Genomic DNA, 109,903 nt, shown 5'->3' on the forward strand with positions numbered 1-109,903 from the left:
CCCCGCGCGCACCGCTTCTACACGCGCAACGGTTTCCGCCTCGACGGCGCGACGCACACCGAGCCGTTCCTCGGCGAGACGCTGACCGAAGTCCGCTTCGTCCGTCCCTGACGAATCCGGGCACTGTGCACCGGAGCGGGTGACGGCCATGACCGCCTCCACCCTGGTCGGGCTCACCGGCGGCATCGCCGCGGGTAAGAGCACGGTCGCACGCGCACTCGCGACCCACGGCGCCCGCATCGTGGACGGCGATGCCGCCGCACGCGACATCGTCGACCCGCGGACATCCGGCGGGGCGGCGCTCCTGCCCCGCATCGCCGCGCTGCTGGGCGACGAGGTGCTCGCCCCGGATGGGGCGCTCGACCGGGCGGCCGTGGCGGCACGGGTGTTCGGCGACGACGCACTGCGTGGTCAGTACAACGCGCTGCTGCGCCCGGCGATCCTCGACGAGGTGGCCCGGCGCATCGCGGAGGCCCGGCGCGATCCCGGAGTCGTCGTGCACGAGATCCCGCTGCTCAACCGCACCACCGCACCATTGCCCTGGACCTACGACCTGGTGGTGACGGTCGAGGCCGTGGCGTCGACACGGTTGCAGCGTCTGCAGAACGACCGAGGGCATGACGCCGCCGAAGCGGAGCGCCGTATACGCGCACAGGGCGAGGAGGCCGACCGCGTCGCGATCGCCGATGTCGTGCTGCGCACCGACGGCACCCTCGACGAGACGCTGCGCGCGACGGCTTCGCTGTGGGCGCAGCTCAGCGCAGAGCGTCCACCGCGGTGACGATCTCGGCCAGCGCGCGTTCCACGTCGTCGCGCGCATAGCCGAGCAGCGCCGTCTCAGCCGGATCAGGCTCGTAGGCGATCACCGCGCCACGCCCCTGGACGATGAATCGGTCGGGCTGGAACGGATGCTCCTCGTCGCGCTCCTCGATCACGTGCGCGCTCCCTGCAGCATCCGCCAGCAGCTGGAAGTAGCCGCGGTAGGTGAGGTTGCGGTCGCCGACGAGGTAGGCGCGACCGCCCTCCCCGGCGTCGAGCGCGCCCCGCGCAGCCTGCGAGAGCGACCGCACCGACATGTAGTTCGTGCCGCCGGGAGGGGCGAACAGCTCGGGCTCGTCGAGCTCGCCGCGCGTCCACGCGATCATTCGGGCGAATCGGCGCACCCCGCGCTCGTCGGCGCCGACGATCGACGGCGGGTTCAGGGTCATCGCCGCGAAGCCGTCGTCACTCAGCGCCCGGGTGCGCTCATCCGCATCACGGCGGGCGGCGACGTACGGGATGCGCTCCGCCCACTCGGGATGCAGCTGGTGGTAGTAGCTGCCGATCTGCACGAAGCGACCGACCCCGGCAGCCTTGGCGAGCGCCGCGAACCGCGGCACCCCGACGCTCTGCGTGCGGTCCCAGAACGTGTCGTCCTCTTGATCGGCCGGCACGTGACGGATGTCGTTGCCGGCCGCGAACACGATCGCGTCGAAGCCCTCCAACATGCGCGGCGAGGACTCGGCGTCGGTGTAGTCACCTCGGAGCCGCGGCATCCCGTGGACCGCACGCGGATCACGGTCGGACGGATCGCGGCGGGCCATCACGGTGACCTCGTCCCCGTGCGCGGCGAGGTCGGCGGCGACATGGCTGCCGATCATCCCGGTCGCACCGACGACCAGCACCCGGCTCACGCGAACACCGCCCGACCGTCGGAGATCACGGAGACCCCGTCGCGGCGCAGCTCGAAAGCGCCGTCGGGCCAGGACTCGAGGTCGAGCGCGTCGCCCGGGATCACGGGTCCGCTGAAGCGGCCCTGGAGTGCGATCAGATCGGCCGGATGCGCGCCCTGCTCGGCGGCGAGCGCGAGCGTGGTCGCGGCGAGGGTGCACAGCCCCTGCAGGATGGGGGTCGGGTGTCCGATCCGGGCCGACGCTTCGGGGTCGATGTGGATGTGATGGCGGTCACCGGTCAACCGGTACAGGGCCGCCTGGGTCGCGAAGGTCTGCACCACGGAGCGCCTGCCCACCGGCCGCTCGGCGGATGCCGCTTGCGCGGGCCCCCGCTCTCCGCCGAAGCCACCGAATCCGGGGGCGAACAGCGACCACGTCGCCGTGAACTCGTCGCACTCCACGATCACGTCGAAGATCGCCGCGGAGCCCTTGTCCCAGACGTCCCCCACCCGGGCCGAGAGGCGCAGTTCGCCGGTACGGGGCAGCGGACGGTGCACCTCGAGCGTCTGCGAACCGTGCACGGCACGGTCGTCGAAGGCCCCCGCTGCGGCGAGGACGTCGGGCGCCCACTGCGCGAGCGTGAGACCGAAGGTCGGCAGCACCCGCAGCCGATCCTCGAACACGAGGTCGAGGTCGGTGGCCGCCGCACCCACGGCGAGGGCGTAGAGGATGGCATCCTTCTCGTCATAGGCGACGGTCCGCTCACCGAGATCGCGGCCCGCCCAGTCCGCCGCACTCATGCGCCGTATACCGGCTCGGGGTCGACACTCTCGGCGACGAGAGCGCGCACGGCATCGCCGACCTCCGCGGCCGACCACCGCCGATCGAGCTCGCGGACCGGGCCGTGGCGCCAGCCTTCCTCCAGGCAGATGCGCCCACCCTCGACCTCGATGACGCGGCCGCTGATCGTGCAGTCCGCACTCGCGAGCCACGCGACCACGGGAGAGACGTTCGCGGGATCCATCCGGTCGAAGCCGTCTTCGGGCGCGGCCATCGCGTCGGCGAAGGGGCCCTCGGTCATCCGGGTGCGCGCAGACGGGGCGATCGCGTTGACGGCGACGCCGTAGCGTCCCAACTCGGCGGCTGCGACCAGGGTCAGGGAGGCGATGCCGCCCTTCGCCGCGGAGTACGCCGCCTGCCCGATGCTGCCCTGGAGCCCTGCACCCGACGAGGTGTTCACCACCCGGGCCAGGGGCTGCCTGCCCTCTTTCGCCTCGGCGCGCCAGTAGGCGCTCGCGTGGCGCAGCGGGGCGAAGTGCCCCTTGAGGTGCACGCGGATGACGGCGTCCCATTCATCCTCGCCGGCGTTGACGAGCATCCGGTCGCGCACGAAACCGGCGTTGTTGACGAGGATGTCGAGGCGACCGAACGCGGAGATCGCCTGGTCGACGAGCGCTGCGGCCTGAGCGAAATCGGCGATGTCGGCTCCGTTGGCCACGGCTTCGCCACCCGACGCGCGGATGATGTCGACGACCTCCTGCGCAGGCCCGACCGACACGCCTGCGCCGTCGAGCGTCGTGCCGAGGTCGTTGACGACGACTGCCGCGCCCTGCCGGGCGAGTTCGAGCGCATGCTCGCGCCCGAGACCACGACCGGCGCCGGTCACGATCGCGACGCGACCTTCGAGGATTCCTGCCATGGATCGACTCTCCTTTGAGACTGTCCGGCTGATGAGCCGGCACCGACTGCGCGCGACGGGAGTGCGGTCGCGGATGACGATGTGCATGATCCTACCAACCAAGCAATTGCTAGGGCAAATGCGGTGAAGGGGTTATGAGCCAAACCAAGCAAGTGCTAGGGTGCCTTGAGCAAACGTTAGGTTAGGTGTCCGATGACGATCACTTCCACCCTGCATCCTTCCGGTGTCCGCACCGTGACGATGGACTACCCGCCGGTGAACGCCCTGCCCGTCGCCGGATGGTTCGACGTCGCCGCCGCGATGCACGAGGCCACCGCCGATGCGGCGACGCGCGTCGTGATCCTCCGGGCGGAGGGCCGCGGGTTCAACGCGGGCGTCGACATCAAGGAGATGCAGCGCATCGAGGGCTTCTCCGGCATCCTCGGGGCCAACCGCGGATGCTACGAAGCATTCAAGGCGATCTACGAATGTGCGGTCCCCGTGATCGCGGCCGTCAACGGCTTCTGCCTGGGCGGCGGGGTCGGGCTCGTCGGCAACAGCGACGTGATCGTCGCCTCCGACGACGCGACCTTCGGCGTTCCCGAGGTCGACCGCGGCGCACTCGGAGCGGCCACGCACCTCTCCCGCCTCGTCCCGCAGCACATGCTCCGTTCGATGTACTACACGAGCCGCACGGTCACGGCCCAGCGGCTCGAGGAGTTCGGCTCCGTGACCGCGGTCGTGCCGCGAGCCGAACTCGACGACGCCGCGCTCGCGATCGCGGAGGAGATCGCAGCCAAGGATCCGCGCGTCATCCGCGCAGCCAAGGAGGCGCTGAACGGCATCGACCCGATCGACGTCAACCGCAGCTACCGGTTCGAGCAGGGCTTCACGTTCGAGCTCAACCTCGCCGGAGTCGCCGATCAGCACCGCGACGCCTTCGTCGCGACCGGCGAGAACCTGTCGACATGACCATCGCGGCCTCCTCTCTCCCGGAGGTCGCATCGCTGATCCACGACGGCATGACGATCGGGATCGGCGGGTGGGGCTCCCGCCGCAAGCCGATGGCGCTGGTGCGCCAGATCGTGCGGTCGGGCGCCCGCGACCTGCGCATCGTCAGCTTCGGCGGCCCCGACGTCGGCATCCTGTGCGCCACCGGGCAGGCGTCCGAGGTGGTGCACGGCTTCGTGTCACTCGACAGCATCGCGATCGATCCCCACTTCGCGGCCGCCCGCCAGTCCGGCTCCGTGCACAACGTCGAATACGACGAGGGGATGCTGGTCGCCGGGCTCCGGGCCGCCGCCCGGCGCCTGCCGTTCGAGGTCACCCGGTCCGGAGCGGGCTCCGACGCCGTGACCCGCAACCCGCACATCCGCACGATCACCTCGCCCTACGCCGACGCGGAGGTGCTGGTCGCGATGCCCGCCGTGCCCCTCGACCTCGCGCTGCTGCACCTCGACCGTGCGGATGCCGCGGGCACGGCGGTCTGCCTCGGACCCGACCTCTTCTTCGACGATCTGTTCGCGGGTGCGGCCGCCCGCACCGTCGTGAGCGTGGAAGCCGTGGTGGACACCGCCGACCTGCTCGCAGGTGCCGGACCCACGTCATCCGTCCTCGACCGCACGCTCACCGACCTGGTCGTGGCGTCGCCGGGCGGAGCCGGGTTCACGGCGCACCCTCCGCACGCCTCCCGCGACGAGCGGCTGCAACGGGCGTACGTCGAGGCCGCCGCGTCGCCCCACGCCTGGGCCGACTTCCGCGCCCGTTTCCTCGACGTCGACGATGACGCCTATCGCGCGGCCGTGGCCTCCTTCCACGCCGAGGCGGCATCATGACCGCCACCCGTGCCGAGATCGCCGTCGTCGCCTGCAGCGACCTGTTCCGCGGGGCGGGCGCGATCCTCGCGAGCACGGTGGGCGTCGTCCCGACCATCGGCGCACGGCTCGCTCGGCTGACCCACGCGCCCGAGCTCCTGCTCAGCGACGGTGAGGCGACGCTGTATGCCGACACCCCGGCCGTCGACGAGCCCTTCCGCGAGCCGGAGGCGCCGTTCCCGTACGCGCGGCTGTTCGAGCTGATCGCCCGGGGTCGTCGGCACGTGGTCATGGGAGCGGCCCAGATCGACCGGCACGGAAACCAGAACCTCTCGGCGATCGGCGACCGTGACCGACCCACCCGGCAACTGCTCGGCGCTCGCGCGGCGGCCACCAACACCGTCAACCACGCCACCAGCTACTGGATCGCCCGCCACAGCCCGCGCGTGTTCGTGGAGCAGGTCGATGTAGTGACGGGAGTGGGACCGGATCGCGCGAGGGAGACCGGCGCGGATCGGTTCCAGGATCTGCGCCGCATCGTGACCGACCTCGCCGTGCTCGACTTCACCGGACCGGACGGTGCGGTCGCGCTCGCGAGCCTTCATCCGGGCGTGACACTCGACCGGGTCGTCGATGCCACCGACTTCCCCCTGCACATCCCCGCCGGCGTCTCCGAGACCCGGCTTCCCACCGACGAAGAGCTCCGCCTCGTGCGCGAGCGACTGGACCCGCGCGCACTCCGCGACCGAGAGGTGACCGCATCATGACGACTCCCCCGCAACTCGCCACACCGCTCACGCGACTCACCGGCGTCGACCACCCGATCGTGCAGACCGGCATGGGGTGGGTCGCCGGAGCCCGCCTGGTCTCCGCCACTGCGGAAGCCGGCGCCCTCGGCATCCTCGCGTCGGCGACCATGACGTACGACGAGCTCGAGCGGCAGATCATCGAGGTCGCCGAGCGCACCGATCGCCCCTTCGGAGTGAACCTGCGTGCGGATGCCGGCGACGCGACCGAGCGTGTCGAGCTGTTGATCCGGCACGGGGTGAAGGTCGCGAGCTTCGCCCTCGCTCCCCGCCGCGAACTGATCGAACGCCTCAAGGACAACGGCGTGGTCGTGATCCCCTCGATCGGCGCGGTGCGTCATGCCGAGAAGGTGGCGGCGTGGGGCGCGGACGCGGTGATGGTCCAGGGCGGAGAGGGCGGCGGCCACACCGGCGCCGTACCCACCTCGATCCTGCTGCCCTCGGTGGTCGCCGCGGTCGACATCCCGGTGATCGCGGCCGGCGGTTTCCATGACGGCCGCGGCCTCGCCGCCGCACTCGCCTACGGTGCCGCGGGGGTGGGCATGGGCACCCGCTTCCTGCTCACGAGCGACAGTTCGGTGCCCGAGGCGATCAAGCAGCGTTACCTCGGCTTCGGTCTGGACGGCACCGTCGTCACGACCAAGGCCGACGGCATGCCGCACCGGCTGCTGCGCACCGAGTTCGTCGAAGGCCTCGAAGGCGGCAACGCTCTCACGCGACTCGGGCCGACGCTGCGGCGCTCCCTCGAGTTCAAGAAGATGTCGGGGCTGAGCTGGCCGCAGATGGTGAAGGATGCCGTCTCGATGAAGAAGGCGACCGGGCGCTCGTGGGCGCAGATGACCCTCGCCGCGAACACCCCGATGCTGCTCAAGGCCGGTCTCGTCGACGGGGACACCCACGCCGGGATGCTCGCGGCCGGTCAGGTGGTCGGCATGATCGACGACCTGCCCAGCTGCGAGGAGCTCGTCGACCGTGTGGTGCGGGACGCCGTCGCGCAGCTGCGCGCCGCGGCATCCTGCCTGATCGACTGAGTCGCCGCTTGGAGAACCACTTCGACAGGTCCGTGTCAATACGAAAAGGACCTCGACCGGGGTCCCCTCCGCAGGCATCATTACACCTCGATGACGGTTGCGGCGACCTGCTGCGCAACGGGAGTCCACAGATCCACTTCGACTTCTGGGGACTCAATACTGACCACGAGCGAGTAGTCAACACCTAGATCACTCTGGTCCATTTTAGGACGATTCTTCCACCAGCCGAGGACCGGATACACCGCGATCGCTTCCTTGCTTGCAAGGTCGACAGCCGAGCCCGTCCAAATGTCGGTGTGGATCGAACCGGCAGACTTCTGTTGGTCGCTGCCGAACAGCCACCCCTTCTCAGTTGCCAGCGACAACGGCTTCTGCCCGTCGTCTCGCGCTTGCGTATTGATGCGCTGGCGGAATGAAACGACGCTCTCCTCCGGGCGCCTCATCGAGAAGCGCAGCCCGTGTGACGGATACACATACCGTCCAGCCCAGCCACGGCTCGAGGGATTGGGCTCCACAAAGTACGACAACGTAACGCGCAGACGCACTTGAGTCTCACCGAGATCCGTGAGCTGCTCGATTGGCCATGGAAGCTCGTGCAGGTTCATCTCCCGCGCCTTGCCGCTACTTGACTGCCCCTCGCGCTCGTACGGATGAATGGCCGACTCTGCGACGAGAGTGAGCGCGTTCGACGCGCTACGCGTCGCGCGTTCGAGGCTCGGCACACCCATTCCGTAACGTCGCAGCAGGTTGACGGCGTCCGCCTTTGTCCTTGCGTCGTCGACGCGGGATCGCATCGCATCGGTCCACTCTGCCGAATGCACGATCAGTGCGCGCACAGTCTCCGGGCGAAGATCGGGGTAAGCGGCATAGATGTCGGCGGCGATGGCCGCAACCTGAGCAGTGGCGGCAGATGTGTCACGGGTAGTGGCGAAATAGCCCTCGCCCGGTCGCTGGAGCCTCGTGGTGAGGATCGCGAGGTTCTCCGGGCTGTCGACATCGGTGCCATCGGGAGTTCGGGCGAGGTTGCCTCCAGCGGCGACCACATCAGGCTTGAAGGGCCAACGCTTCTGATCAAAAGATACCGAGGTTCGGCTCGTCGGCGACAGCTCTCCTCGAGCAGCGATCGGCACGTAGCCGGCGAACACGCCAAGCGCATGATCCATGGCGTCGTGTTCGGCGTAGGCACCGACAGTGAGGGCGTTCCACGACTGAGCCGGGTCCTCGACCGCTTCGGCGTCGCTTCGGTCGAGGTGGTCGTCTTCCGCACGGATGTCGCGAATGTTGCCAGCAGAGACGATGAAGAGCCTCGGGCGCCGCTGCTCCTCTCGATCCAGGTAGGTGAATTGTGGCGTCGTGTCGTCGATCGCACGTCCGTAGGTCAGCGCATCGACCGTTGCCGACCAGGCCGTAGGGCGGCCCGATTCCTGCTTTGGATGAGCGCCGGAGGCGTCCCCGATTGGCTCCCCCGCGCCGGCAGTCGCGGTCACAGCAAGCATGAATACTCGTTTGCGGTCGGCAGCGGAGATCTCCGGCTGATCCACCGCTCGTGCGGTCACCGCACCGTAAACGTCGGGCGCGTTGTCGCCGCTATCGGGCAAAAGCTTCACCGATTCGAGGCGATGCTGCAGAGGCACGTACTGGAGATCCAAAACCGCAGCTTGCAGATCGCCGTATAGCGCCAGGCCTGCCATCTCGGTGCCGTGCGAATGCACGGCGATGTCCTTCCGCCACGCGGGGTCTGCGGCGTGCAGATCGTCTTGTGCCAGGGAGTCGTCGAGCAGTGGATGGTCTGCCTGAACGCCGCGGTCGAGGATGCACACCACCGGCGCCCCATCCGCGGCCGCAGATGCTCGACTTTGAAGGTCTTGCACCCATTCCTTTTGCTCGAAGGCGTAGAGCTCGGGCAAGAAGCTGGAGACCTCATGCGGGCGCCGCAGCTCGGCGATGTCGTCGACCGCCCGGAACGTCGAGGCGAGTTGAGCCGCAGTTGCCTGTACGAGAATCACGGTGCGTTCACCAAAACCTAGGTAGTGATCGCTCGTCGTCAGGTCGTGCTGGCGGGCGTATGCGCCCAGCCGCTCACGCTCTTTGCCGTCCGTTCGGCGAAGCCAGGTCTCCCACCAACAGAGCTGGTTCTCATCCGTCGGAAACTGGTCGTCAGGATCTGTCCATAGTTCGCGAATCGTGGCCCTGCGGATGGAAGCAATCCCCTCCATGAGGGTGGCGTTGCTCGGCTTGGCGCTTCCCTGAGCGACCGACTCGACATATTTCTCGAGCTTGCGAAGGAAGTACTCCTTCTTGCCTACTGGGACGAAGACGGTTGCTTCGAGCACTCGGCCCGCGGGACCGTCAACTTCGCGCACGGCGACGAGTTCGGGCTGCTCGCCCGCGGCTAAAGACTCCAGGCTCTCGATCGCGAGTTCGAGCCCGGGGAAGGACACGAACGTGATGTACGTCCCAGTGGACTGAGCTTCCTCGTCGGCCGGTGGTTCCCATGCGGTTTCGAGCTCTGATGCCAACCGTTCACTGTGAGATTTGCGGTCGCCCGAAAACCCGGGCTTGTCGCTCCCGCCACCTTGCCCGGCGAGCGTAAAAGACTCGGTCGAGGGCGGCGTCGGCACGACAATGTGGGGGCGGTCGCGTTCAACCATGCCTAAGAACGGGCCACATCAGACGAGCGGAGCGGACGGGGGCGCTCCTCTAAAGCAGTAACGAGATCGTCGGTGCGAACTCGAATGCGATTGCTGAGCACCGTTCGCTTCGCCGCGTTCTCCGCTGCGGTCGAAATCTCGGCGTGGCTCAGCCCGCGGGCAGCCGGCACGATCCGCGGCCAGCTGAGATTACCTGTATAAAACGACGACAGCCTGTTCTTGATGACCCTTTGCACGGATGCGTCGTCAGGTAAGGAGAAGTCCATAACTGTGTCGAAACGACGGAACAACGCGTTGTCTAGCAGAGCGGGATGATTGGTCGCCGCGATGATGATGCTCTCAGAAGTGTCTTCTTCTAGAAATTGGAGGAAGGAATTCAGCACTCGACGAATCTCTCCCACATCGTTCTGCGCGGCGCGATCACCGCCGAGCGCATCTACTTCGTCGAACAGATAAACGCCGCGGGTCTCAGACAGCGCGTCGAACACGAGCCGCAGTTTCGCCGCTGTCTCGCCCATAAACTTAGTCAGCACCGTGTCCAGCCGGATCGAGAAAAGCGGCAGCCCGAGTTCGCCCGCCACGACCCGAGCGGTCGACGTCTTGCCAGTCCCCGGAGGCCCCACAAGCAGCACTCTGCGTGCGGGCGTCAGGCCATGCTTCGCGAGCGCATCGCGCTGCCGTTGTTCAAGGAGGACGTGCTTCAGCCGCTCTGCAAGCTTGTCAGCGAGTACGAGATCCCCGAGGCGCGCGTCGGGGTACGAAACGCTAAGGAGAGCGCCGAGCTCACCTTTGGGCTGAGCGAACGGCACGATCGATGCCACCCGAGCCTTGTTTCCGGCCCGCTCGCGCAGACCGTTGACCAGATCCCGAAGCTCCTGGGCAAACTTCGACTGCCCCGTCCGCGCGGCCTTAGCCGCGACCTGCATCGCAACGGCGTAGAACTGAGGGTCATCACCATCCGCATGGCTCTTGACCAGCGCTTTCACCTGATCGTTGGTCGCCATCTGGGACCTCCTCTCGGTGAAAGAATTGCGCCGTCTGGATGCGTGCAGACAGAGTGATTCTAGCCGAGCACGACCCGCATCCTGGGAGGCGCTACGCACACCCGATCCAGACGAGGCTCAAGACCCGTCGATGTGACGACTCTTCAGACCTCTCCGCGAGATGGAACCTTTTGCGGGCTTGCGATCGAAAGCACACGCCCCGCCCCGAGCCCAGTCCGCCGTCGTCAGAGGCGCTCGATGATCGTGGCGTTCGCCAGACCGCCGCCCTCGCACATGACCTGCATGCCGTAGCGGCCGCCGGTGCGCTCCAGCTCGTTCAGCATCGTGGTCATCAGCCGGGTGCCGGTGGCTCCGATCGGATGCCCGAGGGCGATGCCGCCGCCGTTCACGTTGAGCTTCTCGCGCGGCACACCCGTCTCCTGCAGCCAGGCGAGCACGACCGAGGCGAAGGCCTCGTTGACCTCGAACAGGTCGATGTCGTCGAGCGTCATGCCCGAGCGCTCCATCGCGTAGGCCGTCGCGGGGATGGGCGCGGTGAGCATGAACACGGGACTGTCGCCACGCACCGACATGTGGTGGATGCGCGCCCGCGGGGTGAGGCCGTGGTCCTTCACGGCCTGCGCGCTCGCGATCAGCACCGCGCTGGAGGCGTCGCTGATCTGCGAGGCCACGGCCGCGGTCAGTCGCCCGCCCGGAGTCAGCGTCTGCAGGCCGGCCATGCGCTCGAGCGAGGTGTCGCGGCGCACACCCTCGTCGTGGTCGAGTCCGTTCAACGGGGCGATCTCGTTCGCGAAGCGGCCCTCGTCCTGGGCGACTGCCGCACGCTGGTGGCTCTCCAGCGCGAACTGCTCCATCTCCTCGCGGGAGATGTCCCACTTCTCGGCGATCATCTCGGCGCCGACGAACTGCGAGATCTCCTGGTCGGGGTAGCGTGCCTGCCAGCCGGGCGACTCGGCGAACGGCGTCGTGAACCCGTAGGCCTCTCCGGCGACCATGGCCGACGAGATCGGCAGCTGCGACATGTTCTGCAGCCCACCCGCGATCACCAGGTCGTTCACGCCGCTCATCACGGCCTGCGCGGCGAAGTGCACGGCCTGCTGGCTCGACCCGCACTGCCGGTCGATCGTGACACCCGGCACGTGCTCGGGGAAGCCGGCGACCAGCACGGCCGAGCGCCCGACGTTGCCGGACTGCCCGCCGATCGTGTCGGTCGCGCCGATGATGACGTCGTCGATGGCGCCGGGATCGATGCCCGTGCGCTCGACCAGCGCCTTGAGGCTGTGCGCCCCGAGGTCGGCCGGATGGATGCCCGAGAGCGAGCCGCCGCGCTTGCCGACCGGGGAACGGACCGCGTCGACGATGTATGCCTCTGCCATGTTCTTCCTTCTCTCTGAACTCACGCGTGCTGACTGCTGACGGCGACGACCTCGCCGGTCATATATGAGGAGTATGCGCTGGCGAGGAACACCATGACGTTGGCGACCTCCCAGGGTTCCGCCGCCCGCCCGAACGCCTCGCGGGCCTTGAGCTGCTCGAGCATCTCGGGAGAGGTGACCTTCTCCAGGAACGGATGCATCGCCAGGCTCGGCGAGACGGCGTTGACGCGGATGCCGTGCGGGGCGAGGTCCATCGCGGCACTGCGGGTGAGCGCCATCACCCCCGCCTTGGCTGCGGCATAGTGGGCCTGCTCGACCTGGGCGCGCCAGCCGATGACGGAGGCGTTGTTCACGATGACCCCCGCGGTACCGGCGGCGACCATGCGCCGGCCGACGGCGCGGATGCAGCGGAAGGTGCCGGTGAGCGTGACATCGAGGACCTTGCCCCACTGCTCGTCGGTCATGTCGAGGATCGAGACCGAGCCGCCCAGGCCCGCGTTGTTGATCATGACATCGATGGGCCCGCCCTCTTCCGCGAGGTCGAGGAAGGCGGTGATATGGTCCTCGACGGTCACGTCGCACACGGCCGTGCGCACGCGGTCCGCGCCGAAGCGGTCGCCGAGCTCCTGTTGCGTCTCGGCGAGGCGACCGGCGTGGGTGTCACCGAGCACGACGAGCGCAGCACCCTCCTCCAGGCAGCGGATCGCGGCGGTCTGGCCGATGCCGGCACCCGCGGCGGCGGTGATGACGATGCGCTTGCCGGCCAGAAGACCGTGGCCGGGAACGTACTCGGGGGCGGTGGAGCTCATGGGCGGGCCTCTCGGGGCAGGCCGAGCACGCGCTCGGCGATGACGTTGCGTTGGATCTCGTCCGAACCGCCGTAGATGGTGTCGGAACGACTGAACAGGAACAGGGTCTGCAGGTCGTCGAGCGCGTAGTCCGCCCCGACGAGGAGGGACGCGGGGCCGGCGACGTCCATCGCGAGCTCACCCAGCGAGCGGTGCCAGTTCGACCACAGCAGCTTCGTCACCGAGGCACTGTCGCCCTGCTCGCCACCCAGGGTGCGCAGGGCATGCTGGCGGATCACCTCGAGCTCCATCCGGGCGCGCACCAGCCGGTCGCGGAGCACGGCGTCGTCGATCGCGCCGGTTCGGGTGGCCGTGTCGATCACGGCATCCAGCTCGCGGCGGAACGCGATCTGCTGCGCGAGCGTCGAGACGCCGCGTTCGAAGCCGAGCGTCGCCATGGCGACCTTGAACCCGTTGCCCTCGCCGCCGACGACCAGGTCGACCGCGGTGCGGGCATCGTCGAAGAAGACCTCGTTGAACTCGCTGGTCGCGGTCAGCTGCAGGATCGGCCGCACCTCGACGCCGGGCTGATCCATCGGCACGAGCAGGTACGACAGCCCCTGGTGGCGGGCGGAGCCGGGTTCGGTACGCGCGATCACGAAGCACCAGTCGGCGTGCTGCGCGAGCGAGGTCCAGACCTTCTGTCCCGTGATCGACCATTCCTCACCCACGCGCTGCGCCTTGGTCGACACGGCGGCGAGGTCGGACCCGGCGCCCGGCTCGGAGTATCCCTGGCACCACAGCTCCTCGGCCGCGACGATGCCCGGGAGGAAGCGGGCCTGCTGCTCGGGGGTGCCGTGGGCGATGAGGGTCGGTCCGAGCAGCTCCTCCCCGAGGTGGTTGACCCTGGCCGGAGCATCCGCTCTGGCGTACTCCTCATGGAAGATGACCTGCTGCGCGATGCTGAGCCCGCGGCCGCCGTGCTCGACGGGCCACGCGACGCACGTCCATCCGGCGGCGGCCATGTGGCGGTTCCATTCGAGCCGTGCCTCGAAGTCCTCGTGCTCACGTCCGGAGCCTCCGCGGCCGCGCAGATCGGCGAAGCGGCCGGTGAGGTTCTCGTCCAGCCATCCGCGGATCTCGGCACGGAACCGCTCATCCGCGTCGTGCTGCGTCGCGTCCATCTGTGCTCCTCATCGAGTCGTGGTCTTCGGCTTGCCGTTCACGTATAGTATCAATAAACCAAGCGATTGTTTGGTTTACTGCTGGAGTTCAGAGAGGAACCCGTCATGACCGTCGAATCCGCCGACGCCGTGGTCACCTACGAGGTGCGCGGGTCGACAGCGATCATCCGATTGAACCGCCCTCAGTATCGCAACGCGCAGAACTCCCGGGTCACCTATGCGCTCGACGCCGCCTTCACCCGCGCCGTCGACGACGACGCCGTCAAAGTCATCGTGCTCGGCGGCAACGGCACGCACTTCTGCGCGGGTCACGACATCGGCACCCCCGAGCGCGACATCGACCGGAGCTTCGAACGCAAGGCCGTCATCTGGTGGGACCACGTGGGCGCCCAGGGCGTCGACTCCCGCTTCGCACGCGAGTCCGAGGTGTACCTCGGCATGTGCCGGCGCTGGCGCGAGATCCCCAAGCCGGTCATCGCGATGGTGCAGGGCGCGTGCATCGCCGGCGGTCTCATGCTCGCCTGGTCGTGCGACTTCATCATCGCCGCCGACGATGCCTTCTTCCAGGACCCTGTGGTGTCGATGGGCATCCCCGGCGTCGAGTTCTTCGCGCACCCGTGGGTGACCAATCCCCGCGCCGCGAAGGAGATGCTCTACACCGGAGACCGGATGCCGGCCGCCCGCGCGCACGAGCTCGGCATGGTGAACCACGTCGTTCCCCTCGACGAGCTCGAGGAGCGGACCCTCGAGATCGCGGAGCGCATCGGACGGATGCCGCGCCTCGGACTCGCTCTGACCAAGAAGGCCGTGAACCAGGCCGAAGACCTGCAGGGGATGCGGGCCGGAATGGACTCGGTGTTCGGTCTGCATCACGCCGCACACGCGCACAACGCCGAGGTCGGCGGCGACTCCCTCGGCGGGGTCGACGTGCGCTCGATCAAAGCCGACACGAAGGGGGCCACGCCGTGAACCTCGACCTGACCTCCGAGCAGCAGGCGTTCGCCGCAGAGGCACGTGCCTGGCTCGCAGAGAACGTCCCGCCGACCCCGCTGCCCTCGATGGACACCGAGGCCGGCTTCGCCGCGCACCGGGAGTGGGAGGCGACGCTCGCCGCCGGCCGATGGTCGGTCGTGTCCTGGCCGGAGCAGTACGGCGGCCGCGACGTCGGCATCACCGAGTGGGTGCTCTTCGAGGAGGAGTACTACCGCGCCGGCGCCCCCACACGCGTCGCGCAGAACGGCATCTCCCTGCTCGCGCCGATCCTCTTCGAGCACGGCACCCCCGAGCAGCACGAGCGGTTCCTCGGCCCGATGACCGACGGCTCGCTGATCTGGGCGCAGGCCTGGTCGGAGCCGGGAGCCGGCAGCGACCTGGCCGCGATCCGCAGCACCGCCCGCCGCGATGAGGTCCGTGGGGGCTGGGTGCTGAACGGTCAGAAGATCTGGAGCTCGCGAGCGGTCTGGGCCGATCGCGGCTTCGGGCTCTTCCGCTCCGACCCCGAAGCCCTGCGGCACCACGGGCTCACCTACTTCCTGTTCCCGATGGATGCCGAGGGAATCACCGTGCGGGCGATCGCGCAGCTCGACGGGACCACCGGCTTCGCGGAGATCTTCTTCGACGACGTGTTCGTGCCCGATGCCGACGTGCTGGGGGCTCCCGGCGACGGCTGGCGCGTGGCGATGAGCACCGCGGGGAACGAGCGCGGCCTCTCGCTGCGCGCGCCCGGCCGCTTCCTCGCCGCGACCGACCGTCTGGTCGCGCTGCAGTCCGAGCACGGGACCGTGTCGGAGGACGACGCGGTGGTCGACGCCTGGATCGGCGCCGAGGCCTATCGTCTCTTCACCTGGCAGACCGTCAGCACCCTGCTCGAGGGCGGGTCCGTGGGCGCCGAGGGCAGTGTGAACAAGGTGTTCTGGTCCGAACTCGACGTGCACATTCACGAGACCGCCCTGCGTATCCTCGGCCCCGAGGGCGAGTTGCGGGGAGCGTCCGCGGTCGACGGGGGCCGCTGGGTCGACGACTACCAGTTCTCCCTCGCCGGCCCCATCTACGCGGGGACGAACGAGGTCCAGCGGAACATCATCGCGGAGCGGATCCTCGGACTCCCCCGCGGCGGAGACGGAAGGCGCGCATGATGCGGTTCCTGCCCACGGAAGAACAGGTCGCGTTCGCCGAGGCCATCGACGAGATCGTCGACGGCGCCGGCGGCGCGGATGTGGCTCGCAGCTGGGCCGACGGCGACACCGCTCCGGGCCTCGCCCTGTGGGGGCAATTCGCCGAGCTCGGCCTCCTCGGGCTGCGGGTGAGCGAGGAGTCGGGCGGCTTCGGGGGCACGCTGAGCGACCTCGTGGTCGTGTTCGAGCGCCTCGGGTACCACGGCGTTCCCGGCCCGTACCTGGAGACGGTCGCCCTGCTGCCTGCCCTGGTCGACGACGACACGAGGGCCGACCTCGCCGCCGGAGCCATCGCGACCGCCGCGGTCGACGGCACGGCCCCGGCTGCCCTCGACGCGGCGCTCGCGTCGCACCGGTACCTCGTGCGCGACGGCGCCCTGCATCGCGGCGAGATCGGAGAGGAGCTGACCTCGGTCGCCCCGACCCGGCGTCTCGCCCGCCTCACCCCGACCGGCGACGCGACACCCCTCGGACCCGGCGCGCTGGAGGCGGCTCTCAACGAGGCGAGCCTCGCCGCCGCAGCCACTCTGGTCGGCGCCGGAGAGCGGATGCTGGCGGAAGCGGTGTCGTACGCGAAGGTGCGTGAGCAGTTCGGCCGCCCGATCGGCGAGTTCCAGGCGCTCAAGCACCAGCTCGCGGATGTGCGCATCGCCCTGAGCTTCGCCCGTCCGCTCGTGTGGAACGCCGCCCTGCGTGCCGACGAACCCGACGAGGATCGGGCGATATCGGCCGCGAAGGTCGCCGCGGGTGATGCCGCGCTGCTCGCCGCCCGCACCTCGCTGCAGGTGCACGGGGCGATCGGCTACACCGCCGAGCACACCCTGCGCATCTGGCTCGGCCTCGCCCCGGCATTGTCTGCGGCCTGGGGCACCCCCGCGTTCCACCGGGCACGGATCGCCCGCGATATCCTCCCGAAGGAGCGGTGATGTCATTCGAACCCGATGAGGATCAGCAGGAGCTGGTGGCCCTGGTGCGCGGCATCCTGAGCCAGCGTGCCGACAGCGCGGCGACCCGTCGTGCCATAGCGAGCACCGAGCGCTTCGACACCGACCTGTGGCGCCTGCTGTGCGAGGAGATCGGCATCGCCGGCATGGCGATCCCCGAGGAGTTCGGCGGCGCGGACTTCACTCTCCGTGAGGCGCAGCTCGTGTTGGAGGAGATCGGCTACTCGCTCGCCCCCTCCCCGTATCTCGGCTCGGTCGCGATCGGGGCGCAGGCGATCCTGACCACCGGCGACGCGGATGCCGCCGCCCGGCTGCTCCCCGGCATCGCCGAGGGATCATCGTCAGCCGCTCTCGCCTGGGCTGCTCCCGACGGACGCTTCGCCCCGGAGCGGGTCGACGTCCACGCCGAGGACCGCGAGGGCTGGCAGCTCAGCGGCGCGAGCGGGTTCGTCCTCGACGGCGCCACCGCCGACGTGCTGCTCGTGGTCGCTCAGACCTCCGACGGCCCGCGCCTGTTCGAGGTGATCGACACCGAGGCCGTGGTCCGCGAGGACACTCCGACCATGGACCAGACCCTGCGCCTGGGCACGCTGCGCTTCGACGCGGTCGCAGCGCGACCCCTCGGAGCCGTCGACCCGGGCGTCCTGGAGACCGTGCGTGCGCTCGCGCTCGCGGCGATCAGCGCGGTACAGGCGGGAACCGCCGCGCGTGCCCTCGACGAGACCGTGGCATACGCGAAGCAGCGGGTGCAGTTCGGACGCGCGATCGGGTCGTTCCAGGCGATCAAGCACCGCCTGGCGGACATGCACGTGCAGGTGGAGGTCGCACGCACCGCGTCGCGCGCAGCATCCGATGCTCTCGCCACCGGAGCCGCCGACCGCTTCGAGCTCGCGACCATCGCGAAGGCGACGTGCTCCGAGGCGCTCGAACACGTCGCCGCCGAGACGATCCAGCTGCACGGCGGCATCGCGATCACGTGGGAGCACGACGCGCACCTGATCTTCAAGCGCGCGCACTCCCTCGGCCGGCTCTTCGGCACCGCTCGCGAGCAGCGCGAGCACGCGGATGACTGGGCGCTCGCGACGGCCTGAGACTCGCGGGTCAGCGCCGGAGCGGAGCGGACTCGGTCCAATCGGTGTACTTGCGGCGTTCCTGGAAGAACCAGCGCCCCTCCCGCCGCACGAGGGTGTCCTCGTAGCGGTCGGCGAGCGTGAAGCGCATCCGCCCCTCCGCCGTCTCGCGGACGTGATGGGACATGCAGGAGGTGTGCGCCCGGGCCGACTCCCCGTCGATCTCGACGTCGCTCGGCGAGAGCACGTGGCTGGTCACGACGAAGGCCGCGAGGGTGTCGAAGGCCGCGATCAGCTGCTCGCGCCCTTCCAGCGACTCCGCGGGTTCGTCCGCCCGGGGACGGAACATCAGCATCCGTCCGTCCGGTGTGAACAGGTCGGCCATCTCCCCCGAGCGTCGCTGATCGGCGAGCCGACCGTAACGGGCGATCGTGTGCGTGATCTCGTGCCAGTCGGCGAACCCCTCGTTCACGAGGCTCCCTCGGCGCGGTACCGATGCAACGGCGTCGCGGCGTCCGGCGACCAGGAGGTGCGGCGTCGGTCCGACTCGACCGCGGTGAGCGGCTCGACCGGATGCAGGGTCTCGCGGCTGCGACGCGCGAGATCCTGGTAGATCCGCACCCCGTTGCGCTTCCACGCCAGGGCTTGTTCGTCGAGCGGCCCGACGACGCGGGCCGGAGCACCGAGCGCTTTCGACCCCGGCGGGATCACCGTGCCCGCGGTCACGACGGCGCCCGCCCCCACCAGCGCGTCCGCACCGATCTCGGCACCGTCGAGCACCGTCGCTCCGATGCCGATGAGCGCGAACGATCCGATGCGGCAGCCGTGCAGCACCGCCCCGTGTCCGACATGACTGTTCGGCTCCAGCACGGCGTCCGCACCGGGGAAGGCGTGGATCACGCACGAGTCCTGCACGTTCGACCCCTCGCCGACGACGATGCGCCCGAAATCGCCGCGCAGGCTCGCGAACGGTCCGATGTAGCAGCCGGGCCCGATGATCACGTCGCCGATCAGGCTGGCCGTCTCGTGCACGAACGCGGTCGGATCGACGACCGGCACGACCCCGTCGAAGGCGTAACTGGGCATCAGGCGACCTGACCGCCGTCGATGATGAAGTCCTGCCCGGTGCAGTAGCTGCTCGCCGAGCTGGCGAGGTAGGCGACGAGGTTCGAGATCTCCTCCGGTCGACCGGCACGCGGGATCGGGATGCGCGAGATGAAGCCGACGCCGGCGCGGGTGTCCTCGGTGATCATGGGGGTGTCGACCGCGCCGGGGCACACGGTGTTCACACGGATACCGCTGCCGCCGAGCTCCCGGGCGAGCGCGCGGGATACCCCGCGCAGCCCCCACTTCGAGGCGGAGTAGGGGACGCGGTTCGCGTAGCCGGCGACGCCGGCGGTGGAGGCGATGTTGACGATGGACGCCCCCTCGCCCATGAGGGGCAGCAGCGCCTGCACCCCCAGCATCGGCCCGATCAGGTTCACATCGAGCGTGAGGCGGATGACGCGCTCCGAGGTCTCGGCGAGCGGCCCCTCCGGGCAGAAGCCGGCGTTGTTGACGAGCACGTCGACGCGCCCGAACCTCTTCTGCGCCGCATCGGCCACCTGCGACCACGCGTCCGCCGAGGAGACGTCGTGCGCGAGACCGATCGCGCGGTCCCCATAGGCCGCGGCGACCTCGGCGACGGCCGCGCCGTCGAGGTCCGTGAGCACCAGGTCGGCGCCGAGATCATGGAACAGCGCGGCGTGCGCGCGCCCCTGACCGCCGGCGGCTCCGGTGATCACGGCGACGCGGCCGGTGAGGTCGATGACGGGCGTTGCTTTCATGAGTTTCCTCCGCGATAGTTATCAAACAAGCATTTGGTTGTATAGCGTGCGATTGAGAAGAGGGAGACGGGATGCCCCGGCTGCACCACATCGGCATCACGGTCAGCGACACCGTCGCGGCGACGGCGTTCTATCGAGCCGCGACCGAAGGCGAGGTCATCGGCCCACTCGCCAAGAGCGGGCCCGCGGTCGAAGCGGCGACGGGGTATCCGGGCGTCGAGATCCTGCTGACCTTCATCCGACTGGCCGACGGCGTGTTCCTGGAGCTCGCCGAGTACCGCGGCGCGGACGCCCCGCGCATCGACCCCGACAACGGACACATCGGCGCAGCGCACCCGGCCATCGTGGTGCCCGACATCGAGGCGAGCCTCGCCCGCCTGGCCGCCCTCGGACACCGCCCGCTGTCGCAGATCATGACCGCGACGGCCGGGCCGCTCGAGGGCTACCGGTACGTGTACGTGCTCGGCCCCGATGAGGTGCGGGTCGAGCTGTTGCAGGAACCTCACTGACCCTCCCCCGACTGCCCGTCGAGCAGGAGCAGATCGTCGCCGTCGAGTACGAGATCGGCGGACGCCGCGGAGTCGCGGACGCTCTCCGGACGACTCGCCCCGGGAATCGGGATCAGCACCGGCGATCGCGACAGCAGCCACGCCAGCGCCACCCTCTGCGGGCTCACGCCGTGCCGTTCGGCCACCGCGGCCGCCGCGGCCGCCGCACCACCGAGGCCTTTCGCCGCCCGCATTCCGCCCAGCGGCCCCCAGGCGAGGAACGCCAGGCCGTGCTCCTCGCACCGGCGCAGCACCTCATCGCCGGAACGCTCGAGCACCGAGTACTCGTTCTGCACGCTGACCAATGCCGCACCGACCACGCGCTTCGCGACGTCGAGCTGCGCGCTGTTCACATTGGAGACCCCGACACGCACGACCACGCCGTCGTCGACGAGTCGGCGCATCGCGCCCATCGACTCCTCGAACGGCACCTTCACATCGGGGCGATGGTGCTGATAGAGCGGGAGGGCGTCGAGGCCGAGGCGCTGCGCCGAAGCACGGGCAGCGGCGGCGAGATGCTCCGGCGAACCGTCGACCCACCACGTCGCCGCCGGCCCCCGCGTGTGCCCGCCCTTGGTCGCGACGACCACACGATCGAGGGCATCGGGACGCTGCCGCAGAGCCGCGATCAGAGCCCGCTCGTTCACCCCCATCTCTCCCGTCGGACCGTAGGAGTCAGCGGTGTCGAACAGGGTGATACCGGCATCCAGAGCCGCGTGCACGGCTCGGACACCGCGCTCGATGTCGGCGTCCGGAAGCTGGGTGAGGGTCATGGCCCCCATCCCGATCGCCGAGACGCGCAGGTCGCCGATCGTGCGGACCGGCATCACCGCCCCACGACCGTCCACCCGCCGTCGACCGGAAGACACTGGCCGATCACGTGCGTGGCGTCGCACAGCATCCACACGATCGCGCCGGCGATCTCGGCCGGGTCCGCGAGCCGTCCTCGTGGCGTGCGCTTCTCGACGGCTTCGAGGTCGTATCCGCCGTCGACCATGTCCTGCACCATCGGGGTCAGCGTGTGGCCGGGGGCGACCGCGTTGACCCGCACGCCCCGCGGCGCCCACTCGACGGCGAGGTTCTCCATCAACTGACGCTCCGCGGCCTTCGCCGGGCCGTAGTCCACCTGGTTCGCCCAGCCGCGGTAGGCGGTGGTCGACGACACCATCACGATCGACGCCGGAGCACCGTCGAGGCGCCGCACCATCGCGCGCGACACGGCGAGCGTCCCCACCACGTGCACGTCGTACAGCAGGCGGAGCCGGTCGAGATCCATCTCCAGCGCCGGCACGAACGCGCCACGGATGCCGTGGCAGGCGACGAGCCCGGCGACAGGGCCGAGCGCCCACGCCGCGTCCATCGCCGCTTCGACGGCGGTCTCGTCACGGACGTCCACGATCCGCGTCTCCACCTCTGCTCGTGCGCTCGGCGCGAGGTCGAAGACGGTGACCCGGCACCCGCGAGCGAGGAGCAGGTCCACCACGGCGGCGCCGATCCCGCTGGCACCGCCGGTCACCACCACGTGCTCTGCCATCGACTGTGCGGTCATGCGCAGCTCCCTCGCTGTTCGTCCTCCCGGGCATGCTACTGTGATTCCCAAACAAGCGCTAGGTTTAGCGCCGGTCACGCGAAGGAGCGGGGATGTCGGACAAGCGGGTGAGCATCGAGGAGGCGGTCGCCACGATCGAGAGCGGGATGACGATCGGCATCGGCGGCTGGGGGTCCCGGCGCAAGCCGATGGCCCTGGTGCGCGAGATCCTCCGACGCGACATCACCGACCTCACCGTCGTCGCCTTCGGAGGGCCGGATGTCGGCCTCCTCGCCGCCGCCGGACGCATCCGCCGCCTCGTGTACGGCTTCGTCTCCCTGGACAGCATTCCGCTCGATCCGCTGTTCACCCGGACCAGGGAGCGCGGCGGGTTGGAGATCGAGGAGTACGACGAGGGCATGTTCGTGGCGGGCCTGCGCGCAGCGAATGCCCGGCTCGACTTCCTGCCCATCCGCGCGGGCCTCGGCTCCGACGTGCTCCCGGCCAACCCGCGCCTGCGCACGGTGCGCTCGCCTTACTCCGACGCCGAGTACGTGGCGATGCCGGCCCTCTCGCTCGACGTCGCGCTCGTGCACGTGAACCGGGCCGACGAACAGGGGAACGCCCAATACCTGGGGCCCGACCCCTACTTCGACGATCTGTTCGCGATGGCGGCCGAGCGCACCATCGTCTCCGCCGAGAAGGTCGTCCCGACCTCGGCGCTGCTCGATGAGGGCTCGTTCCACACGCTGCTCTTCAGCCGCATCTACGCCTCGGCCGTCGTCGAAGCGCCGCGCGGGGCGCACTTCACCACGTGCGCGCCCGACTACGACCGCGACGAAGCGTTCCAGAAGCACTACGCCGCCTCCGCCAAGGACCCCGATGCCTGGGCCGAGTTCGAGCAGACGTTCCTGCAGACCGACGAGGCCGGCTACCACGCCGCCGTCGCCCGTTTCCACGCCGACCGAGGAGAGTCATGACCACCGACACCACCACCGCGGGCATCGCCTCTGCGACGGCCGGAGCGACGAACGCCGAGATCTGCATCGCGGCCTGCGCCGACACGTACCGGGAGTCGGGCGAGATCCTCGCGCACGCGGTCGGCATCATCCCCGCGCTGGGTGCGCGGCTGGCGAAGCTCACCATCGCCCCCGATCTCGTCCTCAGCGACGGGGAGGCGTTCTTCCTGAGCGGCCCGCCGCAGCCGGGCGACCCGGAGGCCCCGCAGCCGACGATCGAGGGGTGGGCGCCGTTCCGGCGCATCTTCGACATCCTCGCCACCGGCCGACGTCAGAGCATGATGGGCGCGAGTCAGATCGACCGGTTCGGCAACCAGAACATCTCGCTCATCGGCGACTGGGCCCGCCCCACCCGCCAGCTCATCGGCGTCCGAGGAGCACCGGGGAACACCGCGAACCACCGCGTGGACTACTGGATCTCACGCCACAGCACGCGCGTGTTCGTCCCCTCGGTGGACATGGTCTCGGGCGTCGGCAACGACCGCGCACGCGAGGCCGGCCTCGATCATCACCACCTCGGCGTGATCGTGACGAACCTCGCCGTGCTCGGGTACGACGACGAAGGCGCCGTCACCGTACTCTCCGTCCACCCCGGCGTCGACCCACAGTCCGTGGCGGACAGCACGGGGTTCCCCCTCGATGCGACGGATGCGCCGCTCACGCGCACACCGGATGCCGAGGAGCTGCGACTGATCCGCGAAGTCCTCGACCCGCGCGGCACCCGCACCCGCGAAGTCGCGGGCTGAGGCGGAATCCACTCAGTCGGCGAGGAGGCCCTTGTGGAGCAGATCCAGGAAGTTGTCGGTCAGGGTCGACGCGGTGTGCCCGCGCCCCGGCCGGTACCACGCGACGGTCGACCACACCGCGTCGCGGATGAAGCGGTAGGCGATGGGAGCGTCGATCGAATCGCGGAAGACGCCGACCTTCTGCCCCTCGGTGATCTGCGCCAGCCAGAGCGCCTCGATGCGCTCGCTGTTCTCGCCGAGGAACTCGAAGCCGGGCTGACGGGCGAGGAACGACAGCTCGTTCTGGTACAGGCCGACCGCGTCGGGCTGGCTCTCGATCGTCGCGAAGGCGTGTGCGATGAGCTTGTCGAGGATGTCACGGGGGCTTCCCCCCTCGGCCACGATCTCTTCGAAGCGGCCCAGCAGGCCCGCCATGAAACTGTGGAGGATCTCCTGCAGGATCGCTTCCTTGGAGGAGAAGTGGTGGTAGAGGCTGCCGGACAGGATGCCCGCTTCATCGGCGATGTCTCGAACCGTCGTGGCGGAGTATCCGCGCTTGGCGATCAGGCGCGCGGCGATCGAGATGATCTGGTCGCGGCGTTCGGAGCTCTGCTCCTGCCGGCCCCCGCTTTTGGTCGTTGCCATTGCTGCTCCTTCACAGAGAATCTCACAAGCGCTTGTTCAAGTGTGCCGCATGTGAGCGTTTTCCCGAAACATCCACTCGGAGTGTACGCATGATATTGGAAAGGACGTCCATGACAGTCTCGGAAGCCACGACAGTGCCCGCCCTCCTCGCGGAGATGGCAGCCCTCGGCGACCATCCGGCCATCGTCGACGGCGACGTGGTCATCGGCTACGCCGAGTTGCAGGACCGGGTGCGCTCCGTCGCCCGCGCCTACCTCGCACAGGGCATCGAGCCGGGCGACCGCATCGGCCTGTGGGCGCCGAACCGACACGAGTTCATCCTGGCGATGCTCGGGGCTCAGCTGGTCGGCATCGCGGTCGTCCCCCTGAACACGCGCTTCACCGGCCATGAAGCCGCGGAGATCCTCGCGCGATCCCGCGCCACCGGCCTGGTCGTCGCCGACGGATTCCTCGGGAAGCCGTACAGCTCCCTGCTCCGCAGCGCCGCAGCCGAGCGCGCAGGCGACGGTCCGATCTTCCCCGGCCTCCCCCACCTGCACACCGCCGTGACCATCGACGGCGCAGGCGGCGACGGCCTCCTCTCCTGGTCGGACTTCCTCGCGGCGGGATCCGCGGTCGCCGACGACCGCGTGACGGCCGCCGCAGAGGCCGTCACCCCGCACGACATCATGGACGTGCTCTTCACCTCGGGCACCACCGGGATCCCCAAGGGCGTGCTCAGCGCGCACCGCCAGACGCTCTCCGTGGCACGCGCCTGGGGACTCGGCGCACGACTCACGCCCGACGACCGTTATGCGGTGGTCAACCCGTTCTTCCACGGGTTCGGCTACAAAGCCGGGATGATCACCTCGCTGTTGGCGGGGACCACGATCTACCCGCTGGCGGTGTTCGATGCCGATCAGCTGCTCGAACTCGTGCAGTCCGAACGCATCAGCGTGCTGCCCGGCGTACCGACGATCTTCACCTCGCTGCTCGACCACCCGCGGCTTCGGGAGTACGACCTGTCGTCGCTGCGGTTCGCGATCGCGGGGGCCACGGCGGCACCCGCCACACTCTTCCACGACATGGTGAACACACTCGGGTTCGAGACCGTCGCCCAGGCATACGGGCTCACCGAGTGCGTGGTGGCCACCCTCTCCCGCCCCGGCGAGTCCCTCGAGCACACGGCGCAGACCACGGGTCCCGCTGTCGACGGGGTCGAGATCCGCGTGGTGGACGAGGACGGTCAGGATGCCGGGCTCGACACCGACGGCGAGATCCTGCTCCGCGGACCCAACGTCATGCTCGGCTACTTCGAGGATCAGGCGGCAACGGACGCCGTGCTCGATGCGGACGGCTGGTTCCACACCGGCGACGTCGGCCGTCTGGACGAGCACGGCTGCCTGAAGATCACCGACCGGCTGAAGGACATGTTCATCGTCGGCGGTTTCAACGTCTACCCGGCCGAGGTCGAGAACGCCCTGCGCAAGCATCCGGCGGTGAACGAGTCGGCCGTGATCGGGGTGGACGATCACCGCCTCGGCACGGTCGGCCGCGCCTACGTCCTGCTGCTGCACAACGCCACGCCGCGACCGGATGCCGCCGATCTCGAGGCCTTCTGTCGCACCCACCTGGCGAACTTCAAGGTGCCGCGCGAGTTCGTCTTCGTCGAGGACTTCCCCCGCAACGCCACCGGCAAGATCCTGAAGTCTGAGCTCCGCTCGCACGTCTGAGCGGTGGGCGTTTAGCCGAAGGTCCCTATCCCGATAGCCTTAAGTCGAAGGCCAAAATGGGGATGGGGACGATATGGACGAGCAGCGCACGTCGACAGGGATCACGCGGCGATCGGTGGTGCGCGCGGCGGCATGGTCGGCGCCCGTGATCGCCGCCGCCATCGCCACACCGCTCGCGGCGGCCTCCGGCGCCGCCGCCCTGACCGTGCAGCCCTCGCCCGCGACCGTCACGGGTGCAGATTTCGCGTGGCCGGGGGCGACCGTCACGAACACCGGGACGACACCGCTGACCGTCACCTGGTCGGTCGACGTGGCCCCTGTGCTCGAGTCGCTCTCGGGCCCGCTCACCGGCACGGTGACGATCCCGCCCGGCTCTTCCGAACTGGTCGCCGCCGGCATCACCGGCTACTACGTCGCGGCCGCCTGGCCGACGACGCTGACACTCACCCTGCTCGGCGAAGGCGCCCCGCGCACCTCCACCGTGACGTTCCAGGCCGAGGAGCAGTAGCCCGCGCCCGCCGGACGGCGTGCGTCAGCTCAGACGCTCGAGCACCATGGCCATGCCCTGGCCGCCGGCGGTGCACATCGTCTCGACGGCGAACTGCTCGTCGCGCTCGCGGAGCGCGTTGATCGCGGTCGTGGTGATGCGGGCACCGGTCATGCCGTAGGGGTGACCGAGGGCGATCGCGCCGCCGTTCACATTCACGCGGTCGGGGTCGATGCCGATGTCGGCGATCGAGGGAATCACCTGCGCGGCGAACGCCTCGTTGATCTCGAGGATGTCGATGTCGCCGATCGACATACGGGCGTGGGCGAGCGCGCGCTCCACCGCCTGCACCGGCCCGAGGCCCATGATCTCGGCCGACAGTGCCGACACCCCGGTCGACACCACACGGGCGAGCGGGGTGAGCCCGAGCTCGGCGGCGCGGGTGTCGCTCATGATCACGAGCGCGGCCGCGCCGTCGTTGAGCGGGCAGCAGTTCGCCGCGGTCACCGTGCCGTGCGGGCGGAACACCGGCTGCATGCCGCTGATGCCCTCCAGCGTGACGCCCGTTCGGGGGCCGTCGTCCTTCGTCACGAGCGTGCCGTCGGCGAGACGCACCGGGGTGATGTCGGTCCCCCAGAAGCCGCGGGCGCCGGCGGCCTCGGCGCGGTTCTGGCTGAGCACCGCCCATTCATCCTGCTCGCGACGGGACACGCCGCGGAAGGAGGCCACATTCTCGGCGGTCTCCCCCATCGCGATGTAGATGTCCTCGAGCTCTCCCCGCTCGAGCGGATCCGACCATACGAAGTCGGGGTTCTGCGCGTCGCGCGCCGTGCGGGCCGCAGCATCCGCCCACCGCGGGTTCTTGGTGTCCGGCATGCCGTCGGACTTGCCGGAGCCGAACTGCGACACCGCCTCCACCCCGGCCGAGACGAACACGTCGCCCTCGCCGGCCTTGATCGCATGGAACGCCATCCGCGTCGTCTGCAGCGACGATGCGCAGTAGCGGTTGACCGTGGTGCCGGGCACCGCGTCCCAGCCGAGCTGCAGCGCCAGCATCCGTCCGATGTTGTATCCCTGCTGGCCTGCCGGCTGCGCACAGCCCACCATCAGGTCGACGATCTCGTCCGGGTTCAGGCCGGGCACCGCCTCGACGGCCGCGCGCACCATCTGCACGGCGAGGTCGTCACCGCGCATGTCCTTCAGGCTGCCCTTGAACGCGCGTCCGATGGGCGAGCGCACCGCGGAGACGATGACGGCTTCGGTCATGATGAGGATCCTCCAGTGATGTCGAGGCGGTCGGCCTGCTGCACGATGTCCGCGTTCGGGGTGTGGCTCAGGAAAGCGGGCCATTCGCCGCCACCGTCCACGGGGATGACGGCGCCGGTGACGTGCGCCGACAGGGGTGAGGCGAGCATGACGCAGACGTTGCCGAGCTCCTGCGGCGAGGCCAGTCGCCCCCGCGGGATGGTCCGTGCGATCTCCGCGTACTGCTCCGGTGTGCCGTAGTGGTCGACCGCGCTCTCGGTGTGCACCAGGCCGCTGCTGATCGCGTTGACGCGGATCTCCGGCGCCCATTCGACCGCGAGGCTGCGGGTCAGGCTCTCCAGCGCCGCCTTCGCCGCGCCGTACACGGCCGTGCCGGGGCTGGGGCGGCGGGCGCTGATCGAGGTGATGTTGATCACGCTGCCGGATGCGGCACGCAACGCGGGGAACGCCGCTCTCGTGGCGACCGCGGCGGAGAGGAAGTTGATCTCGGTGATGGCCTGGAAGTACCTCGGCGACCCGGCTTCGAATCGGCCGAACGGCGAGCCGCCGACGTTGTTGACGAGCACGTCGAGGCGTCCGTGGCGTTCCGCGACGCCCGCGATCCAGGCCTCGTTCTGAGCGGCGTCGCGCACATCGACCGGACGGAAGGATGCCGGGCGCCCGTCGCGCTCCGGCAGGGTCGTCGGCTCGGAGCGACCGCAGAACTCGACGTCGGCACCCGCATCGAGGAACGCCTCGACCACGCCACGGCCCACACCTCGAGCACCGCCGGTGACCGCGACGACCTTCCCCGCGAAATCCATGACCAGGCTCACTCCGCCTCCTCCGAGCGCGGCGCTCCGATGCGCCGACCTGTCCATGCTACCAACCAAATGCTAGGTTTGTTGCATGAGTCACGATGACGTCCCTCTGCAGCATCCCCGCACCGTCGTGGTCACCGGCGGCGCCCTCGGCATCGGCGGCGGGATCAGCCGGCGCTTCGCCGCCGACGGCGACCACGTCCTGCTCGTCGACATCGATGCGGATGCCGCCGCACGTACGGCCGCCGACATCGAGGCGACCGGCGGCCGCTGCACCGTCCTCGTCGGCGACATCACCGAAGACGACACGGTCGCCCGCCTCGCGGCCCGGGTCGAGAGCGAATACGGACACGCCGACGTGCTCGTCAACAACGTCGGCGACTACCGCCCGGCGAAGTCGTTCTTCGCCAAGAGCCCGCCCGATCAGTGGCGGCGCCTGCACGAGCTCAACCTCTGGCACGTCTTCGCCGTGACGCACGCACTCCTGCCGGGGATGATCGCGGCCGGCGGCGGCAGCATCGTCAACGTCTCCACGGTCGAGGCGTTCCGCGGCATCCCCGGCAACGCCGTGTACTCGGCGTACAACGCCGGCGTCTCCGCTTTCACGAAGAGCCTCGCCGTCGAACTCGGGCCCTCCGCCATCCGGGTCAACGCCATCGCCCCCGACCTCGCCGACACCGCGCAGACCCCGGCCGAGCTCATGCTGGCCGGCCGCGACCCCGCGCTGCTGCGATCCTGGCTTCCCGCCGGACGCTTCGGGACACCCGAGGACTTCGCGGGAGTGGTGGCCTTCCTCGCCTCGCGCGACGCTGCGTTCATCACGGGTCACACGATCCCCGTCGACGGCGGAACACTGGCCGCAGCCGGCTGGTACGGCAAGGCATCCGGTCGCGGCTGGACGAACATGCCGGATCAGGCATGAACACGCTCGCCGAGCTCATGGACCGTCAGCAGATCCACGACCTGGTCCTGCGCTACTGCTCGGCCGTCGACCGCGCCGACTACGCGGCGGTCCGCAGCGTCTATGCGCGAGACGGCGTCGACCACCACACCGGCTTCTCCGGAACGGCCGACGACTACGTGGCCTGGCTGCGCGAGCGGACGGCCGTGTTCGACGGCACCATGCACCTCGTCGGGAACCACCGGGTCGAGCTCCACGGCGATCATGCCTTCGCCGAGACGTACGGCACGGCCGTGCACTGGGGTACGCCGTCCGACGACGAGTCCCTCAACTTCACGAGCGGCTTCCGCTACCTCGATCATGTCCGCCGCGACCCCGACGGCTGGCGCATCGTCGAGCGCACCGCCGTGCGCGAATGGACCCGCTCGGATGCCGGGAGACTGCGTGAACCGGAGGGCGACGGACCACGGGGCCGTCGCGGACCCGACGACCCCGCGACGGCCTGGCGGCAGCGCGTGCGCCGCGCTGCCGCAGCGCCCAGGAAGGAGAGATCATGACACGGAGCATCGAACAGCGCCTGCGGGCGCTGGAGGACCGACTGGAGATCATCGAGCTGGAGGCGACCTACGCGCGCGCCTTCGACGAGCGCGACGGCGATACGTGGAGCAGCCTCTTCACCGAGGACGGCATCTACCAGTCGCGGGCTGTCGGGGAGGCGCCGCCGCTGACCTTCGTGCAAGGCCGCCCGGCGCTCCACGCGTTCTGCGCCGACGCTGCCTTCGCCGGCATCCACTTCCTGCATCTGCCGCAGCTCGCGTTCGACGGCGACCGCGCGACGGCCCGCATCCACCTGGAATTCCATGGCGACTACGCCGAGGATGCCGGTGCCCCACGGCTCGTGATGCGCGGCTTCTACGACGTGGCCTACCGACGCGAGGAGGGCCGCTGGCTCATCGCCCGTCGGGTGACGACGGCCTTCGCCCGCAGCCAGGACACGGTGCTCGGCTACCCCGCCGCATCCGCCCTCCCGGCGGCCTGACCCTCCGGCGTCGACGCTACGCGACCGCGCCGAAGTACGCCTTCTGCAGATCCTCGAGCGTGACGTCGGCCGCGGCCCCGGCGAGCGTCGTGCGGCCCATCTCGATCACCGTCACCTCGTCGGCGATGGCGACGGACTCCTGCACGGCCTGCTCGACCAGGAGGATGCCGATGCCGGTGTTCTTGAGCTCATGCACCCGCTCCATGACCTCCTTGACGATCACCGGAGCGAGCCCCTGGCTCGGCTCGTCGAGGATGAGCAGCTTCGGCTTCGCCATCAGCGCCTGGCCGATCGCGAGCATCTGCTGCTGCCCACCCGACATGCTCGCCGCGGGGAGGGCACGCTTGCTGCCCAGGATCGGGAAGAGCTGGTAGATCTCCTCCGCCGCCGCGATCAGAGCCCGCTTGCCCATCCCCCGCGAGAATCCGCCGAGGATGAGGTTCTGCTCGATCGTGAGCTCACGGAAGACCTTCTTGCCCTCCTGCACGTACGAGATCCCGCGGGCGACCCGCTTGTGAGGTGCATCCGTCAGCGGCTCGCCGAGGTAGGCGACCGTGCCGCCCGAGACCCTGTTCAGCCCGGTGATCGCCCGCAGCGTCGTCGTCTTGCCCGCGCCGTTCCGACCGAGCAGCACCGTGATCTCCCCCGCCCGCACGGTCAGCGAGACGTCGCGCACGACGGTCAGGTCGCCGTAGCCGGTCTGCAGACCGGACACCTCCAACAGCACATCACTCATGGTCGCCGCCTCCCGCCGCGTTGGTCTCCGCCGTCACGCCGAGGTACTCCTCCATGACCCGCGGGTTGCTCTCGATCTGATCGGGGGTGCCGTGCGCCATGACCGCGCCCTGGGCGAGCACATAGATGTCGTCGGCGACGCGCAGCACGAGTTGGAAGTTGTGCTCCACCAGGATGACGGTCATGCCGGCGTCGCGCAGCCGCTTCACGAGACTCTCGAGGACCTCGAGCTCGTCCTCGTCCAGGCCGGATGCCACCTCGTCGAGGAGCACCACCTTCGGGGACGCTGCCAGGCTCCTGGCGACCTCGAGCAGTCGACGGTTGCCGAGCGGGAGCGAGTCGGCCGGCTCGTCGCGCTGCGCGCTGAGCCCGACCAGCGCGAGCGCCCGCTCCGCCGCCGCCCGGTTCTCCGCGCGAGCTCGCCAGAACGTCGGCAGCCGCAGGAACGAGGCGAACACGGAGGCCCGTTCCGTGGCATAGCGTCCGGCCGCCACGGCTTCGAACACCGTCAGCTTCTCGGGGATGTTCGGAGTCTGGAACGTGCGCGAGACCCCCGCCCGGGCGACCCGGTACGACGAGAGTCCCTGGATGGACTTCCCGTCGAGTTCGATCGTGCCGGCATCCGTCCTGTAGAAGCCGGAGATCATGTTGAGCAGGGTGGTCTTCCCCGAGCCGTTGGGGCCGATGATCGCCGTGACCGCACCGGGCGCCGCATCGATCGACACCTTCGACAGCGCCTGGTTGCCGCCGAACGCCTTGGAGACTCCCTCCGTGCGCAGCAGCGCGCCGTCGAGCTTCTCGATCTCGGCCGGAGCGGCTTCCGCCGGGCGCACCCCGGTCTTGGCCTTGGCCGCGATGTCGGCCTTGCGCACGAGGGTCCGCAGCAGCCCGGACAGTCCTCCGGTGAAGGCCACTCCGCCGATGAGCAGGAACGCCCCGGAGATGATCAGTCCGAACTGGCTGAAGTTCGTCGACTGGTTCATCCCGAACTGCAGCACCGCTGCACCGATCAGGGCTCCGTAGATGCTGGCGGAGCCGCCGAAGATCGAGGCCGCGAGCACCGTCATCGCGAACGAGAACGCGAAGGCCTCCGGCGAGATGAAGAGGTCGAGGTTGGCGAAGAGCACCCCGGCGATGCCGGCAGGGACGGCGCCGATCGCGTAGGCCGTGAGCTTGGCGCGGAACACGGAGATGCCCATCGACGAAGCCAGGACCGGGCTCTGCTTGAGCACGCGGAGCGCCGTCCCGTGGTCGGAGACGACGAGGTTGCGGATCAGTGCGAAGGCCACGATGGCGACGCCGACGATGATCAGGTAGTAGGTGCGGCCGTCGATCATCTGACCGAACGAGGTCGCGGGCATGATGCCGGCCAGACCGTTGCGACCGCCGGTCTGCTCCTTGAAGATCGACAGCACGTCCGGGACGATCAGGATCAGGAAGAACGAGGTCATCGCGAGCGACCAGCTCCCCAGACGCAGTCCGGGGATGCCGGAGATGAGTCCGATGAGCAGCGCGGCGCCGCCGCCGATGAGCAGCTGCAGCCAGATGTCGGTCACCCCGGCCTTGTTGGCGAGACCCGCGGCATAGGCACCGGCCGCATACATCGCGACCTGTCCCATCGCCAGCTCGCCGGCGTAGCCGAGCGAGAGGTTCAGGCCCAGCACGATCAGCGCCAGGATCAGGGTGAGCTCGATCTGCCGCGTCGCGGCGTAGTTGAGCCCGAGGAACGGCAGCGCGAGCAGCACGGCACCGACGGCGAGGGGCCAGATCCAGCCGGGGATGGACCGTAGTTTCAACCAGAGAGCAGCCACGGTCACACCGTCCGTTCCACGCGACGGGTGAAGAGTCCCGTCGGCTTGACCATCAGAATCACGATGAGGATGAAGAACACCGTCAACCCCGCGTAGTCGGCACCGATGTACCGTGTCGCGAGCGCCTCGGCGAGGCCGACGATGAGTCCACCCACGAGCACGCCGCCGAGGGACCCGAAGCCGCCGATCGCGAGGACGACGAAGCCCTTGAGCGCCAGGGAGGCACCGAGCGTGGCGACCGCATACGTCTTGGGGCCGACGAACACACCGAGGAAACCGGCGAGGACGCCGGTGAAGATGAAGGCCATGAGGGCGAAGCGCCGCACGTTCACCCCGCGCAGCTGCGCTGCCTCCCTGTTCTCGCTCATGCCGAGCAGGGCGATGCCGGTCATGCTGCGCTTGGCATACTGGGTGAGCGCGATGACCAGGACGATGACGAGCACGATCAGTGCGAGCTCGACGGGGTAGACCCGGCCGCCGAGGAACTCGAGCACCTGATCGCCCATGAAGAAGGGCACGCGCTTGGGCTCTCCGCCCCAGATCACCTGGGCGACACCCTCCATGATGATGGAGGCGCCGAGGGTCGTGACCAGCAGGTTGTGCGGGTCCTTGACCGGACGGATGGCGACCCGCTCCTCGAGAGCGGCGATCGCGCCGACGATGACGGCCGCGGCGATCGCGACGAGCCACCAGGGCAGACCCCAGACGACGATGCCGACGTACGCGATGAACGCGCCGAGCATCATGAGCGCCGCCTGGGCGAAGTTGAAGGTCTTCTGCGAGAGGAAGACGATGTTGTAGCCGATCGCCACCAGTGCGTAGATCGCACCGAGAGCCAGGCCGGACCAGATGATGGTCATTGCGGTCGGGTTCCTTCCATCACTTTGGCTTGGTGTGCCGACGGCTCGGATCCGAATCGAGATCCGAGCCGCCGGCGATGTTCACGCGCCCACCGGGGTCAGGGCTGGAACTGACCGTTGACGAGTTCGCCCGGCGGGATGAAGGCGAACTGCTCCGGGCCCACGTGCGGGCTGTGCGCATCCTCTTCGAAGGCGTAGAGACCCAGGATCGCGGTCTCGGCCGCCTTCTGGACGTCGGGGTCGATGAGTGCCGCGACCAGGGCGTCGGGGTCGTCGACTCCACCGGCCTTCTCCGCTGCGGCTTTGAAGAGCAGCGCCGAGTCGTAGTTGTACGCCAGGATCAGCGACGACTTGATGTCCCCGGCGGCGAGCATGCGCTCGACGGCCTCGTTGACCTTGGTGTCGTCCGGGTCGTACTGGGTGCTGGAGTACACCTGCATGGTGAGGTTCTTGACCTGGTCGGTGCCGAGCACGCCGTCGGGCGCGGGTGTGGCGATCAGACCGGTCGCGGCGACCGAGGAGTTGCCCATCACGGGAACATCCCACCCGAGCTTCTCCAGGCTCTGCAGCACGTAGCCGAGCGGTGCGCCGTAGGCGTCGAGCACGAGCACATCGGGGTCGCCCTGCTGCAGTGCGGAGAGCTGGGAGGTCATGTCGAGGGCGGCGTTGTCGAAGCCCTCGTTCCCGGTGACGGTGAATCCTGCATCCGTGAAGGTGGTCTCACCGAGCGAGCCGAAGAGCTCGCCGTAGGCGCTGGAGCCGTGCAGGATCGCGACGTCCTCGTAGCCGCGGTCGTCCATCTCGGCGACGAACGAGCCGAGGTAGTCGGGCACGGAGGCGCTGAGGTCGAAGCTGTAGGGGTTGACCGCGGGGTCACCGGATCCCGTCGTCGGGCCGATGTTGAACGAGACGATCTTGTTCTGCGTGAGGATCGGCAGCATCGCCTCGGTGATCGTGGAGGGGCCGGAGTTCATCACGAGGTCGGGCTTGCCCTCGGTGGCGATGTACTCGCGCAGCTTGGTCACGGCGACCGTCGGGTCGGCGTTGTCCTCGAGGTGGGTGATCTCGACCTCGCGGTCGAGGATCCCACCCATGTCGTTCACGGCGTCGACGGAGGCCAGGGCAGCCGTCACGGCCGTCGTCGCGTTGTCGGCGAGGATGCCCTCCGCGCCCATGCCGCCGAGCACCACGATCTTGATCGGGTCGTCGCCGCCGCCTTCGCCGCCACCGTTCCCTGCGTCCGCGTCACCGGAGCAGCCGGCGAGGACCATCGTCGAGACCACGATCCCTGCGGCAACCGCCGCGAGTCTGTTGAACCGCATATCCGAACCTCTCTCATCGTTGAGTTAGAGCGCTAGAGCGACCAAACGCTTGCTTAGTAAATCACACCCGGACACTCCGAGCAACGCCCAACCGGTCAATTGCTTGGTTACGATTCGGACACCTGTTAGATTCCGGCTCATGGACACTGCACAGACTTCTGAGAACCGCTCTCTCCGCGACCTTCCCGGCATCGCCGTCGTGACCGGCGGGACCGGCGGAATCGGCTCCGCCATCGCCCGGAAGCTCGCCGCCGAAGGGGTGCGCGTCGCGATCACCCATCGCTCCGAGCCGTCGCCCGAGCTGCTCGCCGCTCTCGGCGCGCACGGCGAAGCCCACCGACTCGACGTGCGCGACGAGGCCGGCGCAGCCGCCCTCGTCGCCGACCTCGTCGAGCGCCACGGCGCCGTGCACACGGTCGTGCATGCCGCCGGCCCGCACGTGCCGATGCTGCACCTGTCGAAGGTCTCGGTCGAGCAGTTCGCCCGACAGGTCGACGACGATCTCGTCGGCTTCTTCGTCGTGGCGAAGGCCTTCCTCCCGGCGCTGCGTGCTGCATCCGGATCGCTCACCGTCGTCACCAGCGCCGGGACGCGGCGGTACCCCGTGCGGGACGGACTGTCGGTCGCGCCGAAGGGCGCAGTGGAGGCGCTGGCTCGTGGACTCGCCGCCGAGGAGGGGCGCTTCGGCGTGCGCGTGAACGCGGTCGGACCGGGGATGCTGTGGGACGGGATGTCGGCCCGGTTGATGGCCTCCGGAGACCTGGATGAGCGTGCGCTCGAGGTGGCGACCCGGAACATCCCGCTCCGCCGATTCGGCACCGCGGGCGACATCGCCGCCGCCGTGTCGTTCCTCGCCTCCCCGTCGGCGGGGTTCATCACCGGCCAGAAGCTCGACGTCGACGGCGGGTTCGGTCTCTGAGCGTCCGACACAGACGGGGCTCACGCCCGCACCGTGATGCTCATCGCATGCCGCTCAGGCGCTCGATGAGCCAGTCGATGCGGGCGGCCTCGTCGCGGGAGAACCGCTCGGACCACTCGAGCGCCACACCGGAGAAGCGCCAGGCATCCTCCCGCTGCGCCCCTCGCGCGTGGGCAGCCGCCTCGTCCGCGGTCCGCAGAGCCTCGTCGCGGTAGGCGGCCAGGCTCTCCCTCAGGCGATCGAGGTCGCCGTTGTGCGCGGCCCACAGGCGCAGGATGTGCGAGTGCTTGAGCACCACCGGTTCCGCGGGGATCTCGTCGGACCAGCGGCGCATGTTCCTGCGCCCCCGATCAGTGATCCCGTACAACCGCCGGCTCTTCGCCGCGTGCGTCTGCTCCACCCGTGACTCCGCGAGGCCGAGCCCCTCGAGCCGTCGCAGCTCCGTGTAGATCTGGCTCTGCGAGGGCGCCCAGTAGAAGTAGGCGAGGCTCTGATCGGCCCACTGCTTGACGTCGTATCCCGACAGCTCGGTGTCGAAGGACAGGATGCCGAGCACGGCCCAGCTCGTCGCGGGCAGATCGGGCCGGTCGTCGGTGTCTTCGTGGTCGCTCACTTGACCTCCTCGTCGATGAGTGAGATATTCCTGATCGTACTATGACTAACAGTCATACCGCTGCTGATCGAAGGAGATCATGTGGACGAGACGACCCGGATGCTGGAGCTGCTGAACGCGAGTTTCCCGCGGCTGGCGACGATGGACCCCCTCGACGGACGGGCTGCCGCCGACGAGCGGATCCGTCCGGCGACGAACCTCGACGACGTCGCAGCGACGGATGACGGGGTGGTGGATGCCGGAACCCACGGCATCCCGATCCGCACGTACCACCCGCGCGAGCGGCGACCGGATGCGCCGACCACGGTGTACGCGCACGGCGGCGGTTTCCTGCACGGCTCGATCGCCGGACACGACGGCTTCTGCCGGCGATGGGCCCGCGCCACCGGCGCCACCGTCGTCTCAGTCGACTACCGCCTCGCTCCCGAAGCCGGTCCCGGCGCGGCGCGCGACGACGTGATCACCGCGGCGGACTGGGCCGTCGAGGCCGGACTCGGGGCGCACGGGCTCCTCCTCGCGGGCGACAGCTCGGGCGGCAACGTCGCGGCCGGCGCGGCGATCGGCCTCCGCGATCGCGGCGCGAGCCCGGTCGTCGCACAGGTGCTGCTCTACCCGTTCCTCGATCCGACGATGTCCTCCGAGAGCCACCGCGCGAGGGCGACCGGCTACTTCGTCACATCCGAGCTCCTGGCGCACTACTGGCGCACCTTCCTCGGTGAGCGGCCGGGCCGCTTCGACGCCGACGTCACCCCGCTCGCGGTCGACGACCTCGCAGGACTCCCGCCCGCGATCGTCGTCACCGCCGGCCTCGACCCCCTGTGCGACGAGGGCGCCGACTACGCCCGGCGGCTCCGTTCCGCCGGCGTCCCGGTGACACTCCGTCACCACCCCGGTCAGTTCCACGGCTTCCTGACCATCCCCGGCTACGGCCCCGGCATGAGCGCCGCCGAGATCCTGTGGAGCGACCTCCGCTCCCTGACCAGCCCCGACCCGAAGGACCGCAGATGATCCCCGAACACGACGTCATCATCGTCGGCGCCGGCTTCGCCGGCCTATACTCCACGATCCACGCCGAGCGGGCGGGACTCGACATCCTCGGCCTCGAGGCCGGTGACGACGTGGGCGGCACCTGGTACTGGAACCGCTACCCGGGCGCCCGCTGCGACGTCGAGAGCATCGACTACTCGTTCTCGTTCGACGACGCCCTGCAGCGCGAGTGGCGCTGGAGCGAGCGCTACGCGACGCAGCCCGAGATCCTGCGTTACCTGAACCACGTCGCCGATCGGTTCGACGTCCGCCGTCACTACCGCTTCGGCGAGCGTCTCGCCGCCGCGTCCTGGGACGAGCGGGCGCAGCGCTGGGACGTGCGCACGGAGTCCGGCTTCCAGGCCTCGGCACGCTGGCTGGTGATGGCGACGGGCGGGCTCTCGAAGCCGCAGCTGCCCGACCTTCCCGGTCGCGACGACTTCGCGGGTGAGGTCCTGCAGACCTCGGCCTGGCCGGAGGATCCGGTCGACCTGCGTGGCAAGCGGGTCGCCGTGATCGGCACCGGCTCCTCGGGGGTGCAGGCGATCCCGCTGATCGCACAGGATGCCGCGGAGCTCACGGTGTACCAGCGCAGCGCGAACTACAGCGTGCCCGCGTTCAACCGGACTCTCGACGATGACGAGTGGCAGCGACAGCAGGACGACCTGGCGCGTCGGCGCGAGCTCTCCTGGAACGGCGCCGCGGGGTCTCCCTGGACGAGCCACCCCGTCCCTTTCGCCGACGCCGACGAGCACGAGCGCCGCGCGGTGTTCGAGGAGAGCTGGACACGCGGCGGCGTGCTCTTCGCCAAGGCGTTCCAGGGGCTCACCGTCGACCCGGTGATCAACGACGCCGCCCGGGTCTTCTTCGAGCAGAAGCTCGCCGAGAGGGTGCCGGATCCCGAGACGCGTGAATCCCTCACACCGCGCGACCACCCGGTCGGCACCAAGCGCATCTGCACCGACACCGGCTACTACGAGACGTTCAACGAGCCGCACGTCGCGCTGGTGGACCTGCGCCGGGAACCCCTCGCCGCAGTGACCGCGACCGGTATCCGCACGGCAGACGAGCACCGCGAGCACGACGTGATCGTGTACGCCACGGGCTTCGACGCCATGACCGGCGCGCTCACCGCGATCGACATCCGCGGACGCGACGGCCGATCGCTGCGCGAGGAGTGGACCGGCTTCCCCTCGACCTATCTCGGCATCGCCCTGCCCGGGTTCCCGAACCTGCTGGTGCTGAACGGCCCCGGCAGCCCCAGCGTGCTGTCGAACATGGCACTCACCTCGGAGCAGCAGGGCGACTACGCGCTGCGGATCATCGCGCACTGCCGACAGCAGGGGCACACGTCGATCGAGGCGCGGTCCGACGCGGCGGCCGCCTGGACGGCGCACTCCCTCGAGCTCGCCGACCGCACCCTCTTCGGATCGGCGCCGTCGTGGTACACCGGCTCGAACATCGCCGGCAAGGCACGGGGGTTCCTGCCGTACATCGGCGGCTTCAAGAACTACATCGATCGGTGCGAGGAGGTCGCGGCAGCCGACTACCGCGGTTTCGTGCTCTCCTCGCGGTGACGGCGCCCCGGTGGTCGGGGCTGGCCTTCGACCTTCCGCAGCGCTAGAGTCAAACAAGCAAATGCTTGGGCAAAGGAGCGCGGTATGGGTGCAGTCGACCTCGGATTCACAGCAGGAGACGCGGTGCTCATCACCGGCGCCGGGAGCGGCATCGGGCGGGCCACCGCCGTGCATGCGGCAGAACTCGGTCTCGCCGTCAGCCTCTGGGACCTGAATCCGACGGGCCTCGACGAGACCGCCGAGCAGGTGCGCGCGACAGCCCCCGCCGTGCACACCTGGGTGGCAGACGTGTCGGACGACGCGGCCGTGGACGCCGGGTTCACCGATGCGGTGCGCGCGCTCGGGCCGATCCGCTACCTCCACAACAACGCCGGGCCGGCATCCGCGTCAGAGATCCCCTTCGACCGGGCACTGGAGATCTGCGTGGGGAGCGTGCGCCGCATGACCGACACGTGGGCGGCCACCGGCCCCGGCGAGGGAGCCGCGATGGTCGCCACCACCTCGGTCGCCGGCAACCTCGTCGGCACCGACAACGCCTGGTACTCGGCATCCAAGGCCGCGATCATGGGCTACGTCCGCCACCTCGCCGCCCACCGCTCGGCGGAGTTCCGCTCCAACGGCGTGGCACCGGGCATGACCGATACCCCGCGGCTGGCGGGCTTCGCGGGAAGCGAGACCGGGCAGCGCGTACTCACCCGCATCCCCCTTCAGCGCATGGCCACACCCGACGACATCGCGTGGGCCGCACTGTTCCTGTTCTCCCCGCTCGCCGGCTACATCAACGGCGTCTTCCTCCCGGTCGACGGCGGCTGGACGGTGACGCAGTGATCGAGGTCGACCCGCGACCGATCATCCACTCGCACAGGGTGCGCCTCAGCTATGCCGACACCGACCCGGCCGGCATCCTGTACTACGCCGCGTGGTTCCCCAAGATGGAGGGCCTGCAGTCGGAGTTCCTGTTCCTGCAGGGGCTGCGTCAGGACACCCTCATCGAGCGCTTCGGGTGGTGGACGGTGTCGCGGGCCACGACCTGCGAGTACCTGGCCGCCGCACGTCTGTTCGACGAGATCCGGATCGACCTGCGGATGGGTCGGATCGGGAGCACCTCGTTCCGGTTCGCGTTCGAGATGACCAGGATCGAGGACGACGCGCTCGTCGCTCGTGCCGAGAACACCGTCGTCACGGTCTCCCCCGAACAGGATCCGGTTCCCATCCCCGCCGACCTGCGCGCGCACCTGCGGCGCTGGGCCGGGGAGGCGCCGTGAACGTCGACCTGCAGGCCATCGGCGATCGGCAGGAGATCGCGATGCTCCTCGCGCGCATCGCCCAACTGGCGGATGCCGGCGACCCCGGGCAGTACATCGACTGCTTCACCCCGGATGCCGTCTGGGACCTCACCGATGCCACGGACCTCCCGATGGATGTGCAGACCATCTCCGGTCGTGCCGCCCTCCTCGCCGGCGTGCAGGAGCGCCGCGCCGCGGGCATCCAGGGGCCGGGCACGCACACCCGTCACGACGTGTCGAGCATCACGGTCGAGGTCGCCGGCGATCGGGCGACCGCGCGTTCGTACTTCCGCTACTACCGGGGCACCGACGGCATCCCGACGCTGGCCGCCATGGGCGTCTATGCCGACGTGTTCGTGCGGGGCGAGTCCGGCTGGCGACTGCACCGCCGCGAGATCAGCCGCGGCTGAGCCACGCTGCCGCACGCCCGCTGCGGACCAGACCGAGGTGCATCTCGGTCTGACGCAGCGCCGAGTGCAGCCAGAACCCGTCGAGCCCGTGCCAGCCCGAGGTCCAGGTGAGCCTGCTCGCGTAGGCCCACACCGATCGGTCACCGAGTTCCGCGGCGAGCGCCGCCACCTCTCCGGCGCGACGCAGGTGGTGGGCGGCTATCCGTGCGCGGCGTGCCGCGAGCCCGGTGAAGCGGAACTCGTGTCCGGGCAGCACCGTGAAGTCGTCGAACTCGGCGAGGCGGTCGAGCGACGCCAGCAGGTCGCCCATCGGCTCGTCCCCCGCGAGCACACCGATGCCGACACCGGAGTAGATGCGCGGCAGCACGTGATCGCCGGTGAAGAGCAGGCGGGCGTCACGGTCGGCGAGACAGATGTGCCCGCCCGTGTGACCCGGGGTCGCGATGACCTCGAGCCGCCTGCCAGCGAGCTCCAGCACGTCGCCGTCACCCACGAGCAGGTCGGGCTCGACGTCGCCCGTGAGCGACGGCCGTGTGAACGAGGCCAGCAGTTCGTCATGACGCCCGTCCGGCACGCCCCATCGCGCCAGAGTGGCCCGATACGACTCGGGGTCCCGCGCCGCAGGATCGACGGCCGCGGCGAGCACCCGTCGCTCGGCGGCGGACATCACGATCCGCGCACCGGTGAGCGTCCGCACGCGTTCGGCGAGACCGAGATGATCGGGGTGGTGGTGGGTGACGACGACCGTCGCGATGTCGGGCAGCGACCGTCCGGCCACCCTCACCGCCCGCTCGATGCGCCCGAGATTCGCCGCGGTGTCCCACCCGGGGTCGACCAGATGCACCCCATCGTCGCCGACGAGCGCGTAGGCGAGCGTGCCGGGGAGAGTCCCTTCCGGGATCGCCACGGGGATGCCCCAGAGACCGTCGCCGAGGTCGGCCGCGTCGCGCAGGAGACCGGCTTCCCAGGCGTCACGCTCGGCCTCATCGACGGGGACGACGTCATCCGCTCGGCTGCTCATCCCGCCACCCTAGCAATCGCTTGTTCATTTGACGAGATCCGGATAGCCTGACGACAGGGACGGCGCTCCTGCGAGTGGAACGGTGACGGTGAAGTCGGAACGAGAACGGCACGAGCGCGTGGTGGTGGCCCTGCTCGCCGCCTGCGGAATGCTGACGTCGCTCCAGTTCACGCTCATCGTCCCTCTCCTCCCGCTGGTCCCCGAGCTGCTCGACACCACGGCGGCCGACGCCTCCTGGCTGATCACGGTCACCCTCCTCGCCGGGGTGGTCGGCACCCCGGTCGTCACCCGGCTCGCTGACATGCACGGCCGCCGCCTCCTCCTGCTGGTGTCGATGGGGCTGCTCGTCATCGGCTCCGTGATCGCCGCCGTGATCCCCGGGTTCACGGCCGTGCTGATCGGCCGCGCACTCCAGGGTTTCGGCACCGCGGTGGTCCCGATCGGCATCGGCCTTCTGAGCGCTCTCGTCTCGCGTCGGCGGGCCGTCCTCGGCATCGCCCTCATGAGCGGCACGCTCGGCATGGGCTCCGCCCTCGGGCTGGTCCTCGCGGGGCCGCTGCTCGAGTGGGGAGGTCTGCCGACCGTCTTCTGGTGCTCGGCGGTCGTCGGCGCCCTGTTCTGCGTCCTGATCCGGGTGCGCATCCCCGAGGCGCCCACCGGCCCGAGTCGCGCCTTCGACCTCATCGGCGCGGTGCTGCTCACCCTCGGTCTCACCGCGCTGCTGCTGGCGATCTCCCGGGGACAGTATTGGGGGTGGGCGAGCCCGCTCACCCTGGGGCTCGGACTGCTCGCGGTCGCGACTCTCGTGCTCTGGATGGTGTGGGAGCGGCGACATCCGGCCCCTCTGATCGACGTGCGCACCGCCATGCGCGCCCCGATCCTGCCCATCAACATCGCCTCGTTCTTCGCCACGTTCGGGATGTACGCCAACCACCTGCTCACGACGCAGGAGGCCCTCGCGCCGACATCCACGGGCTATGGACTCGATGTCGCCACGGCCGCGGCCGGGCTGTTCCTCCTGCCGTCCGCTCTGACGATGATCGCGCTCGCCCCTCTCGCAGCGCGCGTCATCACGCGCTTCGGCGGTCAACGCGCACTCCTGCTCGGATCGGCGATGATGGCGTTCGCCTTCCTGTTCCGAGTGCTCTTCCACGGCGGCGCCCTGCCCGTCCTCATCGGGTCCGCCCTGGTGGGCGCGGGTGTCGCCTTCGCGTTCGCCGCGATGCCGTCGCTGATCACCGCCTCGGTGCCCTCCGACGAGGTGGCTACGGCGAACGGTGTCAACTCCGTCATCCGCACCCTCTCCGGCGCCGTCGCCGCCGCGCTCTTCGCGTTCGTGATCGCCGCACTCCCGTCGACCGCCGATCCCGCCTTCCTCTCCGAGCGGGCGCTGCAGCTGTCGCTCGGCTTCGCCGCTGCGTGCGGCGTGGTCACCGCGGTGCTCGCCGCCTTCCTCCGCCTGCCCCATTCCAAGGAGCCCGCATGAGCCTCTTCTCTCCGCTGACCCTGCGCGATGTGACCCTGCCGAACCGCGTGGGCATCTCACCGATGTGCATGTACGCCTCGCGTGACGGACTGGTCGCCGACTTCCACGTCGCGCACCTCGGCCGCTTCGCTCTCGGCGGTGCAGGGCTCGTCATCGCCGAGGCGACGGCCGTGCACCCGCACGGCCGCATCTCGCCGTTCGACACCGGGCTGTGGAGCGACGAGCAGATCCCCGGATGGCGACGGGTCACCGCGCTCGTGGCCGCGTCGGGATCGGTGCCGGGCGTGCAGCTCGGGCACGCCGGACGCCGCGCCGCCGTCCGGGAGCCCTGGCGCGCGGGCGCTCCGCTCGACGACGAGGATGCGTCGGCCGGATTCGGCCCCTGGCCCCTCGTCGCCCCGAGCGCCCTGTCCGCCGGCCCGGGTCATGCCGTCCCCGCCGCGCTCACCACGGCGCAGATCGCCCGGTCCGTGCAGGATTGGCACGACGCGGCCGCCCGCGCGGTGGCTGCCGGGTTCCGCTTCGTCGAGCTCCACGGCGCGCACGGCTACCTCCTGCACTCCTTCCTCTCCCCCGTGTCGAACCGGCGCACCGACCACTACGGCGGCAGCCCCGAGAACCGTCTGCGCTATCCGCTCGAGGTCGTCGCCGCAGTCCGCGACGCGATCGGCGGCGGCGTCCCCCTCTCGTTCCGCATCTCGTCGGTCGACGGAGCCGAGGGCGGGCTGGGCATCGACGAGACGGTCGAGGTGGCGCGTCGACTCGCCACCGCGGGCGTCGACGTGATCGACACCTCCTCGGGTGGGATCACCACCGACCGCACGGTCGACACCCGCATCCGTCGGGGCTTCGCCTTCCACGCCGACTTCTCACACCGCATCCGCGACGAGGTCGGTGTGCGCACGGCGACCGTCGGGCTCGTCGTCGACCCGGAACAGGCCGCCCGCCTCATCCACGACGGCGACTCCGACCTGGTGCTCCTCGGGCGACAGGCGCTCGACGACCCGAACTGGCCGCACCACGCCCGCATCGCCCTGGGTGACGACACACACGAGTCCTGGGACGTGCGCTTCGGCAGCGCCCTCGGCCCCCGAGCCCGCACGCTCGCGCGCCTCGCCGCGGCAGGCGAGACCCCCCTCAGCCGCTTCGAGCGCTGACCCGGACACCTCAGCGGGCCAGCAGCTCCCGGGCGGCTCCGTCTCCGTCGAGCAGACGGTTGCGACGGCGCTGCACCCGCCATCCATCGGCCGTGCGGCGCAGCTCCCAACGGTTCGCGCTGACCCGTTCGCCGATCCAGCGCTCGCCCTCGCGCAGCATCACGACCGAGTGCGTCACCGCCACGGCGTCGTCGCCGTCGATCTCGATGCGCGGCGCGGAGACGATGTGCGCGCACCCGCGGCGCATGTACTCCACGTGCGTCGGGATCGACACGAGCGAGCGGATGTCGTCGGCCCCGAGCACCGTGTCATCGAACTGATAGGTGCCGCCCGGTGCCCACAGCGCCGCGACCGCGTCGGCATCACCGGAATCCGCAGCGGGGCCGTACCGCGCGATGAGATCGGCGATCTCGGCGCGGTCCTCCAGCACCTGCAGGCGCCGCTCCAGCGCCTCGCTCACCAGTCCTGCCAGGGGATGATCGTCTTCACCGGGGTGGACAGCATCCGCTCCCCCGCCTCGGGGAAGCCGTCCTCGACCGCGCGGAGCCGCGGGGTCACGTCGGCGGGGTCGTCTTCCAGGTACACCAGGCGGATGCGGATGCTCCCGGGCGGATCCGCCGGCGTCTCGTCGAACGGCAGCGATGAGTGCCGCTGCGGGTGGCTGTACGAGAACGTCCAGGCTCCGGCCACGCCGTCGACGTCGAGCAGAGCGGGGATGAGCTCGCGGTCCTCGCGACGGTGCGCCTCGTGCGTCTCGCCCCCGTGCGGATCGGTGAACCGGGTCGCGGTGAGGTGGATCCCCCGGTGCGGACGGTAGGGCAGCACCTCCGGGTCGACCAGCGCCCGCGCGGCGGCGTACCCCTTGACCGGACGGAAGAACGCCAGCATCGGCCGGTGGATGCCGGGGATCAGCGGACCGCGCCCCCACTGGAACGACGCCTCGCCGAGGGCGTCCCAGGCTGCGACCGATTCGTCCACGGGATCGCGGAACCAGTACATGGCGACGAAGTCGACGGCGCCGGAAAGCGACCCGTCGGCGAGCTCGGCGTATTCCGGGCGGACATCCCACCGGTCACCCCAGGCCACGCCGGGGAGCGCGAGGTTCTCCGGACGATGGTCGAGCTGATGCCACCGGTTGTAGTCCCCATGCAGCGAGCGGTCGTCGAGGCGGACGAAGGAGAAGAAGGCGAGAGGCGCGAACACCTTGTCAGTCAAGCGTTTGCTTGGTTAGGTGTCAACACCCTCGTGGAGGAATCCTCCTCAGCGCCCCGAGACCTTGCCGAACACCTTCGCGATCGGCGCGAGCACCAGCGGGCGGGCGGCCACCCAGGCGAGCGCGATCACCACGAGCGAGAGGATGAAGACCCAGAACCCGGTCCAGGTGGCCGCATCCTGCGACGCGAACATGTGGTTCAGGTTGCGCAGGAATCCGGTGAGCATCACGAGCGCGACGTGGGCGATGATGAACGCCACGAAGTACAGCATGATCGGGAAGTGCAGCGCGCGCGCCCACTCCACCGGGTACGCCTTGGACAGCTTCTCGGCCTTCTTCGGCCACAGCCCCGACATGCGGAACCCGGTGATCGCCGCCAGCGGCGCCGCGATGAACACGGTCACGAAGTACGCGAGCTGCTGCAGGCTGTTGTAGTTGTTCCAGCCGTTCTCGTGCGGCCAGTCGAACGAGACGTACTGCAGGGCCGCTGACAGTGCGTTCGGGAAGACCTCCCAGCTCGTCGGCACGATCCGCACCCAGTGCCCGGTGACGAACAGCAGCACGACGAAGATCACGCCGTTGACGAGCCACAGGATGTCGAGCGCCTGGTGGAACCAGAGATTCAGGCTGATCTTGCCCTTCGCGTTTCCGCGCGGCGTCCAGAACACCGTCGGCCGCTTCTCGGTGCGCACCTGCAGCCCCGAGCGGATGATCAGCACGATCAGGAACATGTTGAAGAAGTGCGCCCAGTTGACCCACGGCGCGAAGCCCGGCTCGACCGCGATCGCCGGCTCGTACTCGCCGGGGAACGCCGCGAGGAAGTCCTGCATGAACGGGAAGCTCAGGAGCGCCCGCACGAAGGCGATGGCGGCACCAGCCAGCACCCCGAGTGCCGCGGCGCCGAACAGGACCGCGATCGCCTGCGGCCAGGTCGGACGCGGGCGACCCGACGACGGAGTCTCGGCGACGTGGCGCGGAGCGCGACCTCTCCAGACCGTACGAGTCCACGGCAGCGGGGTGTCGAGGTCGGCGAGGACCGGGACGACCAGGGCGGAACCGGCGGCCGGGGCGGCGGGTTCCGGGGCGGCGACAGCCTCGTTGAGCGAGTCCGCCTCCACCACCCGGTCGTTGAGCGAGGACGGCGAAGCCGACCGAGACGAAACGTCCGCCACCGGGACAGTTCCCGCGGGCGGCCAGGCCTCCCCTCCCGCGATGCGTGGAAGCCCTCGACGGATGCTGGTGCCAGCAGACATGGAAGGTTCTGTGACTCGGGGCGTTTCGTCTCGCTGCGCTCGCTCAACGACCGGGGTCGCTCCCGACGCGATGACCGGGGCCGCGGTCGCGCTCGAGTCGGAGACCGAGGCCGTACCGACCGCGGAGCTAGCAGCACGCGCAGCAGCGGGCTGGCCAGGAAGGGCAACGTCCGCTGGAGGCCACGGCTCGCCACCCGGCACGCGCGGCAGACCGCGACGGATACGCGATCCACCGCTCACCGCGGCGTCGACAACCGGAGACGCAGCTGCGACAGGGGCGCCTGCCCCTTCCGCCTCGGCGACAGCATCCGTCGTCGCCGCCACGGGGACCGGCTCGGCACCGACGTCGGCGACCGGTGCGACCGGTGCGACCGACGATTCCGCCACGGCATCCGACGATGCATCATCCGACACCACCGCATCCGACACCACCGCATCGGCGGGCGGCCACGGCTCCCCGCCCGGCACGCGCGGCAGACCGCGTCGCAGCATCCGCGTCGCCATGACTACTTCTTCCGCGCCTCGAGGGCGGCGATCACCTTCGGGACCACCGCGAACACGTCGCCGACGATGCCGAAGTCGGCGACGTCGAAGATCGGTGCCTCCGGGTCCTTGTTGATCGCGACGATGTTCTTGGAGGTCTGCATGCCCGCGCGGTGCTGGATCGCACCCGAGATGCCGAGAGCGACATACAGCTGCGGAGACACCGAGACGCCGGTCTGACCGACCTGGTGCGACTGCGGGATGTATCCCGCGTCGACGGCGGCTCTGGACGCACCGACGGCAGCGCCGAGCGCATCGGCGAGCTCTTCGACGAGCACGAACTTCTCCTTCGACGCGAGGCCGCGTCCACCGGAGACGACTCGCGTGGCTCCGCGCAGCTCGGGGCGGGAGGAGGCGACCTCGACAGCCTCGACCGGACCAGCCGTCGCGGCGACCGCGCCGGACGGGGTGACGTCGAGCACCTCGACCGAGTGCGACGGCACGGCCTCGGCGCGCGCATCCACCGCGCCCTGACGCACCGTGATCACCGGAGTGCCGAAGGTCGCGGCCGAGTCGACGAGGTATGCCCCGCCGTAGACGGAATGGTGGGCGACGACGCCCTCGTCGTCACGGGAGACGCCCACGGCATCCACCGAGAGGGCGCTCTTCGTGCGCGCCGCGAAGCGCCCGGCGACATCGCGGCCGGAGATCGAGTTCGAGATCAGCACGGCGTCGGGGCGCACCTGTGCGGCCGCGGCCTGCAGGGCATCCACGATCGGCACGGTGAGCACGGACGGGTCGCCGTCGGCGGTGAGCACGACCGATGCTCCTGCCGCAGCGGCCTGATCAACCGCGGCCGGGCTGCCACCGACGATGAGCGCCACGGGCGAGCCGATCGTCGAGGCCGCGCCGATGAGTGCCGCCGTGCTGCTCGCGACATAGCCGGACGGGTCGACGTCGATGAGGACGAGGATCGGGTTCTCGGACGAGGTCATCTCACACCAGCCTGTTCTGCACGAGGTACTCGACGAGCTTGTCGGCCGCGTCGCCTTCATCGGTGATCTTCACGCCGGCGGCCCGCGGGGGCTTCTCCGACACGGCGGTCATGATCGTCCGCGGAGCGGCGGACGGATCTGCCGAGACGTCGAGGTCGGCGAGCGAGAGCACCTCGAGGGGCTTCTTCTTCGCCGCCATGATGCCCTTGAAGTTGGGGAAGCGCGCATCGGGGAGCGCCTCGGTGATCGAGATCACCGAGGGCAGCGGGGCCGAGACCGGCTGCCCGCCGGCGTCGGCGGCGCGGGTGCCGGAGACCTCGGAGTCGGTGATCTCCACGGAGCTGAGCGCGGTGGCCTGGGCGAATCCGAGGTGCTCGGCGAGCATCGCCGGGATGACGCCGCCGGAGCCGTCTGTCGACAGGTTGCCGGTGATGACGAGATCCGGCGCACCGCGGCGGATGGCCGCGGCCAGCACTTCGGCGGTGAGACCGAGGTCGGCGCCGGCGAGCTGTTCGTCGGCGATGTGCACGGCCGATGCGGCGCCGATCGCGAGCGCCCGGCGCACCGAGGCGGTCGAGCCGGCGGGAGCCATCGACAAGGCGACGACCTCCGTGCCCTCGTTCTTGTCGGCGTAGCTGAGCGCGACCTCGAGCGCCCGCTCGGTGATCTCGTCGAGGACGACATCGCCGGCCGCACGATCGGCGAGTCCGGTCTCGAGATTCAGCTTGCGATCGCCATAGGTGTCCGGCACCTCTTTGACCAGGACGAAGATCTTCATCGAATGCTCCTCACGACAGCCCGAGTCTATCCGCATCGGGCTCTATGTAGCCAAAAACGGAGGTAATCACGGTTCGGAGCCGCCGTTTCCGCCGACAATGTATACATACTCCACACTGCGGCGGCCGTGCGCGCCGCGGTCCCCCCATCCTCCCCCGCCGGTACCGTAGAGACGTGACCCGACCCCGCCCTCTTCCCGTGGACCCGCTCGCCGAAGCCAAGCGGCAGTGGCTCGCTCACGGATGGACGGATGCCGCCGACGGCATGGCCGTCGTCACCTCGGTCATGCGGGCCCAGCAGCTGCTGCTCGCCCGGGTCGATGCGGCGCTCAAGCCATTCGCCCTCAGCTTCGCCCGGTTCGAGGTGCTGCGCCTGCTGGCGTTCAGCCGCGCCGGTCGCCTCCCCCTGTCGAGCGTGGTCGCCCGCCTCCAGGTGCACCCGACCACGGTGACCAGTACGGCGGAACGCCTGGTCCGCGACGGGCTCATCGCCAGGGAGCCGCATCCGCACGACGGACGCGCCGCACTCCTCGCACTCACGGATGCCGGTCGAGAGCTGGTCGAACGCGCCACCCGGGCGCTGAACTCCGAGGTCTTCGCCGACCCCGGCATGAGCCGCGACGACGCTGCCGAGCTCGTCGCGATCGTCGCGCGACTGCGCAAGGACGCCGGAGACTTCGCCGATCCGCGTCCGCAGCCCGACGCCCTCTGACATGGCACGGTTCACGCTCGAGTCGGTCATCGCGGCCGCTCCTGCCGAAGTGTTCGCCGCATCGCTCGATCCGGAACTCCACGTGAAGAGCATGGCCCGGTACGGCGAGACGATGATCGAGGCCCCGGCGGGCGGGGTCTTCACCGAGGGATCGACGGCCACGTGGCGGGCGCGTCACTTCGGTATCCCCTTCCGCCTGCGGTCGATCGTGTTCGACGTCGATCCCCCACGCGGTTTCTCAGACCGCCAGATCGCCGGCCCGTTCCGCGACTTCCTGCACCAGCACCGCTTCGAGGAGCATCCGGCCGGCACGCTCATGCACGACACCGTGACTTTCCATTCGCCGCTGGGGCCGCTCGGCCGCCTGGTCGACGCGATGTTCCTGCGCGCGTACATGCGTCGGCTGATCCTGGAGCGCAACGCGATCCTGGCCGCGGAATTCGAGGGACCCGGGCGTACGCTTTCGGCATGAGCGAACTGCGCTTGCACACCGTCCTCACCGGCCGTGGCCCGGCTGCGGCGATCCTGCTCACGGACGAGCAGGTCGCGTCGCTCGGTGCCGGCAAGGCCTTCCCGGTCGCCGTGACGATCGACGGCCGGACGGCCCGACTGCGCGTGGCCCGTATGGGCAGCGAGAACATGATCGGCTTCAGCAAGGCCGTGCGCGCCGACCTCGGACTCGAGATCGGGCAGGACGTCGATGCCGTGATCCGCGTGGATTCGGCCGAGCGCACGGTCGACGTTCCGCACGAACTCGCCGCGGCCCTGGATGCCGACCCCGGGGTGCGCGCCGCTTTCGACGCCCTGTCGTACTCCGTCCGCAAGGAGCACGCGCGCTCCGTCACCGACGCGAAGCAGGACGCGACGCGCGAGCGACGCATCGCGAAGATCGTCGACGCCCTCCGCGACTGAGGCGGTGCACAACTCCGCAAGAATCCTCGCGACGTGAGCGCCGAGGCGGCGCGGCGGCCAGCCCGACGACTTTTCTGAGGAGTTGTGCACGGGCGGATCAGCGGTTCTGGAAGTCGGGCGACCGCTTCTCCCGGAAGGCCGACATGCCCTCCTTCTGATCAGCGGTGTCGAACAGCGCGGCGAACGCCTGCTTCTCGTGTTCGAGCCCTTCGGCCAGGGTCGTCTCCATCGCGGCGTCGAGTGCGGCCTTCGCGGCGTACACCGACGGGAGCGACTTCGAGGCGATCGTGTCGGACAGCTTCGTCGCCTCGGCGAGGAGATCGGATGTCGGCACGACGCGGGACACGAGCCCGGCTCGTTCTGCTTCCTCCGCGCCCATGAAGCGCCCGGAGAGCACCAGTTCGGCCGCCTTGTAGTAGCCGACCGCGCGGATCAGGCGCTGCGTGCCGCCCATGCCGGGGATGACGCCGAGGTTGATCTCGGGCTGACCGAACTTGGCGTTGTCGGCGGCCAGGATGATGTCGCACATCATCGCCAACTCGCACCCGCCGCCGAGGGCGAACCCGGAGACGGCCGCGATCACCGGAGTGCGCACGGCGGCGAACTCGTGCCAGACGCCGAAGTGGTCGGTCTCGAGCATCTGCGCCGCGGACATGCCCTCCATCTCCTTGATGTCGGCACCGGCCGCGAAAGCCTTCTCCGAGCCGGTGACCACGATGGCTCCCACCCCCTCGTCGGCATCGAAAGCGACGGCGGCGGCGGTGACCTCCTCTGCAAGCCGGCTGTTCAGCGCGTTCAGCGCCTCGGGACGGTTCAGGGTGATCCACCCGACCCGTCCTCGCTGCTCGACCAGGATCGTCTCGTACTCGGTCATATCGCCCTCTCCGTCGAAGTACCGATCATCACACGACGCCGTCGCGGATGTCGGTGATGATGCCGGAGAAGTCACGGGACGCACCGTCGCCGGCGGCGAAGGCGGCGTACAGTTCCTGAGCGAGCCGGCCCATGCGTGCGTCGGTCGAGGTCTGCTCGATGGCCTGCAGCGCAAGGCCGAGGTCCTTCGCCATGAGCGCCCCCGCGAAGCCGGGCTGATAGTCGCGGTTGGCCGGGCTCGTGGGCACAGGCCCGGGAACAGGGCAGTTGGTCGTGATCGACCAGCACTGTCCGGATGCCTGCGAGACGACGTCGAACAGCGCCTGGTGCTCGAGCCCGAGCCGCTCCCCCAGCACGAAGGCCTCGGCGACGGCGATCTGCGAGACCGCGAGCACCATGTTGTTGCAGACCTTCGCCGCCTGGCCGAGCCCGGGACCACCGCAGTGCACGATGCGTTTGCCCATGATCTCGAGCAGCGGGAGCGCTGCCGCGTAGTCCTCCTCCGACCCGCCGACCATGAACGCGAGGGTGCCGTTCTCGGCCCCCACGACTCCGCCCGAGACCGGGGCGTCGAGGTTGCGGTGTCCCGCGGCGAGCGCCAGTGCGTGGGCCGCGCGGGCCTCGTCGACCGCGATGGTGGACGACTCGATGAAGAGGGTGTCCGGTCGCGCGGCCGCGAGCAGCTCCGTGCGATACGCCTCGATCACGTGCTTCCCCGCGGGGAACATCGTGATGACGACATCCGCATGCGCCACGGCATCCGCCCCGCTCGCCGCCACGGGGATGCCGGCAGCCTGCGCGGCCTCGATGGCCGCGGGCACGAGATCGAAGCCGTGCACCTCATGGCCGGCGGCGACGAGGTTCTTCGCCATCGGCAGACCCATGTGTCCGAGGCCGAGAAAAGCGACGACCGCTTTCGAGGACGACACGGTCATGATGCGCTCCGCATCGAGCTCGAACCCGCGGGTCGCAGCATCTCGCGTCCGACGATCAGTCGCATGATCTCGTTCGTCCCCTCCAGGATCTGGTGCACCCGCAGGTCGCGGACGACCCGCTCGATCCCGTAGTCCTGCAGATACCCGTAGCCGCCGTGCAGCTGCAGCGCCCGGTTGGCGACGTCGAAGCCGGCATCGGTGGCGAAGCGCTTGGCCATCGCACAGCGCATGGTCGCGTCGGGCGCCTGCTCGTCGACGGCCTGGGCACCGTCGCGCACCATCAGCCGGGCGGCGTGCAGTTCGGTGCGCATGTCGGCGATCGCGAACAGGATCGCCTGCTTCTCGGCGAGCGGCTCGCCGAACGCGACCCGCTCGTGCACGTACCGCACCGCCTTGTCGAGTGCCCACTCCGCGCCGCCGAGCGAGCAGGCGGCGATGTTGAGGCGACCGCCGTTGAGCGCCGACATCGCGATCGCGAACCCCCGCCCCTCGTCACCGAGCATCGCGGATGCCGGGACACGGACGCCGTCGAAGATCACCTGACGGGTCGGCTGCGCGTGCCAGCCCATCTTCTTCTCGAGCGGGCCGAAGCTCAGCCCCTCGGCGTCGCCGGGAACCAGGAATGCGCTGATGCCGCGGGCACCGGGCTCCCCCGTGCGGGCCATCACGACGTACACGGCGGCCTCGCCGGCACCGGAGATGAACTGCTTCATCCCGGTGAGCACGTAATCGTCGCCCTCGCGGACCGCACTGGTCGCGACGTTGGCGGCATCGGAACCGACGCCCGGCTCGGTGAGGCAGTAGCCGCCGAACTCCTGCATCGCGGTGAGCTGCGGCAGCCAGGTCTCGCGCTGCGTGTCGTCGCCGTAGGTGTCGATCATCCACACGACCATGTTGTGGATCGAGATGTACGCGGCGACCGCCGGGTCGCCCTTGGCGAGTTCCTCGAAGATCGCGACGGTGTCGCTGCGACTGAGGCCGGCACCGCCGAAGTCCTCGCGCACATAGATGCCGCCGAGCCCCAGCTCTCCGCCGCGATTCAGCGACTCGCGCGGGAAGAGGTGCTTCTCGTCGCGCTCGGCGGCGAAGGGGGCGAGCTCGCCCTCGGCGAACTCGCGGACGGCGCTGAGGATCGCCTCGCGCTCCTCAGCGGTGGTGGTGACGGTGGTCATGGTCATCATGTGTCCTTGTGGGATCTCGTGCCGGGACGTGGGGATCAGTGCATGGTGGGGATGACGAAGCTGGCTCCGTCGCGGATGCCCGCCGCGGGCCAACGACTCGTCACCGTCTTGGTCTTCGTGTAGAAGCGGAAGGCGTCGGTGCCGTGCTGGTTGAGGTCGCCGAAGCCGCTGCGCTTCCAGCCGCCGAACGTGTAGTAGGCGATCGGGACGGGGATCGGGACGTTCACGCCGACCATCCCGACCTCGACGCGTGCGGCGAAGTCGCGGGCGGCATCGCCGTCGCGGGTGAAGATCGCGACGCCGTTTCCGTACTCGTGCTCGGATGCCATCCGCAGCGCCTCTTCGTAGTCGGCGGCGCGGGCGATCACCAGCACCGGGCCGAAGATCTCCTCGCGGTAGATCGCCATGTCGGTGGTGACGTGGTCGAACAGGGTCGGTCCGAGGTAGAAGCCCGCCTCGTGCCCCTCGACGACGAATCCGCGGCCGTCGGCGAGCAGCGTCGCACCCTCGTCGACACCCTGCTGGATGTAGCCCTCGACCCGCTCGACGGCCGCCCGCGTGACCAGAGGTCCGTAGTCGACATCGGTCGCGAGAGAGGGTCCGATACGCAGTTGCGCCACACGCTCGGTGAGCTTGGCGGCGAGAGCATCAGCCGTCTCCTGCCCCACCGGGACCGCGACCGAGATCGCCATGCACCGCTCGCCCGCCGAGCCGTAGCCGGAACCGATCAGCGCGTCGACGGCCTGGTCGAGGTCGGCGTCCGGCATCACGATCATGTGGTTCTTCGCGCCGCCGAAGCACTGAGCCCGCTTGCCGTGCGCCGTCGCGGTCGCATAGATGTACTCGGCGATGGGCGTGGAGCCGACGAACCCGACGGCGCGGATGCGGTCGTCGGTGAGCAGTGTGTCGACGGCCTCCTTGTCGCCGTGCACGACGTTGAGCACTCCTGCCGGCAGCCCGGCCTCGAGGAACAACTCGGCGATGCGCACCGGCACGGAGGGGTCGCGCTCACTGGGCTTGAGCACGACCGCGTTGCCCGCGGCGAGCGCGGGGCCGGCCTTCCACAGCGGGATCATCGCGGGGAAGTTGAAGGGCGTGATCGCGGCGACCACCCCGAGCGGCTGACGCATCGAGTAGACGTCGATGCCGGTACCGGCCCCCGTCGAGTACTCGCCCTTCAGCAGATGCGGCGCTCCGGCGGAGAACTCGATGACCTCGAGCCCGCGCTGGATGTCACCCTTCGCATCGTCGACCGTCTTGCCGTGCTCACTCGCCAGCAATTCGGCCAGCGAGGTCATCTCGCGCTGCACCAGGTCGAGGAACCGCAGCAGCACGCGGGCCCGCTTCTGGGGATTGGTCGCGGCCCACGCGACCTGCGCCTCTTCGGCGTTAGCGATCACGCGGCGCACCTCGTCGGCGGAGGCCAGCGGCACACGCGCCTGCACGGCACCCGTGCTCGGATCGAACACGTCGGCGAAGCGACCGGAGTCGGGGGTGAGAAGCGATCCGCCCACGAAGTGCGGGATAGTACGAGTCATTGTGTGACGTCCCTTCGTGCCGTCGTTGGCACAATGAGGAGTTTACTCGGAGGGCCGGATATTTACTAGGACGTCCTTGCATTTCCGGTCGGCTCGAGAATGCGGCGGAGCGTGGTTGTTCGCGCCCCGTTCACCGCCGCGTCATCTCGCCCGGGTACAACTGCAGGTGCGCGGACAGAGACTCAGACCGGATCGGGTGTCACGTCTACCGCGCGCACGGTGAGCACTCTCGCTCCCGTCGCGGCGCCCACGCCGCGAGACCCCCGCCGAATCGGGTCGGCGGGGGTCCTCTCCGTCCGGGCCCGAAGCGGCCTGCAGCCCTCCGCATCCGAATTAGAATCGACGGTGCGCTGCCACCCCTGGCGCATCCGCTTCGGCGTCCCGACCCCGGCCGCCCGTTCCCCGAGGACCGCACCATGTCCGAACCCCTCACCGTGTCCATCCGCCGCGAAGTCGACCCCGAGCGCATCGTCGAGGCGACCGCCTGGGTGCAGACGGGCGTGAACCTCGCGACGAAGTACCCGGGCTTCCTCGGCTCCGGCTGGGTGCGCGCCGGCGAGGATTCGCAGGTGTGGCACATGCTGTACCGCTTCGCGAGCGAGGACTCGCTCACCGCGTGGGAGCAGTCGGCCGAGCGGGCCTGGTGGCTCTCGATGGGCGAGGGCTTCGTGCGCAGCGAGCGCTCCAAGCGGCGCACCGGGATCGAAGGCTGGTTCGACGAGCCGACCACCGGGACCATCACGCTCCCGGCAGCCGACGGCACCACCGAGACGGTCACCGTCGCCCCCGCTCCGCCGCGATGGAAGCAGGCGACCTCGATCTGGCTGGGCTTCTTCCCCGTGAACCTCGCATTCACCTACGCGATGAGCCCCGTCCCCGGATGGAACGAGCTGCCGATCTGGCTGCGCGTGCTCGTCACCACTCTCGTGCTCACGCCGATCATGGCCTACTGGGTACTCCCGTTCGTCACCCGCTCGCTGCGGAACTGGCTCGCGCGCTGAAGCCCTCCCTGGCGCCCGGCAATCAGGCGACGGCGGCTCGAAGCGCCCGATCGATCTCGGCGACGGCATCGGTGAGGGGACCGGGTCGGCGCACCGCATAGAGCGTGTTGATCGGCGGATCGTCGGTCTCTCGCAGCACGACCAGCCGCCCGTCGGCGAGCTCCTCGCTGATCAGGTCGGTCGGCAGCACGGTCGCCCCCGCGCCAGCGACGGCTGCCGCGGCGAGCGCCCGCAGGTCGGGAACGATCAGCGCCGGTTCTCGGTCGAGCCGCACGCCGAACACGTGCCGCCAGTACCGCCGCAGGATCGGTACATCGTGCGCGTAGGCGAGAAGCGGGACGGACTCGAGGTCATCCGGGGTGATCCCGCGTCGCGGGTCCAGATCGAGCGACGGCGCGGCGACGAGGACGAACTCCTCATCGACGAGAGCGGCAGTCGGAAGTGCGCGCCCCTTCGGGCGGACGGCGGAGACCACGAGGTCGAGACTGCCCATTCGCAGCTGCTCGAGCAGCTCGTCCGCCAGCCCCGTCGTCACCGCGATCCGCCGACCGTCGGCGACCATCGATGCCAGCGCCCGCATCCCCACGCGTTCGATGAACTCCGCCGCCCCGCCGATGCGCACCGGCGGCGCCTCTGCGGGTGGCGGGTTCCCGAGCGCCAGCGCGAGCGCGTCGAGGGGGCCCGAGAGGCGCGCGGCCCGGTCATCCGCTCGCGGCGTGGAACGGATGCCCCTGGCGTGCCGGACGAACAGCGGTGCACCCACGCTGCGCTCCAGCGCCTGCAACTGGGTCGTGACGGATGACTGCGCGAGCCCCAGCGTCCGGGCTGCCGCAGAAACCGACCCGGACCGGTGTGCGGCGAGGAACGTCCGCCAGAGCGCGAGATCGCGCAAGCCATCGTCATTCCGATCGGTCATATCGAGAATGTATCGGAATCGGTGACGATGAGGGGCGGTTGTCCCCCGTATCCGCATCCCACGGCATCCGCCGTCCGACCCTCTGGAGCACGCATGTCCTCAGTTCTCTTCGTCGTCACCGGCGCCCGCACCTGGACCCTCACGGACGGCACCGAGCACCCGACCGGCTACTGGGCCGAGGAACTGCTCACCCCCTACCGCGCACTTCGCGATGCGGGCCACTCCGTCTCGTTCGCAACCCCCGGTGGCGTCGCTCCGGTCGCCGACGCCGGGAGCCTCACCGAAGGCGACGCCGAGTCGATCGCCGCGATCGACGGGCTCGCCACCCCTCTGGTGCTGGCCGACATCGATCCCTCCGCCTACGACGCCGTCTACTACCCCGGCGGCCACGGTCCGATGCAGGACCTCGCGATCGACGAGGACTCCGCCGCGCTGATCACCGCGACGCTCGCCGCCGGACGCCCGCTCGCAGCCGTCTGCCACGGTCTCGCGGCTCTGCTCCCGGCGCGTACCGCGGCAGGGGAATCGGTCGTCGCCGGACGCCGCATCACCGGGTTCACCGACGAGGAGGAGCGCCTCGGTGGCCTCGCCGACCGTGCGCCCTTCCTGCTCGAGAGCGAGCTGCGCGCCCGCGGCGCCGAGGTCGACATCGCCTCGCCGTGGAGCGATCACACCGTGGTCGACGGGCTCCTCATCACCGGCCAGAACCCGCAGTCCTCGGCATCCGCGGCTCTGGCGCTCGTCGCCGCACTCGCCTGATCGGAACCGGCGCCGCGACCTGCGCGGCGCCGGTTCCGACCGTTTTCCACGCCCGCTCCTCCCGCACACGGCGAGGCCTGCCGGTACGGTGAGCGCATGCGATCGACCCCCCGCGCCCTCCGCGTCGCTCTCGCCGCAGTCGCGGCGATCAACCTCGTGTCCGCACTGATCGGAATGGTCGGGCTGACGGTCGGCGGAGGAATGGGGCTGCCGCCGGAGTGGCTCGAGGGCAGCGTCTTCCACTCCTACGTCTGGCCGGGGATCATCCTGGGTATCGTCGTCGGCGGAATGCAGGCTCTGGCTCTCGTCGCGCAGTTCGGACGATTCGCTCTCGCGTGGGGGCTGCACGCCGCCGCCGGCCTCACCATGATGATCTGGATCTTCGTGGAGATCGCGGTGCTCCTCGAGTGGTCGCCGCTGCACGGCATCTTCTTCGCGACCGGCCTCGTCCAGACCGTGCTCGCCGTGCTGGCACTGGGCGCTCGGCCTCGACCGTTGTTCGCGCGCGACATCAGGGACCACTGATGGCGGTACCCGCGTCGAAGGACGAGCTGCTCACCGCGATCCGGACGGAGTATGCCCGCCTGCGCGCCGACCTCGATCGGGTGCCGACGGAGTCCGCCCGAGAACCCGTGCTGTCCGGTCACGTCAAGAGCACGATGATGAGCCCGGCGGATCTTCTCGCGTACTTGATCGGCTGGAACGAGCAGGTGCTCACCTGGCACGACCGTCGCGCCGCCGGGCTCCCCGACGAGATGCCGGCGGCCGGTTTCGGCTGGAATGACCTCGGCGCCTTGGCTCAGCGCTTCTACCGCGACCACGAGGGCGAGCCCTGGGCGGCGCTGCGGGCACGACTCGACGAGGCTGAGCAGCGGATCGAAGCCCTCGTTCTGAGTCGCTCGGAGGAAGAGCTCTACGGCACCCCGTGGTACCGCACCTGGACCATGGGTCGCATGATCTCGCTCAACACCGCATCGCCGTACCGGAACGCCCGCGGCCGCATCCGCCGCTGGCTTCGGACGCTCTGAGCACGCAGTCCGGTCATCTCCCCGGTGAGACCCCCTTCTTCGCAGGCTCGACGAGCGAGAGCGGATCCGCAATGTCCTCCAGCGACTTGCCCGCAGCGCTCACCCCGAAGATGCCGCAGACGACGCCGCCGAACATCATGATCGCCGCGCCGAGCACGTACCCCCAGAACAGCGGACCGCGGTCACCCGTCTCGGCACTCGCACCGATCAGCGACCCGTAGAGCACCGGCGCGATGGCCCCGACGAGCTGGCCGATCGAGAAGACGTAGGAGATCACCTGGCTGCGCAGTTCGAGCGGGAAGATCTCGCTCACCGTCAGGTACGCCGCCGACGCCCCCGCCGAGGCGAAGAAGAACGACGCGCACCAGAACGCCGTGTGCGTGGCCGCGTTCAGCACCCCTGCGTTGAAGAGGAACGCGCTGACGAGGAGGATCAGGCCCGCGAGCACGTAGGTCGAGAACAGCATCCGCCGCCGACCCCACGTGTCGAAGAAGTGCCCGAGAATGAGTGCGCCGGCGAGGTTGCCGACCGCGAACACGATGAAGTACTGCGACGCGGACGCCGGCGGGGTGTCGTAGAAGTTCTCGAGCACGAGCGCGTAGGTGAAGAAGATCGCGTTGTAGAGGAACGATTGGGTCACCATCATCGTGATGCCGACCAGGGTGCGCCGCGGGTACTTCTTGAACAGCACCTTCGCGATCACGAGGAGCGGGACGCTGCCGTACTCCTTGACCGTGATCGCCTTGCTCTCGTCGACCGGGTCGATCGTCTTGCCCTCCTTGCGGATGCGCTCCTCGATCTCGTCGACGTTGCGCTCCGCCTCTTCCTCGCGCCCGTGGGTCATCTGCCAGCGCGGGCTCTCCGGGATGTGCCGCCGCAGCCAGATGATGAGGATGCCGAGCACCGGGCCGACGAAGAAGCTGAGCCGCCAGCCGAGGTCGGCGGGGAGGATGTCGGTGTTGAGGAAGAACATGTTCGCCACCGCACCGAGTGCGGCGCCACCCCAGTAGGTGCCGTTGATCGCGATGTCGACGCGGCCGCGGTACTTCGCGGGGATGATCTCGTCGATCGCCGAGTTGATGGCGGCGTACTCGCCGCCGATGCCCGCGCCCGCGACGAACCGCCAGATGTAGAAGAACCAGGGCGCGAAGGACAGTCCGGCGATGGCGGAGCCGATCAGATACACCGCGAGCGACACGAGGAAGAGGTTCTTGCGGCCGAGCCGGTCGGCGAGACGCCCGAACACCAGCGCACCGAACACCTGGCCCAACAGGTAGCAGGTTCCCGCGAGGCCGACTTCAGCGGGGCCCATGCCCAGAGTCGCGGCGTACCCGTTCGCGGCGACGATCTGCACCTCGAGGCCGTCGAGGATCCAGGAGAATCCGAGTCCGACGACGATCATCCAATGGAACCGAGACCACGGCAGCCGGTCCATCCGTGCGGGGACGAGCGACCGGACCTCTTTGACGGTCACGTCGGATGCGGACATGGAGCCTCCTTCACGAGGCGACGCCTTCGCCCCGCATTCGGTTCTACTCCGCCCGAGAATTCGCCGCATCGCCTTGACCCCCGGCCGACGGCGCGCTACAGCGCATCGGGCGCGCGACCGACCGCGAGAAGGCCCCGTCCGGGGACGGGGCCTTCTCGCGGTCGGTCGTGGGTCAGCTCTCGACGTGTCGCTCGTCGGGGCCGTCGTAGAAGGACAGCGGACGGATCAGCGCGTTCGATCCGGCCTGCTCGATCACGTGCGCGGTCCACCCCGTCACCCGCGCCGCCACGAAGAGCGGCGTGAAGGTCAGTGTGTCGAAGCCGATCAGGTTGTACGCCGGACCCGACGGGTAGTCGAGGTTCGGATAGATGCCCTTGCGGGCGACGAACTCCGACTCGAGAGTGTCGTAGAGGGCGGCGACCTCGGGGCGCTCGTAGTGCTCCACGAGGGTGTCGAGCGCCGCCTTCATGGTCGGCACCCGGGAGTCGCCCTTCTTGTACACCCGGTGCCCGAAGCCCATGATCTTGCGCTTCTCGGAGAGCGCCTTGTCGAGCCAGGGCACGACGTTCTCGGCCGTGCCGATGTCGTCGAAGATGTGCAGCACGGCCTCGTTGGCCCCACCGTGCAGCGGTCCCTTGAGGGCGCCGATCGCGCCGACCACCGCCGAGTAGATGTCGCTCAGGGTCGAGGTGATGACGCGCGCGGTGAACGTCGAGGCGTTGAAGGAGTGCTCGGCGTACAGGATCATCGAGCGGTTGAACGCGTCGACCACGACGCCGTCCGCCTCCTCGCCGAACGTCATCCAGAGGAAGTTCGCGGAGTAGTCGAGGTCGTCACGCGGGGCGATGATCTCCTGCCCGCGACGGCGACGCTGACCGTAGGCGACGATCGCGGGCAGTGCCGCGAACAGGCGGATGCTGCGCTCGAGGTTCTGCTCCGGGCTGCCACCGGCGTCGAGCACCGAACCGCCCGCACCGGGGTCGGAGGCGCCGATCAGGCTGACCGCGGTGCGGACCTCGTCCATCGGGTGGGCGTCGAGCGGCACGAGGTCGATCGCGGCCTTGACGTTGTCGGCGAGCGCGCGGTGCTTCCGCTCTTCGAGACGGAACGCGGCGAGCTCTTCGGGCGTCGGCAGCTCGCCGTTCCACAGGAGGTAGGCGACGGCCTCGAACGGCTGAGTGTCGGCCAGCTCCTGCACGGGATATCCGCGGTACAGCAGGCTGTTCGTCTCGGGGTTGACCTTCGAGATCGCGGTCGTGTCGACGACGACCCCCGCGAGGCCCTTCTTGATGTCCGGCTCGGTCATGGTCACTCCTTCGTGATGGTGAAGTTGAAGACGCCGGAGTCGAAATGGTTGTACGACTCGTAGTCGATCAGATCGTAGAGATCGGCGCGGTGCTGCATCTCGCCGAGCTTCGAGGTCAGGTGCCCCTCGTCGTTCAGCGTATCGAGAGCACGACCGGCGGCCCCCATCGAGATGCGCAGCAGCGACACCGGCCAGATGACCAGGTTGACGCCGGCATCACGCAGCTGGTCCGTGGAGAACAGCTCGCTCTTGCCGAACTCGGTCATGTTCGCGAGGATCGGCACGTCGAGCGCCTCGGCCATCGCCTCGAACTCGGCGAGCGTGCGCATCGCCTCGGGGAAGATCGCGTCGGCACCGGCATCCACCAGCGCCTGGGCCCGATCGATCGCGGCATCCAGCCCCTCGATCGCCCGGATGTCGGTGCGCGCCATGATGAGGAAGTTCGGGTCGCGTCGGGCGTCGGCGGCAGCCCGGATGCGCTTGATCGCGGTGTTCTCGTCGACGACGGCCTTGCCGTCGAGGTGGCCGCAGCGCTTCGGATTGATCTGGTCCTCGATGTGCGTGCCGGCGAGGCCCGCGTCTTCGAGCTCCTGGATCGTGCGGGCGACGTTCATCGGCTCGCCGAAGCCGGTGTCGGCGTCGACGATCGCGGGGAGGTCGGTCATGCGGGCGATCTGCTTCGCCCGTCCGGCGACCTCGGTCAGCGTCGTGAGGCCGATGTCGGGCAGCCCCAGGTCGGCTGCGAGCACGGCACCGGAGATGTAGACCCCGTCGAAGCCCTTCTGCTCGATCAGCCGGGCGCTCAGCGGGTTGAAGGCTCCGGGGAAGCGCAGCAGTTCGCCGCTCGCCAGCCGCTCCCGGAACAGCCGCCGCTTCTCGGCGGGCGTGACGGTGGAGTACAGCATCAGAACAGTCCCGCAGGCGCCGGAGCAGCCTCGAGCAGCCCGGGCTTCGCGACGATCGACAGCTCGCCGACCTCGGCGGCCGTGAGCTCGGGCAGGCGCTGCACGAGGGAGAGGAACCGCTCGATCTCGGCAGGCTCCAACACGGGCTCGGCGAGCAGACGGAACTTGGCGATGTAGTTCTCGCGTGCGAACGGACGGGCGCCCAGCGGATGCGCGTCGGCCACGGCGATCTCGTCGACCACGGTCGAGCCGTCGGTCAGGCGGATCTCGACGCGACCGCCGAAGGCCTTCTCAGCCGGGTCCTCGGAGTGGTAGCGGCGGGTCCACTCGGCGTCTTCCGCCGTGGTGATCTTGTGCCACAGCGCGACCGTGTCGGCGCTGCCCGCACGCTCGGGGGCGTAGGAGTCGACGTGGTGCCAGCCGCCGTCCTGCAGTGCCACCGCGAAGATGTACGGCACCGAGTGGTCGAGCGTCTCGCGCGATGCGGTCGGGTCGTACTTCTGCGGGTCGTTCGCCCCGGAGCCGATCACGTTGTGGGTGTGGTGGCTGGTGTGGATGACGATCGAGTCGATGTTCGCGGGGTCACGCAGCGCCGGGTTCTCGATCCCGAGCTTGCGGGCGAGGTCGATGAGCGCCTGCGCCTGATACTCGGCCGAGTGCTCCTTCGTGTACGAGTCGAGGATCGCGCGCTTGGGCTCGCCCACGGCGGGCAGCGGCACGTCGTAGGACGCGTCCTTGCCGTCGAGCATCCACGCGATCACACCGTCTTCGCCCTCGTAGATCGGCGCGGGGCTGGTCTGCCCGCGCATGGCCCGGTCGACCGCCTCGACGGCCATCTTGCCCGCGAAGGCCGGGGCGTGCGCCTTCCAGGTGGAGATCTCGCCCTTGCGGCTCTGCCGAGTGGCGGTCGTGGTGTGCAGACCCTGGCCCACAGCCTGGTAGATCGTCTCGACGTCGAGCCCGAGCAGGGTGCCGATGCCGGCGGCCGCCGACGGGCCGAGGTGGGCGACGTGGTCGATCTTGTGCTTGTGCAGGCAGATCGCGCGCACGAGGTCCATCTGGATCTCGTAGCCGGTCGCGATGCCGCGCACGAGCGCCCGACCGTCCTTGCCGGTGTGCTGGGCGACCGCGAGGATCGGCGGGATGTTATCGCCGGGGTGCGAGTACTCCGCCGCGAGGAACGTGTCGTGGTAGTCGAGTTCGCGCACGGCCACGCCGTTCGCCCAGGCCGCCCACTCGGGGCTGGTGCGGTGGTCGAGCGCCGCACCGAACAGGTTCGCTCCGACGCCGCCGGTGGAGACGGGGTGGCTGAACGCCTGCGCGCGGGCGGCGTTGATCGGCGCGCGGGTGAGGGATGCCGCGGCCACCGAGGCGTTGTCGATGATGCGGTTGATGATCATGTCGACGACGTCCTGCTCGACCTCGACCCGGTCGGCGGCGACCTCGGCGATCTTCCAGGCGAGCTGGTCTTCGCGCGCGAGGTTCTCGTCGCTGCGGTGCACACGGACGTGATGGGTGACGGTCATTTCTTATCCTTCGCTGTTGCTGGAGTCGAGAGAGTCGAGGATGCCGGTGAGGGCGTTGTGCAGGTGCACGTGGGTGGCATGGGCGGCGAGGTCGCCGTCGCGGGCGGCGAGCGCCTCGGCGATCGTGCGGTGCTCGGCGGCGGATGCCGCGAGTCGGGCGGGCTTGTCGCGGGCCATCCGGCGCACGCGCACGAGGTGCGTGCGCACGGTGCGCAGGGCCGAGGCGATGTAGTCGTTCGCGACGGCCGCATCGAGGGCACCGTCGAACCGGGCGATCAACGCGTAGTAGGCGTCACGGCCTGCGGGACCGGTGAGGTCGACGTGCGCGAACTCCGCGGCGAGCTCGGCGAACAGACCGGCGTCCCCCCGCACGGCGGCGAGCCGGGCGGAGCTCTCCTCCAGCGCGCGGCGGATCTCGAACAGCGAGCGGATGTCGTCGGCATCCAGGTCGGCGACCACGGTGACGCGCGGCGACTGCTGGACGACGAGACCGTCGCCGGCCAGTCGGCGCAGCGCCTCCCGCATCGGAGTGCGACTCACACCGAGACGCTCGGCCTGCTCGACCTCCCCGAGAACGAAGCCGGCCGGAAGAGCACCCGACTGGATGTCGTCGAGCAGGGCCGTGTACGCGCGATCACTCGCGGAGAAGCGCTCGACAACAGGGGGCATGCCCTCAGTGTATACATAAAGCAGCGGGACGGGCCTCTCAGTCTTTTTCTACGGGCTTCCCGTATACATTCCCGGGGGTGGGCACCGGCTCCACGAACTCCGGAGCGACGGGCTCCCCCAGCTTGACCACGATGACCCCCACGAGAACGAGCACTCCGCCGAGCCCCTGCAGCAGATCGGGAAGCTGGCCGAGCAGCAGCCAGCCGAACAGGAGCGCGGCGACCACCTCGGCGAGCGCGACGAAGGAGGCGAGCCGCGAACCCAGCATCCGCGTCGAGGCGATGCCGAGCAGGTAAGCGAGGGCCGTCGCCACGACACCGATCGCCAGCACGGGGACGAACCAGGGCACACTGCCGAAACGGTAGGCGATGTCGTCGGTCGTCCACGCGATCGGCAGGACGCCGATCGCCCCGGCCGCCGTGAGACCGAGTGCACCGATCAGCAGCCCGCTGCCGGCGAGCGCGAGCGGCGGCAGCCCCGTGTCGACTCTGGCCGAGAGCACGAAGTACGTCGCCGCCCCGACCATGGCTCCGAGCGCCCACAGGATGCCGGCCACGTCGACATCGGCCCCCGTGAGGATGTCGAGCATGAGCACCAGCCCGACGAAAGCGATGGCCGCGCCGATGGCGCTCTTGCGACTCGGACGCTCACCCCGCCGGGCCCACAACCACAGCAGCACCGCGACCGGTGCCGTGTACTCGATGAGCAGCGCCAGCCCCACATCCATGACGGCGACGGCCTGGAAGTAGAAGAGCTGGGTCGCGGTGACGGCGAGCAGTCCGTAGGCGAGGATCATGCCGGCGTTGCGGCGAAGGAGACCCCACCGCCCGCGCAGCGACAGGATCGTGGGGATGAGCAGCACGAGGGCCGCCACCCAGATGCGTGCGGTGACGGCGGCTCCCGGCGTCCACCCCGCGTCGATGAGCCCGCGCGCCCACGCGCCGGACATGCCGAACGACAGCGCGGCCGCGATGGCGAGCGGCAGCCCCAGGCGCACACCGCGTGCGGACGCGACCGCCACGCTGTCATCACTCACCCTGACCATGATCGATGACGCTACTCGCGCACGCTGTAAGATGTCAACGTGATCTTCACCGATGACACCCAAGAGGGTCTCCGCGCCGCCGTGTGGCTCGTGAACTCGGCCGAGGATCCGGACACGCTGGTCGACCTCGACGACGAGCGCGCCTTCCTCCGCGAGTTCCCCTACACCGGACGACTCGACCGCGATGAAGACGAGCTCGCCTCCCTGCGCCGCCTGCGCCCGCGTCTGCGATCCATGCTGCTGGCGCCGCGCGACGAGATGGCCGAACTCGTCAACGCCGCCCTCGCCGAGTCCCGCCTCACCCCGCGACTGCTCCGCCACGACGGGGTCGATTGGCACCTCCATGCCGTGGCCGACGAGCATCCGCTGGCGGAGCGCGTGCTGATCGAGACCGCGATGGCGCTGATCGACGTCATCCGCGCCGAGGAGGGCTCGCGCCTCTCCGTGTGTGCGGATGACACCTGCCTGGCGATCGCCCTGGATCTCTCCCGCAACCGCTCGAAGCGCTACTGCTCGACGACCTGCGCGAACCGCAACGCCGTCGCCGCCTATCGCGCGCGCCGGGCCGCGGACTGACGCACGAACTCAGGCGCCGATGTACGCCCCCCGCCAGGTGTACGCCGCGATGGTGTCGGCCTTCATCTCCATGCCGTTCCCGGGCGCAGTCGGCGCCATGTAGGAGCCACCGCGGATGTCGGTCGGCACGACGAAGTGCTCGTGCAGGTGGTCGACGAACTCGATCATGCGGCCCTCGCGGGTGCCGGTGACCGCGACGAAGTCGAACATCGACAGGTGCTGCACCGCTTCGCACAGGCCCACCCCACCCGCGTGCGGGCACACCGGCACGCCGAACTTGGCGGCGAGCAGCAGGTTGGCGATGTTCTCGTTGACGCCGCCGACGCGCACGGCATCGATCTGCATGACGGAGATGGCATCCGCCTGCAGCAGCTGCTTGAAGATGACACGGTTCTGGGCGTGCTCGCCGGTGGCGACGCGGATCGGCGCCACGCCGCGCGCGATCTCGGCGTGCCCGAGCACGTCATCGGGGCTGGTCGGCTCCTCGATCCACGCGGGGTGGAACTCGGCGAGCGCGTTCACCCACTCGATCGCCTCCGACACCTCCCAGCGCTGATTCGCGTCGATCGCGATCGGGAAGTCCGGTCCGCACACCTCGCGGGCTTTGCGGAAGCGACGGATATCGTCCTGCAGGTCGGCGCCGACCTTGAGCTTGATCTGCGTGAAGCCGTCGGCCATGGCCTCGCGGGCCAGCCGCTCGAGCTTCTCGTCGGAGTATCCGAGCCAGCCGGGACTCGTCGTGTACCCCGGGTACCCGGTGGCGAGCAGCTGCTGCTCCCGCTCGGCGCGGCCCGGTTCCGCGGCGCGCAGGATGTCGAGGGCATCCTCGCGGGTGAGGGCGTTCGCGAGGTAGCGGAAGTCGACGAGGTCGACGAGTTCTTCCGGGGTCATGCGGGCGAGCAGCTGCCAGAGGGGCAGCCCCGCTCGCTTGGCCTTGATGTCCCACAGGGCGTTGATGACGGCACCGATGGCCATGTGCATGACGCCCTTCTCGGGGCCGAGCCACCGCAGCTGCGAGTCGCCGATGATCGCCCGGAAGGTGCCGCCCATGTCGTCGAGCAGGGGTTCGAGCTCGCGGCCGACGAGGTGCCCGGCGAGCGCGTCGATCCCGGCGACCTGCACGTCGTTGCCCCGCCCGATCGTGAAGACGAACGCGTGGCCCTCGATGCCGTCCTCGGCGTCCGTGCGCACGATCACGTAGGCGGCGGAGTAGTCGGGGTCGGGGTTCATCGCGTCCGAACCATCCAGGCTCAACGACGTCGGGAAGCGGATGTCGGTGGTGTCGAGGGCGACGATACGGGTCACGGGGGTCCTCTCCGTGCACGGCGGATCTCTTCCGTGCGGATACCTTGGAGTGTAAACATCCGATGTCTATACTGTCAACGAGATGGGCCGCAGCGTCGTGGCCTCCCCACCGATCAGGAGAATCATGAAGTTCGCGCGGCTCGGCACCCCCGGTACGGAGATCCCCGTCCTCGTGGAGGGTGACCACTACCTCGACCTCCGCTCTCTGACATCCGATGTGAACGGCGACTTCCTCGAGAGCGACTTCGTCGCCAGGGTCTCGGCGGCCCGCGATGCCGGGGAGCTTCCGGAACTCGCGGATGCCGCGGCGATGCGCATCGGCGCACCGATCGCCCGTCCGAGCGCCGTGATCTGCATCGGCATGAACTACGCCGCCCACGCGGCCGAGTCGGGTTCGGAGCCGCCGACCATCCCCATCCTCTTCCTGAAGACGCCCAACACGGTGGTCGGACCCGACGACGCGGTGACGATCCCCCGCGGCAGCGAGAAGACCGACTGGGAGGTCGAGCTCGGCATCGTGATCGGCGCTCGCGCGGCCTACCTCGACTCCCCCGAGGAGTCGCTCGCCCACGTGGCCGGCTTCGTCGCCGCGAACGACGTCTCGGAGCGGGCGTTCCAGATCGAGGTGTCGGGCGGGCAGTGGTCCAAGGGCAAGATCGCCCCGGGATTCAACCCCACCGGCCCGTGGCTCGTCACTCCCGACGAGGTCGACCACCACGCGCTCGGACTGCGCAGCTTCGTCAACGGCGAGCCGCGGCAGGACTCGAACACGAGCGACATGATCTTCACGGTCGAGCACATCGTGCACCACCTGTCGCAGTACGTGACGCTCGAGCCGGGCGACCTGATCCTCACCGGCACCCCGCAGGGCGTGGCCCTCTCGGGCAAGTACCCCTACCTCGCACCCGGCGACGTGGTCGAGATCGAGATCGACGGCCTCGGCCGGCAGCGGCAGGAGTTCGTGGCATGGGAGACACAGAGATGAGCGCACTCGACGGACTGGTGGCGATCGTCACCGGCGGAGCATCCGGGATCGGTGCGGCGATCGCACAGCGCCTGCGCGCCGACGGGGCGACCATCGCGATCCTCGACCGCGACACCGCCGCGGCCGACCCCGCGTTCACGGCCTTCACCGCCGACGTCTCGGATCGTGCAAGCGTCGACGTGGCGGTCGCGGCGGTGGCCGAGCGGTTCGGGCGCATCGACATCGTCGTGAACAACGCCGGGATCGGCGCGCAGGGCGACGTCGCGGCGAACGACGACGACGAGTGGGCGCGCGTGCTCTCGATCAACGTCACCGGCATCGCCCGCGTGACGGCGGCGGCATTGCCCTGGCTGCGGAAGTCGCCTGCGGCGGCGGTCTGCAACACGGCATCCATCGCCTCCACCACCGGACTCCCGCAGCGGGCGCTCTACAGCGCGTCGAAGGGAGCCGTCTCGGCGCTGACCCGCGCGATGGCGGCCGACCACCTGCGCGAGGGTATCCGGGTGAACGCGGTCAACCCCGGCACGGCCGACACCCCCTGGGTCGGGCGACTGCTCGACTCGGCGACCGACCCCGCGGCCGAACGCGCCGCGCTCGAGGCCCGCCAACCGCACGGACGGCTCGTCGACCCCGATGAGGTCGCCGCCGCGGTCACCTACCTCGTGAGCCCCGCCGCCGGTTCGACGACCGGCACGTCGATAGAGGTCGACGGCGGCATGGCGCGGTTGCGGCTTCGCGCGGAGTGAGTTCCGCCCGGCGTCAGCCGCGGCTGCCGCGGAACCAGCCCCGGATGCCGTGACGCGGAGGCTCTACGGTCGGCGCCTGCGGCCGGGCATCCGTGCGATAGAACTGCTCGGCGGTGGTCCAGAAGATCGCGTCGAGGTCATGCCCCCGCGCATCCGCCCAGGCGATCACCGTGTCGGCCCAGCGCGTGCGGGCCGTGGGCTGGTAGGTCGGCGAGCCGTCCTCCGGTGCGTGCGGGTCGTCGTCCTCGGCCGGTCCGATGACCGAGACGGGCCAGTCGCTCCCCCACATCAGCCGCTCGATCCCGAACGCATCGGCTGCCACATCGAGGAACGGGATCAGCTGCGCCGCGTCCCAGTCGCCGCCGGCCTCGCCGGGCAACCCCGAGAGCTTGCAGAAGGTGTTCGGATGCCGCGCCAGCTCGGTCAGGTCGCGGGCCCATTCCGGGGTCGGCGCCAGCGGAGCCGCGGCCGTGCCCACGGCGGGCTTCCCCAGATGATCGAGCACGAGTCGCAGCTCCGGGATGGCTCCGGCGAGGCGGGCGACATCCGGCAGCTGCGCGGCGCGCACGCACGCGTCGAAGGTCAGACCGCGCGCGGCGACCTCGCGCGCACCGGTCACGAAGGCCGCCGACACCGCCAGTCCGTCGGGCTCGCCCTGCAGGTTGTGCCGCACGCCGACGACGAGCGGCTCGGCCGCGAGACCTTCGAGGTGCGCGACCGTGTCGGTCCCCCGGTCGAGGCGGATGCCGGCGACGATGCCGACCACTCCGAGCGCGGGCGCGAGCCCTGCGACCCAGAGCACCTCATCGAGGAAGTCGTCGTCGACCGTCCCGGCCTGCACGAACACGCACTTCTCGGTCTCGGCACGCTCCAGGCGGGCGTGCTCGAGTTCCAGGTCGGCGAACCGGTACGCCATCGGGCCTTCGAGCCACGTGTAGGTCAGCGCCTCCGGATCCCACAGGTGCAGATGTGCATCGAGAACTCGCATCCCCTCATCCTGCCGCAGACATCGGAGCAATCGCTAGGATGACGCCATGGCTGTGACGGACGACGCGATCGCGAAGATCAAGGCGATGATCGTGTCGGGCGAGCTGACCCCCGGTGATCGCCTGCCTCCGGAGAAGGAGCTCTCCGAGCGGCTAGGTCTCTCCCGCAGCTCGATGCGCGAGGCGGTCAAGGCGCTCGAGGTCATCCGCGTGCTCGACGTGCGGCGCGGCGACGGCACCTATGTGACGAGCCTCGAGCCCCACCTGCTGCTGGAGGCGATCTCGTTCGTCGTCGACATGCACGACGACGACTCGATGCTCGAGATCTTCGCCGTGCGCCGGATGCTGGAGTCGCAGGCATCCGGCCTCGCCGCCACGCTGGGCACCGACGAGCAAATCGCCGAGCTGCAGCGCGAGGTCGAGGGCGTGGATGCCTCCGTGAGCATCGAGGAGCTCGTCGACCACGACATCCGATTCCACCGCGAGATCGTGGCGATGGCGGGCAATGCGTACCTCGCGAGCCTGATCGAGCACCTGAGCAGCCAGACCGTGCGTGCCCGCGCCTGGCGGGGCCTCACCGAGAGCGGCGCCGTCGAGCGCACCCTGTCGGAGCACCGGGCGATCGCCGACGCGGTCGCCCAGCGGGACCCCGCACTGGCGACCTCGCTGACGACCGCGCACATCGCCGGCATCGAGCGCTGGCTGCGCCACGCGACGGCGCCCTGAGCGGTTCCGGGCGCCCCGGCACCCGGACGCGGAAGTGGGTCTGACGGCGCCGCCGCGAGGGGTGTACCGTCACCGCATGATCACCGACGATCCCACCTTGACCAACCCCGACCACTACCGCACCCTCTGGGAGAACGAGCACGTCCGCGTGCTCGAATACACCGACGTCCCCGGCGACAAGACGACGCCGCACGATCATCCGAACAGTGTGATGATCACCCTCAGCGATTTCTCTCGTCGCCTCAGCGCCGGGGAGCGGACGTTCGACACGGCCCTCACCTCCGGGCAGGCGGTCTGGATACCGGCGCAGCGTCACTCCGGCGAGAACACCGGGACGACGCCGACGCACACCATCCTCGTCGAACTCAAGGGCGATGCGGCGGGCGAACCGATGGCATCGACACTCGGGCCGGAACATCCCGCCGAGGGGTGAGCGCACCCGGATGATCGACGAGGCGGCCGATAGTCTCGAGGGTATGAGCGACTGGACCAGCACCGCGATCGCCCTGCTGGAAGCCGACGCGAACCGCAGTGCCGACACGCACCTGCACCTCTTCCCGCTGCCGCCCGAGTGGGGCATCGACCTGTACCTCAAGGACGAGTCCGTCCACCCGACCGGGTCACTCAAGCACCGTCTGGCGCGCTCGCTCCTCCTCTACGGACTGGTCAACGGCCGCATCCGGGAGGACACCACGCTCGTGGAGTCGTCGAGCGGATCGACCGCCGTCTCCGAGGCGTACTTCGCCCGCATGCTGGGGCTGCCGTTCATCACGGTGGTGCCGCGCTCGACCGTGCAGGAGAAGATCGATCTCATCGAGTTCTACGGTGGCACCTGCCACTTCGTCGACCGCGCCGAAGACATGTCGCCCGAGGCGCAGCGCCTCGCGTCCGACTGCACCGGCCACTACCTCGACCAGTTCACGTTCGCCGAGCGCGCGACCGACTGGCGGGGCAACAACAACATCGCGGAGAGCGTGTTCAGTCAGCTCGCGCAGGAGCGGCATCCGATCCCCACCTGGATCGTGACCGGCGCCGGAACCGGCGGCACGAGTGCGACGTTCGGGCGGTACGTGAAGTACCGCCGCCACGAGACGCGCATCGCCGTGGTCGACCCCGAGGGCTCGGCGTTCTACGACGGCTGGGCCGGCACGGTCGACCCGCCCGCCGGACGCCCGAGCCGCATCGAGGGCATCGGCCGGCCGCAGGTCGAGGCCTCGTTCGTGCCCACCGTGATCGACGAGATGATCCGGGTGCCGGATGCCGGGTCGATCGCCGCGATCCGGATGCTGCGCGAGCGCACCCTGCACTGGGCCGGCGGCTCGACCGGCACGAACCTGTACGGCGCGTTCCAGCTCATCGCCCGGATGCGGGCCGCGGGCGAGACCGGCAGCGTCGTCACTCTGATCTGCGACAGCGGGGTCCGCTACGCGGGCACCTACTACTCCGATGAGTGGGTCGCGGCGCAGGGCTGGGACCTCGCCCCGCACCGCGCGCGGCTCGATCGGTTCCTGGAATCGGGCGTCTGGGGCGAGTGACGGCGTCGGGCTACGCTGGCCGCATGACAACTCTGATCCTCACCGTCGCGGGTGCAGACCGTCCTGGCCTCGTGGCCGCTGTCGCCGATGTCGTCGAGGCCCACGGGGGCAACTGGGAGAACAGCTCGCTGGCGGAGCTCGCCGGCACGTTCGCGGGCGTGATCGAGGTCTCGGTCGCGGAAGACCGGGCACCCGAACTGAGCTCCGCGCTGCGCGGACTCCAGGGGCAGGGACTGCTGACTCTCGCCGTGCTCACCGGGACGCCGGATGCGGATGCCGCCGACGATCGGCTGCTCGAGATCCAGGTGCTCGGCAACGACCGACCCGGCATCGTGCGCGAGGTCTCTGCCGTCCTGAGCGCCCACGCGCTGAGCATCGAGGAGCTCGCGACCGAGACCCGGGATGCGGCCATGGCCGGCGGCCGCCTGTTCGAGGCATCCGTCTCCGCGAAGGTGCCGGCGTCCGTCGACCTGGATGCGCTGCGCGACGACCTCGAGCGCCTCGCCGCCGAGATCCAGGTCGACATCACCCTCGGCTGACCGCCGAGCCACCGACCTCCCCCGGACAACGAGAAGGCCGCCGTTCCGAGGAACGGCGGCCTTCTCGTGTCCGGCGTCAGACCAGGCGGGACTTCGGCGACACCGAGTAGGTGTGCTCGGCGTCGCGGTTGACCGTGTCGCCCAGTGCCGCGTCGATCGCGGCCAGGGTGTCGGCGTCGAGCTTGACGCCCGAGGCCTTGACCGTCTCGGCGAGCTGCTCGGGACGCGAGGCTCCGACCAGCGCGGCCGCGACGTTCGGGTTCTGCAGCACCCACGCGATCGCGAGCTGCGGCATCGAGAGACCTGCCTGCTCGGCGATCGGCTTCAGGCGCTGGACGGCGGTGAGGATGTCGTCCTGCAGGAAGCTCTTGATGAAGTCGGCGCCGCTGTGCGGGTCGGTTGCGCGCGAGCCCTCGGGCACCGGCTGACCGGGCAGGTACTTGCCGCTGAGCACTCCCTGCGCCATTGGCGACCAGACGATCTGCGAGATGCCGAGCTCTTCGGAGGCCGGCACGACCTTGCCCTCGATCACGCGCCACAGCATGGAGTACTGCGGCTGGTTCGAGATGAGCTGGATGCCGAGCTGCTTCGCCAGAGCGTGCCCCTCGCGCAGCTGTTCGGCGGTCCACTCGGAAACGCCGATGTAGAGCGCCTTGCCTTGGCGGACGACGTCGGCGAACGCCTGGAACGTCTCTTCGAGCGGAGTCTCGTAGTCGAAGCGGTGTGCCTGGTACAGGTCGACGTAGTCGGTGCCGAGGCGCTGCAGCGAGCCGTTGATCGACTCGAAGATGTGCTTGCGGCTCAGGCCGGTGTCGTTCGGGCCCTTCGGGCCGGTCGGGAAGTAGACCTTCGTGAAGATCTCCAGCCCCTCGCGGCGCTGCCCCTCCAGAGCCTTGCCGAGCACGACCTCCGCCGCCGTGTTGGCGTAGGTGTCGGCGGTGTCGAAGGTGGTGATTCCGGCATCCAGTGCGGCGTGCACGGTCTTGACGGCGGCGTCGTCACCGACCTGCGAGGCGTGGGTGACCCAGTTGCCGTAGGTGATCTCCGAGACCTTGAGACCGCTGTTGCCGAGATAGCGATAGTTGACCATGGAACAACGCTACTGGCTGCGTGTGATGACGGGGCTGGATGCCGGCATCCGCCGTCATGCGGGAGCGACAGCCGCCGGCCGGCGCATCAGCATCACGAGGGGGACGATGACGAGCGCGACACCGGCGACGAGGCTCACGGCGTAGAGCGGTCGCGCCCAGGGCGAGTAGTCCCCGCCGCTGATCCCGAACGTGTCGGCGAGGCTCATCCCCACGCCGAACGACGCGGCGAAGTAGCCGAACGCACCGAGCATCAGCAGCGCCAGGAAGCTCATCACGGGAACCATCGGATGTGCGCGCCCGCGGATCGAGGCGATCGCGACCACCACCGCCAGCGCCACACCGATGCCGAGGATGAAGAACACCGGCTCCCACAGCAGGACCTCGCCGGCCGCATCCATCTCGGCGCGGATCTCGTCGAGCGTGCGCCCGGGAACGGCGGCGAGCGGATTGAGCACGAGGATCTGCACCGCGGCCACCGCCGCGTAGGCCATGATGGCGAGCACGCCGGCGATCGAGATCCACAGGGTCCGGCGCGGCAGCGGTGTCATGCGGGACATCCTAGGAAGGCATCCCGAGAGTCTCCCGATACTCGCGCCAGGCCGCTCCGAGCCGACGGATGCCCTCGGCGAGCACGTCGTCCGGGGCGGTGAACGGGATGCGGATGTGGTCGTCGGGAGACACCGACACCGCGAACGCCGCGCTCCCCGCGATCGAGACGCCGTGTGCCGCGGCCACCCGGGCGAGCGCGTCGGCGGAGCCGGCAGGGACCCGGACCCACAGCGACAGCCCGCCGCGGGGCGGCTCGACCTTCCAGTCGGGCAGGTGCTCGGCCATCAGCTCCTGCAGCAGCCGCAGGCGCTCCTGGTGGATGCGACTGTTCGCCCGACGGAGGTCATCGACACGGGCGATCAGGTCGAGCGCGAGCAGCTGGCCCGGCACGCTGGTGGACTGGTCGGCGAGCTGCCGGGCCCCGCGCAGGCGGCGCACGAGCACGGGGTCGGCGCGCAGCCATCCGATCCGCAGCCCCGCCCACACCCACTTCGACACCGACTCCACGACGATGATCGGAGCGTCCGCCCGCTCGGCCGCGAGGGTCGGCGGCACCACGCCGTCGAAGGAGATGCCGGCCACGACCCGGTCCTCGATCACCGGCACACCGTACTGGGCGGCGAGTTCGGCGACGCGATGCCGCGCGGCGGCGGGGAGGCGAGACCCCGTGGGGTTCTGGTGGTGCGGGTTGAGGGCCACGAGCACGGGCCGCAGCCGGGCGAGCGCCTGCTCGAGCGCGTCGACGTCGAGTCCGTCCGGACCCATCGGGACACCGTGCACCGTGCCACCGCGCAGGCTGACCGAGTCGGTGACGCCCGGCCAGGTGATCTCCTCGGCGAGCACGATGTCGCCGGGGCTCACGAGGGCGTTGACGACGAGACTGATGGCCTGCTGCGCGCCGTGCGTGACGAGGATCTGCTCGGGTGTCGTCGGCGTGCCCTCCGCGGCGTACATGTCGGCGATGAGGGTGCGCAGTGCGGGGAGTCCCGCCGGATCGGTCTCGGGCAGCAGCGCCAGCTCGAGTCGCGGCTTGTGCTCGCTGATGAGCTGCACGCCCAGCTCGGAGATCTGCGGCACGGTACGCAGCAGGTCGATCGCATTGGGCAGGGCCGAGAACAGCGCCTCGCCGCGTCCCTGCCGCTGCACGGGAGCCACGGATGCCGCCGCACCGGCGACGCGTGTGCCGCTCCCCTGCCGCCGCTCCACCAGACCGCGCTCGGCCAGGTCGGCGTACGCGGCGACGACCGTGCCGCGCGAAACGGAGCTCGCGGCGGCGAGGGCGCGCTCCGCCGGGAGCCGGTCGCCGGGGCGCAGCTCGCCGCCCGCGATCAGAGCCTCGATGCCGCGGGACAGCCGCGCCGCCAGCGTGCCGTCTCCGTGGGTCCAACGGCCCAGCCGTGCCGACAACGCCTCCGAGGCGACCTCGCCCGCACGGACGAGAGTCGGCGATGAACCTGCGGATGGCGCAGGAATGGCCGATCCATGGTCCACCGGCCGGGTATTGGCCCTGTCATCGACGCTCATGAGACCTGATTCTGGACCAATGAGCACCTTCACGACCACTCCTCCGGCAGATCTCGGTCCAATCAGGCCCGATTGGACCATCGGTCAGCTCATCGAATGGCTGAGCGACGACTCCCGCCAGCACGACCCCGCGCTTCAGCATCCGCTGTCCCTGATCGAGGCGGCGCTGACCGGCGAGCAGTGGTCGCGGCCGCCGTCGACCGTCGCCCTGATCCGCTCGCTGACCCTCGCCGTACCGCAGCACGGGTCATCCGTGATCGCCGACGTCCTGCTCCCGTCGCGAAGCCTGACGCTCGTCGCCTAGGCGCGACGGTGTCCAGGGAGCGCGGGCCAGGTCAGGTGGCCTGAGCGGAGGCTGACGGAGGCGATGGCGCCGGAGTCGTCACGATCTCGGCGCGGTCGCGGAAGCCCTCCGCCGTCACCCGGTCCAGGGCGACCTGCTTGCGGATGGCCGCGGCCTTCTCGTACAGGCTCGGGTCGCCGTAGCTCGTGAGCACCTTCACCAGCACGGGCAGCAGCTCGATCATGAAGAACAGCGCCGCGATGAGGATGTGCGCCCACAGGATCGTGGGCTCCTTCTCGCTCAAGCGGTTCAATCCGCTGATCTGGCTGAGCAGACCGACGGCTCCGGCGTTGCCCTGGGCCACGGCATCCGCGCGCGCGTTGTACGCGGCGAGCGCCTGGTCGTAGGTGTCGCGGGCGGCCGGCAGCTGGGACTTCGCCTGTTCGCGGTTCGTCGACTCCGACGTCGAGGTGTTCTCCTTGGCAGCGGTGCCGGCGGCGGCGAGCTCCTCGTTCGCGGTGCGCAGCTGCGCAGCGAGCGCGTCGTACGTCTGCTGCGCCTCGGCGAGTTGAGCTTTGGCGGCGTCCGAGCTCGCGCCCTCGCCGTTCACGCCGGTGCAGCCGGGAACGGTGCCCGCGCCCTCACCGGTCAGCTCGCACTGGTAGAGCACGCGCGCCTGGTCGATGACGGCCTGCTGCGCAGTCATCTTGGCGGTCACGTCGTCGACCGTGGCCTGGGCGGCCGACTCGGTGGCCGAAGAGGACTCCGTCCCTGCGACGATGCCGGTCGCGGCCTGGTTCTCGAGGTCGGCGACCTTGGCGGTGGCGGAATCCAGCGCGATCTTCTCCGGGCCGGTCTCGAGCGCCTCCTGATCGGACTGCGACTGCGTGATGTTGGTCGACGCGACCTCGCGGGCGATGTCGTTGTGGAAGATCTGCAGCACGAGCGGCTCGGCGACGACGAAGCCGATGATCGCGGCCATGATCACACGCGGGATCGCGAGGCCGATGAGCCGCCACACGTTCCGCGTCGAGCTCATGGTCGAGGTGAGGAAGCGATCGAGGTTGAAGATGATGAGCGCCCACACGAGCGCGAGCGGCACGGCCAGCCAGATCGCGGCCTGCACACCGGTGGTGAGCGCGAAGAGCATCGAGATGGCGGAGACCAGCGCGGTGCCGGCGAGCACGAAGAACATCTGCACGAAGCGCGGTGTCTCGCCGGGGACGCGGTCGAGGATCTCGCCCTCCGCGCCACCGAGGATCGCGAGTGTCCGGGCACGGGAGCCGGGAGTGCGCGGGGCACGCTTCTTGCGGGGCTTGCGGACGCGGGGCTCGCGCGGGGGCTTCATGGGCGCGGACTCGTCGGCGGCGACCGCATCTGCGATCGGGGTCGCCTCGGCGGGGTCTGCGACGGGAACCTCGCGGGTGGCGTCGTCGGCGCCGGTCGGCTCGAATTCGCGCAGGAAGTCGAGGTCATCGGTGACGGCGTCGGGTTCGCCGTCGATGATGATCCGACCCTGCGAGTCGTAGCGACCCGGTCGATGGGCGGAATAGGGCATCCGAACAATCTACGAAATATCGCCTGTGGATACCGTGGAAAAGTCCTTGGAGTGCCTCACAGGCTCCGTGCCGTCCGACGGATTCAGGATGCCGGGAGCAGCCGATCGAGAGCAGCGGCGTAGGCGGACAGGCCGTCGTCGAGGGTGAAATGTCCGGCGGCGGCGAGGGTGCCGAGCCCGTGGATCAGGCCCCACAGCGCGACGACATCGGTCGGTCGGTCGAGCCCCACCGCAGCTGCGCCCTCGGCGAGCACGGCCTCGAGCCCGTCGATCAGCGGCGCCATCGTCGCGGTCGGCGATCCCGGGATGCAGACGGTCGGGTCGTAGACGGCGTCGAACGCATGCGGATGCTCGATCGCGAAGCGGATGTACGCCGATCCCCCGTCGATGAGCGCCGCCCGCGGGGTCGCGGCTTTCTCGGCGGCAGCGCGGACCTGGTCGAGGAGGTCGGCCATGCTGCGCTCGGCGATCGCCTTGAGCAGTCCGAGCCGGTCGGAGAAGTGATGGTACGGCGCGTTGTGGCTGACGTTCGCCGCCCGCGCAACCTCGCGCAGGCTGATCTCCGCCGCGGGCATCCGCTCCAGCAGCTGCATGGCGGCGTCTTCCAGGGCGCGGGCGAGATCGCCGTGGTGGTAGCCGTCCTTCGAACTTGACATGAGCAACATCATCTCCTATCTTGACACTGTCCACCAGCTTGACACTGTCCAGATAGGAACCACGCCATGACCGCTCTCGTGATCGACGGCCACCCCGACGCCCGCTCCTTGACCGCCTCGCTCGCCCAGCGGTACGCCGCAGGGCACGGCGATGCCCGCGTGCTCGCCCTGCGCGACCTCGACTTCGACCCCAACCTGCGCTTCGGCTACCGCGAGCGCATGACGCTCGAGCCCGACCTCGTCGAGGCGAAGCAGGCTCTGCACGATGCCGACACGATCGTCATCGCGACACCGGTGTGGTGGGGCGCACCGCCGGCCCTCCTCAAGGGCTTCTTCGATCGGGCGCTGCTGCCGCAGCAGGAGTACCGCTACTCGAAGCTCGGCCTCCCCGAGGGCCTGATCCCCGCGCGCCGTGGACGTCTGCTCCTGCTCGCCGACACTCCCTGGTTCTTCCTGCCGTTCACCGGCCTCCCGGCACAGACGCAGATCGTGCGCAACACCATGAAGTTCTGCGGCATCAGCTCGGTGCGCACGCACCGCATGCTCGGTGTGAAGGATGCCAAGGCGGCGACCATCACGCGCTGGCTCGACCGGGCCGAGCAACTCGGCACGACAGACGCCCGCCGCGCGGGCGAGCCTCAGGCCATCGCGGCGGAGGCGGCCTCGTCTTCGGTGGTGGCGACGAGCTGACCGCAGGCGCCGTCGATCTCCTTGCCGCGAGTGTCGCGGAGGGTGGTCGGGATGCCGGCGTCGTTCAAGCGGCGCACGAACTCGTTGGTGACGTCTTTCTCGGATGCCGTCCAGATCGAGCCGGGCGTCGGGTTCAGCGGGATCGGGTTCACGTGCACCCACCCGCGTCCGCGCTGGTTGAGCTTCTCGGCCAGCAGGTCGGCGCGCCAGCCGTGGTCGTTCATGTCCTTGATGAGCGCGTACTCGATCGACACGCGGCGGCCGGTCTTGGCGTAGTAGTCGTAGGCGGCATCCAGTGCCTCATCGACCTTCCAGCGGGAGTTGACCGGGATGAGCTCGTCGCGCAGGTGGTCGTCCGGTGCGTGCAGCGACAGCGCGAACGTGACCGGGATGCCCTCGTCAGCGAGCTTCTTGATCGCCGGCACCAGGCCGACGGTCGACACGGTGATGCCACGGGCGCTCATGCCGAGGCCGTCGGGCTGTGGGGCGACCATCGACCGCACCGCATCCATCACGCGCTTGTAGTTGGCCAGCGGCTCGCCCATCCCCATGAAGACGATGTTCGAGACGCGCTCCATGCTGTGGTCGTCGGACTTCTTGCCGCCGAGCCCACCCTCGGCGATGAGCCGGTTGGCGCGGACGATCTGCTCGATGATCTCGGCGGTCGACATGTTGCGGGTCAGGCCCGCCTGGCCGGTCGCACAGAACGGGCAGTTCATGCCGCAGCCGGCCTGGCTCGACACGCACAGCGTGATGCGGCCGGGGTAGCGCATGAGCACCGACTCGACCAGGGCGCCGTCGTGCAGACGCCACAGGAACTTGATCGTGTCGCCCTTGTCGGTCTCGAGGCGGCGCACCTCGGTGAGCAGCGGCGGCAGCATCCCGGCGACCAGCTGCTCCCGGGTGTCGGCCGGGAGGTCGGTCATCTGCTCGGGGTCGGACGTGTAGTGGCGGAAGTAGTGCGTCGACAGCTGCTTCGCGCGGAAGCCGGGCAGCCCGAGCTCCTTGACCTTCTCGACGCGCTCTGCGGGAGTGAGGTCGGCGAGGTGCACCGGCGGCTTGCCGCGCTTGGGGCTCGCGAACTGCAGCAGCGGCCGCCCCTCGGCATCCTTCTGCTGGGTCCAGCCCTCGGTCGCGGGGCGCACCTGTGGCTTCTTGGTCTCGCGGACCGCCCCCGAACGGGACGACGCGGGCGCTGCCTGTGGGCGCGTCTCGCGCGTGCGGGGAGTCTCAGTCATACCTTCCAGGGTACGCGGTACCGGGTGGGAAGTACCTGGAGCGCAGGCGGCCCGACCCGACTCACCCCAGCAGCGGGCGCTGTGCGGCGCGCTGACCCTCGTACTCCGCGCGCGCCCGTCGAGCCGTCTCGGTGCGCGAGACCTCGGCCACCGGCACATCCCACCAGCCCTCGCCGTCGGGGCCGTAGACCGTCGGATCGCTCTCGACATGGATGAGCGTCGTCCGCTCGGAGGCCTTCGCGGCGGCGACCGCGGCACGCAGGGCGTCGATCGCCGCGGACCCCTTCGCGATCTCGATGACGTCGACGCCGTAGCTGCGCGCGTTCATGGCGAGGTCGACCGGCAGCACGTCGCCGCGCTGGAAGTTGCGCGCCTCGTCGTCGTAGCGGCGGTACTCGGTGCCGAAGCGCTCCGAGCCGACCGTCTCCGAGAGGTGCCCGATCGAGGCATAGCCCTGGTTTTGGATGAGCACGACGATGATCTTGATCCCCTCGGCCACGGCCGTCGCGAGCTCGGAGCTCAGCATCAGGTACGAGCCGTCGCCGACCATGACGACGACGTCGCGCTCGTCGCCGGATGCCGTGAGCCCGCGCTTGACGCCGAGTCCTCCCGCGATCTCGTACCCCATGCAGGAGTAGGCGTATTCGACGTGATAGCCGAGCGGATCGCTGACGCGCCAGAGCTTGTGCAGGTCGCCGGGGAGCGAGCCGGCCGCCTGCACGATCACGTCTTCGTCGGCCACGGCCCCGCGCACGGCGCCGATGATCTCGGGCTGGCCCGGCAGCTCGCGGCCCGTGGGGGCGAGCGCCCGGTCGACGACCGCATCCCACTCGCGCTTCTCGTCGGCGATCCGTGCGCTCAGCGCCGGTGCGACGCGGTATCCGTCGAGCTCGTCACGCAGCGCGACCAGGGTCTCCCTGGCATCCGCGACGACGGGCAGCTGCGAGCCGTGCTTGTAGGCGTCGAAGGCCGCGACGTTGATGTTGACGAACACCGCGTCGGGGTTCTGGAAGGCCGTGCGTGATGCCGTCGTGAAGTCGCTGTACCGGGTGCCGACGCCGATGATGACGTCGGCCTCCGCCGCGATGCGGTTCGCCGCGGTGGTGCCGGTCGCACCGATCCCGCCCAGGTACTGGGGGTGATCCCACGGCAGCGCGCCGCCGCCCGCCTGCGTCGTGCCGACCGGGATGCCCGTGGCCTCGACCAACGCCCGCAGCGCCTGCTCCGCCTCGGAGTAGATGACACCGCCACCCGCGACGAGGAGCGGCTGCTTCGCGCCGCGGATCGCCGCCACCGCCCGCGCCAACGGTCCGCGCTCCGGCAGCGGCCGGCGGATGTGCCACTCCCGGTCCTGGAGGAACTCGAGGGGGACCTCCAGCGCTTCGGCCTGCACGTCTTCGGGCAGGGCGATCGTCACCGCACCGGTCTCGGCGGGATCGGTGAGGACGCGCATCGCGGCGAGCGCGATCGAGAACAGCTGCTCCGGGCGCTGCACCCGGTCGAAGAAGACCGAGAGCGGGCGGAACGCGTCGTTCACGGTGAGCCCGATGTCGTGCGGGCGCTCCAACTGCTGCAGCACGGGGTCCGCGACCCGGGTGGCGAAGGTGTCGCTCGGCAGCAGCAGCGCCGGCAGCCGGTTGGTGGTCGCGAGGGCCGCACCGGTGAGCATGTTCGTGGCGCCGGGACCGACCGAGGCCGTGCTCGCGAACGTCGCCCTGCGGCGATGCATCCGGGCGAACCCGACGGCCTGGTGCACCATCGCCTGCTCGTTGCGGGCCTGGTGGTAGGGCATCAGGTCGGGCTGCTCGAGGTTGTACTGCTGCAGCGCCTGGCCGAGACCGGCGACGTTCCCGTGACCGAAGATGCCGAACATGCCGGGCACGGTGCGCTCGCGGATGTCGCCGTCGACCGTCCACTGCCGCGAGAGGAACTCGACCAGTGCCTGGCCGACCGTCATCCGTCTGGTCTGCATCAGAGTTCTCCCTCTGCTCGGTAGGGCAGCCGGGGATCGATGTCCTGCCCGCTCCAGCTGTCGCGCACCCACGCGTGCGCGGGGTCGTCGGTGATGAGCCAGGCCCGCTCCCGGTCGGGGCCGGCCATGACGTTGAGGTAGTAGAGGTCGTAGCCGGGAGCGGCCACGGCGGGACCGTGGAATCCGAACGGCACCAGCGCGATGTCGCCGGTGCGCACCCGTTCGGCGATGTCGATCTCGCCGGCATCCGAGGAGTAGGTCGCGAACATCCCGAAGGCCGCGTCGGCGGCAGCGGCGTCTCCGCTCGAGCGCGTGGGCGCCGCCTCGAAGTAGTAGATCTCCTCGAGCCGGGATTCTCGCCCCGGCACGTGCTCGTCGTGCTTGTGCGGCGGGTACGACGACCAGTTCTCGGCGGGCGTGATGACCTCGCACACGATGAGGCGCTCGGCGTCGAGCGCCTCCGGCGTACCGAAGTTGTGCACCTGCCGGCTGGAGGCGCCGGCGCCACGGAGCTCGACCGGGGTCTCGGCCGCGAGGATGAGCCGCGTGGGATGCACGACCGAGGTGGGCGAAGACGCCACGGCCACCCGACCTGAGCCCGTGATGACGGCCGTGGCCGCCGCCGACAGGTAGAGCACGTCGCTCGGACCGTCGAACACGGAGCGGCGACCGGCGAGCAGCGTCTCGGTGGTCGATCCCTCCTCGGTGTGCGCCACGGAGAACGACCCGGAGAGCGGCACGATGATCCGCTCCACCCCGGTGTCGGCGAGCGCGAGGCGCTCCCCCGCGCCGAGCTCGCCGATGCGGATGCCGGTGTGCGCCCAGCCGGGCGTCGTGTCGTCGACCACGCTCTCCCAGCCGTCGCGGCCGATCGTGCCGCGGCGGTGGAACCAGTTCCCGTCCTCGGTCATGGCCTCTCCTGCCCGCATCCGCTGGTCAGCTGTTCTGGGGGAAGCCGAGGTCGATACCGCCGTGGAGAGCGGGGTCGAGCCAGCGACTGGTGATCGCCTTCTCGCGGGTGAAGAAGTCGAAGCCATGGACACCGTACGCCTTCGCGTCGCCGAACAGCGATGCCTTCCACCCGCCGAACGAGTGGTACGCGACGGGAACCGGGATGGGCACGTTGATGCCGATCATCCCGACCTGGACCTCGTGCTGGAAGCGGCGGGCCGCCCCGCCGTCGTTGGTGAAGATCGCGGTCCCGTTGCCGAACCGGCCGGAGTTGATCAGGTCGACCCCCTCCTGGAACGTCTGCACCCGCACCACCGACAGCACCGGACCGAAGATCTCCTCCTGGTACGCCCGCGAGGAGGTCGGGATCTCGTCGATGAGCGTCGGCCCGAACCAGAAGCCGTCCTCGTTCCCGTCGACCGTCAACCCTCTGCCGTCGACCACGATGCGCGCCCCGTCGGCCTCGGCGATGTCGACGTAGCCCGACACCTTCGCGCGGTGCTCCGCCGTGATCAGCGGACCCATGTCGGGCTCGCCGTCGGCACCGCCCGCACCGTCGCCGATGCGCAGCCCCGCGATGCGCTGCGAGATGCGCTCGATCAGCGCGTCCGCCACCGGCTCGACCGCGAGCAGGACCGAGACGGCCATGCACCGCTCTCCCGCCGCGCCGAATCCCGCGTTCACGGCCTGGTCGGCGACGAGGTCGAGGTCGGCATCCGGTAGGACGAGCATGTGGTTCTTCGCGCCGCCGAGCGCCTGCACGCGCTTGCCGTGGCGCGACGCGGTCTCGTAGATGTACTGGGCGATGGGCGTCGAGCCCACGAACGAGATCGAGGCGACGTCGGGGCTCTCCAGTAGACCGTCCACGGCCTGCTTGTCGCCCTGCAGCACGGTGAACACGCCGTCGGGCAGCCCGGCCTCGGCCCAGAGGGCGGCGAGCCAGAGCGCGGCGGACGGATCCTTCTCGCTGGGCTTGAGCACCACGGCGTTGCCCGCGGCGATCGCGACCGGGAAGAACCACATCGGCACCATCGCCGGGAAGTTGAACGGGGAGATGATGCCGACGACGCCGAGCGGCTGCTTGAGGGAGTACACGTCGATGCCGGTCGAGACGTTCTCCGAGTAGGCGCCCTTGATCAGGTGCGGGAACCCGGTCGCGAGTTCCACGACCTCCTGTCCGCGCAGGATCTCGCCCATCGCATCGGAGCGGACCTTGCCGTGCTCGGCCGTGATGATCGCCGCCAGCTCCCCCTTGCGCGCGTTCAGCAGCTCACGGAACGCGAACATCACCGCCTGGCGCCGCGCGATCGAGTAGGCGCTCCACACCTGGAATCCGCGCTGCGCGGACGCGATGGCGTCCGCGATCTCGGAGTCGTCGGCCAGGGCGACATGCCCGGTCACCGCCCCCGTCGCGGGGTTGTGGACGGGAGCCGTGCGACCGCTCGCGGAGGCGCGGGCGGCGCCGTCGATCCAGTGGCCGATGACGGGGATGTCGGAAGCGGAGGTCATGCGTGTCCTTCTGCGGAGAGGGCGATCAGGCGGTCAGCCCGGGGTGGACGAGGGAGGCCGCGACGTCGATGGCGGATGCCACGTCGATGTCCGACGAATAGAGGAGAGTGCGACCGACGGTCAGGCCGCGCACGCCGGGGAGCGAGAGGGCGTCCTCCCAGGACGAGAACGTGTCGTCGGGGTCGGCGCCCGCGTCGCCGCCGAGCAGCAGCACGGGTAGCGTCGTCGCCGCGAGCACGCGTTCCATGTCGTCGACGACCGGCAGCTTCAGCCACGTGCTGGCGCTGCTCGCACCCAGACCGCTGGCGATCGCGATCGACAGCATCACGGCATCCGGGCTCAGGTCGTTGACGACCCGGCCGTCGACCCGGCGGCTGAGGAACGGCTCGAGCATGATCGGCAGGTCGGCCCGTGCGGCCGCGGTCACCGCGTCGGCCGTCGAGGCCAGCGTGGGCGCCGTCCCGTCGTCGTCGAGGTTCACCCGCAGCAGAGCCTTGGCGAAGTCGATGCCGGAGTCCACCATCGCGGGCACGTCGTACCCGGTGTAGCGGTCGTCCATCTCGAAGGTCGCTCCGCGGAGCCCGCCGCGGTTCATCGACCCGACGACGATCTTGTCGTCGAGCAGGCCCAGCATCGCCAGGTCGTCGATGATGTCGGGGGTGCCGAGCACACCGTCCACTCCCGGATGCCGCAGGGCGATCGCGAGCCGATCGAGCAGCTCATAGCGGTCGGCCATGGCGAACGGCGACCCGCCGACCGCGAGCGCACCGCGCGCCGGGTGGTCGGCGGCGATGATGAACAGCCGTCCATCCCCGCGGATGATGTCGCGGCGGCGACGTCCGGCCAACGTCTCGCGGATCGTGTGCGGCGACTCCGCGCGCACCGTCCGGAGCCGGTGGAAGTCCTCTTCGGTCAGGGCTGTCATCTCACGCATCTCCGTTCACGACCTCGGCGACCTCGCGCTCGGTCGGCATCGCCGTCGAGCATTCCCGGCGTCCGGCGACGATGCCGCCCGCCGCATTCGCATAGGTCAGGGTCTTCTCCAGCTCCCACTCGGCGAGCAGTCCATGGCAGAGCGCACCGCCGAACGCGTCGCCGGCACCAAGTCCGTTCACGACCTCGACCGCGGTCGCGGGGATCTCGACCTGCCTCGACCGCGTCTTGGCGAGCACGCCGCGGGGTCCCTGCTTCACGATCGCCAGCTCGACGCCGCGCTCGAGAAGCGCATCCGCCGCACGCTGCGGGTCGGTCTCGCCGACCGCGACCTCGCACTCCTCGCGGTTTCCCACGGCGACCGTGGCGAACTCCAGCGCCCGCTGGATCTGCACGCGGGCCTCGTCGGGCGTCTCCCAGAACATGGGGCGGTAGTCCAGATCGAACACGGTGTGCGCGCGGCGCCCGCGCGCCCGGAGGAGATCGAGGTGCGTCTGCCGGCTCGGCTCCTCGCTCAGGCCGGTCGCGGTGAACCAGACGAGCGCAGCCTGCCGCACCGCGGCCTCGTCGACGTCGCCCGGCCGGATCTGCAGGTCGGGGGCGGTCGGTTCGCGATAGAAGTACAGCGGGAAGTCGTCCGGCGGGAAGATCTCGCAGAACGTGATCGGGGTCTTGTACGTCGGGTCGGTCGCGACGTACCGGCTGTGCACCCCGAGGCGCTCGAGCTCTGTGCGCAGGTACCGCCCGAAGGGGTCGTCACCGACACGGGAGAGCAGTGCGGCGTCATGGCCGTACCGTGCGGCGGCGACCGAGACGTTCGCAGCGCTGCCGCCGAGGTACTTGCCGAAACTGGTGACCTCGCCGAGGCCGACGCCGTCCTGCAGCGGATACAGGTCGACACCCAGGCGCCCGATGGCCAGGATCTCCGGGACCGATGTGTTCTCGGTCATCGCTCCCCCTCTCCCTCGATCATTTGTCTTAACATTAGCACTTAGTTGCTCACTTGCCGAGATCAGTCGATCGCCCGGCGGATGCTGAGCATCCCGCCGCCGACGGCACGAGCAGCCGCCGCGTCGAAGGCGCCGTCCTGCACCTCACCGGCCAGGTCGACCCGCGCCCAGTCGCCGGGTGACGTGAACGCCAGCTCACGCTCCTCGGTCAGGTAGTTCACGAACCGGAGCTCGGCCTCGGTGCCGACGCGTCGCGCCGACTCCAGCACCACATCACCCGACAGCCGCACGGGGAACGCCGCCTCGGGCAGCGGGCCGTCGGCCTCACCCGAACCGCGGACCACGAGCGGGTCGTGCCGGAAGAGATCGGCGGCGCGCACCGCGGTCGCGTCGTCGGCGCCGACCAGGATCGCCAGATCGGTGTGCACGGCGACCCCGAGGTACTGGGCGCCCGGCACGGGGATCTCGGATCCGGCCGGCTCGTCGCGCAGCGGATGCACGTTCACGCTCATCATCCCGACCGAGCGCGACAGCGTGACCGCGAGAGCATCCGGCGCGTCGGCCGTCGACACCAGCTCGTACTCCGACAGCTTCTGCACCAGCACCGCGGTCGAGCCCGCCGCGGCGAAGCGGTACGCCGGATAGGTCGGCAGCGGGAACTCGCCCCAGCCGCCCTCGGCCTCGCGTCCGCGCACGGTCGTGCCGTACTGCCCGGCGCTACGGGAGGAGTCGAGCCCGGCGCCGTCGACGGGCACCAGCACCCGGAGCCGGTGATCGGAGGCGGTGTTCACGTAGTCGATGCCGACGCGCAGGAAGCCCTCGCCCTCGCGCAGCTCGATCGTGGTCTCGGTCACCAGCGGCACCGTCGCGGTCGAGCGCCGCCGGTCCGCGTCCAGGCGCTCCGGCAGGTCGTAGACCCGGCGGATGCGGATGCGACCGCGCAGCGGCCCCTCCTCGAGCACGGTCACCTCGACCGACGAGGGCGCCGAGACGGCGGATGCCGCATCGGCCGGACCGTAGTTGTACGAGTCGCCGCAGTCGCCGTCGTCGACGAGAGCGAGCGCGCCGTCGATCGACGAGCCGTCCGCGCCGTCGATGCGGACGGTGCCGTCGGCGTTCACGGTCGCGGTCAGCGCCCCGTTCGAGAGCGATCCGGACGTCACGGTGACCGCGTCGGCCGATGACGGCGCCGTGGTCTCGCCGACCGCGGCGAGCGCGAGCCCGTCGACGTCGACGGCCAGGAGCGCCCGGTGCCGAGGGTCGGCGATGGTCTCGACGTGCCAGACATCGTCGCCCGCGGCATCCGCGGCGACGCGCCCCTCGAGCTCCACGGTGAAGGTCGCCAGGTCCCACACGCCCTGCGGGCTCTCGGCGACCTGGAAGCGCAGCGACCGCTCACCCCACTCGTAGCCGTTGATCTGCTGGCCGAAGAGCTCGCGGCCGTGGATGCGGCGGAGGATCTTCGGCAGGTCGGCCGTGCGCATCCGCTCGTCGCCGAGGACGGTGGTCAGCGGGTCGAGCAGCTGCACGCCCGCGGAGAGGGAGCCCGCGTCGACCCCGTGCAGCGTGACCTCGACCTGCGCGCGCCGCGCGAAGCCCGAGGGGTTGAACACCAGGTGCTGCGCGGGCGAGACGGCAGCCGAGACGTCGCGGAGCACGGTGTCGATCACGCCGCGGGCGATGTGGCCGGCGGTGTGGATGCGCGTGCCCACCTGCTCGGCCGTCGCATCGACGCCGCATCCGGTCACGGAGTCGTGCGCGGTGCTCTCCACGATGCGGTACCAGGCCGTGTCGAAGAACGAGCGGTGGTCGCGGGTGCCGTACATCAGGTCGAGGCGCTCGGCGGCGGTGAGCGCCTGCTCGGAGCGGGCCATCTCGCGCTTGAGGTTCGTGCGGATGGAGAAGACGCCGGGGAGGAGGTTGCCGCGGGCGTGCGAGCGCATCTCACCGTGCACCTGCGGGAGGGCGGCGAGGGTGGCGGCGTCCGTCGCGTAGCGGGCGAGGTGACCGTCGAGCGTCGCGATCGAGAGGTGCGGTTCGCGCCCGCCCGCGTCGTAGTCGCGGATGACCTCGGCGAGATCCTCGGGCGGCGCCGAGTGGTCGGTGCCCAGCATCGCGAGTACCGGGTCGTCACCGTACCAGGATGCGGTGCGGGCGGCGTAGTCGGGGGCGAGTTCGGGCAGCTGCCCCGGCAGGGCGAACATGTCGAGTCCGTTGCCGTAGCCGTCGAAGAGGTACTCGCACCGCACGGCGTCTCCATTGGGGGCGACCCAGGAGAAGGCGTGCTCGGCGATGTCGGCGGGGACGCCGCGCCAGAGGGCGCTGTGACGGATGCCGAAGCCGGACAGGATCTGCGGCATCTGGGCCGCGTGGCCGAACATGTCGGGGAGGTAGCCGACGGGCATCGTGCGTCCGAGGCGGGCGCTCGCGGCGCGGCCGAGCTCGAGGTTGCGGATGATCGTCTCGCCGTCGCAGCCGAACTCGTCGAGGAGGATGAGGAACGGGCCGACGCTGAGCTGCTCCCGCTCGACCAGTGCCACGACCCGGTCGCGCATGTCCGGGCGCATCTCGAGGTAGTCCTCGATCGCCGCGGCCTGCCCGTCGAGCGTGAACCGGTACTCCGGCTCCGCCTCGAGGATGCCGATCAGCCGGTCGAGCATGTGCACCAGGCGCAGACGGAACACATCGTGCGGCTCGTACCACTCGCGGTCCCAGTGGGTGTGGGGGACGACGACGATCTCACTGGTCACGGGCGGGGACTCCTGATTCTCTGGGGGAAGGTGTGGGGCGTGCGGCCGGTCAGGCGCACAGGGCGGCGATGCTGCGGTCGGGGTGCAGCAGGTAGTGGGGGCCGGCGGAGCGCGCGGCCGGGAACGCGACGCGATCGCCGCGCACCGAGCGGCGCTCGCCGGCGCCGTCGACGAGGATCAGACCGTCGGCATCGATGGCGAGCAGTTCGTCCTCGATGCGCAGGAGCACGGGGGCGGTGAAGAGGTCCGGTGCGGTGAGCCCGTCGCGCACGGTCACCCCGCCCATGATGGCGGTGCGCCCGGCGGCGACTCCGGCGAGGATCGCCTCGGGCGAGGCGTCCTCCGCCGCGACCCAGGTCGTCGGGGTGCCCGGGCCGACGCCCTGGCTCTGCATGTGGAAGTCGGCGCCGCCGAGGAGCACGGCATCCTTGTCCCACCTCTCGTGGAAGGCGAGCGGCGAGGTCGCGATGAGCTCCCGATACCAGGTCGAGTGCCACAGCTCGATCGCCCGCGGGGCGCGCTCCAGCGGATGCAGCCACGAGCAGTCGCCCGAGATCGGGTGGTTCACGCTGAGCACACCGCCGCGGCGCTCGACCTCGTCGACCCACTCCTGCGCGGGGCGGCGGAAGTCGATCCAGCCGATGTCTCCGAAGGCGTTCGCGTGACCGCGGTGCGTGGTCACCTCCTGCCCGGGGAGCAGCGTGATGGAGTGCTGCATCCCGACAGCCGGGAGGTGCGCGTGGTGGCTGGTGGTGTTGTGGTCGGTGACGGCGAGGAAGTCGAGCCCGACCCTCGCGCCCAGTGCGGCGAGCCCCGAGATGCTCTCGCGGCCGTCGGAGTGGAGGGTGTGGGCGTGGAAGTCCCCGGCGAACCAGCGCAGGCCGGCGGGCGCCGGGAGGTTTCTCGAACTCCCCCGCGTGACCCCGGTCACGGGGGCCGCATCCGGTCCGTGATCGATCGTCGACTCCGCGGGGAGCGAGATCTCGACCGTGATGTCGGCGCCGCCGGCGCTCAGCCGGTGCACGCCGAGGATCACGTTCCACTCGCCCTCCTCGGGACGCCCCGGCAGGTACCCGGGCGTGGCGTCGTCGGTGCGGATCACGTACGCGGTCCGCGCTCCGCCCGACCATCCGCGCCACCCTGCGGCGCCCTCGCAGCCGAGGTCGATCACCGCCGCCTCGCTGTCGTAGGAGATGCGCACCTCGAGCGAGTCGGTGCCCGCGGGCACGTCGAACGGCACCCGCACGTAGCGGTCGGCGTTCTGGATCTCGTGGGTGAGGTGCAGGGTGGTGCGGATGGGGCTCATCAGCCGATCCGCTCGGTGCTCTCGGCGTCGAACAGCAGCACACGGTGGAGCTGCGGGACGATCCAGCCGCGGTCGCCCGGCGCCGGCTCCTGCTCCTCGGGCACGACGACCTGCAACTTGTGCTCCCCCGCACTCACGAGCACCAGGCTCGTCGCACCGAGGGTCTCGGTCACGACGACCTCGGCGGCGATACCGCCCTCGACGGGCTCGGTCGACCAGCGCAGGTACTCGGGACGGATGCCCCAGATCACGGTCTGGCCGTCGTGCGGGGCGGCCGCGGCTTCGGTGGGCACGGCCACGTCGGACTCACCGATCCGCACGGTTCCGCCCGAGACCGCGGTCTCGAGCAGGTTCATCGGCACCGAGCCGATGAACCCCGCGACGAAGGTGTTGTTCGGGCGGTGGAAGATCTCGCGCGGCGAGCCGATCTGCTGCAGCTTGCCGGACTTCATGACCGCGATCCGGTCGGCGAGCGCGAGCGCCTCGGCCTGGTCGTGGGTCACGAACACGGTCGTGACGCCCAGGTCGCGCTGCAGCTCCTTGAGGAACGTGCGCGCCTCGAGGCGCAGGCGGGCATCGAGGTTCGACAGCGGCTCGTCGAGCAGCAGCACGTCTGGCCGGGTCGCGACGGCGCGGGCGAGCGCCACGCGCTGCTGCTGGCCGCCGGAGAGCTGGCCGGGGCGGCGCTCGATGAGTCCGTTCAGCGACAGCCCGTTCGCGACCGACTCGGCCGTGGTGCGACGCTCGGCCTTCCCCACGCGGCGGATCCGCAGCGGGTAGGCGATGTTGTCGCCCACGTCCATGTGCGGGAACAGCGCGTAGTCCTGGAAGACCATCGCGACGCCGCGCTCGCCCGGCTCCGCGTTCGTGACGTCTTTCTCGCCGATCGTGAGCTTTCCGGAGGTGATGCTCTCCAGCCCCGCGATCGACCGCAGCAGCGTGGTCTTCCCGCAGCCGGAGGGGCCGAGGAGCGCGAAGAACTCGCCGTCCGCGATCTCGACGTCGACACTGTCGACGCCGCGCACCCCGCCGGGGTACTCCTTGACGAGTTCGGTTGCAATGATGGCGGCCATCAGGACTTGATCCCTCCGTGGAAGCGGAAACCGTAGCGACGGTTCACAAAGAAGTAGATGAGCAGGACAGGCACCGAGAACACCAGCGAGAACGCCGAGATCAGTCGGAGGTCGGCCTGGCCGCTCTCGGTGTAGAAGGTGTACATGAGCACGGCGGCCGGCTGCATGTCGGGCGTGCGCAGCAGCAGGAACGGAACGAGGAAGTTGCCCCAGACCTGCACGATCGTCCAGATCGCGATGAACGCGAGACCCGGGCGGGCGATCGGCACCACGATGTCCTTGAGGATGCGGAACGGGCCGGCGCCGTACAGCCGCGCCGACTCCTCGTACGACTTCGGGATCGAGTCCATGAAGTCCTTGAGGATGAAGATCACCGTCGGTAGGATCCCGCCCGCCAGCACCAGGATGACGCCGACGTGCGTGTTGATCAGCTGCAGCTGGTTGATGAGCTGGAACGTCGGCACCATGGCCGCCGTCCCCGTCACGATCGACGAGAGCAGCAGCAGACCGTAGAGGATGCCGTCGCGGCCGGGGATGCTGATCCGGCTCATCGCATACGACGCCAGGGCGCCGAGGACGATCACGAGCGCCATGGTGCCGACGCCGAGGATCAGCGAGTTGAGGATCGACTTCATCGCGTACGGGTTCTCGACCAGCCGCGCGAAGTTGTCGAGCGTCCAGTCCGGCCACGACACCGTCAGCGACGGGGTCGCGTCGAACGGAGCCAGGATCAGCCACACCATCGGCAGCGCGAAGAACAGCGACACGATGACGAGCACGACCGTGAACAGGATCCGCGAGACGAAGTGGGTCACCGAGCGGTCGCGCACGACCGTCTTGATGGTGGTCATCATGAGGTCACCTTCTTCTTCTTGGTGCTCTTACCCCGCGAGACGCGCGTGTACATCAGCGCGATCACGAGGTTGATGAGGAGCATGATGAGCGAGATCGCTGCACCGAGACCCAGCTGCCCGCCGGGGATGGCGGTCTGGTAGATGTACACCGACAGGATGTCGGTCTGACCGTTCGGCCCGCCCGCGGTGAGCAGGTAGGGCGTGAAGGTGTTGAACGTCCACAGCGTGATCAGCAGGGTGTTGGTCAGCAGGTGGCCCTTGATGTTGGGCAGGATCACGTCGCGCAGCTGCTGCCACGTGTTGGCACCGACCATGCGCGCGCTCTCAAGCTGCGACGGCGGCACGGCGCTGATCGCCGAGGAGAACAGCTGCATCGAGAACGCGGTCCCGACCCAGATGTTGAAGATGATGATGCACTCCATCGGGTGCTCGATCAGCCACGCCGCCCCCTCGGTGCCGAGGAGGGAGTTCAGGGTGCCGGTGCGCCGATCCAGGAGCGCGAGCCAGAGGAACGAGGCGACCGAGGCGGGGATGACCCAGGCGGCGAGCACGAGCGTCTCGATGAAGGTCTTCACCCCCGCACGCACGTTGCGCAACATCCAGGCCAGCGCGAAGCCGAGGATCGTCTGCCCGATGATGCCCGAGACGAGCACGAAGACGAGCGTGAGCCACAGCGAGTTCCAGAAGCGCGGATCGTTGAGAGCCGTGGAGAAGTTGTCCAGGCCGATGAACTCCGGGTTGGCGGCGGCGAAGCCGGTCAACCGGTAGTTGGTCATGCCGAGGTAGACGGTCCAGATCGCCGGGAAGAGGAGGAACAGGCCGATCAGGAGCAGACCGGGCGCCGCGAAGAGCGTGGCCCTGGCCCGACCGAGACCCGCGACATCCTCTGCGCGGCGCCGGCGGGGAGTGGTGACGCTCCCCGCCGGCATCGTTGCTTGCGTCATGGTCACTCGGAGATCGCGTCCGGACCCACGACGCCTTCGAGACCACGGACGTAGGTCTTCAGTGCATCGTCGACCGAGGTTCCGGTGGCGACGTCGAGCGTGGCCTGCTGCAGCAGCACCGACACCTGCGGGTAGGCCGCGAGTCCCGGACGGTAGGCCGTGATCGGCAGCACCTCTTCGCTGACGAAGGTGAGCATCGGGTCGGAGGAGAGCAGCTTCTCGTTCACGTCGTTGCGGGGCGAGATCGCCAGGGTGCCGGCGGCACGCGCCTCATACGCCTCGGGAGAGTTCATGAAGGCGAGCAGCTCCCACGCGAGTTCGGCGTGCTTCGAGTTGGGGTTGAGCACACGACCGGTTCCGCCGGACATCGAGACGAAGTCCTGACCGTCGATGCCCTCGCCGGGCTCGACCGCCGGGATCTTGGCGTAGCCGACGGCGCTGTCCCGGTCGACCATGGGGGCGGTTCCCACACCCTCCTCGGGGTTGATCACGGAGCGCCAGAAGTAGTCGCCCTCGAGCAGGATGCCGATCTTGCCCTCGGCGAAGAGCTGGAACGAGGTGTCGCGTCCCGAGGCCTCCTGCTGGAGGACCGGGTCGCCGAGGCCCTCGTCGACGTAGATGGTCTCGTAGAGGTCGAGCGCCTTCTCCATGCCGTCGGTCGCGCCGATCCACTTGCCGTCCTCGTAGACCTGCTCGCCGGTGCCGACCAGCATGGGCAGCAGCCCCTGCATGGTGGTCGCCTCGCCCATCGCCGTGCCGGCGTTGAGCTGGATCGGGGTGACGCCGTCGAGCTTCTTGAGGTCGCGCGACGCGTCGAGGATGTCGTCCCAGCTCTCGGGAGCCCAGTCCTCGTCGAGCCCCGCCTGCGCGAAGAGATCCTTGTTGTAGTAGAGCACGCGGCCGTCGGCGCCCTGCGGCACCCCGTAGCGGTCGCCGTCGAACGAGAGGGCGTTCTGCACGGCATCCGGGATCTGCGCCCAGCCGTCCCAGTCGTCGACCGCGTCTCCGCCGACGTCGGCGAGCGGCTTGATGTACCCGGCCTCGGCGAACTCGCCGACCCAGATGCCGTCCATGCCGATGATGTCGGCGCCCTTGCCCGACTGCAGGTCGAGGGCGATCTTGGTCTTGTAGTCCTCGTCGTCGACGCCCTGGGGCTGGAACTCGACGGTGACGTCCTTGTCCTCCGCCTTCATGGCCTTCTCGAACTCGGGGATGACCCAGTCGGCGATCCAATCCGCCTCGGCGGCGTTCTTGCCGCCGGTGATGGAGTTGGTCGTGAGGGTGAGGGTGACCGGTCCGGATTCCTCCTCGGCCTCCGGCTCTGATCCTCCGGAGCAGCCGGCGAGGACGACCGCACCGACAGTGGTGAGGGCGAACGCCGCAAGAAGGCGGCGCTTTCCATTCGTGACCATTTCTGGACCTTTCTGTGTCGCTGATCGCCGAGCGGATGCCGCTCGGTCTCGGGTGGGGGTGACTACTGCGCGGCTTCGGCGCTCGGGTCGAGTGCGAAGCCCTTCGAGAGCGCGAGCGCGCGGATCATCCGCTGCCCGACGCGCACATCGGCGATCGACTCCTCGACGCTCGCCCCGTCGGGGCGCTCGCCGCGGACCAGTGCCGCCAGCGCGAACAGCTCGTTCTCGAAAGCCTCTTGCTGCATCCAGCGCGATTCGCTCACGCGGATGCCCAGCTCCGGGTGGTTCTCGGTCACACGGAGGATCGTGGGGAGGTTGGTCACATACGGCACCCCGAAGACGAGCTCGATCGAGCCGGTCTCGTGGTGGAAGGTGACGGTCTCCTGGTAGTCGGGGTAGGCGTCGATGTAGTGCCAGTCGAGCGTCCACGGTGTCTCGTCACGGGCGAGCGCACCGCGCAGGTGGACCGACCCGGGCATCTTCCGCCCCCAGTGCTGCGCGAAGTCCACGTCGCCCAGACCCCCGACGAGCATGCGCAGCAGTCCGACGTCGTGGACGATCGAGCCGAGCACGACGTTCGTGTAGAGCGCGCGCAGGTCGACGGGGAGGTCGGAGCCGACGGCCGAGTCGACGATCGCCGACGTGGCGTCGATCAGCGACGCGAGGGTGTCACGGGAGACGTCGCCGGTGGGTGCCGCGAGGCGGGCGTACGCGAGCTGGGAACCGTCCAGCGGGTGCATCACCTGCACGCTCACCGCGCGCAGGTCGACGTCGGCGAGGAGCTCCTTCGCTCGGAGCGATGCGAGGTCGTACTCCTTCATGTAGCCAACGCGCACCCAGTCGCGCAGATCGATACCCGTCTCGGCGGCGTGGGCGGCGAGCGCGTCGAGCTCGGCGAGCGAGTAGGCGAGGGGCTTCTCGGCGAGCACCCGGATGTCGGCTCGCACCAGGCGCAGCGTGTCGCCGGCGTGAGAGCCCGTGGTGGCGAGGATGGCGGCGTCGATCACGAGCGCGCCCTCGTCCTTCGCGGCGATCAGGGCGTCGACGGACGAGAACCGACGGTCGTCGGCGACCCCGTAGCGGGCGGCCATGTCGGCGGTGCGCTCGGCGGAGAGGTCGACGAGGGCGGCGATCTCGAAGCTCTCGGCGTTCCGGCGCAGCAGCGGCAGGTGGACGCTCTGGCTGATCGCTCCCAGTCCGATGACGGCGACGCGCGTGACGCTCATGCGAACCACTTCCGGAGGGCGTCGCGGTTGGCGATCTGCTCGGCCTTGGCCTGCTCGACCTCGGTGGCGGAGCGGGGAACCACGTCCTGCTCGACGATCAGCCACCCGTCGTATCCGCTGTCGATGATCTCGTCGACGAGCTCGGTGACGGCCAGGTCGCCTTCGCCCAGGGGCACGAAGACGCGCTTCTCCCACACCGACCGCATCGGGTCGTCGGTCTGCAGCGCCTCACGCAGGATCTGCGTGCGTGCGTCTTTCAGGTGCAGGTGGTTGATGCGGTCGCGCCAGCGACGGTAGTCGGGCAGCGGGTCGCCTCCGCCGATGAGGAGGTGACCGGAGTCGAAGGTGAGTCCGACATCGGTCGTCTCGAGCAGGGCGTCGACTTCTTCCGGTGTCTCCACGTAGGTGCAGGCGTGGTGGTGGAACGTGGGCTCGAGCCCGCGGTCGCGCACCCGGGCGGTCGTGATGTTCACGCGATCGGCGAACCGGGCCCAGTCGTCGCCGCGGAGCGTGAGCTTGGGAGCACCACCGGGGCGCGCCTTGCGCTCGGCACTGCCGGAGTCGGCGAGGGTCGGGAGCGGGGCGAGGACGGGGCCGGTCTCGGCGGCGGCGACGAGGACGTCGAGGATGCCGTCGAGGCCGGCGAGCGCGCGCTCGAATTCGTCACCGGTGCCTGCGAAGGGCAGATCGATCCATCCGCCGGCGAGCTCGAGGCCGTACCTCTGCAGGCGATCCGTGAGATCCGCCCCGCGACCGAGGAGGCCGACCGGGCCGAGGTCGATGCCCTGGTAGCCGGCTTCGCTGATCCAGCGCGCGAGCTCCTCCCCTTCGGGGAGAGCGACGAGATCCGGCCGAGCCAGCTCGAAGACTCCGTAGCTCACCGGCGCATTCGCGATACGGATCACTCGATTTCCTTTCTCCATTGAACGGTCGGACCCGAGGCCCGGTGAAAATGTTAGCAGGTAATTACATATGCATCAATCGTCGTCCGAGAAGCCCTGGACGACGACGGATCGCACCCCATCGAGTCGCGCGATCGCGTCGATCAGCTCCGATCGCATCTCGGGCGAAGCCTCCGCGAACTCGAGCGTCGCGCGCATGTCGGAGTCCCCGTGGATCCGCGCGGCACCGAGGAGGGTGGCGGGAAGACCGCGGCGCTCGGCGGCGGCGAGCACCTCGCGGATGGCGCCGCGCTCGGACTCGTACTGCAGCGTGACCCGCAGCCGCTCCGGCTCGGGGCGCACGCGGTCGCGTACGCGGGACAGGGGTCCGACCGTCAGCAGGTGCAGCCCCGTGCCGGCGATCGCCAGCAGCGGCATGTTGGCCCCGCACGCCATGCCGATCGCCGCCACGACCCAGATGGTCGCGGCGGAGGTCAGCCCGGAGACGGCGTTGTTGCGCACGAAGATGACGCCGGCGCCGAGGAAGCCGATGCCGGAGACCACCTGCGCCGCGATGCGAGAGGGATCGACGGCCACGTCCGGGCCGAGCACTCCCTCGAATCCGTACGCCGAGATCAGCGTGAAGATCGCCGAGCCGATCCCCACCAGCACATGCGTCCGCAGGCCCGCGCTCTTGAGCTTGCGCGACCTCTCGACCCCGACGGCGAGCGAGAGGACGAACGCCAGGGCGAGGAGTCCGAGCTCCACGAGCAGGTGCGGATCCCCCACTATGCTCACGAGAACTCCACCATGTCCGAACAATAGCACTTTATGCATTTCACGGGCCAGGTCACCCACGGAACCGATGTCTCCGCGCGCCTCACCGCCCGGATCCGCCGAAAAAGAGGCGACATAGGCGATCGTATGATTGTCGCTACAATATGACTCCCTCACAGAAAGCGGAGCACCATGGCCGATCTCGTCACTCCGTGGCCAAACGATCTGTTCGCCGACATCGACCGCACGGGACCCGTCCCGCTCTACTTCCAGGTGTCGACGCGCCTCCAGAGCGCGATCCAATCCGGCGCCATCCCCGCCGGCGCCCGCCTCGAGAACGAGGTCTCGATCGCCGAGCAGCTCGGCCTGTCGCGACCCACCATCCGACGCGCCATCCAGGAACTCGTCGACAAGGGTCTGCTCGTGCGACGCCGCGGCATCGGCACCCAGGTCGTGCAGGGATCCGTCACGCGCCAGGTCGAGCTCACCAGCCTGTTCGAAGACCTGCAGAGCGCCCATCACGAACCGGGGACGCAGGTGCTCACCCACGAGGTCATCGCGGCATCCGACGAGGTCGCGGCCGCATTGGCACTCGCCCCCGGCACCGAGGTGCTGCACCTGCGCCGACGACGCAGCACCGACGGCGTCCCCGTCGCCGTGCTGGAGAACTACCTGCCGGGCGAGTTCGCGAACATCTCGTCGGAGCAGCTCGAATCGCGCGGTCTCTACCAGGTGCTGCGTGCGCGCGGCGTCGCCATCCGCGTCGCCAAGCAGAAGATCGGAGCGCGGCGGGCGGAGGCGGACGAGCCCGAGCTGCTGGAGATCGAAGCCGGCGGGCCGCTGCTGACGATGGAGCGCATCTCGTTCGACCAGTCCGGCGCGGCGATCGAGTTCGGACACCACTGCTACCGGCCCGACCTCTACCGCTTCGAGACCACGCTCGTCGCCAAGTAGTCCGCAAGCCCCTGGGGCAGCGGATGTCGCCTCCGTAGACTGACCCCATGGATGACGCGCTGTGGATCATCGGGATCATCGTCGGCCTGATCGTCGTCGTCGCGATCCTGGCCGTCGCGCTGCGCGGAATGCGGCCGAAGCTGCCGGAGCCGCAGGTCTTCACACCGACGGCCGCGACGCCGCGCTCCGCGCCCGCCTCCTCGGCATCGGCACCCACCTCCGGACTCACGCCCGACGTCGTCGCCGAGATCGACCGGCTCGTCGGAGCGGGGCACAAGATCCACGCCATCAAGCTCTACCGCGACCACACCGGCGTGGGCCTGAAAGAGGCGAAGGATCGCGTGGAGCACCGGTCGGCCAGCACGACCGCTCCCCACCTCGCCGCCGTGTCGAACGCCACCGCCGTGCACTCCGCCATCACCCCGAGCGCGCTGACGCCGTCGACCGTGCGCGCCTCGCTGCCGGCATCCGTGGCATCCGAGATCGATGCGCTCATCGCCCGCGATTCCCGGATCGGCGCGATCAAGCTGCTCCGGGAGCAGACGGGCCTCGGCCTCAAGGAGTCGAAGCTCCTGATCGACGCCTGGGTTCCGCACCGCAGCTGAGCGCGACGGACCGGTACCTCCCCGCGCGGAAGCGGACTCCCCGGCGAGGGAGAATGGGAGGGTCCCCCACCCCAAGGAGCCTCATGACAGACCGTCTCGACCGCGCCCGCAGCACCGGCATCCTCGCCGTGCTCCGCGCTTCGTCCCCCGAGCTGGCCCTGGAGGCCTCCGAGGCGATCATCCGCGGTGGGGTCACCGGTATCGAGGTGACCTTCTCGACGCCCGACGCGCCCGCCGTGATCCGCGAGCTCATCACCCGCCACGGTGACGCCGCGTACATCGGCGCCGGAACCGTGACGACCGCCGCGCAGGCAGCGGCGGCCGCGGATGCGGGGGCGGAGTTCCTCGTCAGCCCCGGCACGCTCCCCCACCTGACCCGCACGATGCTCGACACCGATCGCGTCGTGATGACCGGGGCCATGACGCCCACCGAGGTCATGAGCGCACTCGAACTCGGCGTCGACGTGGTGAAGATCTTCCCGGCGTCGCTGGGCGGTCCGTCGTACCTCGGCGCGCTGCGCGGACCGTTCCCCGACGCCCCGCTCATGCCGACCGGCGGCGTGAGCCCCGACAACCTCGCAGCCTGGTTCGCGGCGGGTGCCGTCGCGGTCGGCGCCGGCGGCGACCTGGCCAACGGCGCATCGATCGCGGCATCCGACTGGGCGGACATCGAGCAGCGCGCCGCCCGGTTCACGGCAGCGCTCGCCGCCGCTCGCGGCTGATCGACCCGGCGGCGTTCAGCCTCGTTTGGTATACCAGACGCATGCGTGCGCGACCGATCCTCGTCCTCAGTGCACTCGTCGCCGTCCTGCTGACCGCGACGGCCTGCACCGCGAACCCCGCCCCGCCCGCACCGACACCGGAGGTCTCCATGTCCGACGCCACTCAGGACCTGCTCGTCGCCGCCGCCAGCGGAGACGCGGATGCCGTGCGCGCGGCCCTCGATGCGGGAGCGGCGATCGAGGCGCGGGGCGACGGCGGCATGACCGCCCTGGTCGCGGCGACCAAGGGAAATCAGGTCGACGCGGCACGAGTGCTCATCGAGGCCGGTGCCGACGTGAACGCGAAGGACGACATCCAGGACTCCGCCTACCTGTACGCCGGCGCCCGCGGGCACGACGAGATCCTGCGTCTGACGCTCGAGAGCGGCGCCGACCTGACGAGCACGAACCGCTTCGGGGGCACCGCCCTGATCCCGGCCTCCGAACGCGGACTGCTGTCGACGGTCGAGATCCTGCTCGAGGCGGGTGTCGACCCGAACCACGTCAACAACCTGAACTGGACGGCGCTGCACGAGGCGATCGTGCTCGGCGACGGCTCCTCCCGCTACTTCGAGGTCGTGCGCGCGCTCCTCGACGGCGGGGCGGACATCGGCATCCCCGACGGCGACGGTGTGCTGCCGGTCGACCTCGCGAGGAGCCGCGGCTACGACGCGATCGTCGCCGAGCTCGAACGGTGATCGCCCTCGACCCGTGGGCCTGGGCCGCCCTCGCCGTGGCCGCGGTCACGATCGGCATCTCGAAGACCGCGCTGCCCGGCGGCAGCATCCTGGCCATCGCCCTGTTCGCCGCGGTGCTGCCCGCCCGCACCTCGACGGCCGCGACCCTGCTGCTGCTCATGGTGGGCGACCTGTTCGCGCTCTTCGCCTACCGCCGGCACGCCCACTGGCCGACGCTGCTGCGCCTCGCCCCCGCGGTGATCGCGGGGCTCCTCGTCGGGTTCGCGTTCCTCGCACTCGCCGGTGACGGGGTGGTCCGCCGGGCCATCGGCGTGATCCTGCTCCTGATGATCGCCGTGACCCTCTGGCGCCGGTGGCGGCAGAGCAAGGCCGACGCGGCGGCCCCGCCGTCGGGCGGCATCGTGCTCGCGGGCGCCTACGGCACGCTCGGTGGTTTCACGACCATGGTCGCCAACGCGGGCGGACCGGTCATGTCGATGTACTTCCTGGCCACCCGCACGCCCGTGCAGGTGTTCCTCGGCACCTCGGCGTGGTTCTTCGCCATCATCAACGTGATCAAGGTGCCGTTCCTCGCCGGCCTCGGGCTCTTCCACGCGCCGGTGCTGCTGATGGATGCCGTGCTCGCCCCGCTCGTGGTGATCGGCGCCCTGCTCGGCCTGCGGGTCGCGCGGCGCATGAACCAGCGCGTGTTCGACCGCATCGTGATCGTGCTGACGGTCCTCGGCGCGGTGTACCTGCTGATCTGAGCGCTCGGGCGCCCACCCTCAGTCGAGGAAGATGTCCGGGAACAGCGCGCTGTCGGGTGTGCCGGGGATCGCGGCGTAGCCAGAGAAGTCGGTCACGCCGTCGGCCTCGAGCACGTCTTCCACGATGAGCGACTGCCCGGTGTACGACGCCGCGGGCTTGAGCAGCACGGCGTACGCGGCATCGGCATAGATCTCGGGGGTGCGGCTCGCGGCCATGACCTTGTCGCCGCCGAGCAGGTTCTGCACCGCCGCGGTCGCGATCGTGGTGCGGGGCCACAGCGTGTTGGCGGCGATCCCGTCGCGCGCGAACTCCGCCGCGAGACCGAGCGTCGCCAGCGTCATGCCGAACTTCGCCAAGGTGTATCCCGTGTGCGCGCCGAGCCACTTCGGGCTCGGATTCAGGGGCGGCGAGAGGGAGAGGATGTGGGGATTCTCGGCATCCTTCAGGATCGGCACGGCCGCGCGGGACAGCATGAAGGTGCCGCGCACGTTGACGTCCTGCATCAGGTCGTACTTCTTGGCACCCAGGTCGAGCGAGCGGGAGAGGTCGATGACGCTGGCGTTGTTGATGACGATGTCGATGCCGCCGAACTCGCCCTGCGTCTTCATGACCGCTTCGGTGATGTCGTCGTCGTCGCGCACGTCGCCGACGATCGGGAGTGCGTTGCCGCCGGCTGCCCGGATCTGCTCGGCGGCGGTGTGGATGGTGCCTTCGAGCTTCGGATGCGGGGTGTCGGTCTTCGCGAGCATGGCGATGTTCGCCCCGTCGGCGGCCGCCCGCAGCGCGATCGCGAGGCCGATTCCGCGGCTGCCGCCCGACATCAGGATGGTCTTTCCGGCAAGGGACATGGTTTCTCCTGGGTTCTGATCGCGACGGGAAGAGGGGGTGTCGGTCATCTCGGGGCCATGCGGATGGCGCCGTCGAGACGGATGGTCTCGCCGTTGAGGTACCCGTTCTCGACGATCTGCTGCACGAGGGCGGCGTACTCGTCGGGGCGACCGAGGCGCGACGGGAAGGGGACCTGCTGGCCGAGGGAGTCCTGAGCTGCCTGCGGGAGGCCCATCAGCATCGGGGTCTCCATGATGCCGGGGGCGATCGTGCACACGCGGATGCCGTGGCGGGCGAGTTCGCGTGCCACGGGGAGGGTCATCGCGTGCACCCCACCCTTGGACGCGGAGTAGGCGGGCTGGCCGATCTGACCATCGAAAGCCGCGACGCTCGCGGTGTTGACGATGACGCCGCGCTCCTCGTCGTGCAGCTCGTTCCGGGCCATCACGGCCGACGCCTGGGAGATGACGTTGAACGTGCCGACGAGGTTGATGCGGATCACGCGCTCGAAGTCGGCGAGCACCGCGGGATTGCCCTCACGGTCGAGCACCTTGGCGGGCGGCGCGATGCCGGCGCAGTTCACGACCACGCGCAGCGGAGCGGCGGACTGCGCGGCGGCCACGGCTGCCTGCACCTCGTCGGCGTTCGTGACGTCGGCCGCGACGAAGAGTCCGCCGAGCTCGTCCGCGATCTCCGCCCCCTTCGACGAGGGGAGGTCGATGATCGTGACGTGAGCTCCCGCGGCGACGAGCCGGCGCGCGGTGGCGAGCCCGAGGCCCGAGGCCCCTCCGGTGATGAGTGCACCCTGACCGCTGATCTGCATCTGAGGTTCTCCTTCGAACGTCGTTGCGACACGCTTCGCTGGAACGCGGTCTCAGCCTACGTGGTTCCTGGTTCCACCACGAAACGGGTGGCGCCCGCCCGCAGGAAGCGCGTTCAGAGCGAGCCTACGACACCGCCTCCACGAAGAACGGTCCCGTCGTCCGAAGCCTCCCGCAGATATCGGTCCCCCGTCCGAAGCCTGCGGCAGGATGGGAGCATGACCATCCCCACCGACGACGTCGTCGTGCCCGATCGCGTCCGGCTCCTCGCCCGCGGCGCCGACCTCGAGTGCGTGTGGCGGAACGACTACGGCGGGCTGACGTTCCGTGCCACCGGCCAGGGCGATCCGTTCTTCATCAAATGGGGGCCGCGGAACCTCGAGTTCACCCTGAGCGACGAGGCGGAGCGGATGCAGTGGGCGTCGCAGTGGATCACGGTGCCGACCGTGCTCGAGAGCGGCGGCGACGAGACGCACGAGTGGATGGTCACGGCCGCGCTCGACGGGCTGAGCGCCGTGGACCCGCGGTGGGTCGCCGAACCCGCGGTCGCCGTTCGTGCCGTCGGCGAGGCACTCCGCGCCATGCACGACGCCCTTCCCGTCGCGGACTGCCCCTGGGACTGGAGCGTGTCATCGCGCATCGAGAACGCCGAACGGCGCGGGATCGTCGTGCCGGACCACCTCCGGACCGCGCCCGAGATCGACCTCCTCGTCGTCAGCCACGGCGACGCCTGCTGCCCGAACACACTGGTCGGCGACGACGGCCGCTGGCTCGCGCACGTCGACCTGGCGCTGCTCGGTGTGGCCGACCGCTGGGCCGACATCGCCGTCGCCGCCATGAGCACCGAGTGGAACTACGGCCCCGGCTGGGAGGACGCGCTCATCGAGGCCTACGGAGTCGAGCCCGACCGCGAGCGCCTCGCCTACTACCGCGAGCTCTGGAACGCCGCCTGACCCCGCGCTGACACCGCGCTCAGGCGCCGGGGCCGAGGATGAAGTTCCACGCCCCGGTGGCGATGGCGGCGGCGATCGCGATGCCGGAGATCGCGGCCCCCACGGCGAGCAGCATCCACTCGGCCGCGCCGAACCGTGACTCGCGCGCCCAGGTCCGCCGCCCCGGCGCTCCGAATCCCCGCGCCTCCATGGCGGTGGCGAGCTTCGCCCCGCGCCGGATCGACAGCACGAGCAGCGCGAACGCCATCCCGAGGAACCGGCGGATGCGACCGCGATCGGCCACGCCCCTCGCCCGGCGGGCGAGCTCGAGCGCACGCCAGTCGTCGAGGAACAGACCGACCATCCGCAGCCCGGCGAGCGCCCCGAGCACGAACCGGGCGGGAAGTCGCACGATCTGGCCGAGGCCGTCGGCGAGGTCGGTCGGGTCGACCGTGATGAACAGGACCACCGAGGGCAGCGCGATCGCGAGCACCCGCAGCATCGTGGCGAGCGCGAGCGCGAGCGATCCCTCGCTGATCCGCAGCACGAACCAGTCGACGTAGACGGTGCCGCTCGTCTCGCCGTAGAGCGCGATGGTCAGGCCGGTCAGGGGTGCGGCGAGCCAGACCGGCCAGGTGCGCATCCAGAACTCGCGCCAGCCGATTCCGGCGAACAGGAAGAGCACGAACTCCAGCACGAGCGCGACGGATGCCGACACCGGATCGAGCGTCAGGATCAGCGGCACCGCGATCAGCGCGCTGACGCCGAGCTTGGCCACCGGGTTGACGGCGGCGAGGGCTCCGGTGCGCGCCTGCGTGTCGAGCAGGGTCACGACACGCCCCCGAGTTCGAACCGCTCGGCGTGCAGCGCGCGCGCGACATCGAGGTCGTGGGTGATCGTGACGATCGCCGACCCCTCGTCGCGGAGCGCCGCGAGCATGGCGACGAGTTCCGCCCAGGTGCGGGCGTCCTGCCCGAAGGTGGGCTCGTCGAGCACGAGCACCCGCGGCCGGGTCGCGATGGCCGCGGCGACCGTGAGGCGACGTTTCTCGCCGCCGGAGAGCGTGTACGGGTTGGCGGCGGCGAGGTGCGTCAGGCGCAGTCGCGCGAGCAGCTCGTCGCTGCGCACGGCGATCTCGTCTTCGTCCATCCCGAGCGCGCGCGGTCCGACGGCCAGCTCTTCGCGCACGGTCTTCGCGAGCAGCTGATGCTCGGGCTCCTGGAACACCATGCCGATGCGGGTCAGCAGATCCCGCGAGGCCCAGCGGATCGGCGAGGGGTCCGCCCCGGCGGCGAGCACGGCGGATGCCGTCAGGTCACCCGCAGCAGGCGGAAGCAGCCCCGCGAGGGTCAGTCCGAGCGTGGACTTACCGGCGCCGTTCGGGCCGGTGATCGCCAGCACCTGACCGGCGCGCACATCGAGGTCGATGCCGGTGGCGACCGGGCGTCCCTTGACGCGGGCGACGGCGAGTCCGCGCGCCGAGAGCAGAGTCTCGCCCGGTGTCCCGCGCGGGGGCGGCGGGGCGGCGGGGGCGTGCCCCGGCACCCACACGCCGTCGGCCGCGAGTCGTGCACCCTGGTCACCGAGTACCTCAGCGGGCGCTCCGTCTGCCACCACTCCCCCGGCGCCGATCACGATCACCCGTGTGATGAGCGGCAGCCACACCTCGAGGCGGTGCTCGACGACGATGAGCGTCGCGGGCTGTGCCTGCAGCATCCGCTGCACCGCGTCACGCACCTCGACGACACCGGCCGGGTCGAGGTTGGCGGTCGGCTCGTCGAGCAGCACGAGCCCCGGACGCATCGCGAGCATGCCGGCGAGCGCGAGCCGCTGCTTCTGCCCGCCGGAGAGCGCCTTGGTCGGGTGGTCCAGCGGCACATCGAGGCCGACGGCATCCAGCGCCGCCTCCACCCGGGGCCAGATCTGCGCCCGTGGCACGCCGAGGTTCTCGCAGCCGAACGCGACATCGTCGCCGGCTCGCGCCAGGATCACCTGCGAGTCCGGGTCCTGCAGCACGAGACCGGCGCGCCCCCGGGTGGCGACGGCGGGAGCGCCGTCGACGAGCAGTTCGCCCGCGCTCTCGCCTTCCTCCTCGCCGCCGAGCACGCCCGCGAGACCGTGGAGCAGCGTGGACTTGCCCGCCCCGGAAGCCCCGAGCACCAGCACACGCTCACCGGGGTCGATGCGGAACGAGACGTCGCTCAGCGCCCAGGCGAGGCGACTCGCGTGGCGCCACCCCCAGCCGCGCGCCTCGACGGCGGCGGGGACGGTGTGATCCGCCGCCATCAGACGCGGACGCGTGCCTCGCGCCCGGAGCCGAATCGGTCGAGCGCTCCGGTCGCGGCGATGCCTCGCGCCAGCACCCAGGACAGCGCCCCCGCGATGACGGCACCGGAGATGACCGTGCTGATGAGGTAGATCGTCGTGAAGGCGGGCCCGGAGCCGGCGTACCAGAGCACGAGGTTGTTGATCCCGCCGGCGAGGGCAGCACCGGCACCCGCGAGGATCGCGACCGGCAATGACCAGCGGCGGTAGAAGAAAAGGAGGAAGACCAGTTCGGCGCCGAGACCCTGCACGAGTCCGGCTTCGAGAGTGAGGAATCCGCCCCACTGGTTGCCGATGAGGGCCGAGACGACCGCCGCGAGCAGCTCGACGTAGATCGCCGCGCCCGCCTTGCGGATGATCAGCCCGCCGAGGACGCCGGCGAAGAGCCACGGGCCGTCGAGAAGCCCCTGGACGCCGGGGAGCAGCGGCTCGAGCAGGGCCTTCGGGCCGAGGTACCCGACGTTCCACGCCAGGAAGATCAGGCCTGCGGCGACGCCGATGACGCTGGCGACGACGATGTCGACGATGCGCCAGCGCAGGAAGCTCCTGGCCGGGGGCGTGGCCGGGGCCTTGGTGGACGCCGATGTGGACGTGGACGTGCTCATCTGAACTCCTCCCTGCGCTGGCATGACCCAGATCAGGTTCGACGGTCGAAGCGCGATTCGCTCCCTCTCAGCCCGGCTCGCCGGACTCCCGTGGTTGTGCTGAAGAGCCTACCGGCTCGCGACACCCCGCGGGCGACGAGGCTGCGCGCCGCGCAACGCGCCCGGGATTGGGTACCGTAAACGAGTGACCGCTTCAGATCCCGCCGACGAGGCGACGGGCGTCGTCGATGGCGACGGCTCGCCGGACGCCGTCCCCTCCGGACCGGTCGACGACCTGCCGGTCGCGGTGGATGCTGCCCCCGCAGACTCCGCCGACACCTCCGCGTTCGCCGCCGACCGGCTGTTCGCGGGCGATGTGCGCCCTCCGGACGCCGTCGTGGCCCCGGCGATCCCGGTCGACTCCGCGGCGATCGGCGCGCTGTTCACGACACCGGGCTCCACGGGCGGCGGCGTCGATCACGAACCCGAGCTGCTCTCCGAACCCGCAGCGGAGCCCGTCGAGGCCGCCGGCCTCGTAGAGCCCATCGAGCCCATCGAGCCCGTCGAGCCTGTCGAGCCTGTCGAGCCCGTGGATGCGACGCCGCCGACACCCCCGCTGACCAAACCGCCGTTCGTCCCGGCCGAGCGGACAGCCGGTGAAGAGCCGGCGGACGACACGAATGCTCTCCTCCACGCGAGCGCACCGCAGTGGGCGGATGACACGACCGGAGCGACGGCCCTCACCTGGGTCGATGCCGCGACGGTCGCCGCGCACCCGCCTCTCGCCACTCTCGACGAGCCGGCCGAGGCCGAGCAGTCAGGCGGGCTGATGCGCGGGGCCCACCTGCGACCGGCGATCGCCCGTCCGGGGGTCCTGGTGCCGTTGGCGACGCTCGTCGCGATCGTCGCCGCCTACGCCGGTACGACGATGCTGTGGCCACTGCACGAAGTCCCTCCGACGGTGCAGTCCGTCGAATTCGAGACCACTCCCGCCGCCGCGGCTGCGATCACCTGGCCCGGCGAGGGCAGCGCGGCTGTCGGCATCGGCGGGCTGAGCACGGTGGCCTCGAATCCCGGTGCCGTGAGCATCGCGAGCATCACCAAGGTCGTGAGCAGCCTGATGGTGCTCGACCGGATGCCGCTGGCGCTCGGCGAGCAGGGCCCCGAGTTCCGCTTCAGTTACCGCGACAGCGTGGAGTACTGGGACTACCGGCGCAGTGATCAGTCCGCGCTGGATGTGCCCGTCGACGGTGTGCTGACCGAATACCAGATGCTGCAGGGCACGCTCCTGGGGTCGGCGAACAACTACATCGACCGGCTCGCGTCCGAGATCTGGGGCTCCGACCGGGAGTTCGCGTCCGCCGCGGAGACCTGGCTGAGGGAGCGCAACCTCACCGGCATCACGGTCGTGACCCCGTCGGGCTTCGACGAACGCAACGTCTCGACGCCCGACTCGCTCATCGCACTGGGCGAGCTGGCGATGCAGAATCCGGTGTTCGCGGAGATCGTGGGCACGAAGTCGGTGGACCTCCCCGGCGCGGGCACGGTCGTCAACACGAACGGGATGCTCGCCGATCCGGGTGTCGTCGGCATCAAGACCGGCACGCTGGTCGGTTGGAACCTGCTCACCGCGAAGGATGTGACCGTCGGCGACACGACGGTGAAGTTGTACGCCGCCGCGCTGAACCAGGCGGGCGACGATGAGCGGCTCGCCCTG

114 protein-coding genes and 1 riboswitch (2 of these 115 only partly in view) are annotated in these 109,903 nt (G+C 69.9%); of the genes, 49 read left to right on the top strand and 65 right to left on the bottom strand.

Translation table 11 applies throughout. The features are described 5' to 3' along the window. Both ACCO44_RS16380 and coaE read left to right on the top strand, forming a co-directional pair. Window positions 1-111, top strand: partial view of a GNAT family N-acetyltransferase gene (locus ACCO44_RS16380; protein WP_168429446.1) — the final stretch only. Its footprint begins 399 nt before the window's first position; the window shows 111 of its 510 coding nt (coding positions 400-510); its start codon lies beyond the left edge, outside the window; its stop codon occupies window positions 109-111. A gap of 37 nt (window positions 112-148) precedes the next feature. Beyond that, window positions 149-781: a dephospho-CoA kinase gene (gene coaE, locus ACCO44_RS16385; protein WP_372467429.1), complete on the top strand. Its 633-nt coding sequence runs from the start codon at window positions 149-151 to the stop codon at window positions 779-781. Here the strand turns inward: coaE and ACCO44_RS16390 are convergent. From ACCO44_RS16390 to ACCO44_RS16400, 3 genes are read right to left on the bottom strand one after another with little or no spacing between them, the layout of a single operon-like run. Continuing rightward, window positions 756-1,673, bottom strand: coding sequence for an NAD(P)-dependent oxidoreductase (locus ACCO44_RS16390; RefSeq protein ID WP_262001603.1), 918 nt, complete (start codon window positions 1,671-1,673; stop codon window positions 756-758). The genes coaE and ACCO44_RS16390 overlap by 26 nt on opposite strands. After that, entirely contained in the window at window positions 1,670-2,452 is a 783-nt protein-coding gene (locus ACCO44_RS16395) for a MaoC/PaaZ C-terminal domain-containing protein (protein ID WP_029262115.1), read from the bottom strand. The genes ACCO44_RS16390 and ACCO44_RS16395 overlap by 4 nt, the downstream gene beginning before the upstream one ends. Further along, entirely contained in the window at window positions 2,449-3,351 is a 903-nt protein-coding gene (locus ACCO44_RS16400) for an SDR family oxidoreductase (protein ID WP_372467430.1), read from the bottom strand. The genes ACCO44_RS16395 and ACCO44_RS16400 overlap by 4 nt, the downstream gene beginning before the upstream one ends. 192 nt (window positions 3,352-3,543) lie before the next feature. Here ACCO44_RS16400 and ACCO44_RS16405 point away from each other — a divergent pair, with 192 nt between their 5' ends. From ACCO44_RS16405 to ACCO44_RS16420, 4 genes are read left to right on the top strand one after another with little or no spacing between them, the layout of a single operon-like run. Continuing rightward, window positions 3,544-4,302, top strand: coding sequence for an enoyl-CoA hydratase family protein (locus ACCO44_RS16405; RefSeq protein WP_262001606.1), 759 nt, complete (start codon window positions 3,544-3,546; stop codon window positions 4,300-4,302). Continuing rightward, on the top strand, window positions 4,299-5,165 hold the full coding sequence (locus tag ACCO44_RS16410; RefSeq protein ID WP_372467431.1) for a CoA transferase subunit A: 867 nt from the start codon (window positions 4,299-4,301) through the stop codon (window positions 5,163-5,165). The genes ACCO44_RS16405 and ACCO44_RS16410 overlap by 4 nt, the downstream gene beginning before the upstream one ends. After that, on the top strand, window positions 5,162-5,911 hold the full coding sequence (locus tag ACCO44_RS16415) for a CoA-transferase subunit beta (protein ID WP_372467433.1): 750 nt from the start codon (window positions 5,162-5,164) through the stop codon (window positions 5,909-5,911). The genes ACCO44_RS16410 and ACCO44_RS16415 overlap by 4 nt, the downstream gene beginning before the upstream one ends. Next, on the top strand, window positions 5,908-6,981 hold the full coding sequence (locus ACCO44_RS16420) for a nitronate monooxygenase family protein (RefSeq protein ID WP_029262110.1): 1,074 nt from the start codon (window positions 5,908-5,910) through the stop codon (window positions 6,979-6,981). The genes ACCO44_RS16415 and ACCO44_RS16420 overlap by 4 nt, the downstream gene beginning before the upstream one ends. An 80-nt stretch (window positions 6,982-7,061) precedes the next feature. Here the strand turns inward: ACCO44_RS16420 and ACCO44_RS16425 are convergent, their stop codons facing one another. The 5 genes from ACCO44_RS16425 to ACCO44_RS16445 form a co-directional block, all read right to left on the bottom strand. Further along, complete coding sequence (locus ACCO44_RS16425) at window positions 7,062-9,632, bottom strand: S8 family serine peptidase (RefSeq protein ID WP_372467434.1); 2,571 nt, start codon at window positions 9,630-9,632, stop codon at window positions 7,062-7,064. Window positions 9,633-9,634: 2 nt separating this feature from the next. Further along, entirely contained in the window at window positions 9,635-10,636 is a 1,002-nt protein-coding gene (locus ACCO44_RS16430; protein ID WP_372467435.1) for an AAA family ATPase, read from the bottom strand. A 224-nt stretch (window positions 10,637-10,860) separates the two neighbouring features. Then, window positions 10,861-12,012, bottom strand: coding sequence for an acetyl-CoA C-acetyltransferase (locus ACCO44_RS16435; RefSeq protein ID WP_262001611.1), 1,152 nt, complete (start codon window positions 12,010-12,012; stop codon window positions 10,861-10,863). Window positions 12,013-12,032: 20 nt separating this feature from the next. Then, the gene (locus tag ACCO44_RS16440) at window positions 12,033-12,821 is read right to left on the bottom strand and encodes an SDR family oxidoreductase (protein WP_372467436.1); all 789 of its coding nucleotides are present in this window, start codon (window positions 12,819-12,821) and stop codon (window positions 12,033-12,035) included. Continuing rightward, entirely contained in the window at window positions 12,818-13,984 is a 1,167-nt protein-coding gene (locus ACCO44_RS16445; RefSeq protein WP_372467437.1) for an acyl-CoA dehydrogenase family protein, read from the bottom strand. Before ACCO44_RS16445 ends, ACCO44_RS16440 begins: the two co-directional genes overlap by 4 nt. Window positions 13,985-14,089: 105 nt before the next feature. Between ACCO44_RS16445 and ACCO44_RS16450 the strand changes: the two genes are divergently transcribed. Genes ACCO44_RS16450 through ACCO44_RS16465 form a run of 4 tightly spaced genes read left to right on the top strand, consistent with a single transcriptional unit; the run spans window position 14,090 to window position 18,193 of the window. After that, window positions 14,090-14,953, top strand: coding sequence for an enoyl-CoA hydratase (locus tag ACCO44_RS16450; RefSeq protein WP_262001614.1), 864 nt, complete (start codon window positions 14,090-14,092; stop codon window positions 14,951-14,953). Continuing rightward, complete coding sequence (locus ACCO44_RS16455) at window positions 14,950-16,119, top strand: acyl-CoA dehydrogenase family protein (protein ID WP_372467438.1); 1,170 nt, start codon at window positions 14,950-14,952, stop codon at window positions 16,117-16,119. Before ACCO44_RS16450 ends, ACCO44_RS16455 begins: the two co-directional genes overlap by 4 nt. After that, window positions 16,119-17,084, top strand: a complete 966-nt coding sequence (locus ACCO44_RS16460; protein ID WP_372467439.1) for an acyl-CoA dehydrogenase family protein — start codon at window positions 16,119-16,121, stop codon at window positions 17,082-17,084. The genes ACCO44_RS16455 and ACCO44_RS16460 overlap by 1 nt, the downstream gene beginning before the upstream one ends. After that, entirely contained in the window at window positions 17,084-18,193 is a 1,110-nt protein-coding gene (locus ACCO44_RS16465) for an acyl-CoA dehydrogenase family protein (RefSeq protein WP_372467440.1), read from the top strand. The genes ACCO44_RS16460 and ACCO44_RS16465 overlap by 1 nt, the downstream gene beginning before the upstream one ends. A 10-nt stretch (window positions 18,194-18,203) precedes the next feature. On the opposite strand, the gene ACCO44_RS16470 is transcribed toward ACCO44_RS16465, so the two are convergent. The 3 genes from ACCO44_RS16470 to ACCO44_RS16480 are packed head-to-tail and all read right to left on the bottom strand — an operon-like array spanning window position 18,204 to window position 19,998. Further along, the gene (locus tag ACCO44_RS16470; protein ID WP_372467441.1) at window positions 18,204-18,644 is read right to left on the bottom strand and encodes a nuclear transport factor 2 family protein; all 441 of its coding nucleotides are present in this window, start codon (window positions 18,642-18,644) and stop codon (window positions 18,204-18,206) included. Further along, window positions 18,641-19,258: a gamma carbonic anhydrase family protein gene (locus ACCO44_RS16475; protein WP_372467442.1), complete on the bottom strand. Its 618-nt coding sequence runs from the start codon at window positions 19,256-19,258 to the stop codon at window positions 18,641-18,643. The genes ACCO44_RS16470 and ACCO44_RS16475 overlap by 4 nt, the downstream gene beginning before the upstream one ends. After that, window positions 19,258-19,998, bottom strand: coding sequence for an SDR family NAD(P)-dependent oxidoreductase (locus ACCO44_RS16480; protein WP_262001619.1), 741 nt, complete (start codon window positions 19,996-19,998; stop codon window positions 19,258-19,260). Before ACCO44_RS16480 ends, ACCO44_RS16475 begins: the two co-directional genes overlap by 1 nt. A 71-nt stretch (window positions 19,999-20,069) precedes the next feature. On the opposite strand from ACCO44_RS16480, the gene ACCO44_RS16485 reads away from it, so the two are divergent. Further along, a complete protein-coding gene (locus ACCO44_RS16485; protein WP_029262099.1) occupies window positions 20,070-20,507 on the top strand; it encodes a VOC family protein in 438 nt (145 codons plus the stop codon). On the opposite strand, the gene ACCO44_RS16490 is transcribed toward ACCO44_RS16485, so the two are convergent. Beyond that, on the bottom strand, window positions 20,501-21,373 hold the full coding sequence (locus tag ACCO44_RS16490; RefSeq protein WP_372467443.1) for an aldo/keto reductase: 873 nt from the start codon (window positions 21,371-21,373) through the stop codon (window positions 20,501-20,503). The two genes, ACCO44_RS16485 and ACCO44_RS16490, sit on opposite strands and share 7 nt — an antisense overlap. Next, window positions 21,373-22,095: an SDR family NAD(P)-dependent oxidoreductase gene (locus ACCO44_RS16495; protein WP_372467444.1), complete on the bottom strand. Its 723-nt coding sequence runs from the start codon at window positions 22,093-22,095 to the stop codon at window positions 21,373-21,375. The genes ACCO44_RS16490 and ACCO44_RS16495 overlap by 1 nt, the downstream gene beginning before the upstream one ends. 92 nt (window positions 22,096-22,187) lie before the next feature. Between ACCO44_RS16495 and ACCO44_RS16500 the strand changes: the two genes are divergently transcribed. Both ACCO44_RS16500 and ACCO44_RS16505 read left to right on the top strand, forming a co-directional pair. Next, window positions 22,188-23,054: a CoA transferase subunit A gene (locus ACCO44_RS16500; RefSeq protein WP_372467445.1), complete on the top strand. Its 867-nt coding sequence runs from the start codon at window positions 22,188-22,190 to the stop codon at window positions 23,052-23,054. Beyond that, entirely contained in the window at window positions 23,051-23,839 is a 789-nt protein-coding gene (locus ACCO44_RS16505) for a CoA-transferase subunit beta (RefSeq protein WP_372467446.1), read from the top strand. The genes ACCO44_RS16500 and ACCO44_RS16505 overlap by 4 nt, the downstream gene beginning before the upstream one ends. A gap of 12 nt (window positions 23,840-23,851) precedes the next feature. On the opposite strand, the gene ACCO44_RS16510 is transcribed toward ACCO44_RS16505, so the two are convergent. Continuing rightward, window positions 23,852-24,463 (bottom strand): TetR/AcrR family transcriptional regulator, encoded by a 612-nt coding sequence (locus ACCO44_RS16510; protein WP_029262094.1) that lies wholly within the window; start codon window positions 24,461-24,463, stop codon window positions 23,852-23,854. A 110-nt stretch (window positions 24,464-24,573) separates the two neighbouring features. On the opposite strand from ACCO44_RS16510, the gene ACCO44_RS16515 reads away from it, so the two are divergent. Together ACCO44_RS16515 and ACCO44_RS16520 are read left to right on the top strand one after the other, a co-directional pair. Next, the gene (locus ACCO44_RS16515) at window positions 24,574-26,175 is read left to right on the top strand and encodes an AMP-binding protein (protein ID WP_372467447.1); all 1,602 of its coding nucleotides are present in this window, start codon (window positions 24,574-24,576) and stop codon (window positions 26,173-26,175) included. Between the two features lie 73 nt (window positions 26,176-26,248). Continuing rightward, window positions 26,249-26,683 carry a hypothetical protein gene (locus ACCO44_RS16520; RefSeq protein ID WP_372467448.1) on the top strand — a complete coding sequence of 145 codons (435 nt, stop codon included), beginning with the start codon at window positions 26,249-26,251 and terminating at the stop codon, window positions 26,681-26,683. A 24-nt stretch (window positions 26,684-26,707) separates the two neighbouring features. On the opposite strand, the gene ACCO44_RS16525 is transcribed toward ACCO44_RS16520, so the two are convergent. Both ACCO44_RS16525 and ACCO44_RS16530 read right to left on the bottom strand, forming a co-directional pair. Further along, the gene (locus ACCO44_RS16525) at window positions 26,708-27,928 is read right to left on the bottom strand and encodes an acetyl-CoA C-acetyltransferase (protein ID WP_372467449.1); all 1,221 of its coding nucleotides are present in this window, start codon (window positions 27,926-27,928) and stop codon (window positions 26,708-26,710) included. Next, the gene (locus tag ACCO44_RS16530; protein WP_372467450.1) at window positions 27,925-28,743 is read right to left on the bottom strand and encodes an SDR family oxidoreductase; all 819 of its coding nucleotides are present in this window, start codon (window positions 28,741-28,743) and stop codon (window positions 27,925-27,927) included. Before ACCO44_RS16530 ends, ACCO44_RS16525 begins: the two co-directional genes overlap by 4 nt. Before the next feature lie 73 nt (window positions 28,744-28,816). Here ACCO44_RS16530 and ACCO44_RS16535 point away from each other — a divergent pair, with 73 nt between their 5' ends. Genes ACCO44_RS16535 through ACCO44_RS16545 form a run of 3 tightly spaced genes read left to right on the top strand, consistent with a single transcriptional unit; the run spans window position 28,817 to window position 30,668 of the window. Then, window positions 28,817-29,650 carry an SDR family NAD(P)-dependent oxidoreductase gene (locus tag ACCO44_RS16535; RefSeq protein ID WP_372467451.1) on the top strand — a complete coding sequence of 278 codons (834 nt, stop codon included), beginning with the start codon at window positions 28,817-28,819 and terminating at the stop codon, window positions 29,648-29,650. Then, window positions 29,647-30,186 (top strand): nuclear transport factor 2 family protein, encoded by a 540-nt coding sequence (locus ACCO44_RS16540; protein ID WP_262001628.1) that lies wholly within the window; start codon window positions 29,647-29,649, stop codon window positions 30,184-30,186. Before ACCO44_RS16535 ends, ACCO44_RS16540 begins: the two co-directional genes overlap by 4 nt. Then, the gene (locus ACCO44_RS16545) at window positions 30,183-30,668 is read left to right on the top strand and encodes a nuclear transport factor 2 family protein (RefSeq protein WP_372467453.1); all 486 of its coding nucleotides are present in this window, start codon (window positions 30,183-30,185) and stop codon (window positions 30,666-30,668) included. The genes ACCO44_RS16540 and ACCO44_RS16545 overlap by 4 nt, the downstream gene beginning before the upstream one ends. A gap of 16 nt (window positions 30,669-30,684) precedes the next feature. On the opposite strand, the gene ACCO44_RS16550 is transcribed toward ACCO44_RS16545, so the two are convergent. The 4 genes from ACCO44_RS16550 to ACCO44_RS16565 form a co-directional block, all read right to left on the bottom strand. After that, window positions 30,685-31,404 (bottom strand): ABC transporter ATP-binding protein, encoded by a 720-nt coding sequence (locus tag ACCO44_RS16550; protein ID WP_029262087.1) that lies wholly within the window; start codon window positions 31,402-31,404, stop codon window positions 30,685-30,687. Then, the gene (locus ACCO44_RS16555; protein ID WP_372467454.1) at window positions 31,397-33,214 is read right to left on the bottom strand and encodes an ATP-binding cassette domain-containing protein; all 1,818 of its coding nucleotides are present in this window, start codon (window positions 33,212-33,214) and stop codon (window positions 31,397-31,399) included. Before ACCO44_RS16555 ends, ACCO44_RS16550 begins: the two co-directional genes overlap by 8 nt. A gap of 2 nt (window positions 33,215-33,216) precedes the next feature. Next, the gene (locus tag ACCO44_RS16560; RefSeq protein WP_029262085.1) at window positions 33,217-34,074 is read right to left on the bottom strand and encodes a branched-chain amino acid ABC transporter permease; all 858 of its coding nucleotides are present in this window, start codon (window positions 34,072-34,074) and stop codon (window positions 33,217-33,219) included. Window positions 34,075-34,172: 98 nt separating this feature from the next. Next, on the bottom strand, window positions 34,173-35,396 hold the full coding sequence (locus tag ACCO44_RS16565) for an ABC transporter substrate-binding protein (RefSeq protein ID WP_029262084.1): 1,224 nt from the start codon (window positions 35,394-35,396) through the stop codon (window positions 34,173-34,175). Window positions 35,397-35,535: 139 nt separating this feature from the next. Between ACCO44_RS16565 and ACCO44_RS16570 the strand changes: the two genes are divergently transcribed. Next, complete coding sequence (locus ACCO44_RS16570; protein ID WP_372467455.1) at window positions 35,536-36,315, top strand: SDR family NAD(P)-dependent oxidoreductase; 780 nt, start codon at window positions 35,536-35,538, stop codon at window positions 36,313-36,315. A 40-nt stretch (window positions 36,316-36,355) separates the two neighbouring features. Here the strand turns inward: ACCO44_RS16570 and ACCO44_RS16575 are convergent, their stop codons facing one another. Continuing rightward, a complete protein-coding gene (locus tag ACCO44_RS16575) occupies window positions 36,356-36,928 on the bottom strand; it encodes a PadR family transcriptional regulator (protein WP_051662541.1) in 573 nt (190 codons plus the stop codon). Between the two features lie 81 nt (window positions 36,929-37,009). Here ACCO44_RS16575 and ACCO44_RS16580 point away from each other — a divergent pair, with 81 nt between their 5' ends. From ACCO44_RS16580 to ACCO44_RS16600, 5 genes are all read left to right on the top strand, one after another. After that, entirely contained in the window at window positions 37,010-37,936 is a 927-nt protein-coding gene (locus tag ACCO44_RS16580; protein ID WP_372467456.1) for an alpha/beta hydrolase, read from the top strand. After that, the gene (locus ACCO44_RS16585; protein WP_372467457.1) at window positions 37,933-39,531 is read left to right on the top strand and encodes a flavin-containing monooxygenase; all 1,599 of its coding nucleotides are present in this window, start codon (window positions 37,933-37,935) and stop codon (window positions 39,529-39,531) included. Before ACCO44_RS16580 ends, ACCO44_RS16585 begins: the two co-directional genes overlap by 4 nt. Window positions 39,532-39,615: 84 nt before the next feature. Next, a complete protein-coding gene (locus ACCO44_RS16590; protein ID WP_372467458.1) occupies window positions 39,616-40,359 on the top strand; it encodes an SDR family NAD(P)-dependent oxidoreductase in 744 nt (247 codons plus the stop codon). Then, window positions 40,356-40,796, top strand: a complete 441-nt coding sequence (locus ACCO44_RS16595; RefSeq protein ID WP_262001635.1) for a thioesterase family protein — start codon at window positions 40,356-40,358, stop codon at window positions 40,794-40,796. The genes ACCO44_RS16590 and ACCO44_RS16595 overlap by 4 nt, the downstream gene beginning before the upstream one ends. Next, the gene (locus tag ACCO44_RS16600) at window positions 40,793-41,227 is read left to right on the top strand and encodes a nuclear transport factor 2 family protein (protein WP_372467459.1); all 435 of its coding nucleotides are present in this window, start codon (window positions 40,793-40,795) and stop codon (window positions 41,225-41,227) included. Before ACCO44_RS16595 ends, ACCO44_RS16600 begins: the two co-directional genes overlap by 4 nt. Here the strand turns inward: ACCO44_RS16600 and ACCO44_RS16605 are convergent. Further along, window positions 41,214-42,248, bottom strand: coding sequence for an MBL fold metallo-hydrolase (locus ACCO44_RS16605; RefSeq protein ID WP_372467460.1), 1,035 nt, complete (start codon window positions 42,246-42,248; stop codon window positions 41,214-41,216). The genes ACCO44_RS16600 and ACCO44_RS16605 overlap by 14 nt on opposite strands. 88 nt (window positions 42,249-42,336) lie before the next feature. Here ACCO44_RS16605 and ACCO44_RS16610 point away from each other — a divergent pair, with 88 nt between their 5' ends. Together ACCO44_RS16610 and ACCO44_RS16615 are read left to right on the top strand one after the other, a co-directional pair. After that, a complete protein-coding gene (locus tag ACCO44_RS16610) occupies window positions 42,337-43,734 on the top strand; it encodes an MFS transporter (protein ID WP_372467461.1) in 1,398 nt (465 codons plus the stop codon). Continuing rightward, window positions 43,731-44,891, top strand: coding sequence for an NADH:flavin oxidoreductase/NADH oxidase (locus ACCO44_RS16615; RefSeq protein WP_372467462.1), 1,161 nt, complete (start codon window positions 43,731-43,733; stop codon window positions 44,889-44,891). The genes ACCO44_RS16610 and ACCO44_RS16615 overlap by 4 nt, the downstream gene beginning before the upstream one ends. Window positions 44,892-44,901: 10 nt before the next feature. Here the strand turns inward: ACCO44_RS16615 and ACCO44_RS16620 are convergent, their stop codons facing one another. The 5 genes from ACCO44_RS16620 to ACCO44_RS16640 are packed head-to-tail and all read right to left on the bottom strand — an operon-like array spanning window position 44,902 to window position 49,613. Further along, window positions 44,902-45,351, bottom strand: a complete 450-nt coding sequence (locus ACCO44_RS16620) for a nuclear transport factor 2 family protein (protein WP_262001640.1) — start codon at window positions 45,349-45,351, stop codon at window positions 44,902-44,904. Then, window positions 45,348-46,106 (bottom strand): hypothetical protein, encoded by a 759-nt coding sequence (locus ACCO44_RS16625; protein ID WP_372467463.1) that lies wholly within the window; start codon window positions 46,104-46,106, stop codon window positions 45,348-45,350. Before ACCO44_RS16625 ends, ACCO44_RS16620 begins: the two co-directional genes overlap by 4 nt. Before the next feature lie 45 nt (window positions 46,107-46,151). After that, entirely contained in the window at window positions 46,152-47,861 is a 1,710-nt protein-coding gene (locus ACCO44_RS16630) for a cytochrome b/b6 domain-containing protein (protein WP_372467464.1), read from the bottom strand. 2 nt (window positions 47,862-47,863) lie between these two features. Next, complete coding sequence (locus ACCO44_RS16635) at window positions 47,864-48,835, bottom strand: electron transfer flavoprotein subunit alpha/FixB family protein (protein WP_372467465.1); 972 nt, start codon at window positions 48,833-48,835, stop codon at window positions 47,864-47,866. A gap of 1 nt (window position 48,836) precedes the next feature. Then, on the bottom strand, window positions 48,837-49,613 hold the full coding sequence (locus tag ACCO44_RS16640; protein ID WP_372467466.1) for an electron transfer flavoprotein subunit beta: 777 nt from the start codon (window positions 49,611-49,613) through the stop codon (window positions 48,837-48,839). Between the two features lie 173 nt (window positions 49,614-49,786). On the opposite strand from ACCO44_RS16640, the gene ACCO44_RS16645 reads away from it, so the two are divergent. From ACCO44_RS16645 to ACCO44_RS16655, 3 genes are read left to right on the top strand one after another with little or no spacing between them, the layout of a single operon-like run. Beyond that, a complete protein-coding gene (locus ACCO44_RS16645) occupies window positions 49,787-50,323 on the top strand; it encodes a MarR family winged helix-turn-helix transcriptional regulator (RefSeq protein ID WP_262001645.1) in 537 nt (178 codons plus the stop codon). A gap of 1 nt (window position 50,324) precedes the next feature. Beyond that, window positions 50,325-50,795 carry an SRPBCC family protein gene (locus tag ACCO44_RS16650; protein WP_372467467.1) on the top strand — a complete coding sequence of 157 codons (471 nt, stop codon included), beginning with the start codon at window positions 50,325-50,327 and terminating at the stop codon, window positions 50,793-50,795. Further along, complete coding sequence (locus ACCO44_RS16655) at window positions 50,792-51,235, top strand: YdeI/OmpD-associated family protein (RefSeq protein WP_372467468.1); 444 nt, start codon at window positions 50,792-50,794, stop codon at window positions 51,233-51,235. Before ACCO44_RS16650 ends, ACCO44_RS16655 begins: the two co-directional genes overlap by 4 nt. 97 nt (window positions 51,236-51,332) lie before the next feature. On the opposite strand, the gene ACCO44_RS16660 is transcribed toward ACCO44_RS16655, so the two are convergent. From ACCO44_RS16660 to ACCO44_RS16675, 4 genes are read right to left on the bottom strand one after another with little or no spacing between them, the layout of a single operon-like run. Beyond that, a complete protein-coding gene (locus tag ACCO44_RS16660) occupies window positions 51,333-52,109 on the bottom strand; it encodes an enoyl-CoA hydratase-related protein (protein WP_372467469.1) in 777 nt (258 codons plus the stop codon). 28 nt (window positions 52,110-52,137) lie between these two features. Further along, window positions 52,138-53,043, bottom strand: coding sequence for a 3-hydroxyisobutyrate dehydrogenase (mmsB, locus tag ACCO44_RS16665; RefSeq protein WP_372467470.1), 906 nt, complete (start codon window positions 53,041-53,043; stop codon window positions 52,138-52,140). Next, entirely contained in the window at window positions 53,040-54,221 is a 1,182-nt protein-coding gene (locus tag ACCO44_RS16670; protein WP_372467471.1) for an acyl-CoA dehydrogenase family protein, read from the bottom strand. The genes mmsB and ACCO44_RS16670 overlap by 4 nt, the downstream gene beginning before the upstream one ends. Window positions 54,222-54,259: 38 nt before the next feature. After that, entirely contained in the window at window positions 54,260-55,762 is a 1,503-nt protein-coding gene (locus tag ACCO44_RS16675) for a CoA-acylating methylmalonate-semialdehyde dehydrogenase (RefSeq protein ID WP_372467472.1), read from the bottom strand. A 416-nt stretch (window positions 55,763-56,178) separates the two neighbouring features. Between ACCO44_RS16675 and ACCO44_RS16680 the strand changes: the two genes are divergently transcribed. Then, window positions 56,179-56,763, top strand: coding sequence for an antibiotic biosynthesis monooxygenase (locus ACCO44_RS16680; RefSeq protein WP_372467473.1), 585 nt, complete (start codon window positions 56,179-56,181; stop codon window positions 56,761-56,763). A 22-nt stretch (window positions 56,764-56,785) separates the two neighbouring features. Here the strand turns inward: ACCO44_RS16680 and ACCO44_RS16685 are convergent, their stop codons facing one another. Next, on the bottom strand, window positions 56,786-57,679 hold the full coding sequence (locus ACCO44_RS16685) for a LysR family transcriptional regulator (RefSeq protein WP_372467474.1): 894 nt from the start codon (window positions 57,677-57,679) through the stop codon (window positions 56,786-56,788). Window positions 57,680-57,772: 93 nt separating this feature from the next. On the opposite strand from ACCO44_RS16685, the gene ACCO44_RS16690 reads away from it, so the two are divergent. From ACCO44_RS16690 to ACCO44_RS16700, 3 genes are all read left to right on the top strand, one after another. Continuing rightward, complete coding sequence (locus tag ACCO44_RS16690) at window positions 57,773-58,438, top strand: type 1 glutamine amidotransferase domain-containing protein (RefSeq protein ID WP_372467475.1); 666 nt, start codon at window positions 57,773-57,775, stop codon at window positions 58,436-58,438. Window positions 58,439-58,534: 96 nt separating this feature from the next. Beyond that, on the top strand, window positions 58,535-58,963 hold the full coding sequence (locus tag ACCO44_RS16695) for a hypothetical protein (RefSeq protein WP_197021081.1): 429 nt from the start codon (window positions 58,535-58,537) through the stop codon (window positions 58,961-58,963). Next, window positions 58,963-59,466, top strand: a complete 504-nt coding sequence (locus ACCO44_RS16700) for a ClbS/DfsB family four-helix bundle protein (protein ID WP_372467476.1) — start codon at window positions 58,963-58,965, stop codon at window positions 59,464-59,466. The genes ACCO44_RS16695 and ACCO44_RS16700 overlap by 1 nt, the downstream gene beginning before the upstream one ends. Window positions 59,467-59,479: 13 nt before the next feature. On the opposite strand, the gene ACCO44_RS16705 is transcribed toward ACCO44_RS16700, so the two are convergent. The 6 genes from ACCO44_RS16705 to ACCO44_RS16730 all read right to left on the bottom strand — a co-directional run bounded on the left by ACCO44_RS16705 (window position 59,480) and on the right by ACCO44_RS16730 (window position 66,406). Further along, on the bottom strand, window positions 59,480-60,955 hold the full coding sequence (locus tag ACCO44_RS16705) for an MFS transporter (protein ID WP_372467477.1): 1,476 nt from the start codon (window positions 60,953-60,955) through the stop codon (window positions 59,480-59,482). A 172-nt stretch (window positions 60,956-61,127) separates the two neighbouring features. Then, window positions 61,128-62,261 carry a bifunctional 2-methylcitrate synthase/citrate synthase gene (locus ACCO44_RS16710; protein WP_372467478.1) on the bottom strand — a complete coding sequence of 378 codons (1,134 nt, stop codon included), beginning with the start codon at window positions 62,259-62,261 and terminating at the stop codon, window positions 61,128-61,130. A 2-nt stretch (window positions 62,262-62,263) separates the two neighbouring features. After that, on the bottom strand, window positions 62,264-63,166 hold the full coding sequence (gene prpB / locus ACCO44_RS16715) for a methylisocitrate lyase (protein WP_372467479.1): 903 nt from the start codon (window positions 63,164-63,166) through the stop codon (window positions 62,264-62,266). Further along, window positions 63,166-64,692, bottom strand: a complete 1,527-nt coding sequence (locus ACCO44_RS16720) for an MmgE/PrpD family protein (RefSeq protein WP_372467480.1) — start codon at window positions 64,690-64,692, stop codon at window positions 63,166-63,168. The genes prpB and ACCO44_RS16720 overlap by 1 nt, the downstream gene beginning before the upstream one ends. Before the next feature lie 3 nt (window positions 64,693-64,695). Further along, a complete protein-coding gene (locus ACCO44_RS16725) occupies window positions 64,696-65,361 on the bottom strand; it encodes a GntR family transcriptional regulator (protein WP_372467481.1) in 666 nt (221 codons plus the stop codon). Between the two features lie 37 nt (window positions 65,362-65,398). After that, on the bottom strand, window positions 65,399-66,406 hold the full coding sequence (locus tag ACCO44_RS16730; RefSeq protein WP_372467482.1) for a DMT family transporter: 1,008 nt from the start codon (window positions 66,404-66,406) through the stop codon (window positions 65,399-65,401). A gap of 39 nt (window positions 66,407-66,445) precedes the next feature. On the opposite strand from ACCO44_RS16730, the gene ACCO44_RS16735 reads away from it, so the two are divergent. Beyond that, a complete protein-coding gene (locus ACCO44_RS16735) occupies window positions 66,446-66,982 on the top strand; it encodes a CGNR zinc finger domain-containing protein (RefSeq protein WP_105711252.1) in 537 nt (178 codons plus the stop codon). A gap of 9 nt (window positions 66,983-66,991) precedes the next feature. On the opposite strand, the gene ACCO44_RS16740 is transcribed toward ACCO44_RS16735, so the two are convergent. Further along, window positions 66,992-68,287, bottom strand: coding sequence for an L-fuconate dehydratase (locus ACCO44_RS16740; RefSeq protein ID WP_372467483.1), 1,296 nt, complete (start codon window positions 68,285-68,287; stop codon window positions 66,992-66,994). A 124-nt stretch (window positions 68,288-68,411) separates the two neighbouring features. On the opposite strand from ACCO44_RS16740, the gene ACCO44_RS16745 reads away from it, so the two are divergent. Beyond that, window positions 68,412-69,272, top strand: a complete 861-nt coding sequence (locus ACCO44_RS16745; RefSeq protein ID WP_372467484.1) for a fumarylacetoacetate hydrolase family protein — start codon at window positions 68,412-68,414, stop codon at window positions 69,270-69,272. Further along, window positions 69,269-70,018, top strand: coding sequence for an SDR family NAD(P)-dependent oxidoreductase (locus tag ACCO44_RS16750; protein WP_372467485.1), 750 nt, complete (start codon window positions 69,269-69,271; stop codon window positions 70,016-70,018). Before ACCO44_RS16745 ends, ACCO44_RS16750 begins: the two co-directional genes overlap by 4 nt. A 13-nt stretch (window positions 70,019-70,031) precedes the next feature. On the opposite strand, the gene ACCO44_RS16755 is transcribed toward ACCO44_RS16750, so the two are convergent. Then, entirely contained in the window at window positions 70,032-71,006 is a 975-nt protein-coding gene (locus ACCO44_RS16755; protein ID WP_105711248.1) for an amidohydrolase, read from the bottom strand. Between the two features lie 46 nt (window positions 71,007-71,052). On the opposite strand from ACCO44_RS16755, the gene ACCO44_RS16760 reads away from it, so the two are divergent. From ACCO44_RS16760 to ACCO44_RS16775, 4 genes are all read left to right on the top strand, one after another. Beyond that, entirely contained in the window at window positions 71,053-71,730 is a 678-nt protein-coding gene (locus tag ACCO44_RS16760) for a FadR/GntR family transcriptional regulator (protein ID WP_262001664.1), read from the top strand. Between the two features lie 76 nt (window positions 71,731-71,806). Next, complete coding sequence (locus ACCO44_RS16765; RefSeq protein WP_105711302.1) at window positions 71,807-72,163, top strand: cytoplasmic protein; 357 nt, start codon at window positions 71,807-71,809, stop codon at window positions 72,161-72,163. Window positions 72,164-72,206: 43 nt separating this feature from the next. Further along, window positions 72,207-73,265 (top strand): PLP-dependent cysteine synthase family protein, encoded by a 1,059-nt coding sequence (locus tag ACCO44_RS16770; protein WP_091032260.1) that lies wholly within the window; start codon window positions 72,207-72,209, stop codon window positions 73,263-73,265. Window positions 73,266-73,288: 23 nt separating this feature from the next. Further along, on the top strand, window positions 73,289-73,804 hold the full coding sequence (locus tag ACCO44_RS16775) for a glycine cleavage system protein R (RefSeq protein WP_167632610.1): 516 nt from the start codon (window positions 73,289-73,291) through the stop codon (window positions 73,802-73,804). Window positions 73,805-73,880: 76 nt separating this feature from the next. Here the strand turns inward: ACCO44_RS16775 and ACCO44_RS16780 are convergent, their stop codons facing one another. Genes ACCO44_RS16780 through ACCO44_RS16790 form a run of 3 tightly spaced genes read right to left on the bottom strand, consistent with a single transcriptional unit; the run spans window position 73,881 to window position 76,968 of the window. After that, on the bottom strand, window positions 73,881-74,894 hold the full coding sequence (locus ACCO44_RS16780) for an aldo/keto reductase family protein (RefSeq protein WP_372467487.1): 1,014 nt from the start codon (window positions 74,892-74,894) through the stop codon (window positions 73,881-73,883). 54 nt (window positions 74,895-74,948) lie between these two features. Next, the gene (locus tag ACCO44_RS16785; protein WP_372467488.1) at window positions 74,949-75,443 is read right to left on the bottom strand and encodes a hypothetical protein; all 495 of its coding nucleotides are present in this window, start codon (window positions 75,441-75,443) and stop codon (window positions 74,949-74,951) included. Between the two features lie 10 nt (window positions 75,444-75,453). Beyond that, on the bottom strand, window positions 75,454-76,968 hold the full coding sequence (locus ACCO44_RS16790) for a PLP-dependent aminotransferase family protein (RefSeq protein ID WP_372467489.1): 1,515 nt from the start codon (window positions 76,966-76,968) through the stop codon (window positions 75,454-75,456). Between the two features lie 19 nt (window positions 76,969-76,987). On the opposite strand from ACCO44_RS16790, the gene ACCO44_RS16795 reads away from it, so the two are divergent. After that, complete coding sequence (locus tag ACCO44_RS16795) at window positions 76,988-77,272, top strand: hypothetical protein (protein WP_262001666.1); 285 nt, start codon at window positions 76,988-76,990, stop codon at window positions 77,270-77,272. A 31-nt stretch (window positions 77,273-77,303) separates the two neighbouring features. On the opposite strand, the gene ACCO44_RS16800 is transcribed toward ACCO44_RS16795, so the two are convergent. Beyond that, a complete protein-coding gene (locus ACCO44_RS16800) occupies window positions 77,304-78,809 on the bottom strand; it encodes a DUF4407 domain-containing protein (RefSeq protein ID WP_372467491.1) in 1,506 nt (501 codons plus the stop codon). 83 nt (window positions 78,810-78,892) lie between these two features. After that, window positions 78,893-79,465, bottom strand: coding sequence for a TetR/AcrR family transcriptional regulator (locus ACCO44_RS16805; protein WP_105711298.1), 573 nt, complete (start codon window positions 79,463-79,465; stop codon window positions 78,893-78,895). 66 nt (window positions 79,466-79,531) lie between these two features. Here ACCO44_RS16805 and ACCO44_RS16810 point away from each other — a divergent pair, with 66 nt between their 5' ends. Next, window positions 79,532-80,155: an NAD(P)H-dependent oxidoreductase gene (locus ACCO44_RS16810; RefSeq protein ID WP_372467492.1), complete on the top strand. Its 624-nt coding sequence runs from the start codon at window positions 79,532-79,534 to the stop codon at window positions 80,153-80,155. Here ACCO44_RS16810 and rlmN read toward each other — a convergent pair. The 15 genes from rlmN to ACCO44_RS16885 form a co-directional block, all read right to left on the bottom strand. Beyond that, a complete protein-coding gene (rlmN, locus tag ACCO44_RS16815; RefSeq protein WP_372467493.1) occupies window positions 80,104-81,393 on the bottom strand; it encodes a 23S rRNA (adenine(2503)-C(2))-methyltransferase RlmN in 1,290 nt (429 codons plus the stop codon). The genes ACCO44_RS16810 and rlmN overlap by 52 nt on opposite strands. 61 nt (window positions 81,394-81,454) lie before the next feature. Further along, window positions 81,455-83,365, bottom strand: coding sequence for a 3D-(3,5/4)-trihydroxycyclohexane-1,2-dione acylhydrolase (decyclizing) (iolD, locus tag ACCO44_RS16820; protein WP_372467494.1), 1,911 nt, complete (start codon window positions 83,363-83,365; stop codon window positions 81,455-81,457). Beyond that, entirely contained in the window at window positions 83,365-84,276 is a 912-nt protein-coding gene (gene iolB, locus ACCO44_RS16825; protein ID WP_372467495.1) for a 5-deoxy-glucuronate isomerase, read from the bottom strand. Before iolB ends, iolD begins: the two co-directional genes overlap by 1 nt. Window positions 84,277-84,301: 25 nt before the next feature. Beyond that, window positions 84,302-85,825, bottom strand: coding sequence for a CoA-acylating methylmalonate-semialdehyde dehydrogenase (locus ACCO44_RS16830; protein WP_029261199.1), 1,524 nt, complete (start codon window positions 85,823-85,825; stop codon window positions 84,302-84,304). A 25-nt stretch (window positions 85,826-85,850) separates the two neighbouring features. Next, window positions 85,851-86,750, bottom strand: coding sequence for a hypothetical protein (locus ACCO44_RS16835; RefSeq protein ID WP_091031531.1), 900 nt, complete (start codon window positions 86,748-86,750; stop codon window positions 85,851-85,853). Between the two features lies 1 nt (window position 86,751). Then, complete coding sequence (gene iolC / locus ACCO44_RS16840) at window positions 86,752-87,708, bottom strand: 5-dehydro-2-deoxygluconokinase (protein WP_372467496.1); 957 nt, start codon at window positions 87,706-87,708, stop codon at window positions 86,752-86,754. Between the two features lie 62 nt (window positions 87,709-87,770). Next, window positions 87,771-90,458, bottom strand: coding sequence for a hypothetical protein (locus tag ACCO44_RS16845; RefSeq protein ID WP_372467497.1), 2,688 nt, complete (start codon window positions 90,456-90,458; stop codon window positions 87,771-87,773). A gap of 49 nt (window positions 90,459-90,507) precedes the next feature. Then, window positions 90,508-91,764 carry a CehA/McbA family metallohydrolase gene (locus ACCO44_RS16850; protein WP_372467498.1) on the bottom strand — a complete coding sequence of 419 codons (1,257 nt, stop codon included), beginning with the start codon at window positions 91,762-91,764 and terminating at the stop codon, window positions 90,508-90,510. Continuing rightward, complete coding sequence (locus tag ACCO44_RS16855) at window positions 91,764-92,837, bottom strand: ABC transporter ATP-binding protein (RefSeq protein WP_372467499.1); 1,074 nt, start codon at window positions 92,835-92,837, stop codon at window positions 91,764-91,766. Before ACCO44_RS16855 ends, ACCO44_RS16850 begins: the two co-directional genes overlap by 1 nt. After that, window positions 92,837-93,691, bottom strand: a complete 855-nt coding sequence (locus ACCO44_RS16860) for a carbohydrate ABC transporter permease (RefSeq protein WP_197021025.1) — start codon at window positions 93,689-93,691, stop codon at window positions 92,837-92,839. The genes ACCO44_RS16855 and ACCO44_RS16860 overlap by 1 nt, the downstream gene beginning before the upstream one ends. Next, on the bottom strand, window positions 93,688-94,635 hold the full coding sequence (locus tag ACCO44_RS16865) for a carbohydrate ABC transporter permease (RefSeq protein ID WP_091031549.1): 948 nt from the start codon (window positions 94,633-94,635) through the stop codon (window positions 93,688-93,690). Before ACCO44_RS16865 ends, ACCO44_RS16860 begins: the two co-directional genes overlap by 4 nt. Before the next feature lie 2 nt (window positions 94,636-94,637). Further along, a complete protein-coding gene (locus ACCO44_RS16870) occupies window positions 94,638-96,047 on the bottom strand; it encodes an extracellular solute-binding protein (RefSeq protein WP_105711235.1) in 1,410 nt (469 codons plus the stop codon). Between the two features lie 62 nt (window positions 96,048-96,109). Next, window positions 96,110-97,273, bottom strand: a complete 1,164-nt coding sequence (locus ACCO44_RS16875) for a Gfo/Idh/MocA family protein (protein WP_372467501.1) — start codon at window positions 97,271-97,273, stop codon at window positions 96,110-96,112. Continuing rightward, window positions 97,270-98,178: a sugar phosphate isomerase/epimerase family protein gene (locus tag ACCO44_RS16880; protein WP_372467502.1), complete on the bottom strand. Its 909-nt coding sequence runs from the start codon at window positions 98,176-98,178 to the stop codon at window positions 97,270-97,272. The genes ACCO44_RS16875 and ACCO44_RS16880 overlap by 4 nt, the downstream gene beginning before the upstream one ends. Window positions 98,179-98,250: 72 nt before the next feature. Further along, window positions 98,251-98,952 carry an MgtC/SapB family protein gene (locus tag ACCO44_RS16885; RefSeq protein ID WP_051662376.1) on the bottom strand — a complete coding sequence of 234 codons (702 nt, stop codon included), beginning with the start codon at window positions 98,950-98,952 and terminating at the stop codon, window positions 98,251-98,253. Window positions 98,953-99,123: 171 nt separating this feature from the next. On the opposite strand from ACCO44_RS16885, the gene ACCO44_RS16890 reads away from it, so the two are divergent. The 5 genes from ACCO44_RS16890 (at window position 99,124) to ACCO44_RS16910 (ending at window position 102,695) form a co-directional block, all read left to right on the top strand. Beyond that, window positions 99,124-99,885 (top strand): GntR family transcriptional regulator, encoded by a 762-nt coding sequence (locus ACCO44_RS16890; protein ID WP_029261211.1) that lies wholly within the window; start codon window positions 99,124-99,126, stop codon window positions 99,883-99,885. Window positions 99,886-99,932: 47 nt separating this feature from the next. Next, window positions 99,933-100,490 carry a ribosomal protein L7/L12 gene (locus ACCO44_RS16895; RefSeq protein WP_372467504.1) on the top strand — a complete coding sequence of 186 codons (558 nt, stop codon included), beginning with the start codon at window positions 99,933-99,935 and terminating at the stop codon, window positions 100,488-100,490. A gap of 83 nt (window positions 100,491-100,573) precedes the next feature. Continuing rightward, a complete protein-coding gene (locus ACCO44_RS16900) occupies window positions 100,574-101,212 on the top strand; it encodes a bifunctional 4-hydroxy-2-oxoglutarate aldolase/2-dehydro-3-deoxy-phosphogluconate aldolase (RefSeq protein ID WP_372467506.1) in 639 nt (212 codons plus the stop codon). 41 nt (window positions 101,213-101,253) lie between these two features. Further along, a complete protein-coding gene (locus tag ACCO44_RS16905; RefSeq protein ID WP_372467507.1) occupies window positions 101,254-101,949 on the top strand; it encodes an ankyrin repeat domain-containing protein in 696 nt (231 codons plus the stop codon). Then, the gene (locus tag ACCO44_RS16910) at window positions 101,946-102,695 is read left to right on the top strand and encodes a sulfite exporter TauE/SafE family protein (RefSeq protein WP_105711231.1); all 750 of its coding nucleotides are present in this window, start codon (window positions 101,946-101,948) and stop codon (window positions 102,693-102,695) included. Before ACCO44_RS16905 ends, ACCO44_RS16910 begins: the two co-directional genes overlap by 4 nt. A gap of 18 nt (window positions 102,696-102,713) precedes the next feature. On the opposite strand, the gene ACCO44_RS16915 is transcribed toward ACCO44_RS16910, so the two are convergent. Then, window positions 102,714-103,544 (bottom strand): NAD(P)-dependent oxidoreductase, encoded by an 831-nt coding sequence (locus tag ACCO44_RS16915; RefSeq protein ID WP_029261216.1) that lies wholly within the window; start codon window positions 103,542-103,544, stop codon window positions 102,714-102,716. Between the two features lie 44 nt (window positions 103,545-103,588). Beyond that, on the bottom strand, window positions 103,589-104,347 hold the full coding sequence (locus tag ACCO44_RS16920; RefSeq protein ID WP_029261217.1) for an SDR family NAD(P)-dependent oxidoreductase: 759 nt from the start codon (window positions 104,345-104,347) through the stop codon (window positions 103,589-103,591). Between the two features lie 216 nt (window positions 104,348-104,563). Here ACCO44_RS16920 and ACCO44_RS16925 point away from each other — a divergent pair, with 216 nt between their 5' ends. Then, on the top strand, window positions 104,564-105,298 hold the full coding sequence (locus ACCO44_RS16925; RefSeq protein ID WP_372467508.1) for a phosphotransferase: 735 nt from the start codon (window positions 104,564-104,566) through the stop codon (window positions 105,296-105,298). A 19-nt stretch (window positions 105,299-105,317) separates the two neighbouring features. Here the strand turns inward: ACCO44_RS16925 and ACCO44_RS16930 are convergent, their stop codons facing one another. From ACCO44_RS16930 to ACCO44_RS16940, 3 genes are all read right to left on the bottom strand, one after another. Next, complete coding sequence (locus ACCO44_RS16930; RefSeq protein WP_372467509.1) at window positions 105,318-106,109, bottom strand: energy-coupling factor transporter transmembrane protein EcfT; 792 nt, start codon at window positions 106,107-106,109, stop codon at window positions 105,318-105,320. Then, window positions 106,106-107,563, bottom strand: a complete 1,458-nt coding sequence (locus ACCO44_RS16935) for an ABC transporter ATP-binding protein (RefSeq protein WP_372467510.1) — start codon at window positions 107,561-107,563, stop codon at window positions 106,106-106,108. The genes ACCO44_RS16930 and ACCO44_RS16935 overlap by 4 nt, the downstream gene beginning before the upstream one ends. Further along, window positions 107,563-108,207, bottom strand: coding sequence for an ECF transporter S component (locus tag ACCO44_RS16940; protein ID WP_372467511.1), 645 nt, complete (start codon window positions 108,205-108,207; stop codon window positions 107,563-107,565). The genes ACCO44_RS16935 and ACCO44_RS16940 overlap by 1 nt, the downstream gene beginning before the upstream one ends. Next, a riboswitch (TPP riboswitch) is annotated at window positions 108,198-108,309 on the bottom strand. (Overlaps the previous gene by 10 nt.) A gap of 82 nt (window positions 108,310-108,391) precedes the next feature. Between ACCO44_RS16940 and ACCO44_RS16945 the strand changes: the two genes are divergently transcribed. Then, window positions 108,392-109,903, top strand: partial view of a D-alanyl-D-alanine carboxypeptidase family protein gene (locus ACCO44_RS16945; protein WP_372467512.1) — the 5' portion only. The gene runs 354 nt beyond the window's last position; 1,512 of the gene's 1,866 nt are visible here — the first part of the coding sequence; it begins with the start codon at window positions 108,392-108,394; the stop codon falls past the right edge of the window.

Origin of the sequence: Microbacterium maritypicum, from assembly GCF_041529975.1 — a bacterium.
Classification (GTDB): Bacteria; Actinomycetota; Actinomycetes; order Actinomycetales; family Microbacteriaceae; genus Microbacterium.

Bases quoted from the DNA above. Each gene is read 5' to 3' on its own strand.
- ACCO44_RS16460 (WP_372467439.1), top strand. From the start codon at position 16,119: ATGCGGTTCCTGCCCACGGAAGAACAGGTCGCGTTCGCCGAGGCCATC.
- ACCO44_RS16490 (WP_372467443.1), bottom strand. From the start codon at position 21,373: ATGCCGGTCCGCACGATCGGCGACCTGCGCGTCTCGGCGATCGGGATG.
- ACCO44_RS16870 (WP_105711235.1), bottom strand. From the start codon at position 96,047: ATGGTCACGAATGGAAAGCGCCGCCTTCTTGCGGCGTTCGCCCTCACC.
- ACCO44_RS16435 (WP_262001611.1), bottom strand. From the start codon at position 12,012: ATGGCAGAGGCATACATCGTCGACGCGGTCCGTTCCCCGGTCGGCAAG.
- ACCO44_RS16680 (WP_372467473.1), top strand. From the start codon at position 56,179: ATGTCCGAACCCCTCACCGTGTCCATCCGCCGCGAAGTCGACCCCGAG.
- ACCO44_RS16695 (WP_197021081.1), top strand. From the start codon at position 58,535: ATGCGATCGACCCCCCGCGCCCTCCGCGTCGCTCTCGCCGCAGTCGCG.
- ACCO44_RS16605 (WP_372467460.1), bottom strand. From the start codon at position 42,248: ATGAGCAGCCGAGCGGATGACGTCGTCCCCGTCGATGAGGCCGAGCGT.
- ACCO44_RS16550 (WP_029262087.1), bottom strand. From the start codon at position 31,404: ATGAGTGATGTGCTGTTGGAGGTGTCCGGTCTGCAGACCGGCTACGGC.
- ACCO44_RS16745 (WP_372467484.1), top strand. From the start codon at position 68,412: ATGAAGTTCGCGCGGCTCGGCACCCCCGGTACGGAGATCCCCGTCCTC.
- coaE (WP_372467429.1), top strand. From the start codon at position 149: ATGACCGCCTCCACCCTGGTCGGGCTCACCGGCGGCATCGCCGCGGGT.
- ACCO44_RS16450 (WP_262001614.1), top strand. From the start codon at position 14,090: ATGACCGTCGAATCCGCCGACGCCGTGGTCACCTACGAGGTGCGCGGG.
- iolB (WP_372467495.1), bottom strand. From the start codon at position 84,276: ATGACCGAGGACGGGAACTGGTTCCACCGCCGCGGCACGATCGGCCGC.
- ACCO44_RS16905 (WP_372467507.1), top strand. From the start codon at position 101,254: ATGCGTGCGCGACCGATCCTCGTCCTCAGTGCACTCGTCGCCGTCCTG.
- ACCO44_RS16415 (WP_372467433.1), top strand. From the start codon at position 5,162: ATGACCGCCACCCGTGCCGAGATCGCCGTCGTCGCCTGCAGCGACCTG.
- ACCO44_RS16440 (WP_372467436.1), bottom strand. From the start codon at position 12,821: ATGAGCTCCACCGCCCCCGAGTACGTTCCCGGCCACGGTCTTCTGGCC.
- ACCO44_RS16700 (WP_372467476.1), top strand. From the start codon at position 58,963: ATGGCGGTACCCGCGTCGAAGGACGAGCTGCTCACCGCGATCCGGACG.
- ACCO44_RS16590 (WP_372467458.1), top strand. From the start codon at position 39,616: ATGGGTGCAGTCGACCTCGGATTCACAGCAGGAGACGCGGTGCTCATC.
- ACCO44_RS16785 (WP_372467488.1), bottom strand. From the start codon at position 75,443: ATGACACCGCTGCCGCGCCGGACCCTGTGGATCTCGATCGCCGGCGTG.
- ACCO44_RS16810 (WP_372467492.1), top strand. From the start codon at position 79,532: ATGACCGCTCTCGTGATCGACGGCCACCCCGACGCCCGCTCCTTGACC.
- ACCO44_RS16835 (WP_091031531.1), bottom strand. From the start codon at position 86,750: ATGACAGCCCTGACCGAAGAGGACTTCCACCGGCTCCGGACGGTGCGC.
- prpB (WP_372467479.1), bottom strand. From the start codon at position 63,166: ATGCTGTACTCCACCGTCACGCCCGCCGAGAAGCGGCGGCTGTTCCGG.
- ACCO44_RS16800 (WP_372467491.1), bottom strand. From the start codon at position 78,809: ATGCCCTATTCCGCCCATCGACCGGGTCGCTACGACTCGCAGGGTCGG.
- ACCO44_RS16830 (WP_029261199.1), bottom strand. From the start codon at position 85,825: ATGACCTCCGCTTCCGACATCCCCGTCATCGGCCACTGGATCGACGGC.
- ACCO44_RS16900 (WP_372467506.1), top strand. From the start codon at position 100,574: ATGACAGACCGTCTCGACCGCGCCCGCAGCACCGGCATCCTCGCCGTG.
- ACCO44_RS16705 (WP_372467477.1), bottom strand. From the start codon at position 60,955: ATGTCCGCATCCGACGTGACCGTCAAAGAGGTCCGGTCGCTCGTCCCC.
- ACCO44_RS16475 (WP_372467442.1), bottom strand. From the start codon at position 19,258: ATGCCCAGTTACGCCTTCGACGGGGTCGTGCCGGTCGTCGATCCGACC.
- ACCO44_RS16925 (WP_372467508.1), top strand. From the start codon at position 104,564: ATGACCATCCCCACCGACGACGTCGTCGTGCCCGATCGCGTCCGGCTC.
- ACCO44_RS16850 (WP_372467498.1), bottom strand. From the start codon at position 91,764: ATGAGCCCCATCCGCACCACCCTGCACCTCACCCACGAGATCCAGAAC.
- ACCO44_RS16860 (WP_197021025.1), bottom strand. From the start codon at position 93,691: ATGATGACCACCATCAAGACGGTCGTGCGCGACCGCTCGGTGACCCAC.
- ACCO44_RS16790 (WP_372467489.1), bottom strand. From the start codon at position 76,968: ATGAGCGTCGATGACAGGGCCAATACCCGGCCGGTGGACCATGGATCG.
- ACCO44_RS16775 (WP_167632610.1), top strand. From the start codon at position 73,289: ATGACAACTCTGATCCTCACCGTCGCGGGTGCAGACCGTCCTGGCCTC.
- ACCO44_RS16630 (WP_372467464.1), bottom strand. From the start codon at position 47,861: ATGGCGACGCGGATGCTGCGACGCGGTCTGCCGCGCGTGCCGGGCGGG.
- ACCO44_RS16770 (WP_091032260.1), top strand. From the start codon at position 72,207: ATGAGCGACTGGACCAGCACCGCGATCGCCCTGCTGGAAGCCGACGCG.
- rlmN (WP_372467493.1), bottom strand. From the start codon at position 81,393: ATGACTGAGACTCCCCGCACGCGCGAGACGCGCCCACAGGCAGCGCCC.
- ACCO44_RS16795 (WP_262001666.1), top strand. From the start codon at position 76,988: ATGAGCACCTTCACGACCACTCCTCCGGCAGATCTCGGTCCAATCAGG.
- ACCO44_RS16535 (WP_372467451.1), top strand. From the start codon at position 28,817: ATGAGTCACGATGACGTCCCTCTGCAGCATCCCCGCACCGTCGTGGTC.
- ACCO44_RS16395 (WP_029262115.1), bottom strand. From the start codon at position 2,452: ATGAGTGCGGCGGACTGGGCGGGCCGCGATCTCGGTGAGCGGACCGTC.
- ACCO44_RS16465 (WP_372467440.1), top strand. From the start codon at position 17,084: ATGTCATTCGAACCCGATGAGGATCAGCAGGAGCTGGTGGCCCTGGTG.
- ACCO44_RS16935 (WP_372467510.1), bottom strand. From the start codon at position 107,563: ATGGCGGCGGATCACACCGTCCCCGCCGCCGTCGAGGCGCGCGGCTGG.
- ACCO44_RS16855 (WP_372467499.1), bottom strand. From the start codon at position 92,837: ATGGCCGCCATCATTGCAACCGAACTCGTCAAGGAGTACCCCGGCGGG.
- ACCO44_RS16525 (WP_372467449.1), bottom strand. From the start codon at position 27,928: ATGACCGAAGCCGTCATCGTCTCCGCGGTGCGCTCGCCCATCGGACGC.
- ACCO44_RS16585 (WP_372467457.1), top strand. From the start codon at position 37,933: ATGATCCCCGAACACGACGTCATCATCGTCGGCGCCGGCTTCGCCGGC.
- ACCO44_RS16890 (WP_029261211.1), top strand. From the start codon at position 99,124: ATGGCCGATCTCGTCACTCCGTGGCCAAACGATCTGTTCGCCGACATC.
- ACCO44_RS16780 (WP_372467487.1), bottom strand. From the start codon at position 74,894: ATGGTCAACTATCGCTATCTCGGCAACAGCGGTCTCAAGGTCTCGGAG.
- ACCO44_RS16405 (WP_262001606.1), top strand. From the start codon at position 3,544: ATGACGATCACTTCCACCCTGCATCCTTCCGGTGTCCGCACCGTGACG.
- ACCO44_RS16765 (WP_105711302.1), top strand. From the start codon at position 71,807: ATGATCACCGACGATCCCACCTTGACCAACCCCGACCACTACCGCACC.
- ACCO44_RS16560 (WP_029262085.1), bottom strand. From the start codon at position 34,074: ATGACCATCATCTGGTCCGGCCTGGCTCTCGGTGCGATCTACGCACTG.
- ACCO44_RS16420 (WP_029262110.1), top strand. From the start codon at position 5,908: ATGACGACTCCCCCGCAACTCGCCACACCGCTCACGCGACTCACCGGC.
- ACCO44_RS16920 (WP_029261217.1), bottom strand. From the start codon at position 104,347: ATGCAGATCAGCGGTCAGGGTGCACTCATCACCGGAGGGGCCTCGGGC.
- ACCO44_RS16510 (WP_029262094.1), bottom strand. From the start codon at position 24,463: ATGGCAACGACCAAAAGCGGGGGCCGGCAGGAGCAGAGCTCCGAACGC.
- ACCO44_RS16410 (WP_372467431.1), top strand. From the start codon at position 4,299: ATGACCATCGCGGCCTCCTCTCTCCCGGAGGTCGCATCGCTGATCCAC.
- ACCO44_RS16485 (WP_029262099.1), top strand. From the start codon at position 20,070: ATGCCCCGGCTGCACCACATCGGCATCACGGTCAGCGACACCGTCGCG.
- ACCO44_RS16505 (WP_372467446.1), top strand. From the start codon at position 23,051: ATGACCACCGACACCACCACCGCGGGCATCGCCTCTGCGACGGCCGGA.
- ACCO44_RS16875 (WP_372467501.1), bottom strand. From the start codon at position 97,273: ATGAGCGTCACGCGCGTCGCCGTCATCGGACTGGGAGCGATCAGCCAG.
- ACCO44_RS16500 (WP_372467445.1), top strand. From the start codon at position 22,188: ATGTCGGACAAGCGGGTGAGCATCGAGGAGGCGGTCGCCACGATCGAG.
- ACCO44_RS16655 (WP_372467468.1), top strand. From the start codon at position 50,792: ATGAGCGAACTGCGCTTGCACACCGTCCTCACCGGCCGTGGCCCGGCT.
- ACCO44_RS16725 (WP_372467481.1), bottom strand. From the start codon at position 65,361: ATGCCCCCTGTTGTCGAGCGCTTCTCCGCGAGTGATCGCGCGTACACG.
- ACCO44_RS16675 (WP_372467472.1), bottom strand. From the start codon at position 55,762: ATGACTCGTACTATCCCGCACTTCGTGGGCGGATCGCTTCTCACCCCC.
- ACCO44_RS16660 (WP_372467469.1), bottom strand. From the start codon at position 52,109: ATGACCGAGTACGAGACGATCCTGGTCGAGCAGCGAGGACGGGTCGGG.
- ACCO44_RS16565 (WP_029262084.1), bottom strand. From the start codon at position 35,396: ATGCGGTTCAACAGACTCGCGGCGGTTGCCGCAGGGATCGTGGTCTCG.
- ACCO44_RS16495 (WP_372467444.1), bottom strand. From the start codon at position 22,095: ATGACCGCACAGTCGATGGCAGAGCACGTGGTGGTGACCGGCGGTGCC.
- ACCO44_RS16650 (WP_372467467.1), top strand. From the start codon at position 50,325: ATGGCACGGTTCACGCTCGAGTCGGTCATCGCGGCCGCTCCTGCCGAA.
- iolC (WP_372467496.1), bottom strand. From the start codon at position 87,708: ATGACCGAGAACACATCGGTCCCGGAGATCCTGGCCATCGGGCGCCTG.
- ACCO44_RS16710 (WP_372467478.1), bottom strand. From the start codon at position 62,261: ATGACCGAGCCGGACATCAAGAAGGGCCTCGCGGGGGTCGTCGTCGAC.
- ACCO44_RS16545 (WP_372467453.1), top strand. From the start codon at position 30,183: ATGACACGGAGCATCGAACAGCGCCTGCGGGCGCTGGAGGACCGACTG.
- ACCO44_RS16430 (WP_372467435.1), bottom strand. From the start codon at position 10,636: ATGGCGACCAACGATCAGGTGAAAGCGCTGGTCAAGAGCCATGCGGAT.
- ACCO44_RS16640 (WP_372467466.1), bottom strand. From the start codon at position 49,613: ATGAAGATCTTCGTCCTGGTCAAAGAGGTGCCGGACACCTATGGCGAT.
- ACCO44_RS16865 (WP_091031549.1), bottom strand. From the start codon at position 94,635: ATGACGCAAGCAACGATGCCGGCGGGGAGCGTCACCACTCCCCGCCGG.
- ACCO44_RS16425 (WP_372467434.1), bottom strand. From the start codon at position 9,632: ATGGTTGAACGCGACCGCCCCCACATTGTCGTGCCGACGCCGCCCTCG.
- ACCO44_RS16480 (WP_262001619.1), bottom strand. From the start codon at position 19,998: ATGAAAGCAACGCCCGTCATCGACCTCACCGGCCGCGTCGCCGTGATC.
- ACCO44_RS16670 (WP_372467471.1), bottom strand. From the start codon at position 54,221: ATGACCATGACCACCGTCACCACCACCGCTGAGGAGCGCGAGGCGATC.
- ACCO44_RS16520 (WP_372467448.1), top strand. From the start codon at position 26,249: ATGGACGAGCAGCGCACGTCGACAGGGATCACGCGGCGATCGGTGGTG.
- mmsB (WP_372467470.1), bottom strand. From the start codon at position 53,043: ATGACCGTGTCGTCCTCGAAAGCGGTCGTCGCTTTTCTCGGCCTCGGA.
- ACCO44_RS16720 (WP_372467480.1), bottom strand. From the start codon at position 64,692: ATGACCGTCACCCATCACGTCCGTGTGCACCGCAGCGACGAGAACCTC.
- ACCO44_RS16895 (WP_372467504.1), top strand. From the start codon at position 99,933: ATGGATGACGCGCTGTGGATCATCGGGATCATCGTCGGCCTGATCGTC.
- ACCO44_RS16570 (WP_372467455.1), top strand. From the start codon at position 35,536: ATGGACACTGCACAGACTTCTGAGAACCGCTCTCTCCGCGACCTTCCC.
- ACCO44_RS16730 (WP_372467482.1), bottom strand. From the start codon at position 66,406: ATGGTCAGGGTGAGTGATGACAGCGTGGCGGTCGCGTCCGCACGCGGT.
- ACCO44_RS16750 (WP_372467485.1), top strand. From the start codon at position 69,269: ATGAGCGCACTCGACGGACTGGTGGCGATCGTCACCGGCGGAGCATCC.
- ACCO44_RS16400 (WP_372467430.1), bottom strand. From the start codon at position 3,351: ATGGCAGGAATCCTCGAAGGTCGCGTCGCGATCGTGACCGGCGCCGGT.
- ACCO44_RS16685 (WP_372467474.1), bottom strand. From the start codon at position 57,679: ATGACCGATCGGAATGACGATGGCTTGCGCGATCTCGCGCTCTGGCGG.
- ACCO44_RS16760 (WP_262001664.1), top strand. From the start codon at position 71,053: ATGGCTGTGACGGACGACGCGATCGCGAAGATCAAGGCGATGATCGTG.
- ACCO44_RS16515 (WP_372467447.1), top strand. From the start codon at position 24,574: ATGACAGTCTCGGAAGCCACGACAGTGCCCGCCCTCCTCGCGGAGATG.
- ACCO44_RS16635 (WP_372467465.1), bottom strand. From the start codon at position 48,835: ATGACCTCGTCCGAGAACCCGATCCTCGTCCTCATCGACGTCGACCCG.
- ACCO44_RS16755 (WP_105711248.1), bottom strand. From the start codon at position 71,006: ATGCGAGTTCTCGATGCACATCTGCACCTGTGGGATCCGGAGGCGCTG.
- ACCO44_RS16915 (WP_029261216.1), bottom strand. From the start codon at position 103,544: ATGTCCCTTGCCGGAAAGACCATCCTGATGTCGGGCGGCAGCCGCGGA.
- ACCO44_RS16805 (WP_105711298.1), bottom strand. From the start codon at position 79,465: ATGTCAAGTTCGAAGGACGGCTACCACCACGGCGATCTCGCCCGCGCC.
- ACCO44_RS16615 (WP_372467462.1), top strand. From the start codon at position 43,731: ATGAGCCTCTTCTCTCCGCTGACCCTGCGCGATGTGACCCTGCCGAAC.
- ACCO44_RS16690 (WP_372467475.1), top strand. From the start codon at position 57,773: ATGTCCTCAGTTCTCTTCGTCGTCACCGGCGCCCGCACCTGGACCCTC.
- iolD (WP_372467494.1), bottom strand. From the start codon at position 83,365: ATGCAGACCAGACGGATGACGGTCGGCCAGGCACTGGTCGAGTTCCTC.
- ACCO44_RS16445 (WP_372467437.1), bottom strand. From the start codon at position 13,984: ATGGACGCGACGCAGCACGACGCGGATGAGCGGTTCCGTGCCGAGATC.
- ACCO44_RS16940 (WP_372467511.1), bottom strand. From the start codon at position 108,207: ATGAGCACGTCCACGTCCACATCGGCGTCCACCAAGGCCCCGGCCACG.
- ACCO44_RS16540 (WP_262001628.1), top strand. From the start codon at position 29,647: ATGAACACGCTCGCCGAGCTCATGGACCGTCAGCAGATCCACGACCTG.